Source organism: Metabacillus idriensis, from assembly GCF_009674765.1.
Classification (GTDB): Bacteria; Bacillota; Bacilli; order Bacillales; family Bacillaceae; genus Bacillus_P; species Bacillus_P idriensis.
In genome coordinates this window covers 115,344-230,686 of record NZ_WKKF01000004.1, presented here as the reverse complement: position 1 = coordinate 230,686, position 115,343 = coordinate 115,344, and the positions used below count along the sequence as shown (strand labels likewise).

Annotated in this window: 103 protein-coding genes, 2 pseudogenes and 1 other annotated feature (2 of these 106 cut by a window edge); of the genes and pseudogenes, 25 read left to right on the top strand and 80 right to left on the bottom strand. The window is 40.0% G+C overall.

Features of this window, described 5'->3' with window-relative positions:
* Positions 1-828, bottom strand: partial view of a citrate synthase gene (gene citZ, locus GJU41_RS15745; RefSeq protein ID WP_070877722.1) — the 5' portion only. 291 nt of this gene lie to the left of the window's left edge; only the first 828 of its 1,119 coding nucleotides appear in the window; it begins with the start codon at positions 826-828; its stop codon lies beyond the left edge, outside the window.
* 393 nt (positions 829-1,221) lie between these two features.
* Positions 1,222-1,680 carry a DUF441 domain-containing protein gene (locus GJU41_RS15740; RefSeq protein ID WP_070877752.1) on the bottom strand — a complete coding sequence of 153 codons (459 nt, stop codon included), beginning with the start codon at positions 1,678-1,680 and terminating at the stop codon, positions 1,222-1,224.
* A gap of 155 nt (positions 1,681-1,835) precedes the next feature.
* Between GJU41_RS15740 and ytvI the strand changes: the two genes are divergently transcribed.
* Positions 1,836-2,942: a sporulation integral membrane protein YtvI gene (ytvI, locus tag GJU41_RS15735; protein ID WP_070877723.1), complete on the top strand. Its 1,107-nt coding sequence runs from the start codon at positions 1,836-1,838 to the stop codon at positions 2,940-2,942.
* Between the two features lie 91 nt (positions 2,943-3,033).
* Here ytvI and GJU41_RS15730 read toward each other — a convergent pair whose 3' ends face one another.
* The 8 genes from GJU41_RS15730 to dnaE all read right to left on the bottom strand — a co-directional run bounded on the left by GJU41_RS15730 (position 3,034) and on the right by dnaE (position 13,931).
* Positions 3,034-3,420, bottom strand: a complete 387-nt coding sequence (locus GJU41_RS15730) for an FxsA family protein (protein WP_070877724.1) — start codon at positions 3,418-3,420, stop codon at positions 3,034-3,036.
* 91 nt (positions 3,421-3,511) lie between these two features.
* The gene (pyk, locus tag GJU41_RS15725; RefSeq protein WP_154319083.1) at positions 3,512-5,272 is read right to left on the bottom strand and encodes a pyruvate kinase; all 1,761 of its coding nucleotides are present in this window, start codon (positions 5,270-5,272) and stop codon (positions 3,512-3,514) included.
* A gap of 53 nt (positions 5,273-5,325) precedes the next feature.
* Positions 5,326-6,285: a 6-phosphofructokinase gene (gene pfkA / locus GJU41_RS15720; RefSeq protein ID WP_070877726.1), complete on the bottom strand. Its 960-nt coding sequence runs from the start codon at positions 6,283-6,285 to the stop codon at positions 5,326-5,328.
* Between the two features lie 303 nt (positions 6,286-6,588).
* Entirely contained in the window at positions 6,589-7,566 is a 978-nt protein-coding gene (accA, locus tag GJU41_RS15715) for an acetyl-CoA carboxylase carboxyl transferase subunit alpha (RefSeq protein WP_070877727.1), read from the bottom strand.
* Positions 7,560-8,435: an acetyl-CoA carboxylase, carboxyltransferase subunit beta gene (gene accD / locus GJU41_RS15710; protein ID WP_070877728.1), complete on the bottom strand. Its 876-nt coding sequence runs from the start codon at positions 8,433-8,435 to the stop codon at positions 7,560-7,562. Before accD ends, accA begins: the two co-directional genes overlap by 7 nt.
* Positions 8,436-8,578: 143 nt before the next feature.
* A complete protein-coding gene (locus tag GJU41_RS15705) occupies positions 8,579-9,202 on the bottom strand; it encodes a FadR/GntR family transcriptional regulator (protein ID WP_070877729.1) in 624 nt (207 codons plus the stop codon).
* 10 nt (positions 9,203-9,212) lie between these two features.
* Positions 9,213-10,448, bottom strand: a complete 1,236-nt coding sequence (gene ystJ, locus GJU41_RS15700; RefSeq protein ID WP_070877730.1) for an NADP-dependent malic enzyme — start codon at positions 10,446-10,448, stop codon at positions 9,213-9,215.
* Positions 10,449-10,568: 120 nt separating this feature from the next.
* On the bottom strand, positions 10,569-13,931 hold the full coding sequence (dnaE, locus tag GJU41_RS15695) for a DNA polymerase III subunit alpha (RefSeq protein WP_070877731.1): 3,363 nt from the start codon (positions 13,929-13,931) through the stop codon (positions 10,569-10,571).
* Positions 13,932-14,068: 137 nt separating this feature from the next.
* Here dnaE and ytrH point away from each other — a divergent pair, with 137 nt between their 5' ends.
* The 3 genes from ytrH (at position 14,069) to GJU41_RS15680 (ending at position 15,257) form a co-directional block, all read left to right on the top strand.
* Positions 14,069-14,407, top strand: coding sequence for a sporulation membrane protein YtrH (gene ytrH, locus GJU41_RS15690; RefSeq protein WP_070877732.1), 339 nt, complete (start codon positions 14,069-14,071; stop codon positions 14,405-14,407).
* A complete protein-coding gene (gene ytrI, locus GJU41_RS15685) occupies positions 14,404-14,907 on the top strand; it encodes a sporulation membrane protein YtrI (RefSeq protein ID WP_070877733.1) in 504 nt (167 codons plus the stop codon). The genes ytrH and ytrI overlap by 4 nt, the downstream gene beginning before the upstream one ends.
* Positions 14,908-15,074: 167 nt before the next feature.
* Positions 15,075-15,257: a YtzJ family protein gene (locus GJU41_RS15680; RefSeq protein ID WP_070877734.1), complete on the top strand. Its 183-nt coding sequence runs from the start codon at positions 15,075-15,077 to the stop codon at positions 15,255-15,257.
* 4 nt (positions 15,258-15,261) lie between these two features.
* Here the strand turns inward: GJU41_RS15680 and GJU41_RS15675 are convergent, their stop codons facing one another.
* Positions 15,262-16,197: a DHH family phosphoesterase gene (locus GJU41_RS15675; RefSeq protein WP_070877735.1), complete on the bottom strand. Its 936-nt coding sequence runs from the start codon at positions 16,195-16,197 to the stop codon at positions 15,262-15,264.
* 148 nt (positions 16,198-16,345) lie between these two features.
* Here GJU41_RS15675 and GJU41_RS15670 point away from each other — a divergent pair, with 148 nt between their 5' ends.
* Positions 16,346-16,642, top strand: coding sequence for a YtpI family protein (locus GJU41_RS15670; RefSeq protein WP_070877736.1), 297 nt, complete (start codon positions 16,346-16,348; stop codon positions 16,640-16,642).
* A 400-nt stretch (positions 16,643-17,042) separates the two neighbouring features.
* Here GJU41_RS15670 and GJU41_RS15665 read toward each other — a convergent pair whose 3' ends face one another.
* The 5 genes from GJU41_RS15665 to GJU41_RS15645 form a co-directional block, all read right to left on the bottom strand.
* Positions 17,043-18,362, bottom strand: a complete 1,320-nt coding sequence (locus GJU41_RS15665) for a DRTGG domain-containing protein (protein WP_070877737.1) — start codon at positions 18,360-18,362, stop codon at positions 17,043-17,045.
* 70 nt (positions 18,363-18,432) lie between these two features.
* Positions 18,433-18,672, bottom strand: a complete 240-nt coding sequence (locus tag GJU41_RS15660) for a hypothetical protein (RefSeq protein WP_070877738.1) — start codon at positions 18,670-18,672, stop codon at positions 18,433-18,435.
* Between the two features lie 129 nt (positions 18,673-18,801).
* Positions 18,802-19,485, bottom strand: coding sequence for a metal-dependent hydrolase (locus GJU41_RS15655; protein WP_070877739.1), 684 nt, complete (start codon positions 19,483-19,485; stop codon positions 18,802-18,804).
* A gap of 119 nt (positions 19,486-19,604) precedes the next feature.
* Positions 19,605-20,723 carry an alanine dehydrogenase gene (gene ald / locus GJU41_RS15650; protein ID WP_070877740.1) on the bottom strand — a complete coding sequence of 373 codons (1,119 nt, stop codon included), beginning with the start codon at positions 20,721-20,723 and terminating at the stop codon, positions 19,605-19,607.
* Between the two features lie 293 nt (positions 20,724-21,016).
* Positions 21,017-21,775 carry an SDR family oxidoreductase gene (locus GJU41_RS15645; RefSeq protein ID WP_070877741.1) on the bottom strand — a complete coding sequence of 253 codons (759 nt, stop codon included), beginning with the start codon at positions 21,773-21,775 and terminating at the stop codon, positions 21,017-21,019.
* Positions 21,776-22,148: 373 nt separating this feature from the next.
* Between GJU41_RS15645 and GJU41_RS15640 the strand changes: the two genes are divergently transcribed.
* A complete protein-coding gene (locus GJU41_RS15640; RefSeq protein ID WP_070877742.1) occupies positions 22,149-23,447 on the top strand; it encodes a cytosine permease in 1,299 nt (432 codons plus the stop codon).
* 27 nt (positions 23,448-23,474) lie between these two features.
* Here the strand turns inward: GJU41_RS15640 and GJU41_RS24685 are convergent, their stop codons facing one another.
* From GJU41_RS24685 to GJU41_RS15630, 3 genes are all read right to left on the bottom strand, one after another.
* Complete coding sequence (locus GJU41_RS24685; protein WP_170292810.1) at positions 23,475-23,645, bottom strand: hypothetical protein; 171 nt, start codon at positions 23,643-23,645, stop codon at positions 23,475-23,477.
* Positions 23,646-23,732: 87 nt separating this feature from the next.
* A complete protein-coding gene (gene argH, locus GJU41_RS15635; protein WP_070877743.1) occupies positions 23,733-25,106 on the bottom strand; it encodes an argininosuccinate lyase in 1,374 nt (457 codons plus the stop codon).
* Complete coding sequence (locus GJU41_RS15630) at positions 25,103-26,314, bottom strand: argininosuccinate synthase (RefSeq protein WP_070877744.1); 1,212 nt, start codon at positions 26,312-26,314, stop codon at positions 25,103-25,105. Before GJU41_RS15630 ends, argH begins: the two co-directional genes overlap by 4 nt.
* 185 nt (positions 26,315-26,499) lie before the next feature.
* On the opposite strand from GJU41_RS15630, the gene GJU41_RS15625 reads away from it, so the two are divergent.
* On the top strand, positions 26,500-26,811 hold the full coding sequence (locus GJU41_RS15625; RefSeq protein WP_070877745.1) for a hypothetical protein: 312 nt from the start codon (positions 26,500-26,502) through the stop codon (positions 26,809-26,811).
* 54 nt (positions 26,812-26,865) lie between these two features.
* On the opposite strand, the gene GJU41_RS15620 is transcribed toward GJU41_RS15625, so the two are convergent.
* The 10 genes from GJU41_RS15620 to sppA form a co-directional block, all read right to left on the bottom strand.
* Positions 26,866-27,381, bottom strand: a complete 516-nt coding sequence (locus tag GJU41_RS15620; protein WP_070877746.1) for a MogA/MoaB family molybdenum cofactor biosynthesis protein — start codon at positions 27,379-27,381, stop codon at positions 26,866-26,868.
* The gene (locus GJU41_RS15615) at positions 27,368-28,222 is read right to left on the bottom strand and encodes an EcsC family protein (RefSeq protein WP_070877747.1); all 855 of its coding nucleotides are present in this window, start codon (positions 28,220-28,222) and stop codon (positions 27,368-27,370) included. Before GJU41_RS15615 ends, GJU41_RS15620 begins: the two co-directional genes overlap by 14 nt.
* Positions 28,223-28,321: 99 nt before the next feature.
* Positions 28,322-29,737 (bottom strand): Na+/H+ antiporter NhaC family protein, encoded by a 1,416-nt coding sequence (locus tag GJU41_RS15610; protein ID WP_175443526.1) that lies wholly within the window; start codon positions 29,735-29,737, stop codon positions 28,322-28,324.
* A gap of 214 nt (positions 29,738-29,951) precedes the next feature.
* Complete coding sequence (locus tag GJU41_RS15605) at positions 29,952-31,139, bottom strand: acetate kinase (protein ID WP_070877749.1); 1,188 nt, start codon at positions 31,137-31,139, stop codon at positions 29,952-29,954.
* 241 nt (positions 31,140-31,380) lie between these two features.
* Positions 31,381-32,370, bottom strand: a complete 990-nt coding sequence (locus GJU41_RS15600) for a class I SAM-dependent methyltransferase (protein ID WP_070877750.1) — start codon at positions 32,368-32,370, stop codon at positions 31,381-31,383.
* Between the two features lie 505 nt (positions 32,371-32,875).
* On the bottom strand, positions 32,876-33,376 hold the full coding sequence (tpx, locus tag GJU41_RS15595) for a thiol peroxidase (protein ID WP_070876485.1): 501 nt from the start codon (positions 33,374-33,376) through the stop codon (positions 32,876-32,878).
* A 175-nt stretch (positions 33,377-33,551) separates the two neighbouring features.
* Positions 33,552-34,022, bottom strand: a complete 471-nt coding sequence (gene ytfJ / locus GJU41_RS15590; RefSeq protein WP_070876486.1) for a GerW family sporulation protein — start codon at positions 34,020-34,022, stop codon at positions 33,552-33,554.
* 15 nt (positions 34,023-34,037) lie between these two features.
* Positions 34,038-34,649, bottom strand: coding sequence for a DUF2953 domain-containing protein (locus GJU41_RS15585; RefSeq protein ID WP_170292809.1), 612 nt, complete (start codon positions 34,647-34,649; stop codon positions 34,038-34,040).
* 147 nt (positions 34,650-34,796) lie between these two features.
* Positions 34,797-35,312 carry an RDD family protein gene (locus tag GJU41_RS15580; RefSeq protein ID WP_070876488.1) on the bottom strand — a complete coding sequence of 172 codons (516 nt, stop codon included), beginning with the start codon at positions 35,310-35,312 and terminating at the stop codon, positions 34,797-34,799.
* 15 nt (positions 35,313-35,327) lie between these two features.
* Positions 35,328-36,332 (bottom strand): signal peptide peptidase SppA, encoded by a 1,005-nt coding sequence (sppA, locus tag GJU41_RS15575; protein ID WP_070876489.1) that lies wholly within the window; start codon positions 36,330-36,332, stop codon positions 35,328-35,330.
* A 218-nt stretch (positions 36,333-36,550) separates the two neighbouring features.
* On the opposite strand from sppA, the gene GJU41_RS15570 reads away from it, so the two are divergent.
* Positions 36,551-37,354 carry an NAD kinase gene (locus GJU41_RS15570; protein ID WP_070876490.1) on the top strand — a complete coding sequence of 268 codons (804 nt, stop codon included), beginning with the start codon at positions 36,551-36,553 and terminating at the stop codon, positions 37,352-37,354.
* A gap of 72 nt (positions 37,355-37,426) precedes the next feature.
* Here the strand turns inward: GJU41_RS15570 and GJU41_RS15565 are convergent, their stop codons facing one another.
* The 6 genes from GJU41_RS15565 to GJU41_RS15540 all read right to left on the bottom strand — a co-directional run bounded on the left by GJU41_RS15565 (position 37,427) and on the right by GJU41_RS15540 (position 43,883).
* Positions 37,427-39,013, bottom strand: coding sequence for an amidohydrolase (locus GJU41_RS15565; protein ID WP_070876491.1), 1,587 nt, complete (start codon positions 39,011-39,013; stop codon positions 37,427-37,429).
* Between the two features lie 92 nt (positions 39,014-39,105).
* On the bottom strand, positions 39,106-40,683 hold the full coding sequence (gene mbcS / locus GJU41_RS15560) for an acyl-CoA synthetase MbcS (protein WP_070876492.1): 1,578 nt from the start codon (positions 40,681-40,683) through the stop codon (positions 39,106-39,108).
* A gap of 322 nt (positions 40,684-41,005) precedes the next feature.
* Positions 41,006-41,143 carry a hypothetical protein gene (locus tag GJU41_RS15555; RefSeq protein ID WP_154319082.1) on the bottom strand — a complete coding sequence of 46 codons (138 nt, stop codon included), beginning with the start codon at positions 41,141-41,143 and terminating at the stop codon, positions 41,006-41,008.
* A gap of 107 nt (positions 41,144-41,250) precedes the next feature.
* Positions 41,251-41,451 (bottom strand): alpha/beta-type small acid-soluble spore protein, encoded by a 201-nt coding sequence (locus GJU41_RS15550; RefSeq protein ID WP_029279082.1) that lies wholly within the window; start codon positions 41,449-41,451, stop codon positions 41,251-41,253.
* A gap of 88 nt (positions 41,452-41,539) precedes the next feature.
* Entirely contained in the window at positions 41,540-42,739 is a 1,200-nt protein-coding gene (gene thiI / locus GJU41_RS15545; RefSeq protein WP_070876493.1) for a tRNA uracil 4-sulfurtransferase ThiI, read from the bottom strand.
* 4 nt (positions 42,740-42,743) lie between these two features.
* Positions 42,744-43,883: a cysteine desulfurase family protein gene (locus tag GJU41_RS15540; RefSeq protein WP_070876494.1), complete on the bottom strand. Its 1,140-nt coding sequence runs from the start codon at positions 43,881-43,883 to the stop codon at positions 42,744-42,746.
* A gap of 258 nt (positions 43,884-44,141) precedes the next feature.
* Between GJU41_RS15540 and brnQ the strand changes: the two genes are divergently transcribed.
* The gene (gene brnQ, locus GJU41_RS15535) at positions 44,142-45,500 is read left to right on the top strand and encodes a branched-chain amino acid transport system II carrier protein (RefSeq protein WP_070876495.1); all 1,359 of its coding nucleotides are present in this window, start codon (positions 44,142-44,144) and stop codon (positions 45,498-45,500) included.
* A 43-nt stretch (positions 45,501-45,543) separates the two neighbouring features.
* Here brnQ and ezrA read toward each other — a convergent pair whose 3' ends face one another.
* Positions 45,544-47,247 (bottom strand): septation ring formation regulator EzrA, encoded by a 1,704-nt coding sequence (ezrA, locus tag GJU41_RS15530; RefSeq protein WP_070876496.1) that lies wholly within the window; start codon positions 47,245-47,247, stop codon positions 45,544-45,546.
* Between the two features lie 228 nt (positions 47,248-47,475).
* Between ezrA and hisJ the strand changes: the two genes are divergently transcribed.
* Positions 47,476-48,279 carry a histidinol-phosphatase HisJ gene (gene hisJ, locus GJU41_RS15525; RefSeq protein WP_070876497.1) on the top strand — a complete coding sequence of 268 codons (804 nt, stop codon included), beginning with the start codon at positions 47,476-47,478 and terminating at the stop codon, positions 48,277-48,279.
* Positions 48,280-48,289: 10 nt separating this feature from the next.
* Here the strand turns inward: hisJ and refZ are convergent, their stop codons facing one another.
* Entirely contained in the window at positions 48,290-48,934 is a 645-nt protein-coding gene (gene refZ, locus GJU41_RS15520; protein ID WP_070876498.1) for a forespore capture DNA-binding protein RefZ, read from the bottom strand.
* Positions 48,935-49,065: 131 nt separating this feature from the next.
* Here refZ and GJU41_RS15515 point away from each other — a divergent pair, with 131 nt between their 5' ends.
* On the top strand, positions 49,066-49,545 hold the full coding sequence (locus GJU41_RS15515) for a GAF domain-containing protein (RefSeq protein WP_070876499.1): 480 nt from the start codon (positions 49,066-49,068) through the stop codon (positions 49,543-49,545).
* A 39-nt stretch (positions 49,546-49,584) separates the two neighbouring features.
* Here GJU41_RS15515 and megL read toward each other — a convergent pair whose 3' ends face one another.
* Positions 49,585-50,769 (bottom strand): methionine gamma-lyase, encoded by a 1,185-nt coding sequence (gene megL, locus GJU41_RS15510; RefSeq protein WP_154319081.1) that lies wholly within the window; start codon positions 50,767-50,769, stop codon positions 49,585-49,587.
* 109 nt (positions 50,770-50,878) lie between these two features.
* Positions 50,879-52,669: a sensor domain-containing diguanylate cyclase gene (locus GJU41_RS25430; RefSeq protein WP_170292808.1), complete on the bottom strand. Its 1,791-nt coding sequence runs from the start codon at positions 52,667-52,669 to the stop codon at positions 50,879-50,881.
* A 348-nt stretch (positions 52,670-53,017) separates the two neighbouring features.
* Between GJU41_RS25430 and rpsD the strand changes: the two genes are divergently transcribed.
* Complete coding sequence (gene rpsD, locus GJU41_RS15500) at positions 53,018-53,620, top strand: 30S ribosomal protein S4 (RefSeq protein WP_070876502.1); 603 nt, start codon at positions 53,018-53,020, stop codon at positions 53,618-53,620.
* 551 nt (positions 53,621-54,171) lie between these two features.
* On the opposite strand, the gene tyrS is transcribed toward rpsD, so the two are convergent.
* Positions 54,172-55,440, bottom strand: coding sequence for a tyrosine--tRNA ligase (gene tyrS / locus GJU41_RS15495; protein ID WP_154319080.1), 1,269 nt, complete (start codon positions 55,438-55,440; stop codon positions 54,172-54,174).
* A gap of 50 nt (positions 55,441-55,490) precedes the next feature.
* Positions 55,491-55,719, bottom strand: a binding site (T-box leader).
* 132 nt (positions 55,720-55,851) lie between these two features.
* Between tyrS and GJU41_RS15490 the strand changes: the two genes are divergently transcribed.
* Complete coding sequence (locus tag GJU41_RS15490) at positions 55,852-58,761, top strand: transglycosylase domain-containing protein (protein ID WP_070876504.1); 2,910 nt, start codon at positions 55,852-55,854, stop codon at positions 58,759-58,761.
* 93 nt (positions 58,762-58,854) lie between these two features.
* Here the strand turns inward: GJU41_RS15490 and acsA are convergent, their stop codons facing one another.
* A complete protein-coding gene (acsA, locus tag GJU41_RS15485) occupies positions 58,855-60,573 on the bottom strand; it encodes an acetate--CoA ligase (protein WP_070876505.1) in 1,719 nt (572 codons plus the stop codon).
* Between the two features lie 163 nt (positions 60,574-60,736).
* Between acsA and GJU41_RS15480 the strand changes: the two genes are divergently transcribed.
* The 3 genes from GJU41_RS15480 to GJU41_RS15470 are packed head-to-tail and all read left to right on the top strand — an operon-like array spanning position 60,737 to position 63,226.
* Complete coding sequence (locus tag GJU41_RS15480; protein WP_070876506.1) at positions 60,737-61,369, top strand: GNAT family N-acetyltransferase; 633 nt, start codon at positions 60,737-60,739, stop codon at positions 61,367-61,369.
* 40 nt (positions 61,370-61,409) lie between these two features.
* Positions 61,410-62,054 (top strand): acetoin utilization AcuB family protein, encoded by a 645-nt coding sequence (locus GJU41_RS15475; protein ID WP_070876507.1) that lies wholly within the window; start codon positions 61,410-61,412, stop codon positions 62,052-62,054.
* Positions 62,048-63,226: an acetoin utilization protein AcuC gene (locus tag GJU41_RS15470; protein WP_070876508.1), complete on the top strand. Its 1,179-nt coding sequence runs from the start codon at positions 62,048-62,050 to the stop codon at positions 63,224-63,226. Before GJU41_RS15475 ends, GJU41_RS15470 begins: the two co-directional genes overlap by 7 nt.
* A gap of 100 nt (positions 63,227-63,326) precedes the next feature.
* Here the strand turns inward: GJU41_RS15470 and ccpA are convergent, their stop codons facing one another.
* The 29 genes and pseudogenes from ccpA to GJU41_RS25050 form a co-directional block, all read right to left on the bottom strand.
* Positions 63,327-64,331, bottom strand: a complete 1,005-nt coding sequence (ccpA, locus tag GJU41_RS15465; RefSeq protein WP_070876509.1) for a catabolite control protein A — start codon at positions 64,329-64,331, stop codon at positions 63,327-63,329.
* Positions 64,332-65,020: 689 nt separating this feature from the next.
* Positions 65,021-66,922 carry a PQQ-dependent sugar dehydrogenase gene (locus GJU41_RS15460; RefSeq protein ID WP_212031456.1) on the bottom strand — a complete coding sequence of 634 codons (1,902 nt, stop codon included), beginning with the start codon at positions 66,920-66,922 and terminating at the stop codon, positions 65,021-65,023.
* A gap of 287 nt (positions 66,923-67,209) precedes the next feature.
* The gene (locus GJU41_RS15455) at positions 67,210-68,250 is read right to left on the bottom strand and encodes a GNAT family N-acetyltransferase (RefSeq protein ID WP_070876510.1); all 1,041 of its coding nucleotides are present in this window, start codon (positions 68,248-68,250) and stop codon (positions 67,210-67,212) included.
* 315 nt (positions 68,251-68,565) lie between these two features.
* Positions 68,566-69,321, bottom strand: a complete 756-nt coding sequence (locus tag GJU41_RS15450; protein WP_070876511.1) for a GNAT family N-acetyltransferase — start codon at positions 69,319-69,321, stop codon at positions 68,566-68,568.
* Between the two features lies 1 nt (position 69,322).
* On the bottom strand, positions 69,323-69,931 hold the full coding sequence (locus GJU41_RS15445) for a sugar transferase (protein WP_070876512.1): 609 nt from the start codon (positions 69,929-69,931) through the stop codon (positions 69,323-69,325).
* A 59-nt stretch (positions 69,932-69,990) separates the two neighbouring features.
* Positions 69,991-70,692 carry an acylneuraminate cytidylyltransferase family protein gene (locus GJU41_RS15440; protein WP_070876513.1) on the bottom strand — a complete coding sequence of 234 codons (702 nt, stop codon included), beginning with the start codon at positions 70,690-70,692 and terminating at the stop codon, positions 69,991-69,993.
* Positions 70,685-71,344, bottom strand: coding sequence for an acetyltransferase (locus GJU41_RS15435; protein ID WP_224771103.1), 660 nt, complete (start codon positions 71,342-71,344; stop codon positions 70,685-70,687). Before GJU41_RS15435 ends, GJU41_RS15440 begins: the two co-directional genes overlap by 8 nt.
* Positions 71,337-72,419, bottom strand: coding sequence for an N-acetylneuraminate synthase (neuB, locus tag GJU41_RS15430; RefSeq protein ID WP_070876515.1), 1,083 nt, complete (start codon positions 72,417-72,419; stop codon positions 71,337-71,339). Before neuB ends, GJU41_RS15435 begins: the two co-directional genes overlap by 8 nt.
* Entirely contained in the window at positions 72,420-73,088 is a 669-nt protein-coding gene (locus GJU41_RS15425; protein WP_070876516.1) for a PIG-L deacetylase family protein, read from the bottom strand.
* Positions 73,085-73,990: a methionyl-tRNA formyltransferase gene (locus GJU41_RS15420; protein ID WP_154319078.1), complete on the bottom strand. Its 906-nt coding sequence runs from the start codon at positions 73,988-73,990 to the stop codon at positions 73,085-73,087. Before GJU41_RS15420 ends, GJU41_RS15425 begins: the two co-directional genes overlap by 4 nt.
* Positions 73,987-75,159 (bottom strand): UDP-N-acetylglucosamine 2-epimerase, encoded by a 1,173-nt coding sequence (gene neuC / locus GJU41_RS15415; RefSeq protein ID WP_139149104.1) that lies wholly within the window; start codon positions 75,157-75,159, stop codon positions 73,987-73,989. The genes GJU41_RS15420 and neuC overlap by 4 nt, the downstream gene beginning before the upstream one ends.
* 97 nt (positions 75,160-75,256) lie before the next feature.
* Positions 75,257-75,844 carry a YveK family protein gene (locus tag GJU41_RS15410; protein WP_154319077.1) on the bottom strand — a complete coding sequence of 196 codons (588 nt, stop codon included), beginning with the start codon at positions 75,842-75,844 and terminating at the stop codon, positions 75,257-75,259.
* A gap of 85 nt (positions 75,845-75,929) precedes the next feature.
* A complete protein-coding gene (locus tag GJU41_RS15405; protein ID WP_070876520.1) occupies positions 75,930-77,534 on the bottom strand; it encodes a glycosyltransferase family 39 protein in 1,605 nt (534 codons plus the stop codon).
* 222 nt (positions 77,535-77,756) lie between these two features.
* Positions 77,757-78,179 (bottom strand): divergent PAP2 family protein, encoded by a 423-nt coding sequence (locus tag GJU41_RS15400; protein ID WP_070876522.1) that lies wholly within the window; start codon positions 78,177-78,179, stop codon positions 77,757-77,759.
* A gap of 16 nt (positions 78,180-78,195) precedes the next feature.
* Complete coding sequence (locus GJU41_RS15395; RefSeq protein WP_154319076.1) at positions 78,196-79,089, bottom strand: lysylphosphatidylglycerol synthase transmembrane domain-containing protein; 894 nt, start codon at positions 79,087-79,089, stop codon at positions 78,196-78,198.
* Between the two features lie 81 nt (positions 79,090-79,170).
* Entirely contained in the window at positions 79,171-79,911 is a 741-nt protein-coding gene (locus GJU41_RS15390; RefSeq protein ID WP_070876524.1) for an SDR family oxidoreductase, read from the bottom strand.
* Positions 79,908-81,314: an FAD-binding protein gene (locus GJU41_RS15385; RefSeq protein WP_224771422.1), complete on the bottom strand. Its 1,407-nt coding sequence runs from the start codon at positions 81,312-81,314 to the stop codon at positions 79,908-79,910. Before GJU41_RS15385 ends, GJU41_RS15390 begins: the two co-directional genes overlap by 4 nt.
* A 59-nt stretch (positions 81,315-81,373) precedes the next feature.
* Positions 81,374-82,249, bottom strand: a complete 876-nt coding sequence (locus tag GJU41_RS15380) for a decaprenyl-phosphate phosphoribosyltransferase (RefSeq protein WP_224771101.1) — start codon at positions 82,247-82,249, stop codon at positions 81,374-81,376.
* Between the two features lie 125 nt (positions 82,250-82,374).
* The gene (locus GJU41_RS15375) at positions 82,375-83,844 is read right to left on the bottom strand and encodes a GMC family oxidoreductase (RefSeq protein ID WP_154319075.1); all 1,470 of its coding nucleotides are present in this window, start codon (positions 83,842-83,844) and stop codon (positions 82,375-82,377) included.
* The gene (locus GJU41_RS15370) at positions 83,837-84,208 is read right to left on the bottom strand and encodes a hypothetical protein (protein ID WP_070876527.1); all 372 of its coding nucleotides are present in this window, start codon (positions 84,206-84,208) and stop codon (positions 83,837-83,839) included. Before GJU41_RS15370 ends, GJU41_RS15375 begins: the two co-directional genes overlap by 8 nt.
* Positions 84,209-84,255: 47 nt before the next feature.
* Positions 84,256-85,023, bottom strand: a complete 768-nt coding sequence (locus GJU41_RS15365) for a metallophosphoesterase (protein WP_070876528.1) — start codon at positions 85,021-85,023, stop codon at positions 84,256-84,258.
* A 37-nt stretch (positions 85,024-85,060) separates the two neighbouring features.
* Positions 85,061-86,194, bottom strand: a complete 1,134-nt coding sequence (locus tag GJU41_RS15360) for a polysialyltransferase family glycosyltransferase (protein ID WP_070876529.1) — start codon at positions 86,192-86,194, stop codon at positions 85,061-85,063.
* Positions 86,195-86,238: 44 nt separating this feature from the next.
* Entirely contained in the window at positions 86,239-87,489 is a 1,251-nt protein-coding gene (locus tag GJU41_RS15355; protein WP_070876530.1) for a lipopolysaccharide biosynthesis protein, read from the bottom strand.
* Positions 87,490-87,516: 27 nt separating this feature from the next.
* The gene (locus tag GJU41_RS15350; RefSeq protein ID WP_070876531.1) at positions 87,517-88,674 is read right to left on the bottom strand and encodes a DegT/DnrJ/EryC1/StrS family aminotransferase; all 1,158 of its coding nucleotides are present in this window, start codon (positions 88,672-88,674) and stop codon (positions 87,517-87,519) included.
* Between the two features lie 121 nt (positions 88,675-88,795).
* Positions 88,796-90,022, bottom strand: coding sequence for an O-antigen ligase family protein (locus tag GJU41_RS15345; RefSeq protein ID WP_224771425.1), 1,227 nt, complete (start codon positions 90,020-90,022; stop codon positions 88,796-88,798).
* A gap of 14 nt (positions 90,023-90,036) precedes the next feature.
* Positions 90,037-91,983 carry an asparagine synthase (glutamine-hydrolyzing) gene (asnB, locus tag GJU41_RS15340; protein ID WP_083328189.1) on the bottom strand — a complete coding sequence of 649 codons (1,947 nt, stop codon included), beginning with the start codon at positions 91,981-91,983 and terminating at the stop codon, positions 90,037-90,039.
* Between the two features lie 97 nt (positions 91,984-92,080).
* Positions 92,081-93,229, bottom strand: a complete 1,149-nt coding sequence (locus tag GJU41_RS15335) for a glycosyltransferase family 4 protein (protein WP_070876533.1) — start codon at positions 93,227-93,229, stop codon at positions 92,081-92,083.
* 2 nt (positions 93,230-93,231) lie between these two features.
* Positions 93,232-94,521 carry a nucleotide sugar dehydrogenase gene (locus tag GJU41_RS15330; protein WP_070876603.1) on the bottom strand — a complete coding sequence of 430 codons (1,290 nt, stop codon included), beginning with the start codon at positions 94,519-94,521 and terminating at the stop codon, positions 93,232-93,234.
* Positions 94,522-94,563: 42 nt separating this feature from the next.
* A pseudogene (locus tag GJU41_RS25050) lies at positions 94,564-95,517 on the bottom strand (NAD-dependent epimerase); the annotation flags it as partial.
* Between the two features lie 347 nt (positions 95,518-95,864).
* Between GJU41_RS25050 and GJU41_RS15325 the strand changes: the two are divergent.
* The 7 genes from GJU41_RS15325 to GJU41_RS15300 all read left to right on the top strand — a co-directional run bounded on the left by GJU41_RS15325 (position 95,865) and on the right by GJU41_RS15300 (position 103,177).
* Positions 95,865-97,706, top strand: coding sequence for a polysaccharide biosynthesis protein (locus tag GJU41_RS15325; RefSeq protein ID WP_139149105.1), 1,842 nt, complete (start codon positions 95,865-95,867; stop codon positions 97,704-97,706).
* Between the two features lie 186 nt (positions 97,707-97,892).
* On the top strand, positions 97,893-98,480 hold the full coding sequence (locus GJU41_RS15320) for an acyltransferase (RefSeq protein WP_070876534.1): 588 nt from the start codon (positions 97,893-97,895) through the stop codon (positions 98,478-98,480).
* Between the two features lie 311 nt (positions 98,481-98,791).
* On the top strand, positions 98,792-99,841 hold the full coding sequence (locus GJU41_RS15315) for a nucleotidyltransferase family protein (protein ID WP_070876535.1): 1,050 nt from the start codon (positions 98,792-98,794) through the stop codon (positions 99,839-99,841).
* Positions 99,842-99,952: 111 nt separating this feature from the next.
* Positions 99,953-100,963 (top strand): NAD-dependent 4,6-dehydratase LegB, encoded by a 1,011-nt coding sequence (locus GJU41_RS15310; protein WP_070876536.1) that lies wholly within the window; start codon positions 99,953-99,955, stop codon positions 100,961-100,963.
* A 472-nt stretch (positions 100,964-101,435) separates the two neighbouring features.
* The gene (locus GJU41_RS25045; protein WP_224771421.1) at positions 101,436-101,840 is read left to right on the top strand and encodes a polysaccharide deacetylase family protein; all 405 of its coding nucleotides are present in this window, start codon (positions 101,436-101,438) and stop codon (positions 101,838-101,840) included.
* Complete coding sequence (locus tag GJU41_RS25040) at positions 101,797-102,438, top strand: polysaccharide deacetylase family protein (RefSeq protein WP_224771420.1); 642 nt, start codon at positions 101,797-101,799, stop codon at positions 102,436-102,438. The genes GJU41_RS25045 and GJU41_RS25040 overlap by 44 nt, the downstream gene beginning before the upstream one ends.
* Entirely contained in the window at positions 102,425-103,177 is a 753-nt protein-coding gene (locus GJU41_RS15300; protein WP_070876605.1) for a formyl transferase, read from the top strand. Before GJU41_RS25040 ends, GJU41_RS15300 begins: the two co-directional genes overlap by 14 nt.
* A gap of 419 nt (positions 103,178-103,596) precedes the next feature.
* On the opposite strand, the gene GJU41_RS15295 is transcribed toward GJU41_RS15300, so the two are convergent.
* Entirely contained in the window at positions 103,597-104,673 is a 1,077-nt protein-coding gene (locus GJU41_RS15295) for a bifunctional 3-deoxy-7-phosphoheptulonate synthase/chorismate mutase (protein WP_070876538.1), read from the bottom strand.
* A gap of 300 nt (positions 104,674-104,973) precedes the next feature.
* Here GJU41_RS15295 and GJU41_RS15290 point away from each other — a divergent pair.
* Positions 104,974-105,180, top strand: a pseudogene (locus GJU41_RS15290) (hypothetical protein); the annotation flags it as partial.
* A gap of 526 nt (positions 105,181-105,706) precedes the next feature.
* Here the strand turns inward: GJU41_RS15290 and GJU41_RS15285 are convergent.
* The 4 genes from GJU41_RS15285 to GJU41_RS15270 all read right to left on the bottom strand — a co-directional run bounded on the left by GJU41_RS15285 (position 105,707) and on the right by GJU41_RS15270 (position 107,840).
* A complete protein-coding gene (locus GJU41_RS15285; RefSeq protein ID WP_154319073.1) occupies positions 105,707-106,315 on the bottom strand; it encodes a class I SAM-dependent methyltransferase in 609 nt (202 codons plus the stop codon).
* Between the two features lie 77 nt (positions 106,316-106,392).
* Positions 106,393-106,719, bottom strand: coding sequence for a bacillithiol system redox-active protein YtxJ (gene ytxJ, locus GJU41_RS15280; RefSeq protein ID WP_070876541.1), 327 nt, complete (start codon positions 106,717-106,719; stop codon positions 106,393-106,395).
* Between the two features lie 104 nt (positions 106,720-106,823).
* On the bottom strand, positions 106,824-107,342 hold the full coding sequence (locus GJU41_RS25425) for a YtxH domain-containing protein (RefSeq protein ID WP_070876542.1): 519 nt from the start codon (positions 107,340-107,342) through the stop codon (positions 106,824-106,826).
* Between the two features lie 51 nt (positions 107,343-107,393).
* The gene (locus GJU41_RS15270) at positions 107,394-107,840 is read right to left on the bottom strand and encodes a DUF948 domain-containing protein (protein ID WP_070876543.1); all 447 of its coding nucleotides are present in this window, start codon (positions 107,838-107,840) and stop codon (positions 107,394-107,396) included.
* A 214-nt stretch (positions 107,841-108,054) separates the two neighbouring features.
* On the opposite strand from GJU41_RS15270, the gene GJU41_RS15265 reads away from it, so the two are divergent.
* Positions 108,055-109,170 (top strand): aminopeptidase, encoded by a 1,116-nt coding sequence (locus tag GJU41_RS15265; RefSeq protein ID WP_070876544.1) that lies wholly within the window; start codon positions 108,055-108,057, stop codon positions 109,168-109,170.
* A 47-nt stretch (positions 109,171-109,217) separates the two neighbouring features.
* Here the strand turns inward: GJU41_RS15265 and murC are convergent, their stop codons facing one another.
* The 5 genes from murC to GJU41_RS15240 all read right to left on the bottom strand — a co-directional run.
* A complete protein-coding gene (gene murC, locus GJU41_RS15260) occupies positions 109,218-110,516 on the bottom strand; it encodes a UDP-N-acetylmuramate--L-alanine ligase (RefSeq protein ID WP_070876545.1) in 1,299 nt (432 codons plus the stop codon).
* A 497-nt stretch (positions 110,517-111,013) separates the two neighbouring features.
* On the bottom strand, positions 111,014-113,713 hold the full coding sequence (locus GJU41_RS15255) for a DNA translocase FtsK (protein ID WP_070876546.1): 2,700 nt from the start codon (positions 113,711-113,713) through the stop codon (positions 111,014-111,016).
* A gap of 152 nt (positions 113,714-113,865) precedes the next feature.
* On the bottom strand, positions 113,866-114,477 hold the full coding sequence (ytpR, locus tag GJU41_RS15250) for a YtpR family tRNA-binding protein (protein ID WP_070876547.1): 612 nt from the start codon (positions 114,475-114,477) through the stop codon (positions 113,866-113,868).
* Positions 114,477-115,298 carry a DUF1444 domain-containing protein gene (locus GJU41_RS15245; RefSeq protein WP_154319072.1) on the bottom strand — a complete coding sequence of 274 codons (822 nt, stop codon included), beginning with the start codon at positions 115,296-115,298 and terminating at the stop codon, positions 114,477-114,479. The genes ytpR and GJU41_RS15245 overlap by 1 nt, the downstream gene beginning before the upstream one ends.
* Positions 115,299-115,327: 29 nt before the next feature.
* Positions 115,328-115,343, bottom strand: the final stretch of a protein-coding gene (locus GJU41_RS15240; RefSeq protein WP_154319071.1) for a thioredoxin family protein. 302 nt of this gene lie beyond the right edge of the window; the window shows 16 of its 318 coding nt (coding positions 303-318); its start codon lies beyond the right edge, outside the window — the gene reads right to left on this strand; it ends in the stop codon at positions 115,328-115,330.

The following is a 115,343-nucleotide window of genomic DNA, read 5'->3' as shown; positions in this document are numbered from 1 at the left end:
TTTTTCAGACATTTCCTTCAGATGTTTCGCTCTAGGATCACCTTGGCGGTACACACGGTGTCCAAAGCCCATAATTTTTTCTTTGCGTGCGAACTTTTCATGCACGTATGACTCAACGTTATCAACATCGCCGATTTCTTTGAGCATTTTCATAACTGCTTCATTTGCGCCGCCATGAAGAGGCCCTTTAAGAGCTCCGATTGCTGCAGTCACGCCGGAATAAACATCTGATAATGTTGCTACACATACCCGTGCTGTAAATGTAGATGCATTGAGCTCATGATCCGCATGAAGGACCAGCGCTTTGTTGAAAGCTTCAACTGCTACACTGCTCGGCTCTTCGCCAGTTAAAGTATACAGGAAGTTCGCTGCTAAACTAGCATCAGATTTTGGTTTAATAGGCTCAAGTCCTTTACGGATTCGGGCAAATGCTGAAACAATTGTCGGCAGTTTAGCCTGAAGGCGGATCGCTTTGCGGTAGTTAGCTTCCGGATCCATTACATCTGCTTCACTGTCAAACAAGCCAAGAAGAGATACAGCTGTACGCAGAGCTGCCATCGGATGTACAGATTTTAAATCGTATGATTTAAAGTGATCAACAACCTCCTGCGGTATTTCAGCATTCTCAGCAAGTTCTTTTTTAATTTCGGCAAGCTGGTCTTTCGTTGGAAGCTTTCTATGCCACAATAAATAAACGACCTCTTCGAAACTAGCATTCTCTGCTAAATCATCGATATTATACCCCGCATATGTAAGAGTATCATCAATAATAGAACTTACAGATGAAGTAGTAGCAACTACTCCTTCTAGACCCCGTGTTGTTGTCATGTAAATCTCTCCTTTGCAAAAATATCCCCATTGATCCGCTCTTCTCGTCAACAATAAAAGATAGCATTCGACAAACTGGTCTTTTTCTTTTTATTTGCCCAATCTTTCAATCGTTTAAACGACCGAGCGCTTGCTCAATACACAAGCATTTTTTAAAAAGAAAATGCTTACATTTACAGCTAATATAATAGCCACATCGAATGTTATCTTCAATTGTGACTTTAATTAATAAGAAGGCGGAATGAAACTGCCTATACCCATTATAAACAATTATCTGATTTTTGTGAACGAAAAGAATTTCCAGAACCAAAAAATTTGTCAGAAAAATGATATTTAAGAAGAAAAATGAGTTTTAAAGGCGCCTTCTCACTTATTGTATCAGAATTTATTATATTAACCAAAAAATTTAACCGTTTGCATGACCAAATAGGCAATTCCTGCTCCAATCAGCGGTCCAACGGCAACTCCCCCAAATAAAGACACTGCTAAAATGGTTCCAAACACAAGAGCTGTAGTGATATGAGGATCTTCAGCAAGCAGCGTCAAACCGTTTTTAGCAATAAGGGCCACTGCAATCCCGGCTCCCAAAGCAATCCATGCATAGGACGATCTCATTGCCTCTGTCAGCTGCTTAAATCCAATATCACCGGTAGCAATCGGAACCAAAACAGCGATCGTAATAACGGTGACACCCCAATTTATCCCCTTTGCCTGGATATGAGGAAACAATTTCGTATCAAGGCCGGTCAATTTCACTACTAGTAAAAAACCGACTGCAAACATTAATGATTGATTTTTGGCAAGAAATCCAACGATCAATAATATGATTAAGAATAGGACAGGTTGATTCATTTTATTACTTCCTTTCAAAAGCCTTTGCCGGCACAGCGGCAGATACAGATTTCTTTTCTGCAAAGAGTATGGGACCTCTTGCTCGACACAAGTACCGAAATATATAAACGATCTTAACCTATAAAAAATCTGAATGATGAACAGGAGGGGATCATTTGAATGCTTATGTTATACAAATTGCTGTCAGAACGCTTGCCGTTGCAGGCATCATTGCCGCTGTGCTCGCCTCTGTCTATTATGTCTCGGCTCTCACTTATCCGTTTATTATAGGACTCATCCTTGCGCTCTTCATTAACCCGATGGTCAATCTGCTCGAAAAAAAAATGGTCCGAAGTGCTGCCGTTTTTCTATCTATCGCCTTTCTTTTTGTCATTTTCGCAGGCATTATTACTTTGCTGGTCACTGAACTCGTAACGGGTACAACGTATCTTGCATCGTCCGTGCCTGAGCATTTCAAAGCACTTGTGGTTTATATTGAGACATTCATTGGGGACCGTGTGCTTCCCATCTATGAAGATATTGCTGCTTTATTTAATACGCTTGATTCAAGTCAGCAGGCCACGATCCTTGCCAATATTCAAAATGCAGGCGAAAAAATCGGATCAAATGCAGCCGACTTTTTAAAAGGACTGCTTGAGAATATTCCGCTGTTGATCAGCTGGCTCCCGAACGCTGCAACAGTGACGATTTTCTCCTTGCTGGCGGCTTTTTTCATCAGCAAAGACTGGTACAAATTTCAGAAGCTGCTGCGCAAATACCTTCCTCTTAAAGCGAGAAAAAGCGGCAGAACAGTTGTTGATGATTTAAAAAAAGCCTTGCTTGGTTTCATTAAAGCTCAGCTGATTTTAATCAGCATCACAACAATTATCGTATTAATAGGGTTACTCTTCCTAAGGGTGGATTATGCAATTACAATTGCTTTGCTGATTGGAATTGTTGATTTGCTTCCTTATCTGGGAACTGGTCTGGTTTTCGTCCCGTGGATCATTTACTCAGCATTCAGCGGCGATCTGCCGTTTGCTATTGGTTTAGGTGTTTTATATCTGATCATATTGATTCAGCGTCAAATGATGGAACCCAAGATTTTATCTTCAACGATTGGACTTGATCCTCTTGCTACTCTGATTTCGTTATTTGTAGGTTTCAAATTGATTGGGTTTCTTGGTTTAATTGTCGGACCAGTTTCTTTAGTCATATTCAATGCCCTTCACAATGCAGGAGTATTTGAAGATATTTGGACATTTATCACTGCTAAAAAATAGCTCCCTTTTAGCGCAGGCATAACAGATAAGAATCCGCTTTTCTGTATTGGCAAACAGGAAAAAACCGCTGATGCAAAAAGCTCAGGCGGTTCTATCGTATAATTGTAAATCGATTTTGATCGATTATTCTGCTGATCCACTTTTGCAGCAGCGGTTTTACAAATTTTCTTGTTGCAGGGATTAATAAAACAAACCCTGTTAAATCTGTTATAAAACCCGGTGTTAATAGAAGCAAGCCCCCAACGAGAACGCATAGCCCGTCAATTATGGCATCACCAGGTATATTTCCAAAGCTGATTTCACGCTGAACTTTTCGGATCGCTTCCATTCCCTGCTTCTTTGCCAGCCATGCTCCAGCTATTCCAGTTGCAATGATCAGAAGGATCGTTGGAATGATTCCGATCGTTTTGCCTGAGAAAAGAAGGATGCCAATTTCACATGCTGGGATGATGATTAAAAACGGCAGCAAATATCTCATCTAATGCACCTCATTTTGTCGTATATAAAGAGTATATGGAATGCATGCAAAAAAGAGAAGGAAAAGCCCTTCTCTTTTTGTCTGTATTTACTTAAAGAACACTTGCATGACCTTGATAGATGGCGCCGCGTGATCCATCAACTGTGATTTCCTGACCATCTTTCAGGATAGAAGTTGCATTTTCCACTCCTACGATTACAGGAATTCCAAGACTTAAGCCAACTACAGCAGCATGGCTTGTTAATCCGCCTTCTTCTGTAATTAATGCTGATGCTTGCTCTAATGCGCCCATCATATCACGATCTGTGCTTTGAGAAACTAAAATAGCACCCTGAGTCATTTTTGATTCAGCATCAGATGCTGAGCTTGCCACAACAACTTTTCCAAACGCTGTTTTGCGTCCGATTCCCTGTCCTTTAGCAATCACATCGCCAACAACGTGAACTTTCATTAAGTTCGTAGTGCCAGTTTCGCCGATTGGCACGCCTGCAGTAATGACAACTAAATCACCATGCTTAACAATTCCAGACTGAAGAGACTCTTGTACTGCCTGATCAAGCATTTCATCTGTTGATGCTGCTTTTTGACCATTGCGTGGGTATACGCCCCAAACAAGAGCAAGCTTACGTGAAACTGACTCACATGAAGTAACAGCCACGATCGGAGCTTTAGGACGGTATTTTGAAATCATTCTCGCCGTATGCCCGCTTTCAGTCGTTGCTACAATTGCAGCAGCTTTCAAGTTAAGTCCTGTATGCGCAACCGATTGTCCAATTGCATCCGTAATTGTCATGTCAGCCTGTTCACTGCGCTTTGCAAGGATTTGCTTGTAATCAAGAGCTTGTTCAGCACGTGAAGCAATGTTATTCATAGTTTGAACAGCTTCAACAGGGTATGATCCTGCAGCCGTCTCACCCGATAGCATGATTGCATCAGTACCGTCAAAAATGGCGTTTGCGACGTCACTTGCTTCCGCGCGTGTCGGGCGTGGATTGCGCTGCATGCTGTCAAGCATTTGTGTAGCTGTAATAACCGGTTTGCCTAAAGCGTTGCACTTTTTAATTAGGTCTTTTTGAACCAATGGCACTTCTTCAGCTGGAATTTCAACACCCAAGTCACCGCGTGCAACCATTAAACCATCTGAAACCTCAAGAATCTCGTCGATGTTATCGACACCTTCCTGGTTTTCAATTTTAGGGATGATTTGAATGTGCCCCGCATCATGTTTTTCAAGCAATTCGCGAATTTCAAGAACATCTGCTGCACGTCGTACGAATGATGCAGCGATAAAGTCTACTCCCTGCTCGATTCCAAAAACGATATCATTTGCATCTTTCTCCGTAATTCCCGGAAGCTTAACGCTTACGCCTGGAACATTGACACCTTTTTTGTTCTTTAATGTACCTGTGTTTAAAACCTTTGTTCTGATTTCTTTCGCTTGTTTGTTCATTTCAAGAACTTCAAGTCCGATCAGACCATCATCAAGCAAAATGATTGATCCTGCATGTACATCATCAATTAAACCTTCGTATGAGATAGAGAACTTATCAGCTGTTCCAAGTACCTCAGTCATTGACACGATCACTTCTGACCCTGCAACTAACTCGATTGCACCGTCCTGCATGGAGTGCGTGCGGATTTCAGGTCCTTTAGTATCCAAGAGGATTGCAATATCCTTATTAAGCTTTGCCGATGCTTCGCGAATGTTTTTGATGCGAGCTCCGTGCTCTTCGAAATCTCCATGAGAGAAGTTTAAGCGTGAAACGTTCATACCGGCTTCCATTAATTGCGTAAGCTTTTCAACACTTTCACTTGCAGGGCCGATCGTACAGACTATTTTCGTTTTTCTCATTCGTTATATTCCTCCTGTTAATAGGTATGAAAACGATACCAAACAGATATCATTTAGATTGATAATTCTTTTGAAAGCTGATACATGTTCTTATCAACTGTATGCGGTGTATCTAAAATCTCAAGGATATCATTGTTTGTTAATTTATTGCTTTGAATGCCGACTGCGCGTCCGCCTTTTCCTTCAAGCAATAATTCTACAGCATAAGCACCAAGACGGCTGGCAAGCACACGGTCAAACGCCGTAGGAGATCCTCCGCGCTGAATGTGCCCTAATACAGAAACGCGTGTTTCAAGCTTAGTAGCCTCTTCAATTTTTCTGCCGAATTCGACTCCGCTTCCTACACCTTCTGCCACGATGATAATACTGTGTTTTTTACCCCGGTCTGTTCCATGCTTTAACCGTGCAAGGATATCTTCCATATCATAATCCACTTCCGGAATCAGAATCGTTTCTGCTCCGCCTGCAAGACCTGACCATAGCGCAAGATCTCCAGCATGTCTTCCCATGACTTCAATCACGTATGTACGTTCATGTGATGTTGCAGTATCCCGAATTTTATCTATAGCATCAATGACTGTATTCAGTGCAGTATCAAATCCAATTGTAAAATCAGTGCCTGGAATGTCATTATCAATGGTTCCCGGAACGCCTACACATGGAAAACCATGTTCAGTCAGCTTTTTGGCTCCCATATAAGAACCATCTCCGCCGATGACAACTAAGCCTTCTATTCCATGCTTCTTTAATTGCTCGATTCCTTTTAATTGTCCCTCAACTGTTTTAAATTCAGGACAGCGTGCTGTATAGAGCTTTGTACCCCCGCGGTGGATAATATCTCCTACAGATCCAAGCTCAAGCTTTTCGATATGTCCAGCAATTAATCCAGAATAACCGTGATAAATTCCGTACACTTCTACATCATGATAGATCGCTTTACGTACAACAGCGCGTACGGCTGCGTTCATACCAGGCGAATCTCCTCCACTAGTTAATACGCCGATTTTTTTCATTTTTCTCACCCCAAAGTAGTATGTGATATTAAAATAACATGAAGAAATGGGCAACACAATAGACAAGAAACGACAAATGTCGAATTTTCACGTTACATTTAAACCTTTCTCATTATACAATAAAACCTCTTGTTTTGAGGGGTTTTCAGCGAATCTTTGAAAATTAAATAAAGTAAACGCTTCCTTTTCGATTTGTCGAATAATCTCATCAGCTCAGGGGGTATGCGTTTACCATCATTTTCTAGGTATATTCCCTTAAAAAAAGAAACGTGCTGCCTTCCTGTTCGAAGGCTACACGTTAATCTATTTTACCCCAAGTATTTCTTCTGCAAACGAAACTTGACCGATTCTTTTAAACTTTTCATAGCGATGCTGAACCAATTGAGGTCCATCAAGCTTCAATAACTCTTTCAGGGAAGCATGAATGATTTTATCAATATTTTTTGCCTGTTCAGAAACATCTCTGTGTGCGCCGCCTTTAACTTCATTGATAATTTGATCAATGACGCCAAGCTTTTTCAGATCAGGCGCTGTTATTTTCATTGTTTCCGCCGCTTTTTTCGCAAGCCCTGCATCCTTCCATAAAAGAGCAGCTGCTCCTTCAGGCGATATAACAGAGTAAGTCGAATTCTCAAGCATGTGAATATGATTTCCAACTCCGAGCGCAAGCGCGCCGCCGCTGCCGCCTTCACCAATCACGATACAGATAACCGGAACAGTTAATCCAGCCATTTCAAATAAGTTTTTGGCGATTGCTTCGCTTTGGCCCCGTTCTTCTGCAGCCTTGCCGGGATAAGCTCCTTTAGTATCAATGAAACAAATAATCGGACGGTTGAACTTTTCAGCCTGATGCATTAAGCGCAGTGCTTTGCGGTAACCTTCCGGATGGGGCATTCCGAAGTTCCGGCGGATATTTTCTTTCGTATCCTTGCCGCGCTGATGGCCAATGACCGTTACAGGAAGTCCATCGTATTTTGCGATGCCCCCAACAATAGCTTCATCGTCCCCGTAGTAGCGGTCTCCATGTATTTCAAAGAAGTTTGTGAAAAGTTTTTCAATATAATCCAATGTTGTCGGACGGTTAGGATGTCTTGCAATTTGCACTCGGTCCCAAGGCTGTAAATTGGTATAGATATCTTTTTCAAGCTTTTCAAGACGTCCTTCAAGCTTCACAATCTCAGCTGATAGATCTACATCGGTATTCTTTGTAAATTCTTTAAGCTCTGAAATTTTTTCCCTTAAATCTGTTACCGGTTTTTCAAACTCAAGTTCTCCTACCATGCAGATCCACCTCCTGATGTATGAAGTTCGAGGATGTTTGAAAGAGTCTCCTTCATATCCAATCGATTAATAACGGCATCGAGCTGGCCGTGTTTCAAAAGAAATTCTGCCGTCTGAAAATCCTCCGGCAGGTCTTCCCGGATTGTCTGTTCAATGATTCGTCTTCCTGCAAATCCAATCAGAGCACGCGGTTCTGCAAAATTATAATCCCCAAGAGAAGCAAAGCTTGCAGAAACCCCTCCTGTTGTTGGATGCGTCATAACAGAGATAATCAGACCTCCGTTATCACTGAACATTTTAAGCGCAGAGCTGGTCTTGGCCATTTGCATTAAGCTAAGAACACCTTCCTGCATCCTTGCACCGCCAGAAGCTGTAAAAATAATAAACGGCAGCTCGCGGTCATTTGCACGCTCTATCGCTCTAGTAATCTTTTCGCCGACAACTGAACCCATGCTGCCCATTCTGAAGCTTGCATCCATAATGGCAACGACAGTTTTATTGCCGTTTATCGTGCCTTCTCCGGTTACAACTGCTTCGTTTAAATTTGTTTTTTTGCGGTCCTTTTCTACTTTCTCCATATACCCAGGAAAATTAAGCGGATTTTCAGAGACCATTTCCTTATCAAACTCAGTAAATGAATGTTCATCAAACAAGCTTTTAATTCTTTCTCTGGCAGTCATGGTGTGATGATGGCCGCAATTCATGCACACGCGCAGGTTTTTATTCAATTCTTTAGAATACATAATCTTTTTACAGCTAGGACACTTTGTCATAATTCCTTCAGGCACATCATGCTTTGCCTGCTCAGAAGGAATGGATGCATATTTCTTCTTTTTTGAATTCTTTTTAGAAAATAAATCCTTTAACAAAACGTTGCCTCCTTTTCTATGAACATCATTCGGTGTTTTTAGACAGATCGCCTGATTGAATAAAATAATTCATTCCTGTCTTTTAGCATATCTATCTACTTTACCGAATCATTTTCAATTTTTTTGTAAAAAGGTGTCATGTCCTATTCGACATTTTCTTTCTTTGTTAGATTGTTAAAAGAATCAAAAACCTTCTTTTCATCTTTTGAAATGATTCCATCAATTATTTTTTCATATAAGATGGATCTGCTGGTCTTCTGCTCCGGCTGGATCACCTTTAAATACTCATTCAGGACCGTCCATATCCGGAATAAAAGGTAGTTGTCCGACAGCTGCATAAACTTAGTCATAATCTCCACATGTCCCAGATTCTGATCCTGAATAGAGATGCCGATATTCTTTAATTCTTCAGCATGATTATCTTTTGCAAGCAATAATTTTAACGCATTTGATTCCAGCAGCCCGTTCATTTCAATCAAATCTGCGATCGCATTCTTATCCTGCAAAATAAACGTGCCGAGAATTTCAACAAGGCCATGTTCACGGAAATCCTTGATATAAGTTCCTTCACCGCGTCTTGTTTCAATCATTCCGAGGAGCTCGAGCGCCCGAAGAGCTTCTCGGACAGATGATCTCCCTGCATTTAAGCGTTCAGCGAGTTCTCTTTCAGATGGAATTTTATCTCCTGCTGAAAGGCCATCTTCGTGGATAATGGACCTGATTTGACGAAGTATCTCAATATATACCTTCGACTTCGGTGCAGTCACAGTACACCACTCACTTTGTCTCGATGATCGCTAACTGTTTAGTCTTTTCAGCTATTTCATTTGGGTCAGCCTTTAATCTTGCCACACCAGTTTCCATCGCTGCTTTTGCCACCGCTGCAGCAACTGCAGGAGCTACACGTGCATCAAATGGAGCCGGAATAACGTAGTCCGCGGATAATTCTTCAGCACTTATTAATGAAGCAATCGCTTCTACAGCCGCAATTTTCATTTGTTCGTTAATATGGGTAGCACGCACATCCAGAGCGCCTCGGAAAATGCCCGGGAATGCAAGAACATTGTTGACTTGATTCGGGAAATCTGAACGTCCGGTGCCAATAACCATCGCACCTGCTTCTTTAGCTTCACTCGGCATGATTTCAGGCACTGGATTCGCCATCGCGAAGATGATTGGATCCTTTTTCATGGTTGCAATCATTTCTTTTGTCAATGCACCCTCAACTGAAACACCGATAAATACATCGGCATCTTTGATGACATCTGCCAATGAGCCTTCAGCACGGTCACGGTTCGTAAACTTAGCTACTTCCGCTTTTACGTTATTCATGCCAAATGAACGTCCTTCAAAAATGGCACCTTTTGAATCGCACATGATAATATCGCGCACGCCATAGCGGTATAAAAGCTTGATAATGGCTATCCCCGCTGCACCTGCTCCGTTTGCCACCACTTTTATGTTCGACATTTGTTTGCCTGCAAGCTTCAGTGCATTCACAAGTCCTGCAACAGTAACAATGGCAGTTCCGTGCTGATCATCATGAAAAACAGGAATATTCGTTTCCTTTTTCAATCTTTCTTCAATAACAAAACAATTCGGTGCTGCAATATCTTCAAGATTGATGCCTCCGAATGTAGGCTCAAGCAATTTGACCGTCTCTACAATTTTATCCACATCTGTTGTATTCAAACAAATCGGAAATGCATCAACTCCCGCAAAGCTTTTGAAAAGGACTGCTTTGCCTTCCATTACCGGGAGTGCTGCCTCCGGTCCGATATTTCCAAGGCCAAGCACGGCAGTGCCGTCTGATACTACTGCCACCATGTTGCCTTTCATCGTATAGTCGTACACTTTATTTTTATCGTCATAAATTGCCTTACAAGGTTCAGCGACCCCTGGAGAATAAGCTAAACTTAAGTCTTTAGCATTTCTGACTGGTACTTTTGATTTTGATTCTAGCTTTCCTTTATGAATTAGATGCATATGTAATGCTTCTTCTCGCAATGACATCTTCTCACTCCTTAGGGTCATATTGGAGGTGGTCTGACCACTCCAGCCAATAATAAATCATAACATAATTTTAGTTATTGTAAAGACTTGTATTTTTTTGGATTCACCGATTAAACGTTTTTAATCTTTTATTGCCACATTCTGATTGCCTAAAAGTTCTCTAAGCTCCGACAAACATCTGTCAGTTGCATCCACAAAATAGTCTCTTGGCAGCTGGACGGTTCTTTTGTCCTTCTCGTAATAAAGAAAAACGGGTGTGCCGCCGCGATGCTGCTTGAGGGTATCTTGTACAGTCTGCAGTTTCCCCTCAGCCAGATGTGACTCTTCAATTTTAAGGAATAGTGTTTTCGTTCTCTTTTCGAGATCTTGAATGGTTTCTGCATCTGATATAATCAGCTGCAGCCGATCATTGCGATTCTCAATCTTTCCGCTCAGTACTGCAACTTTCCCTTGAGAAAAGATATCCCCGGCTTTTGTATAAACAGCCGGAAAGGCTACCGCTTCAAGTTCCCCGCTCTCATCACTTAAAGCAAGAAAAGCCATAACCTCGCCTTTTTTTGTCCGGATCGTGCGGATTGCTGTGATAAATACTCCGACCTTCACCTTCTGATGAAGCAATTGCTTCGCATCGCTGATTTTCACAACCCCAAAACGATTAAATAAGAACGAGTGCGCTGATGCTGGATGACTTGAAAAGTAAAAGCCCAATGCTTCCTTTTCGAATTTAAGCATTTCTTCCATTTTGAATGGTTCAACTTCTATATATTTCGGCTTTAAACTGAATTCTTCCTCTTCCAAAAACAAATCATATTGATTTTCATCATCTGAAGAAAAAAGTGCCGCATGCTCGATTGCTAAATCAAGACTTGCAAGCAGCGTCGATCTTTCCACCTCAAACTCATCCATTGCTCCGGAAAAAATGAGAGATTCCATCACCTTTCGGTTGACGATTTTCATCGATACCCTTACACAAAAATCAAAAAGATCGGCAAATTCCTTTTTCTTTCTTGCCTGATAGATTTCTTTAACAGCGTTTGTTCCAACATTTTTAATTGCATTAAGACTAAATCGAATGCTTCCCTTTTCTACAATAAAAGGATATTCACTTCTGTTAATAGATGGCGGCAAAACAGCAACGCCATGCTGCTTGGCCTCTCTAATATATTGAGCGACTTTTTCATCATTTCCGATCACACTAGTTAAAAGTGCCGCCATAAAATAAACAGGGTAATGGGCTTTCAGATAAGCAAGCTGAAACGAAATCATGCTGTAGGCCACAGCATGGCTTCTATTAAATCCATAGTTTGCAAATTTAACAATTAAATCATAAATGCTGTTTGCAGAAGCTTCATCATAGCCGTTTTTGATGCAGCCCGATACAAAATGCTCTCTTTCCTGATCAAGCATTTCCTTAATTTTTTTCCCTACTGCTCTTCTTAATAAATCAGCTTCACCCAAAGAAAACCCAGCCATTTTTGAGGCTATTTCCATGATCTGCTCCTGATACACGATTACCCCATTGGTTGTTTTTAAGATAGGCTCCAGTGCAGGATGCGGGTATTCGATTTTTTCTCTGTGATGCTTCCGATTTATAAAGAGAGGTATGTTTTCCATTGGTCCCGGACGAAAAAGGGCATTTACAGCCACAATATCTTCAAGATCTGTTGGTTTCAGCCTTCTAAGAACGCTCCGCATTCCTTCAGACTCCAGCTGAAAAACCCCCGTTGTATCTCCTTGGCCGAGCAGTTCAAATGTCTTTTCATCTTTATAAGAAATTTTGGAGAAATCGATTTTTTTCTTCTCATTCCGTTCAATAAGACCTGTTATTCTTTCAATAAGCGTTAAGTTTCTTAGGCCTAAGAAATCCATTTTCAGCAATCCAAGGTCTTCAAGGTAATCCATCGAAAATTGAGTTAAATAGATCCCGTTATGCCCATCCTGAATGGGAATGATGTCAGTCAGCGGCTCGCTGCTGAACACTACACCGGCAGCATGTGTGGATGTATGGCGCGGCAGGCCCTCAATCTTCAGAGCCGTTTCATAAATTTTTTTATATAAATCTGACTCTGATAGAAGTTTTTGCAGATCTTTAGACTCTGAATAAGCCTGCTTTAACGTTGTACCGGGTTTAGAAGGGATGAGCTTTGCCAGCACATCCGCCTCTTTTGCTGATGCCCCCATGACTCTTCCGACATCACGAAGCGAGGCCTTAGCTGCAAGCGTCCCGAATGTCACAATCTGGGCAACGTGCATAGAACCGTATTTTTCTGCAACATAGGCAATCATTTCATCCCGTCTTGTATCAGGAAAATCAATGTCTATATCAGGCATATTGATGCGTTCAGGATTTAAAAAACGCTCAAATAAAAGATGATGTTCAATTGGATCTACATCTGTGATTTTCAACACATACGCTACCAGGGATCCGGCAGCAGATCCCCTCCCTGGCCCCGTCAAAATATGATGGTCATGGGCATACTTCATGAAGTCCCAGACGATTAAGAAATAATCACTGAACTTCATTTGTTTGATAACATCCAGTTCATACTCAAGCCTTTTAAAATATGTATCTTCCGGTTCTGAAAAACGATGTTTCAATCCTTGCAGACAAAGTCTTTCCAAATACTCGTCAGCTGATTGGCCGGCTGGTGCAGGGTATTTCGGAAGCTGTGTTTTTCCGAGTTCAAGAGATACGTTGCATTCTTCAGCAATTTTCAGCGTATTCTCCAGAGCTTCAGGACAATCTTGAAAAAGTTCAGTCATCTCAGAAGGCGATTTAAAGTAAAACTGATTCGAAGGCAGCGCATAATCGCTGTCATCTTCCATTTTTGAGCCATTTTTAATAGAAAGCAAACAATTATGGGCAAAGGCGTCCTCTTTTTCCACGTAATGAACATCATTTGCTGCTACAAGCGGAAGACCTGTTTGATGGCTTATCTTGAGGATTTCCTCAGTCATTTTGTAATCATCTTGAAGAGAATGCTTTTGAACAGATAAATAGAAGTCTCCTTCATTAAAAAAGCTCTTATACATCTCGAGAAGCTTTACTGCTTCTTCCCTTTTCCCCTCCCCAATATACTTTTCAGCAAGTCCTGTTCTGCCGGGGGTAAAGGCCGCTAAACCGCTGCTGTAGGATTTCAGCCATCTGCTCTTAATTCCTTGAGGAGATTTAGTTTGCAGTACACTGCTGATTTTCAAAAGATTCCGGTATCCATCATTATTTTTAGCGAGCAGTATAAGGGGATACCCAGAATCCTCACCGGTCTCTTCTAAAATGACCGAAGCTGTCAGTCCGATAATTGGCTTGATGCCTTGTTTTTTGCATTGTTTATAAAAAGCAATCGCTCCATGCATCGTATGAAAATCTGTAATAGCGAGAGCCTTGAATTGATATGATGTTGCTTTTTCGATTAACTTATCTATTCTTGCTGAGCTGTTCAGCAAACTGTAGGCGCTTTGAACTTGAAGGTGAACAAATGGCAATCTATGTTCCCACCCTTTCTGGCATTCTCATAGTTTTATTATATTCCTGTTTGAAAAGTGACACAAATTGAAGCTTTCTCATCACATACTTCCCTGTGTTTGTCCATATACATGTCAGTAAGGGGATGATGATAAAAATGGAGGTTAAAGAAGCTTTTATACCAGCCTTTATAAATAGTTATTTTATAGCGCTTGGAGTGATCTTGGGCGGTTCAATTATCGGCGGCGTAGGAGCATATTTAGCCGGGGAGCCTCCTCTGTCAACCATTTACAGTCTTGCAAACAGATTGAAAATTTGGGCGCTTGTTGCTGCAATCGGCGGTACGTTTGATACGTTTTACAGCTTTGAAAGAGGATTTTTCGAAGGCGAAACACGGGATGTCATCAAACAGATTCTGCTTATTATTTCAGCTATGGGCGGTGCCCAGACAGGCTGGCTCCTTATTTCATGGCTGACACAGGAGCAGCCGCAATGAGAATTCCGCCTCTATACAAAAGACCTTCCTGGCAGCGGCTTTTCGCGGGAATGGTTCTCGGCGCTGTCGTCAGCTGGTGTATCTTTCTCTACATTTACGGTGAATGGCAGGAGGAACTAACAACTAAGATTGAAGATCAGGCATATACAATTTCGGATTTAAAAAAAGCCAATATGAGCTATAAAGAAGAAATTGAGACGCTCAATAAAATCAATCAGGAAAAACTGAGGGTCCAAAACATTCATGTAACTCTGGTGAACGGGGAAAGGTATCAATTCACATCGCTTATGACCTATATGATTCAAGATCATGTAAAAGAGGATATTTCTGACGTGATTGCAAAGGATTTAGAAAGTGTTTATAAAAGCCGGAAGCTGATGAAAAAAGCGATTGAAAATAAGGTCTATAAAATTGACGACAAACAATATAAAGTGGAAATTGAGGAAATGTTCATATACACGACCCTTTTTATCGAGCTTAAAGTAGCATTTGCAAAGTAGCATCCGGGACTTCCGAACCGGATGAATCGTTTTAAAAGGGAATCAACTAAATAAATGGGATTATTTTTTGAAATTTCAATTAATTACATCGCACTCCCTCGCATCTATGGGGTAAAATGGTAATAGCATCAGACCCAATCACCCATTTTCTAGAAGGAGGGAATGTGATGTATGTATTAAATCACAAAAAGATGGCCCGTGAAAAAGCTGATCGGCTGAAAGAAGGCTTTTCCGCTTATGCAGAGTCTGCTGAACTAGCTTCATTAATTAAAAAGGAACTGCTTGCACAAGGACTGACCTTCCACGAAGATTCAACCGAATTCGGATATTGGTTTATCCCAGTTAAATAATTGATTAAGCCTGACACACTTTTTCAAGATCTGCAAGAACCTGCTCTGCTTCTTCCCAGTTATAGATTGATGCCCCCGAAGCAAGTGGGTGCCCTCCGCCGCGATATTTCTTGGCTAACTCATTGATAATCGGTCCTTTAGATCTTAAACGCACCCGAATTTGATCAGATTCCTCTACAAAGAAGACCCATGCCCGAAGACCTTCTATATTGCCAAGCATCCCAACCAGTTGAGAAGCCTCAGAAGCACTTACTTCAAATTTTTCAAGAATCTCTTTTGTCAGAATCATCGATGCAGCACCTGAAGATGAAAGTTTAAAATTTTGAAGAACATATCCGCTAAGCTTAGCTGCATTCACCTTTGTCTTATATAACTCATCGTAAATTTCTGTGAAAGCAAAGTTGTACTCCACGAGCTCACTTGCGTACCTCAGCGTTTTTTTCGTTGTGCTCGGAAAAAGAAAACGGCCTGTATCTCCAACAATGCCTGCATAAATCAGCTGAGCCGCTTTATCAGGCAAAACAAGTCCATCTTCTTTTCCTGAAAGGTAAAATTCATAAATCATTTCACTGACAGAACTTGCTTTCGTATCCACCCACAACAGATCACCATATGGATCCTCATTTGGATGATGGTCAATTTTAATTAATTTTGCACCTGTACGGTAACGCTGGTCACAAACACGCTCCTGATTGGCTGTGTCACAGACAATCACTAGAGCGCCATCAAAATCCCGGTCTGCAATAGTGTCCATCTTATACAAAAATTCAAGAGTCGGCTCCCCAAGCCCTGCGAGCAATACTTTTTTATCAGGAAATGATGCTTTGATGATTTCAGCTAACCCGCACTGAGATCCGTATGCGTCCGGATCAGGCCGCACATGCCGATGGATAATGATCGTTTGATATTCTTTTATGGCTGACAGTATTTCACTTTTCATATGTAATCTCCTTTGCATACCTGCTTATAGACTAATTAAATCATAAAAACCATCGTGCAGAAAAGCGAATCTTCTCTTTTGGTTATGGCAATTCACTGCAAGAATGATTAAAATAGAGGATGTAAGTTTAATATGGAGGTTTTACTTAATGCCTGTATTCGTAATTCTGATCATCTTTGCCTTTTCCTTTTATCTCTTCTATAAAGTCAAATTCTACAGAACAAAAAAGCCTATGGAGAAGCAATGGCTCTCTGCAAAGTCAAGCATTGCCCTTGGAATTTTCGTCTTTTTCTTTGGACTCAATCAATTATTTCTTTTTCATTCAACCGTATCATTAGTCGTTGGAATCATTTTTATGATTGTCGGACTCGCAAGCAGCTGGGCAGGATATAAAGCCTATAAACATTATTTGCCGTTTGCTCTTAAGGAATCCAAGCAAGGCTGATAAGAAAAGCGCAAGCGCCCGTTTAGCTCCGACAGACAGATAAGGATCCGCCAGTAAAGGCGCTTTTTGCCTTTACTGGCGAATCCGTTCTGGCCGAGGAGTTGGGCGGTGGAGCTAGACATCGAAGCACAAAATTTTATACTTTCTTATCTTTTAAAAAAGAAAAAGGACGGATGACCGTCCTTTTTCTTTTTGTTTGTTTTCGATTATAAATGTTGTCCGTTGCTTTCCGCTACAGGCATTTGCTTTCCGCGGTCCGGCTGGGACCCCTCGGCTATGCCTGCGGGGTCTCCCATTTCCCTCTATTTCCCGCAGGAGTCAAATGCCTGCAGCGTAGATCCACTAAAGGTATTTAACATGTAGTCTAAAAGCAACAATGTTTACGAAAAGAGCCTTCTTTTTAACTTCTCTCTATAAGCTGAACCATCATCATCGCTTTCCCGACAACGACTCCATTGCTGAACACTTCTACATCTATTTTTCCGAATTTGCGTCCGACTTCCAGTATTTTCGGATGAACCTCAAGCATACTGTCCATCTGAACAGGCTTCATAAAATAAATCGTAATATTCTCAACAACAATTTCGCCTTTTTTCTGTGTGCGCAAATAGCGATTTGTTGCTTCTGTGACAACCGTTGTAAACACTCCATAAGAAATCGTTCCAAGATGATTTGTCATTTGCGGACTGACCTGAAAGCGATATACATTCGCCTTTTTAGCATCCTCGGCAATCACTACAAACTGGTTTGTCACAATATCATCCAGTTTTTCTCCTATTTGAGGCTGCCTTTGAATCATTTGCAGCGCCTGAAGCACATCCTGACGGCTGATCATTCCCTCAAGCCGATTGTTCTGATCAACGACAGGCAAGACTTCGATGCCTTCCCAGACCATCATTTGTGCCGCAGATGCTACGGAGGTTTTGCCGATAACGGTAATTGGGTTTTTCGTCATCACTTTTTCTACAGAAACATTGCGCTCATATCCCATCACATCTTTTGATGTAACCATTCCCTGTACTTTTAAATTATGATCGATAACAGGAAAACGGCCGTGGCCTGTTTTATAGTTATGCTGATACCATTCTTCAATAGGATCAGTCGTTTTCAGGCATACGGTCTTATCAAGCGATGTTAAAATATCCTCTACAAGAACAATTTCTTTTTTTATAAGCTGATCGTAAATGGCCCTGTTGATCATGGTTGCAACAGTAAAGGTGTCATAGCTCGTTGAAATAATCGGAAGCTCTGCTTCATCGGCAATTTTCTTGACATGGTCGTCCGTGTCAAAGCCGCCTGTTATCAGAACGGCAGCACCCGCTTCTATTGCAAGCTGATGAGCATTCGTCCTGTTCCCTACAATCAGCAGGTTGCCTGCGCCTGTATAACGCATCATTGCTTCTAATTTCATTGCGCCGATGACAAATTTATTCAGTGTTTTATGAAGTCCGGCACGGCCTCCAAGAACTTGTCCATCAACAATATTTACAACCTCAGCATATGTGAGTTTTTCGATGTTTTCTTTTTTCTTTTTTTCAATCCGTATTGTTCCAACGCGCTCTATCGTGCTGACATACCCTTTATTTTCAGCTTCTTTTATTGCACGATAAGCTGTACCTTCGCTCACACTCATATCTTTTGCAATCTGCCGGACCGAGATCTTTTCCCCGATCGGGAGGGAATCAATATGCTGCAATATTTGTTCATGCTTTGTTGCCAAGCTTCTTCACCCTTTTTTCATCAGCCATTCTTATCTTCCAATTTCATTATAAGGGTGTGAACGCTTTATATCAACGAGCTGCTGCACGCTGCTTAGTTTTTGCCTGGTACTTGCGCACAGCTGCACGTTTTGCAGAACGTTTTTTAGGAGCATAAATCAGCCCCGTCATATTGCCGCCAATCACACATAAAGCAAAGATCAGCCAAACTAGAGAAAAGAAGCTTTCCAAAGAACTGCTGCTTGAAAAATCCAGACGGGGCAATGCAAAATAGACAATGGCTCCGGCAAATAAGATATAAAGAATACGCATTATAGACCAACTCCTTTTTACAGCTTGTTTCATTTTATGCGATGGTCCTCTCATTCATGCGAAACACCGGGGATTTAAAAGAAGAAAAATTGACATAGAAAAAGCGGAGGAATAACCCCCGCCTGCGTTTTATAGTTTAATAGATTCTCCAGCTTCCATCACTTTTCCGGTATTGCCGGAGAGTCTGCTGACAAATTCTTTTGGATCCTGTTCAATGACAGGGAATGTATTGTAATGCATAGGAACAACCGTTTTTGCTTTGATCCACTTTGCAGCAATTGCAGCATCCTCTGGTCCCATTGTAAAATTATCCCCGATCGGCAAAAAGGCCAGATCAAGATCTTCAAATTCTCCCAGAAGCTTCATATCTGAGAAGAGCGCCGTATCCCCTGCATGGTAAACCGTTTTCCCATCATTTTTAAAGAGAATCCCAGCTGGCATGCCAGTATAAACGATTTTTTGCTCCTCTTCCTCTTCATAGCTTGAACCATGAAATGCCTGAGTAAATTTAACCGTTCCAAATTCAAATGTGTGCGATCCGCCAATATGCATTGGATGGACATTTAATCCTTTCCATCCCAAATATGTAGCAAGTTCAAAAGGAGCAACAACCAGGGCATTGTTTTGTTTCGCAAGCTGAATGGTGTCTCCGACGTGGTCATTATGACCGTGTGTCAGTAATATAACATCAACTTTTAAATCTTCAACCTTCAAGTCTGTCTGGCCATTTCCATTAATAAATGGATCAATGACAATCGTATGTGTATCCGTTTGAATTTTCACAACTGAATGTCCATGGTATGAAACCTTCATTTTCTCACTCCCAATCCATTGATAATTTTATCGTACTAAAAATGACCATTGATGTCACATTATAACCTTCAAGCAGGCACGAAAAAGCGGACATTCTTTTCAATGTCCGCTGTACTCGATTATTCACCCAGCAATGCTCTCGCATCAGAATAGGCTAATCTATGAGATTCCGCCACTGCTTCATAGGTTACAAAACCGTTTAATGTATTGAGTCCTTTTAAAAGCGATTCATTTTCCAGACATGCTTTTTTGTAACCCTTATTTGCGATTTGCACTGCGTAAGGAACAGTTACATTTGTCAGAGCAATCGTTGAAGTTCTTGGCACAGCACCAGGCATATTGGCCACAGCATAGTGAAGGACGCCATGCTTTTCATATGTTGGATTATCATGAGTGGTAATTCTGTCTGTGGTAGCAAAAATACCTCCTTGATCGATTGCAATATCGACAATGACTGAACCCGGAGTCATGCTTTGGACCATTTCCTCGGACACAAGCTTTGGAGCTCTTGCCCCCGGTATCAGCACAGCTCCAATCACAAGATCTGACTGACTGACAGCATAAGCAATATTGTAGGGGTTTGACATGAGCGTGGTGATTTCTTTTCCAAAAATATCATCCAGCTGGCGCAGACGGTCCGGGTTTACATCGAGCATGGTAACATCGGCCCCAAGTCCGACGGCGATTTTGGCAGCGTTCGTTCCGGCTACCCCGCCTCCGATAATGGCCACTTTCCCGCGCTTCACTCCGGGTACTCCTGACAATAAGATACCCATTCCGCCTTTTGGTTTTTCTAAAAATTGCGCGCCAATTTGTGAAGCCATTCTTCCGGCCACTTCACTCATCGGTGTTAAAAGAGGCAATGAGCGGTTTGGAAGCTGAACCGTTTCATAAGCAATCCCAACTACTTTCCGGTCAATCAGTGCACGGGTAAGCTCTGATTCAGCAGCAAGATGCAGATAGGTGAATAAAATTAACCCCTCACGAAAGTATTGGTATTCAGATGGAAGGGGCTCCTTTACCTTCATCACCATATCGGGCGCCCAGGCTTCTTCTGGTGAAGCAACGATTTTCGCACCTGCTTCCATGTACTGATGATCCGGAAAACCCGATCCTTCCCCTGCGTTCTGCTCAATATACACCTCATGCCCCGCCTGAACAAGGGGAATGACACCAGCAGGGGTCATGGCCACGCGGTTTTCGTTATTTTTAATTTCTTTAGGTATGCCGATCTTCATCATTTTTCCTCCTGTATCATTTCCATTTCATTCCGGTTCTATTTTAAGTATTTCCTTAATTTATCATATGGAAACTCACCAAAATTGGAAATCTATTCTAGGAAATGTGCGTTTACCACGAAAAGCGGAACCGACTGGTCAGACTCGGGCAGACAGATAAGAAATCACCGGAAAAGGCCGGTTTTGCCTTTTTCGGGGAATTTGTTCTGGCCGAGGAGTTGGGTGATACAGCTGGACACAAATGTGCGAATTTTTTTATATAAAAAACACCCCAACATGAGTTGAGGTGCACATTATGGGCGGCGATTCAATACATTTACAGCTCCGGTGGCTTCGATGACAGCCCCGGTAATCATATCTGAATTTTCACTGCATAAAAACGCAATCAGTCTTCCGATATCTTCTCCCGTTCCTGATCTGCCAATAGGAGTATCCGGGTCGCGAACCTCTCTTGCCTGAGAAATACTTGCTTCCTTCATCTCTCCTGTGATATTGCCAGGGCAAATCATATTGGCTGTTATGCCGTATTCTGCTTCCTCAATCGCAATCGTTTTAGTGAGAGATGCAAGACCGGTTTTAGCTGCACTGAATGCAGAACGATGCAGCCAGCCTGATGATGAATCAGCTCCTTGAAAACCGTAAGTGATAATGCGTCCGTATTGCTGTTTTCGCATGATGGGAATCACTTTTTTCAGCAGATAAAAGACAGCGGTCAAATTGCCGTCTATCATTTCATGCCATTCCGCGTCAAGATAATCAGCCAATTTTTTTCTTTCGAATATGTAAGGGCCGGCATTATTAATTAAACAGTCGATGCGGCCAAACTTTTTGAATCCCTCATCAACTAAATAAAGCAGGTCTTCTTTTTTTGTTACGTCCCCTTTAATAAAGAGCATGCGGTCTTCAAGATGTGCATATTGTTTCTTTAGCTGCGCAACGGCAGATTCATCACTGCGGTAATTAATTGTGACAGAGTAGCCTTCAGACAGGAACAGCTCCGTCACTTTTCTTCCTAAACCTTTTGAACCAGCTGTTATGATGGCATGTCTCAACGTTAAAATCCTCCTCGGTGAACCGGGATATAGTATACTATTTATCTTTTTCATTGTATTGAAATGAAAACAATCTTACAATAACGAAAAGCGGAATCGCCCGTCTAGCACAGGCAGACAGATAAGGATCAGCCAGCGAAGGCGCTTTTTTCCTTTGCTGGATGAGCCGTTCTGGCCGAGGAGCTGGGCGGTGGAGCTAGACAATAACGAAAAGCAGAATCTCCCGGTTAGCGCAGGCAGACAGATAAAAATTCACCCGAAAAGTCCGGGTTTGACACTGCCTGAACCTTCTGCAAATCTGAATCTATAACAGCATGGAGTCCGCAGATGATCAAGCTACATATAATGAATATTTAACAAAGGCGGAAAAATCATGGCGCAATCTGCGATCGCATCAAAACTTGAACAATTCGGATTAGAGGCTGTCCCTAAGGAACTTCGCAGCACTTCCTGGTTTGACTATTTTATCATTCAATTTTCGTTTTCTGTTAATGCAGGCAATTTTCTTCTTCCTGCACTGGCCGTTATGGAGGGGGGGCTTTCTTTTTTTCAGGCAGTACTATGCACAGTGATTGGAGCTTCACTTGCCTTCTTTTTTGTCTCGCTTTTATCGCTTCCCGGCTCAGTTCACGGAATTCCTGCACAATATGCGATAAGGTCTTTTATTGGAACAAAAGGAGCGCGCTTTTTCTCTTCACCGGTGCGCACTATTACATCACTGTATTGGTTCTGCGTTCAAACAATAGGCGGTACACTGATGATCATTGAGATCTGCAGACGCTACTTTCAAATTGAACTTGAATTCGCTCCCCTGGCTATGCTGCTTGGAACAGGCATGGCAGCAATTGCAGCTGCAGGCTTTGATGCTGTAAAAAAAATCACAAAATATTTCCTGCCTTTTTTGCTTGCTGGACAAGGAGTGATTTTCTATTTGTATTTTACTACAAGGTCAGCACCGCCTTCAGCATCTAATATGCCCATAGACTCAAATTCTGCCTTATTGACAATGGCTCTCTATGCAAGCCTTGTATTTGTCCAGTATATTTCTGGTGTCAGCGCTTCAGCGGATATGGCGAGATATGCGAAATCTCCTAAGCATGGATTTTTCGGCTTATATGCCGGCAATCTATTCGGATTTTTCCTGACAGCATGCTTTGGGGCATATAGTGCCTTTTATTATAACCAGCTGAATCCATTCATATCAGCAAGTACATTAACTGATTCCATTCCAGTCGTGATGGTCATTTTACTTTGTTCGATTTTATCGATGTTTTCAATCAATCTGAACAATGCTTATACAGGTGCCTTCAGCCTGCTGAATATTTTCCCGGCACTTGGAAGACTGAAAAGTGCAGCTGTTTTCGGCATAGCGGCCATCTGCTTGAGTACAATTCCTGCGTTTGTCACGGAAGCTTCTTATTTCATTTCTTTGATGGGATCCGCGATTATTCCACTATCTGCTGTTATTGTCGTGGAATTTGTGATGAATCATTTTAAAACAGCACAAATCTCCTCAAAGCAAATAAACGGAAGAGCCGCAGTCGCCATTATTTGCGGGATATGTATTTATTTCATCATTCCTGATCGTTTTTCACCTGGTTTTTTTACATTTATCTTCTCTGGGCTGCTTTGCTTGATCCTTATTAAAACAGAAAAAAGTCATCATGATTGATGACTTTTTCTTGTATTTGAATGAAAACTATTCTTTATCTTCGTCTCGCGGCTGAAGATTTTCCTGAAGGAAATTTTGTTCGTACTGCTGCTCAACTACTCCGCTTGAATAAGCATCTGTAATTAGCTGTGATGTTTCATTTTCTCCTTCATAATCATAATAAGCAGATTGACTTTTCGGATCTTTTTCTTTTCCCATCGGTAACAGCTCCTTGTGTTCAGATAGTGTATTCTTTACTATCGTTTGTGAAAATGGGCCTGATTACGATGGTAAAACCTTCAAATTTCACAGTAATGCTTTATCAGCCTTAGCTATTGCTTCATTTACTTTTGAAAAACCCGTGCCGCCATCGCTTATTCTTTTGGCAACCGCCGTATAAGGATCGATTGTTTCAAATATATCTGAAGAAAATAACGAAGACGCATCCTGATATTCTTCGAGTGAAAGATCTTTTAAATAAATGCCTTTTTCAATGCAAGTATAAACGAGTTTTCCAACTACTTCGTGTGCTTCTCTAAAAGGCATGCCTTTTTTAGCAAGATAATCCGCAAGCTCCGTTGCATTTGAAAAATCTTCTGTTGTGGCTTTCTTCATTTTCTCTTTTTTCACTTTCAGCGTTCCGATCATGCCAATAAAAATTTGCAGACTTCCTTCTACTGTCCGGACTGTGTCAAACATTCCCTCTTTATCCTCCTGCATATCTTTGTTATAAGCGAGAGGCAATCCTTTTAAAGTCGTCAGCAAAGCAAATAAATGGCCATAGACCCGTCCCGTTTTGCCGCGGATTAATTCGGCCATATCCGGGTTTTTCTTCTGAGGCATCATGGAGCTTCCCGTTGCGTAAGTATCATCAAGCTCTACAAACTGAAATTCCTGGCTGCACCATAAAATCAGTTCTTCGCATAAGCGTGATAAGTGCATCATCATCAAAGAGCTGTTGCTCAGAAATTCAACGATAAAATCGCGATCGCTGACTCCGTCAAGGCTGTTTTCATAAATCCCTTCAAACTCAAGCAGTTCAGCCGTCAAGTGACGATCAATCGGAAAAGTTGTCCCTGCAAGCGCCCCGCAGCCGAGCGGAGAAATGTTGATGCGCTTTAAGGATTCATTAAAGCGCTGTTTATCCCGCTCAAGCATCCAGAAATAGGCAAGAAGGTGATGTGCGAACGAAATTGGCTGTGCACGCTGAAGATGAGTATAGCCCGGTAAAATCGTTTCTACATTTTCTTTTGCTTTTTCTAAAAGCGTCTGCTGAAAGGAAGTAATCAGCTGAGTAATTTCCTTCACATGATTTTTTAAATAAAGGTGCATGTCTGTAGCAACTTGATCGTTTCTGCTTCTGCCTGTATGCAGTTTCCCTCCTACAGGTCCGATTTCATCAATAAGCAGCTTTTCAAGATTCAAATGGATGTCTTCGTAATCCACGGAAAACGCAAGCTCGCCGTTTTCAGCCTTTTCTTTTAAAAGAAGAAGGCCTGTTTTAATTTGCTCGGCTTCAGCAGGTTCAATGATCCCGCATTGTCCGAGCATATGAACATGCGCAAGACTTCCCTGAAGATCTTCTAGAACGAGTTCTTTATCAAATGAAATGGATGCTCCAAATTCATCCACCCATTTTTCAGGTGTATTTTGAAAACGTCCACCCCACAGTTTTTTCATACGTTCACCTTCTTTTTTCCCTGCACCATGCTGCTGACCTTAGTAGGAAGTCCATAAAGCGAGATGAAGCCGACTGCTGCCTGATGGTCAAATGAATCCTCAGTTGTATATGTTGCAAGCTTTTCATCATAAAGAGAGTATGCAGATTTTCTGCCTTCAACAATGGCATGACCTTTAAAGAGTTTTACCCGTACCGTTCCTGTAACATACGCTTGTGTCTCTTTCAGGAATCCCAGCAGGGCATCCTTCAGCGGCGAAAACCATAAGCCGTTATAAATGAGTTCTGTCAGCTTCATTTCAATAACTGGTTTAAAGTGTGCCACTTCTTTAACAAGAGTCAGATCTTCCAATTCTTTATGAGCTTTAAGCAGCGTAATCGCAGCCGGGCATTCATATACTTCACGTGATTTGATGCCAACAAGACGATTTTCTACATGATCAATTCTTCCGACCCCATGCTTGCCTGCAAGTGCATTTAAATGAAGGATTAACTCTGCCAGCGGGTAAGCTGTGCCATTTAATGAAACCGGTACGCCTTGCTCAAATTCAATTTCCACCATTTCAGGTGTATCCGGCGTATTTTCAATTGAATTTGTCAGGTCATATGCTTCTTCAGGAGGAGCTGCCCATGGGTCTTCAAGAACTCCGCATTCATTGCTTCGGCCCCATAAGTTCTGATCAATTGAAAACGGGCTGCCGAGATTAATTGGTATCGGGATATTGTTGTCCTGTGCATATTGAATTTCTTCCTCACGCGACCAGCTCCACTCACGGACTGGGGCAAGCACTTCAAGGTCAGGGTTTAAAGCTTTAATAGATACTTCAAACCGAACCTGATCATTGCCTTTTCCCGTACAGCCATGCGCAACTGCAATGGCATTCTCCTGCTCCGCAACCTCTACTAGCTTTTTAGCAATTAAAGGACGTGACAGCGCAGATACAAGCGGGTATTTTCCTTCATATAAAGCGTGTGATTGAAGTGCCACCAATGCAAATTCATCAGCAAATTCTTTCTTTGCATCAATTACGTATGATTTAGAAGCTCCAACCTGCAGCGCTTTGCTTTGAATAAATGCAAGATCTTTTCCTTCACCGACATCTAAACAGCATGCAATCACTTCGTATCCTTGATCCTGAAGCCACTTGATTGCTACTGAAGTATCTAAACCGCCTGAATAAGCCAACACTACTTTTTTATTTAAAGTCATTTTAATTTCCCCTCTCGGATGTATAAATATTAATTTGGATTCATAACTATTCATTTGATAAATACCACTTTAACAAGTTATCCATGGTTTTTCAATAGATTTCGCAAAACTTTTTATGAAATAATCGTGAATTTTATACAAGTGTCATGTAAAATGAAGGAAAGCTTATGCACGGGGGAATGGCAATGAGACATTTTCGTTTTAGCGAGCGGCTTGGAATCTACTGTCCAAGCCTCGAAGTGGAGTGGGAAAAGATTCATCCCCATGAACAGGAATCGATCCTGATGCAATGGGAAAAGATCCGCGGGAGCATACCCGACCATATTGCAAAAATAGAAGATCAGATTAATGCTAAACAGAATGAATTGAACAACGAAGAGGATTTTTCAAGATCCTGCAGACTTAACGCAGAAATATCTGAGCATGCATCCGTTATTAATGACTTGTGGCTCTGGTTCAGGCTGCATCAAAACGTGTCAGAACGGATGCATGGTTAATGAATAGGAATGCATAAAAAAACATCACCGAAGACGGCGATGTTTTTTTATGCATTATTTCAAATCTTTTTTAACCTCTCTGACCACGTGCCCCAGTTCGGGTATAATCAGCTTTTCCATTGCCAGTTTAACAGCACCCGCTGAACCTGGCATTGAGAAGATGACAGTGTCATCAGCAACGCCTCCAATGGCTCTGCTCAGGATCGCTGATGATCCGATATCCTCCTGATAGCTGAGCATTCTGAATAGCTCTCCAAAGCCCGGGATCTCTTTTTCAAGCAAACTTTGAACTGCTTCTATGGTGACGTCTCTTTTTGCGATTCCAGTGCCGCCGTTTAGAAGGATGACATCAATTTCACTGGATTTGCATCCGGTGATAACAGCGCTTTTAATTAACGTTTCTTCATCAGGAATGATTTCATACTGCACAATTTCATGGCCTGCATTTTGAATAAGTTCTGAAATGAGCTGGCCGCTTTTATCCGTATCGGGCGTTCTAGTATCACTGACTGTTATAATTTTGCAGAATACCTTCGCAGGTGCATGCAATTTATGTTCAATTGAACTCATAATCGGCATCCTCTTTTTCAAGCAGCAGCCTGTAGCGGTAATATTGATGGGCAAAATCTGTAATTTGTCTTGTCAGCTGGTAGTTGATTCCGGCACCGATAGCCATGCCGATCAAGGGAATTCCGCCAATCATCTTTTTACGCAGCATGGTAATTGCGGATACTTTAACAAGCTGTTTAATTAAGTGATCAATGCTTGCCTGATTGGCAAGCTTATCTTCTCCCTCGTAAAAAAACGGATTTTCATCTTTGTTCCTAAGATCCTCTGTCAGCGCAGCCCATTGCTTATAGCGCAGATGCTTGGGCAGAAGCGCCGCATGGTAAACTTTTAAAGATGTCATCATTTCAAAAGGAGAATTCACTTCATATCCATAGCTTAAAGCCGTCATTTGAACGGCACGCAGATTCAGCAGCATTTGAGCCGGCAGATCAATTCCCATTAATAGAAATCCTCCTGTGCCTGCTAAGCCGCCTTGAACGAATGAATAAAGCCGATGCTTGGACAATTGTAAGTCTGATATATAGTGCAGCTGATCAACACTTAGTTTTTTCAGATCATATATATGATGAATATCTTCGTCAAACGTTTTTGCTGTCATGAGCAGCTGCTGTCTTGCATCATGCTGCACATGAGAATTTTGAATGAAAGAATGCAAATGAAAGAGAATATCGTCTAGCTTATCAAAAAATTTTCGTTTAATTGGCTCAGGAATTTCATTAAGCTTTCGATTTAGCCATTTATCATACGTGCGGCCAAAATCTGAGCGAAAATCCTCCCCTAGTTGCTGTTCCCACTCTTTTATTTCTGCAAGCAGCTGACTTTCCCGATTTGAAAGCGTCATATTCCTTCCTCCTGTTTCCAGACATCTCCATTATTTCTTCAATTATATCATATTGAATCTTAAGGTTTCATCGGTCTTATTTAAGTGTTTTTTAACGGCTCATTTCAGTAAAAAACCAGCGGCTACATACAATATGGCAGCAGCGGCACAGCCGATTGAAGTAAATTTCAATTTGTAGCGGGCATACTCTACCACAGGCATACCGAGTATGGAGGCTGTAGTAATGGTAGTGTCTCCAAGCGGGGAGGTCATGGCGCCAAATGCCCCGCTTGCAAATACTGCACCAACAGTAAGCGGGATGGAAGCACCTGAAGCGACAGCAAGTGTAATTCCAAGCGGCATAAATAACCCCCATGTCCCCCAGGAGGATCCAATAAAATAACCGACAGCAGATCCAAGCAAAAAGATAATAGCCGGCACGACGGAAGCAGGCAGAACATTGCCAAGCGTCGAACTGATGAAATCAGAAAAACCAATATCCTCTGCTGAAAGTGACAGGGCCCATACTAGAATCAGAAGAATGATTGCCTGCATCATCTGATTGCCTCCATCATAAAAATGGTAAAGTGTTTCTTTCAGCGGGACACGGCGTATGCTGTAAAACAGGAAAGTAATTACCAGTGTTAAGAAAACAGCAAGCAGCATAACAAAGGTCGCATCCGCTTTTGCAAAAGCTTGAAATATTGTATTTCCGCCCTTTTCCCTGCCATCCTGCCAAAGAAGAAACATAGATACTCCGAGAAGAAGAAATAAAGGAATAATTAAATGCCAAGGCTCGGCATTTACTTCTTCAAGCTCCTGCTTAAGACCAATTCCATGATAGGGATGTTCTTCTGCCGCTGCCTTTTCACTTTTAGCACGGATCTTTTTTTTAGGTTTTCTAAAGGTGCTGATCAATCCAAGCACAAGCATGACAATCGCAAAGAAATTAAAAGGGATGCTTGAGAGATAAATCTCATAGGGAGCGAAGTCCAGCTGATTTCTTTCAATTCCGCCCTCTACCAGTGAAAGCATAAAACCAGTAAATGCTGTACCTGCAGGCAAAAGAACAATCGTTGATGCGGTTGAAACATCCATCGTAAAACCAACTTTTTGTTTCGACAGCTCGCTTTTTTCCATCAATGATTTTATTACAGGACCAATCATCATAATCCTGAACATCGGCATCATGAAGGTGAAAGGCAAAGACAGCCAAATAATGCTGAGCAGTCCCCTCTCTGACTTTACTTTCTTTCCGACCCACTCGGAGAACCCTTTAATTCCTCCGGATATTTTCATCATTCCGACTAACCCGCCAAACAAATACAGAAAACCGATAATTTTCATATTTGTATCATCTGATAGCGTTTTTAATACATAATTCAGGACTTCCTCCAGACCTCCTAGAAGATCAGGATTTACAATAAAAGAACCTGCCAGCAGACCAAATACAAGACCAGGCAAAATTTCTTTAAGCCATATTGATAGGGCAATAACGATTAAAAACGGAACAAGTGAGAGCCAGGCGTTTTCCAAACAGATTGCTCCTTCCTTCATGCATTTTTTAAAAAGAAAAAATTTGCGGATTGGTGTCTAGCTTCACCTCCTAGCCCCTCGGCCAGAACAGTCGGTTCCGCTTATCTTAATAGTGTGCCAAAAATAGAACATTTCCACTAATGCAGCTTGCAGACAGGAAGACAACAAAAAGACAGCCATCAACGATGACTGTCTTCTTATCAATCAATTCTTATTATTTAGCAATACGCTCAACATCGCGGGCAATCATAACTTCCTCGTTTGTAGGAATAATGATGACTTTTACTGGTGAGTGAGGATAGCTTACGAACGCCTCTTCGCCTCGGACCTGATTAAGAGCAGGATCCCAGTATACACCCATAAATTCTAAGCCGCGAAGGACACGTTCACGAATGTCGATGCTGTTTTCACCAATTCCGGCCGTGAAGATAATCGCATCTACACCGGACATGCGCGCTGCATAAGATCCAATATATTTATGGATTCTGCTTGCGAATACTTCTAATGAAGTTCTTGCACGATCATTGCCTTCTTCTGCAGCTTTTGTAATATCGCGAAGGTCAGATGATAAGCCTGAAATTCCAAGCAGACCGGATTTTTTATTTAAAATATCCAAAACTTCAATCGCAGAATGACCCGTTTTCTCCATGATGAATGGAATTAAAGCTGGATCAATATTTCCTGAACGTGTACCCATTGCCACGCCAGCAAGCGGGGTAAAGCCCATAGAAGTATCAATTGATTTTCCGCCTTCAATTGCAGCAATACTTGCACCGTTTCCTAAATGGCAGGAAATAAGACGAAGCTGTTCAATTGGACGGCCTAATAATTCAGCCGCTCTTTCAGAAACATACTTATGAGACGTTCCGTGGAAGCCGTATTTACGGATGCCGAATTTCTCATAGTATTCGTATGGAAGGCTGTATAGGAAAGATTGATCCGGCATTGTCTGATGAAAAGCTGTATCAAAAACAGCTACAGCAGGCACGTTTGGAAGAACCTCTTTAAAAGCCTTAATGCCGACAACGTTAGCCGGGTTATGAAGAGGAGCAAGTTCTGAAAGCTCTTCAATATCTTTCAGTGTTTCAGGTGTAATGAGTACGGAATCATCGAATTTTTCACCGCCGTGAACAACACGGTGGCCAATCCCTTCAATTTCATCCAAGGAATTGATAATTCCAAGCTCAGTTAATTTAGAAAGAAGAATTTTAACAGCAACAGCATGATCTGGAATATCAGTCGTTTCTGTAATTTTTTCTCCATTTACTGAGATCGTGAATACTGCTTGATCTAAACCGATGCGTTCTACAAGACCAGCTGTTAATACGTCCTCAGCCGGCATTTCGAATAATTGGAACTTCAAAGAAGAGCTCCCTGCATTAATTGCAATTACTTTTGCCATTATGTTTACCGCTCCTTTTTATATAAAGCACTTTGCCTATTTAAAAAATAAGAAATGGTTCTCTTCCTTATTCTTTACAAATGAACCCGAATATTATCTGACTTTCTCATTTAAACATTGCATGTAAGACATTTCAAGTACATTTGCGGCATGCAATCGTTTACAGGTTATATTCATTTTATTCTGATTTTTCAGCGCGAAAAAGGAAAGGCCGACACCGGCCTTTCCTTATTAAATCTCACTATTTATTCTCTGCAAACCAGCTGTCCAGCTGTTTCATTATCGACTGCATGCCTGCTTTATCCGAGAACTTTGGAAGTTCGGCAAGCATTGCCTGTTTAGGAGCTGAGACGCCCTCTCCCTTTTTCTGAAGGATAAAAATGCTTTTAGCATGCTGTTTGTCTTTAAATAGAGATTCCGGCAGCTGCAGAAGACCTTGAACAATGACCTGTTCTTTCAAGTATTCCTTCAGCTTTGGAGCTTCTTTTGATTCAAATAAATGGTTTGGGACAATAAAGAAAAGATAGCCTCCTGCTTTTGTGTAATTAATACTCTGCTCTATAAAGAGATGGTGGGAGTAAGAATGGCCGCTGTCTGCTTTGAGTTTGAATTTGTCTGCTCCAACATCATTTGGATAATAGCCGATCGGCAAATCACAAATGACATAATCGACTGGATCAATGTAAAGGGGTTCCAGTGAATCCTGATTGTAAAACTGAACGGAGTGCTCTCCCAGATTTGCATTTAAAAAAGCAAGCTTTATAAGAAGGTCATCAACTTCCACGCCGAAGCTTTCTGTATGCTCTTGTTTCAAATGATTTAGAACAGCAGTTAATAAATTCCCTGTCCCTACTGCTGGATCAAGAATGGAGATTTCATTTTGATCTGAAGCGAATTTATTCACAAGATATCCAGTGAATAAGCCCACTGTATCAGGGGTCATTTGGTGATTGGCATGGGCTCCTTCTTTCAGCCCTTTTAAGATAACGAGCTGGAATGCTTTGCGGATTTCTTCTTTTTCATATGAACGGATATTAGATTGTTCATATTTTTTTGCTAGGTTCTTTTTGGCGATTTCGCTCATATCCTCCTGAAGTACTTCACCTTGAAATAAATTTTCTCCAGTTTCAGCGACTGCCTCTATATATGTACAATTCAATTCTTTTGAAATCAATTCAGCTGATTCGTTCATCAAACTAAACAGCTTCTCTACTTTCGAAACGGCTTGCATGGTCGTTTCCTCCTTCAATGTTCGTATTCCTCATTCTACTGATCAGTATTATATATTTCAAGCCGCAAACCCCGAGTCCTGCTTTTTTCGCAAACAAAAAAGGAAACAAAGGGTTCGTATAAGGACACGAATCTGTTTGGTTTGAGGAGAAGTGGAAACAAAGGGTCCGGTTGAGGACAAAAATCCGTTCGCCTCGATGAAAAGTGGAATCAAAGAGTTCGTATGAGGACAAAAATCCGCTCAATGAAAAGTGGAATCAAAGAGTCGGGTTGAAGACAAAAATCCATTCGGCTCGATGAAAAGTGGAATCAAAGAGTCCGGTTGAAGACAAAAATCCATTCGGCTCGATGAAAAGTGGAATCAAAGAGTCCGGTTGAAGACAAAAATCCATTCGGCTCGATGAAAAGTGGAATCAAAGAGTCCGGTTGAGGACAAAAATCCGTTCGTCTAGAAGAAAAAAAAGAACCTCAGTGCCCCGGGGCCATGAGGTTCTTTTTGGCAATCATCAGTTTGCTGCTTTAGCAGCCTCAATTGCAGCATCGTAATTCGGGTGATCTGTTGCTTCACTTACGTATTCAACGTATGTCACTTTGTCATTGCTGTCAACTACAAATACAGCACGAGCCAATAATCTTAATTCCTGGATATGCACACCGTACGCTTCTCCAAAAGATAGATCACGGTGATCAGATACTGTTTGGACATTTTCAATGCCGTTAGCTGCACACCAGCGCTTTTGTGCAAAAGGAAGGTCTACACTGACAGTTAATACTTTTAAGTTATCCAATTTAGCTGCTTCTTCATTGAAACGGCGTGTTTGCGCATCACATACCCCTGTATCAATTGAAGGTACAACAGATAGAATACGGACTTGTCCTTTAGAGTCAGATAATGAAACTTCAGACATATCATTTGCAAGCACTGTGAAATTCGGTGCCGTGTCCCCAACCTTTACCTCGTTGCCGATAAGCGTTACTGGATTTTGTTTAAATGTAATAGATGCCATTAAAAAAACTCCTCCCTAATAAGTATGTACAGTGTAAATATAGCTTGATTACAGCGCGTTTGCAATGTTTACGCCTGTTCATTTACGAAATATTTAAATTATTGTAAGGGAAATAAACGTTCCGGCATTGATTTCATATTAAAAGCGCCAGTCAATGAATGACAGGCGCCTGTTATTAAATATCAAAATCTTCTTTTTGCTGCTGATTTTGCGACTGATTGCTGTTACTGCGATTTTTTTTGAAAATCCCCTGAATTTTTTCTACCGCCTGGGGAGCTGTGTCAAGAATCTTTTCATATAAATGCGTGCTTTCATCTAAATGCAGCATTTTGATGCCATTTGTACCGACAATTAAAAAAGCAATTGGAGTAATGGAGACACCGCCCCCGCTTCCTCCGCCAAAAGGCAGCTTCTGACCTCCCGACGATCCGCCTGCACCTGTTCCAGTATGAGTTTTTTCCTCGTGGCCTGAGGCATTAAATTCACTTCCGCCAGCTGCAAATCCAAAACCAACTTTTGAAACTGTTAAAATGACGCTGCCATCAGGTGTTTCTACAGGATCACCAATGATCGTGTTTACATCAATCATTTGTTTCAGGTTTTCCATAGCTGTTTTCATAAGTCCTTGAATCGGATGATCACTCATGATAAGTAGCCTCCTCTATGCTGGTTTATTTTTCTTTTCTTTTGAAAGAAAAGAAAGTTGCTGATTAATAAAGGTTGGACGTCCGCCTCTCCAATATTTGAGCAAGCGTAATCCCGCTACAATAGCATGCCCTGTTCGAAAGTGAAGCATACATGAAAGGATTGTTTTAGAACTCTTTTGATGAAAATTCGGCTCTATTGACAAGATTGGCTGGTTTTTCAGCTTCATATAGGTACTGATAATCCCTACCGCGGCGCCTTTTATTGTCCAGCCAGGTCCAATAAGCATGCCTGTAGCTGCTGCATCTCCTGTTCCGATTTGAGAACGCCATTCAAATTTAACAACTTGCACATGTTTTAAAAACTTTCGAATAATAGCGTGTAAATGAACGATATGCTGCGTTAATTCTTTCACATCTTTTAAACTGGTCAAAAAATCATCAGGAGAGATTTTTTCATCTTTTTCTTTAGGGTTACTTGCCTCACCCATTTTTTTCTCTTCTTTTAAAATTAGATTTGGCCCATTCGGATCTACTTTTACGAGAGGGATTTTGATGGTATACTTCAGCAGCCCGAACACGGCTTTCAGCTTGATTTTTATTTCATCATCGTCTCCGATATGTTTCAAATCAAAAATCACCGTTATTTTCATGAAAAAAAGGAAAAGAAAGAACAAAAAAAGTGCACATGCAATAATCCAGATCCATAACACCTTTCTTCACAACCTTTCAATCATTCATTATCACCCTCCAAAAAAAAAATAAACCTGCAGCCATTACTCGGCAGCAGGTTCATTTTTTTTCAAATATTCCGTTATGACAGATGTATCTGCAAAGAGATCATGGACTCCCTGCTTTTTAGGCGTAAATGCAGTGACAGCATAGCCAATCCAAGTAAATTTAGAAATGAAACGTCCAATCAGCTCTCTGAATAACACAGTGCTCCACGAAAGCTTTTCGTTCTTAAGGGATATTACTTTAAGCCCGAATACCATTTTCCCCAATGTCTGCCCCAGGTATTTTGTCATGAAGACGAAGTACAGATAGAAAGAGACTGCTGTACAAATTTGGATAGGGGAGAAAATGAAATTATCTGATGTCGGAATCTCAAGCCATGTGAATAAAGGATGAAAGACGATGCGATTTACGCTTCCAATCACAATTAAATCAATTAAATAAGCCCAAAACCGGAGCCAGAAGCCTGCGTAATGAACATTCATTACTGGATGGCTTTCTTCTATTCTTTGAAAAGGCTGCTCGTGGTTATGTCCTTCTTCATACGTAGCATCCATTTGCAAAACCTCCTCTTATTCTGAATACAGGTACATCATACGAGGTGAATTCGATTGTGAGAAAAAGCGATATAATCCCATCAGTTCAAACTCCTCGCTGAACACTTTATTGGCGCCAAGAGCAAGCAGCGAATCAAGACCTGCACTTGTTTCATATTCAACAACGTGAGCGCCTTCTATTTTCAAATCTTTTTTCATTCCTTTTAAAGCATCATCAGAGTAACCCAGTTCATCAATTAAGTTTAATTCCTTTGCCTGGCGGCCATCATAAATACGGCCATCAGCAAGTTTCCGCACTTCTCCGTCAGACAATCCGCGTCCATCTGCAATCACATCAACAAAGCCCTGATATGCATTATTAACCATAGTCTGCAGAATGTCTCTGTCTTCAGGCGTCATTTCGCGCGCAGGAGACATAATGTCTTTAAACTCACCGCTTTTAACCGTTTCAAATTTCACGCCGTACTTCTCTGCAAGACCACTGTAGTTAATCCCCTGCATAATAACCCCTAATGAACCAGTCAATGTATCGGGAGCCGCATAGATCTTATCAGCTGGAGCTGAGATATAATACCCTCCAGAGGCAGCGGTAGTGCCCATAGAAACATAGATCTTTTTCTTGTGTTTTTCTTTTGCTTCAATTAAATGCTTATGTATTTCTGCACTTTCAACGACTCCACCGCCCGGAGAATTCACTTTCAGCATAATGCCGCGAACACTTTTATCTTTCGCAGCAGCATCAATCATATCTAAAAATTGCTGATGCTGATATCCTGCTGTTTCAAAAAAGGAAGTGACATTTTCCCCTGTATCCTGAATGACTCCGTTTACTTCAAGTACAACAATTTTTTTAGATTCATTTCCAGGTTCCAAAACCGTTTCTGTAAATTCTTCATTGGCAGTGAGGGCATTTGTAAAAGCATTGCTGTTTGCCAAAGCCATATTGGTTAAACTGACGACAACTGAAATACCAAACAGGACAGCAGCAATGACAAGGGCCCCCCATCGTTTTCCATTCATGATGATTCCTCCCTGATTTTTGCGAGACATAATAGTTTTCAACAATGAACAGCCGTTTTTCACATAAAGTAATTTCTTGGGTTTAACCAGCAAACTTTACAAAAAAAACGAGCAATTCTTTCAATAATTATGATAGAAATGGTAAACTAAACACCATAAAGTATTGTAACACCATTTGCTAAGATTGTGTAACTTTTCCAACTTTAAGGAGGACCAACATGACGGATAATCGCCGCAACGTTTATTTTTATTACAAAAAAGAGAATGAACTAGTACAAAAAGTGAAAGGGCTTACCTCATTGGCTGAAGAACAGGGATTTAAAGTTGTACCTGATTCCCAACAGGCCAATATTATTGTAAGCATAGGCGGTGACGGCACGTTCCTTCAGGCCGTCAGAAAAACGAATTTCAGAGCTGACTGTCTGTATGTGGGCATTTCCGTTAAAGGAACGGTCAGCCTATATTGCGACTTTAAAATTGAAGAAACAGATAAAATCATTGAAGCAATGAAAGAAGCACAAATTGAAGTAAGACGCTACCCGATTCTCGATGTTACAATCGACGGACACACAACGTTTCAGAGCCTGAATGAATGTTCTATTCGCTCTGGCATTATTAAAACATTTGTTATTGATGTATTTATTGACGACCTGCATTTTGAAACATTCAGAGGAGACGGCATGATTATTTCAACACCGACAGGAAGCACTGCCTACAATAAATCTGTACAGGGTGCTGTTGTCGATCCGCTTCTTCCATGCCTTCAAGTAAGCGAGCTTGCGTCACTTAATAACAATAAATACCGTACACTTGGATCTCCATTCATCTTAAGCGGAGACAGAAAATTGACCCTGAAAATTGTTCAGGATGGAAATGATCATCCTGTCATAGGCATGGATAACGATGCACTCAGCATCCGCCACGTCGAAAAAATAGAACTCTCACTAAGCCAATCCATTATCAAGACGGTAAAACTAAAGGATAATTCGTTCTGGGAAAAAGTAAAACGCACGTTTTTATAAATAGAATGCGGAGCCGACGCAGAGCACCATTGACAGCTGTTTTAGCAATCTAAAAAGGAAAAGACATGCAGATCAATCTGCATGTCTTTCTCTTTTATATACTATTGTATTGTCCACAACCGTCATAACCACTTCTGTTTCAAGCAGGGCATCCTCTTTAAAAATATCCCGGCTCAGCACAGTAAAATCAGCTGAATATCCTTTTGCGATGCACCCCCGGTCATTTTCATGATGAACCGCATACGCGCTGCCTTTTGTGTATAGTTCTACAGCTTCGTAGACAGAAAGTCTCTCTTCAGGCATATATACTTGATGATCGTAAATGCTTTCTCTTTTCACTGCCGAATAAATACCTTCGAGCGGATCGATTGGCTCAATAGGGGCATCTGATCCTCCTGCACATTTCAAGCCCTCTGATATCAGTGTTTTCCAAGCATAACAATCCTTCATTTTATCCTCGCCAATTCTGTCAATCACCCACGGAAAGTCACTGGAGACAAATCGAGGCTGAATATCCAATATAATCGGCAGTTTTTTAGCTCTTTCGATTAAATCTCTTCTTAAGATTTGTGCATGAATAAGCCGGTCGTGCTGATTCGGTTTCACAGGCGGATGCGCTTCAATCGCATCAAGCGCTTTTTCAAAAGCCAAATCACCAATTGTATGAATGGCAACTTCCATTTCGTAGTTTCTCGCTGTTTGAATCAGACGCTTCAAGTTATCATCTGAATGAATACTTACTCCGTTTGTTTCACGATCATCCTGGTAAGGACCGCTTAATAGAGCAGTTCTGCCGCCAAGCGCACCATCTGCAAAGAGCTTCATTGCACCAAATTCAATAAATGGGCCAAGATCCCGTTCTTTTTGCTGAAATTCCTCCGTCACTAAATGATGGACAAGCAAATGAGCTCTGAATTTCATTTTTTCGTGATTAATGACTTCATCATAAGCATGCAAAGTATTTTCAAGGCTGCCATAATAGGCCAAATCTTCAGTATGTCCGCCTACAAGACCTTTTTTGTGGCAATCCTCTATCGATTTCATCAATGCTTCTCTTAAGTACTCTTCAGAGACTTGAGGCTGCGCCTGAAAAACAAGTTCCTGTGCCTGATCAAGCAAGTACCCAGTCGGATTGCCTTCCTGATCTTTTACAATGACTCCGCCTTCCGGGTCAGGTGTAGCAGAAGTTATTCCTGCAAGTTCCATTGCTTTTGTATTTGCTATGACCGCATGATGGCAAATTCGTTTCAGCAACACAGGGTGAGCGCCAGTCACTTCATCAAGTTCTCTGCGATGGATGATCTTCTTATCTTTAAACTGATTTTCGTTCCATCCTTCACCAACAATCCATGTTCCAGGCTCAAGCTCTTCTGCCCGCTCGCGAAGACTTTTAATGACCTCATCAGATGAGGTTATCTCCGTAAAATCCAATCGGAGCAGTTTTTCACCATGACCCATTAAATGCATATGACTGTCAGTAAATCCCGGAATCATAACGCCACCTTCAAGATCGACTTCTTCCGTGCAAAGGTATTCAGCCCGAAGGTTCTCTTCTTCTCCAGCACCCACAACAAGGCCATTTTCAACATAGACCGCTTCAACCTTATCGTTTTCTTCTATTAAAGTATAAATTGTTCCGCCAAACCAAAGCGTGCCCACGGTGACATTCCTCCAGCTTTCTTTTTCAATCTATGTTATCACTCGGTGCATGGAAAAACCAGACAGAGTCATCTGCCTGGTTCGTTTGCCTATTACGCTTTTGCAAGTTCCTGCTGCCTTAATTCAATTCTTCTGATTTTGCCTGACGTAGTTTTAGGCAGCTCAGAAACAAATTCAATTTTTCGTGGGTACTTATAAGGAGCTGTCAGCTCTTTCACATGATCCTGCAAGACAGGAATAAGTTCAGGCGAGCTCTCATCCACGTCATCCTGCAGGACTACATACGCTTTGACAATGCTCCCGCGCAGTTCATCCGGACTTGCCACGACAGCGCACTCTTTTACAAAAGGATGTTTAACGAGTGCATCTTCAACCTCAAACGGCCCAATTGTATAACCTGAACTGATGATGATATCATCCCGTCTTCCCTCAAACCAGAAATACCCGTCTTCATCTTTTCTTGCTCGATCCCCAGTAATATAATAACTGCCTCTGAATTGCATAGCTGTACGCTCAGCGTCTTTATAATATTCTTTAAATAAAGCAGGTGTATCAACATGGACTGCAATATCACCCACTTCTCCATCTTTGCAGATGTTACCTTCATCATCAATGATTTCAACTTTATTTCCGGGAGTAGGCTTGCCCATTGAACCCGGCTTAACTTCCATGCCTTTCATCACTCCGACAAGAAGGGTATTTTCAGTCTGTCCGTATCCATCCCGAACTTCGATATTAAAGTAATTTCTAAATGTATCAATAACTTCCCTGTTTAAAGGTTCACCGGCTGAAACGGCGCTGTGAAGAGCAGGAAGAGAGTAATCCTTTAAATTGTCTACCTTAGCCATCAGACGATACTCAGTCGGTGTGCAGCATAATACATTAACTTTATAATCCTGAAGGAGCTGGAGATATTTCTTTGGCTCAAATCGGCCATTGTAGACAAGTCCCGTTGCACCTGACCCAAGGACGGATAGGAATGGACTCCAGATCCATTTTTGCCAGCCCGGTCCTGCTGTTGCCCAGACCACATCATTCTCTTCAATGCTCAGCCAGTTTGCAGCTGCTGTTTTTAAATGAGCAAAAGCCCAGCCGTGAGTATGCACGACCCCTTTCGGGTTGCCCGTGGTGCCTGATGTATAGGATAAAAAGGCATGACTGTCTCTTTTAGTCTCCGCAAGCTTAAGCTCGCCTGATTCCTTTGCCGCTTCATCCTCAAGCGAATACCAGCCTTCAGCCTTTCCGCCGATTGAAAATTTATGAAGAGAATCAAATTCATTTATTTCTTTGCATTCACCTGTGAAATCCGTATAAGAGATGATCGCTTTCACATCTCCGTGGGTCACACGATATTGAAGATCTTTTGTGCGCAGCATCTCTGAGCTTGGTATAACAACAAAGCCAGCTTTTAATGCTCCCAAGTATACTGCATAGGCTTCTGGAAAACGCGGAATGATGACAAGAATTTTATCTCCTTGAGTAAGCCCTTTAGTTAATAAAGCGCTTCCAATTCTGTTTGCTTTGTCAAGAAGCTGTCCGTATGTATGTTCTTCTTTATCGCCTTTTTCATTCTCCCACTTCAATGCGATCCTGTCTGCATCTTTTGCATGCTTTTCTACTTCTTCTACTAGGTTATAGTTTTCTGGCGCGATTAGCTCATCTCTCAACATTGTGACCCCTCCTTGTTATCTCATAGTAAATTATACATAATATTTTAACATTTTTGAATATTATTGCGAAATATCTTACATTTAGTTTATTACTTTGTTTCAATCCAAGAACAAAAGCGCAAGCGCCTTGGTCAGATCCGACAGGCAGATAAGAATGCGACAGAAAAGTCCGGGTTTGACTTTTTTGGCGGATTTGTTCTGACCGAGGATCTAGGCGCTTGCGCTTACCGTAGATAACTTTATTTCATTATCCACAACCTATTACATTTTATAATTTCCTAAACCATTAAAAAAAGCGCGGAAAGATCATCCGCGCTAAAACTCAGCTTTGCTCATTCGATTCTACTGCATTTTTAGGTTCACTTCTTCTTTTTCGGCCTTGCTTTTTAGACTTCTGCTGTTTCTGATCCTGCTCCTGTCCGCCTTCAAATTCAGTATTTGGACGATTATTCTTTGTCATTCTGAAATACCTCCTCTATTTAAAATGCTCCGCAAGCATAAAAAATTCGAATAGAAAAGAGTGGGGTATGGTCCCCACCCTTCGTAGCCATATCTATTTAGTTCAGATTATTTTGAAAATCCACCCATGTTTTGTTGAGCGTAAGATACTAAACGTTTAGTGATCTCACCGCCTACAGAACCGTTAGCACGAGCAGTTGTTTCAGGTCCTAAGTTCACTCCGAACTCAGAAGCGATTTCGTATTTCATTTGGTCGATCGCTTGTTGTGCGCCTGGTACTACTAATTGGTTTGAGCTGTTGTTTGCCATGTGTTTTCACCTCCTTGTGAGTATAGATTGTGTAAAAACACATGGCTTCATTCAAACTAATTTTGGTAATTGTTCACAATTTCAATGTTTAAAATAAACTTTTTAATTCTTTATCTTCAGATGGTGAAATGACGATTATTTCCGTATCTTCAACTGCTTTATCAATGAGAGGTTCAAAATCGAGGAAACTTTCGAACCTTTGCGCTTTTTCAAGTTTTGGTTTTGTAGTTGGAGATGCTGGTGTAAAAATTGTGCAGCAATCTTCGTATGGCAAAATGGAGGTATCATGGGTTCCAATTTGTTTGGCTATAGTGATGATATCCGTTTTATCATAAGTGATCAGCGGACGGATAATCGGAGTGCTTGTTACATCATTGATAGCAAACATGCTCTCCATCGTCTGGCTGGCAACTTGTCCAAGGCTTTCTCCGGTGATTATCGCTAAGCCGCCCTGTTTTTCACGGATTCTGTCAGCTATTTTAAGCATCATCCGCCGTGTAGATGTCATGTTATAGCTTTCGGGCACCTGTTTTTGAATCGTTTCCTGTATTTCCGTAAACGGTACAATATGCAGCTTGATTTGTCCGCTGAAAGAAGTAAGTTTTTTTGCCAGGTCCATTACTTTTTGCCTGGCGCGCTCACTCGTATACGGAGGACTGAAGAAGTGAACGGCTTCCACATCGATGCCGCGTTTCATAGCTAAGAAGCCGGCAACGGGACTGTCAATCCCGCCTGAGAGCATCAATACAGCTTTTCCGCTTGCCCCTGCAGGAAGACCGCCCGCTCCCTGAAAATCCTTACAGGTCAAATAGGCGGCTTCTTCACGGACTTCAACTCTTAAATCAATGTCAGGTTCGTGCACATCAACTTTTAAATCTTCCGTATTATGCAGAATGTGGCTGCCGATTGCGTGATTGATTTCATTTGTTAGGAGGGGAAACGTTTTATCTGCTCTTTTAGCGGATATTTTAAAGGTATCTCCAGGTTTATATTGCTCAGACATCAGCTCAAGTGCTCCATTTTTAATAGCCTCAAGTTCATTCTTTGTTTTTAAAGCTAAGCTAAAAGAATGGATGCCGAATACATTTTCCAGCTTTTCAAGAATAGGTTCGTGATTTTCTCCTTGAAGCCTGATATACATACGGTCTCTGTTGCTGCTGTAGACTAAGGCCGGAAACTCATGCAGCACCAGTTTAATATTTGCTTTTAACTGATCAACAAACCGTTTTCGATTTTTTCCTTTTGTAGAAATTTCTCCATATCGGATTAAAATATGATCATAATTCATCTTACTACCTCGTTAATTTCGTTAATTTTTCAAGAGATTTCTTTAGAGCAGCCATAAATTCTTCCAGCTCTTCAATTGTATTTTCATATGAAAGGCTTATGCGGATTGAGCTTGATGCCACAGCTTCGCCTTTTCCCATAGCAAGCAGTACCGTGCTGCTCTTTTTTCTTTTTGACGAACAGGCAGATGTTGTTGAAACATAGATTCCGGATTGTTCAAGCATATGTAAAAGCACTTCTGCCTGAATGCCAGGTGCGGAAAAATTAATAATATGGGGTGCTGATGCAATCTCAGCTGTATTTAAGACAATACCATCTATTTTATTCAGTTCTCCAATCAGCATTCTTTTCATCTTTTGCAAATCATTTTTGCAGGCTTCGTATTTTTCAGCGGACATTCTTAACGCTTTTGCCATTGATACTGCAAGTGCGATGCTCTCCGTGCCTGAACGGGTCTGCATCTCCTGTGCGCCTCCTGATAAAAGGGGCTCGATTTTGATTCCTTTTCGGGCATATAAAACTCCGCAGCCATTTAATGCATGGAATTTGTGTCCTGATAGTGTACATAAATCAATGCCTTTAAGTGAAAGAGGAACTTTAGCCGCCCCCTGTACATGATCAACGTGAAAATAAATTCCCGGAAAATCCTTAAGGAGACTGCTGATTTTTTCTATGGGCTGAATCGATCCTGTTTCATTATTCACATGCATAACGGATACTAAAATGGTTTCTTTCCTGATGTTTTTTTTAATATCTTCGACTTTAACAATACCTTCTTCATTTACAGGAAGATACGTTACGTCAAAGTCAAACAGCTCTTGCAGCTGTCTGCAGCTTTCAATGACAGAAGGATGTTCAATTTGGGTAGTAATAATATGATTCCCTCTTTTTTTTTGAGAAAGGGCCGTGCCTTTAATGGCTAAGTTATTTCCTTCAGTGCCCCCTGATGTGAAGATGATTTCTTTTTCATCTGCTCCTAAAAGGCCAGCCATTTGTTTTCTTGCCTGCGCTAGCAGGTTTTCAGCTTCTGCGCCTAGACCGTGCAGCGAGGATGGATTGGCGAAAAAACGGGTTGCAACATGTGCAAAAGCGTGCAATACTTCATCATATGGTTTTGTGGTTGCACTATTATCAAGATAGATCAAGATATTCGATCCTCCAATACATTGAAAAACAAGGAGTTTTGAACTGTATATTTAAAGAAAAGAGTAATGTTGTACGAAACAAACAATCATAATAACATAAAATCAGCAAATAAGAAATAAATGTTTGACTATTTGACATATTAAATTTTTTGAATATAATAAAAACTGATTTAATCTTATTTTTCGACAAATTTTTTAGATAATGTGGTAGGATGAAAACGGATACATTTCTAACACTCAGTCTTCAGGGGGATTTTCATGTCAAAATCATTGCCATTAAAAGAAACTTTAACTATAGGACTTATGCTCTTCGCTTTATTTTTTGGAGCAGGTAATTTAATCTTTCCGCCTGGATTAGGCCAGCAAGCTGGTGTAAACATGTGGGAGGCGATTATCGGATTCCTGATAACAGGTGTTGGACTTCCGCTCCTTGGGGTTGTCGCAATTGGAGTATCAGGCAGTGATGTCCAATCTCTCGCAGGCAGGGTACATCCAGTTTTCGGATTAGTATTTACATTCATTCTATATTTAGCCATAGGACCTGTCTTTGCCATTCCAAGAACAGGCACAGTCACATATGAAGTTGGAATATTGCCTTTCTTGACAGCTTCAGCAGCAGAAAGCAGTTTGCCTTTATTTATATTTACCATTATCTTTTTTGGAATTACGTTTTGGCTGTCACTTAATCCAACGAAGATTGTAGATACAGTTGGAAAGCTTTTAACCCCAATCCTGCTGATTGTACTTGCGCTTATCTCTATTAAGATGTTTGTAACACCTATGGGAGAAATGCAAGCTCCTAAAGGAGAATATGCAGAGGGTTCCTTTTTCAAAGGATTTTTGGAAGGATATTTGACAATGGATACGCTTGCTGCACTCGTTTTCAGTATTGTTGTCATCAATGCAGTCAAAGAAAGAGGCATTACAGACCGTTCTGCGATTGCAAAAATCTGTATCAGATGCGGGTTAATCGCTGCTGCAGGTCTTGCAGCAGTTTATATTTCCCTTGCGTACTTGGGAGCTACAAGCGTAACTCAAATTGGTTATCTCGATAATGGCGGAGCTGTTTTATCGGAATCAGTTAATATCCTATTTGGTTCATTAGGAAATGTGATTTTAAGCACTGCTATTACATTTGCTTGTTTGACAACAAGTATTGGCCTGGTTTCAGCCTGCGGCAAATATTTCTCAAAGGTTTTTCCAAGTGTTTCGTATAAACTCATCATTACAGTTATTTGTTTATTCAGTTTAATCGTTGCAAACGCGGGATTAACGAAGCTAATCGCCTTTTCTGTACCAATTTTGATTGCTTTATATCCACTTGCAATCGTTCTGATCATTCTTTCTTTTCTTCACCACTATTTTAAAGGTGCACCTGAAGTTTACATTTGCAGTTTAATTTTGACGACGGTTATTAGCATTGCTGATGGATTAAAAGCTGGAGGCATGCTCCCAGGAGCAGCTGACGAGTGGCTTACTTCCATTGTTCCGTTATTCGACTACGGCATTGGATTCTTAGTTCCTGCTGTCATTGGCGGTATTATTGGGTTTATCATCTCCTCCACTCGGACTAATCATAAAAGCGGTGCAGCCTTGGCCAGTTCGCGAAGAAAATAGAAATTGATAAAAAAATCCCGTACCTACTTGGTACGGGATTTTTTTATGAAGATGGTTTTGTTTCTTCATCCAAAATGATTTGAAGCTTCGAGAGTGAACCTGGCTCAACTTGTTCAAGAGCCGCGGCTGCTTTTTCGAGCGACTTGCTGTATTCATATTTTCTGAAATGCAATTCCGCCTCTTTTAATTGATCAGCGACAGTTCCATTTCTTCTTCTGTATTTATTTCCATATTGAATCACTTTTTCAGCTAAATAGACTTGTTCGATCATTTCTTCGGCCTGCTTGGAGAACGTCTCTATGTTCTTAACTGCCTCATCAAGCAGTGCATTAACCTCAACCATATTCAATGGGATCTCTTCAAGCCTGCGTGAAACCTGAGAAATTGATTGCTTGGCGTCCTGAAGCAGCTGAGCAAGACTTTCAGGCAGACCAGGCACATTGCTCTTCTGGATTTTTCTGCTGGAGTCGTGCAGCTGTTTTCTTGCATCAGACAATGCTTTCCTTGCTTCCCGCTCTTCTTTGCGGAGTGCCTGAAGCAATTCACTGAAATCCTGATGCTCGGTTTTAACAGAAGCTATATGCTTCTCAAGTTCTTCAAGCTCTTCTTTTAAAATTGAATGAGCAAGCGGTTCTGTCTGCAGGTTGTTTTGAATATGAGAGAATTGCTTATAAAGGGAGTTAATTTGCTTTTCCAGTTTTCTCTGTTTATCTAAATCAACTTCAGAAATTTGATAGCTCTGTCTTACAAGTTCTGCTTCTTCCTGTGTTTCTTTGCGCTTAGCTAAAAGGTCTGCAAGCTGCTGATCAATCTTGCTTGTGGCAGATTGCACATAATGGTGGGCGAGTACTTCTTTTTCCAGAAGATCATAGAATGTGTCAATTGCTTCCTGAATTTCTTCTAAGCTATCTTTTACTTCAGCTGTATTTGCTTCAGCCAGAAGCTCCATATGATCCTCAAGCTGCTTAGTCATCTTGTGAAGCTCTGTTTCAAGCTGAATATGCTTCAAATGGAAGCCATTATCAAGCATTTCCTGATAACCCTCGGCAAGCTCTGCAAGCTGATTCGGAATAACCGTGTGACACTCTGCCAAAAGCTTTGGTATGTCGTCGATTTTAGACAGCAGAATCAGAATTTCTTCTTTTTGAACGAGCAGAATCTCTCTTGCAGCCAAATAGTTGCCTGCCTCGGTTTCTGCTTCAAATTGTTTTAATGCTTCAACAATCTCCCCAAGCTTTGCATCAAGCTTTGCATGAGATTTTCCAAACGTATGGCTGTGTGCAAGAAGCGTCTTTTTTGCTTTCTTCACATTAGCCCTTACGTCCTCTATTTCTGTGCTGTTCTTTTCTTCGCTCGATATCAGCTCATTAATCTCCGATATAATGATTTCAATCGATTCATCAACAAGCTTCAGTGTTTTTTCGATATGCTCCAAAACCTTTTTGGATTTGGTGAAACGGTATTTGTCCGCATAGTCCTCTGCATCAAACAGGAGCTCCTCTACTTCAGGAAGCTGGGCTGTAATAATCTCATCCCATTCCTTCCTCCACCGTTCAAATAATTCTTCGGCTTGTCCTGTCATTTTCAAGTCTTTGACTTTTGAAAGTTCATCTACAATTGACCGGTTCATAATCTCAATCTTCAAGGCTTCTAAACGATCAACTTCTTTGTATATGTTCCTTCTGATAACGTAGCCGACACTAAATAAAACCAGCAAAATGACAATAAGTCCAATAACGACTTCCATAATGAGCCCCCTCGTTGTGTTCCAGCAAATCGTCATAACAAGGTATAATATTTTTATATGAATGTAAGTAACGATTGTCGAATTCTTATGTAAAGTGTATTTATTTGTGAATGATGTTATTTCATTGTATTTATGATACCATGTAAACGACAATTTTTGACCGATAATTTAAATTTTTTTACATAATTTATCGCCATATTTCGCAGTTTTCGAGAGGTGTGACAAAGCTTGAGAAAAAAAGACGGACATGTCCATACGCCATTTTGTCCCCACGGTTCAGCAGACAGTTTTGAAATGTATATCGGAAAAGCTCTGAAAATGGGTTTAGAAGAGCTGACATTTACTGAGCACGCTCCGCTGCCGGCGGATTTTTCCGATCCGGTTCCTGATTCAGACAGTGCAATGAATATGAGACTTTTAAACGACTATATCTCACAACTCTTAAAAGTAAAAGAAAAATACTCAAATGACATTAAGATTAATCTCGGATTTGAAATTGATTATATAGAAGGTTTTGAACATGAAACAGAATCGTTTCTGTCTGAATACGGCCAATATATTGACGATGCTGTGCTGTCAGTTCACTTTTTAAAATTAAATGGCCAATATTATTGCGCGGATTTTCATGAGAGTACGTTCTTGCAAATGATGGAGGCAGCAGGAGGCTTGAAATCACTTCATATTAAATATTATGAAACAATGCTTGCGGCAGTCAAATCAAATCTAGGCCCTCATAAGCCTAAACGGCTGGGCCATCTCACTCTGATAAATAAATTCCAAAAACGGTTTCCTGCAGATTTCAATATAAAAGACATGCAGCATGACCTGCTGCACGCCGTTAAAGAACAGAACATGGAGCTTGATTTTAATGTGGCAGGTTTAAGGAAAGATTTATGCGGAGCCATCTATCTTGATCCGTGGATGATAAGCGAGGCAAAAAAACAAAACATCCCTCTCATATACGGGTCTGACGCCCATAGTGCAAAGGATGTTGGTGCACACTATTCCCTTTTTGAGGAGGCTCTTCTTTAAGGTTCACATTCTAAACAATAGCTTCTTTTTGTGCAGGGTCGCAAAGCAGATGATCGATCCATATTTCAATTTCATGGAAGTATTGCTTTACGAAATAAGTTTCATGTGTCTGTATATAGAGAACTTCACTCATATACTGAGGCTGAAGGTAAGGCATATTCAGCAGGCTCTTTAATTGCACTAAAATGTGCACCATTGGCGCCTTGCGGAAATAACCGGTTTTAATGCCCTCTTCAAGAATGGCTTTAAAAAAGTATTTCTCCTTCGTCAGATAGGTCGTCATTACTTCTCTGATTAAGGTAGAATCTAAGGTAACTTCTCTTAGAACAAACCTTGCAAGTTGACGATTTTGATGCTGGTAGTTTAAAATATCCTGAATTAAGAGCAGAAGACAATTTTTCGGTGTTTCATGGCTCAGGCGAATATAGCCTTCTTCAATGACAGAAAGGTATCCTTCGTAATACTTGGAGACCAGGTACTCCAAGAGGCGGCCCTTTCCGTTAAAATAGTAGGAGATGTGAGCAACATTTACATTTGCTTTTTTGGCGATTTCCCTGACAGAAGTCCCATTAAAGCCTTGTGTGTTAAATAATGCTACAGCGGCGTCAATAATCTTTTCTTTCGTTTGATTGGGGACGTTCGGCTGAATTGGCATAATTCTCACCCCTTTCATCATTACTATGTTATTTCAAGGAAGCAGGAGGTTTATCCTTTAATGTTTTCTCGACAAAGTTTGTCTCGCTCATTTTATTAATGGGGAAAAATACACAAAGGTGGGGAATCATCATGTTTCATGTCGAAAAATACAGTGGCAAACAAGAAGAAAATTACCAGCTGCTCATTAAACAGCTTAAAGCACTATTAGACGGAGAAAGCGATCAAATCGCTAATTTATCGAACGCTTCTGCTTTATTGAATCAGTTTTTGCAAGAAGTGAACTGGGTTGGATTCTATTTATATAAAGACAGCGAACTTGTACTGGGGCCTTTTCAGGGTCTTCCTGCATGTGTCAGAATTCCTATGGGCAGAGGAGTATGCGGAACAGCTGCAGCCAATCAAAAAACAGCACGGATCGCTGACGTTCACTCTTTCCCCGGTCATATCGCCTGTGATGCAGCATCACAGTCTGAAATCGTTATTCCTATTGTAAAAGAAGGAGAGCTGTTAGGTGTGCTTGATATCGACAGCCCTGTAAAAAATCGCTTCAGTGAACTCGATCAAGAATACTTAGAGCAATTTACTGAAGCCCTGACAGATTATTTGTGAACAAGAACAAACCGGAACCCTTAAAGTTCCGGTTTTATTTTATTTCCGCTCTAAAGCCTGTTCTAGATCTTCCCAAATATCTTCGACGCTTTCAAGACCTACCGACAGCCGGACAAGATTATCTTCGATCCCCATTTGCATTCTTTCAAACTCTGGAACTACGGAATGGGTCATTGTTGCGGGGTGCTGAATTAAGGATTCTGCATCCCCAAGGCTAACGGCAATCTTTATCAGCCGCAGCGAGTTGATAAATGCCTGTGTTGCTGCTTTATCATGGTTTTTAAGAGTAAAGGTAATGAGTCCTCCGCCCTTTTTCATTTGCTTTTTAGCAAGAGCAACCTGCACCTGATTTCCTAAAAATGGATAGGTAACACGTTCTATAGATGGATGCGCAAGCAGCCTCTTTGCAATTTCTCCTGCATTTTCACAGTGTCGGTCCATTCGGACAGGGAGTGTTTTTAATCCTCTAAGCAGCAGCCAGGCGTCGAATGGAGACATAATGGCTCCGATATCTTTTCTTTCCGTCATGGCAAGTTTGTGAATGTATTCTTTCTTGCCTGCAACAAAACCGCCAATGACATCTCCATGGCCGCTGATATATTTTGTTGCACTGTGCAGCACAATATCACAGCCCAGCAAAAGCGGCTGCTGCAGATATGGTGAACAAAAGGTATTATCAACAATCACTTTTAATCCGTGTGCTTTTGCAGCAGCGGTAACTGTTTCTAAATTAATCAGCTGCATAGTAGGGTTAATGGGTGTCTCAATATAGATGCAAGAAGTCTCCGGCTTAATGGCTGCTTCTATTTCTTCTATACTGTTCAATTCTGAAAATGAATAAGTGATCCCGAATTTTTCTTCAAGCATTTTCAGCAATCCAAACGTACATCCATAGATTCCTTTAGAACATAGGATATGGGAACCTGTTTTGACCATAGACATGAGAACCGCTGATACAGCTCCCATACCGGAACCGAAAGCAAGAGCCGCTTCTGCCTCTTCAAGTGCCGCGATTTTCTGTTCTGCCAATTGTACAGTCGGATTTCCTAACCGGGAATATATATGGCCTTCTTCTTCTCCCGCAAAACGCTTTTCTCCTGTTTCCGCCCGGTCAAATACAAACGTCGCTGTTTGATAAAGCGGAGGCGTCAAACTGTTATATGGGTCCTTCATTTGTTTTTGACCGTGAATGACTTTTGTTTCAAAGCTGAATTCCTTCCCCAGTGTTCTCTCCCCCTTCTCTTACATTCATTATCATATGATAGTTCTGCAGAATTTGAAAGCGCTTTCTTAATTAGACAAAAAAGATGTCACCCTTAAGATGACATCTTTCTTATCCAACCTCTATATCTTGCTGAAAAATGACGCGGTTTTTCCCGCTTTCCTTCGCACTGTATAATGCTTTGTCGGCACGCCTGATAATTCTTTTCAGCGTATCGTGCCGGCCATCCTTCCAATGAGCGACTCCGCAAGAAACAGTGACTGTCGGATCTGTACCTTTCAGCACGGAACCAACAAGGCGGTTTGCTACTGAGATTCCCGTTGCAAGATCCGTCTGCGGCAGATAAACCGCAAGTTCTTCTCCGCCCCACCTTGCACCCACATCTTGTTCACGAATATTGTTTTTGATAATCCTTGCGACTTGAATAAGGACCTCATCACCAACTTGATGTCCATATGTATCATTCACCAGCTTAAAATCATCTATGTCCATAAGGATGAATGTTCCTTGGCTGTCTTTACCCAGAGAAATCTGTACAGACTCATCCAAGAAGTTGCGGGAATGCAGATTGGTTAAATGATCTGTTTTTACAAGCATCTCAAGCTCTTCCCGGAGCATGGAATTCATAAGCGCCAGCGTAGAATGATGAATAAGTGATTGCATCAGCTTAAACATCTCAAAGGTAAAGTAATAAGAGTCAGAATGAAGAACAATGACAAATCCCTTCAGCTGCTCGCTTTGAATCATCGGTATGGCAATCAGAGAGGAAAATTCTGATTTGCCGCTTCCGCTTGCTTCTCCGATAAATAATCCTTCTAGATGCCGGCTGAATTTGCTGTGAACCAAATTCAAATATGGCTCTGATTCTTCTTTGTGAAAAAAAGGCGTACTGCCCGGCAAAATACAGGGCTGCCCATCCTTATTCATATAATAAAAGCCGACCTCTTCTGCAGAAAATGAACGCATGATTCTGTCTGACATGAAAGTCATCGTTTCAACCAGCCTCAGGTTTTTATTCAGCCGGTGCGATGTTTCATTTATAAGCTGCAGATCTGAAACAAGCTTTTTTGATTGTTCATAAAGCTTTGCATTTTCAAGTGCATTACCGGCAGCCTTTGCAAGAGATGTAATAATCAGCATCACTTCCTTGTCTAAATGAGACTGATTTTGCTTGGTGGCTTCTAAAACTCCGTAAACCCCCTGCTTTCCTCTAAGCGGAGCATAAACAACAAGATGATTTGAATGTTCATAAAGCTCCCACTGCACATCACCTGACAAATACGCCTGCATCGCTTTTTCATTTCCGTAATTTCCTTCGTAATCCAAGCTTTTAATCGGCAAATTTTGTTTGTTGTCATTATCCTGTGACAGAAACAGATAAAAAAGATAGGCAGGAAACATCGTTTGAAGTGAATCAATCAGCTGATCCAATACCTCGTCCTTATTCATTGTCGAATGAAGTTTTTCTGTCAGCTGATACAGAGATTTATATTTAGCGTCACTCTCCCTTTTATTGGACATTCTGATAAAATAGGAAAGGAAATGTTCGCATTCACTCTGAAGTTTTTCGTAAAATTCCTTGCTGAAAGCATTCTTCTTTATCTTTATTACTATAAGATATTCACCAGGGATTAATAGCTCCGCCTCGTGATCATGCATTTCAATCCGTTCCTGCTGTTTAATAAATCGATCGCATTGATAGAAGCCAGCTGTTGAAGCAAGCAGAACATATTTATGATTTTCATATTTAAAAAGAGCAGCATCCTCTGATTCCATTGCTTTTTGCAGGGTGCAGACAAAGTATTCTTCATGCTTTATGCTGTTTTGCAGGCATTCGCTGCTGATATAATCAAAGAAAAGACTCTTAATAGACATTAACGTATAGTCTGATAGATGTATCACAAAAATCCCCCGTACTGTCAAATCCTGCATTATTCATTTCAGTATAACATAGAATATTTTCCAATTTATCTATTTCATGTGTTTTTCTAAACTTCCACTCCTCACTTTTTTTCGGATGTTTGCTTGACTTTATTTTATTAAAATCATATAATGTTCGTTGTGTAAAATAAATATTCGCAGCCTATTGATACCACTGCTGTGATTTCATTTTGTTCCTCCATTGTGAGGTGTATCGTGTAACTCTCTGCTGCTGGAGCGAGGATATATGAAAACAAAATGTGCATGTCAGTTCAGGGTCAGTCTGTTTTTATTTTATGCCAAATAAAAACATGTAAGGAGGAGACATATATGTCTCGTTATACAGGTCCAAGTTGGAAACTTTCCCGTCGTTTGGGAATTTCATTAAGCGGAACAGGTAAAGAATTAGAAAAGCGTCCATTCGCGCCAGGTCAGCACGGCCCGACTCAACGCAAAAAATTATCTGAGTACGGTTTACAATTACAAGAAAAACAAAAGCTTCGCCACATGTTCGGTGTGAACGAGCGTCAATTCCGCAACACATTTGACAAAGCTGCTAAAATGACTGGTAAACACGGTGAAAACTTCATGATTCTTCTTGAGTCTCGTTTAGACAACGTTGTTTATCGTCTTGGTTTAGCCCGCACTCGCCGTCAAGCACGTCAAATCGTTAACCATGGTCACATCATGGTTGATGGAAGCCGCGTAGACATTCCATCATTCCAAGTGAAACCAGGTCAAACAATTACTTTACGTGAAAAATCACGTAACCTTGACATCGTTAAAGAATCAATCGAAGTAAGCAACTTCGTTCCTGAATTCTTAACTTTCGATGCTGACAAATTAGAAGGTACTTTCACTCGCTTACCAGAGCGTTCTGAATTGCCTGCTGAAATTAACGAAGCTCTTATCGTTGAGTTCTACTCACGTTAATTGTAAAAACCCTGGAAACGTTGATGAAACGATTTCCAGGGTTTTTCTTTTATATAAAACCTTCTGCATCCCCTCACACTGAATCGTAATCTCCTCTGTCCCTATAAAAACACTAAGCAAATTTTCTTTTCCTCTTATGAATCGCAGCTGAAAGAATATTGCCTGTTTTGAAGATTCTTATCTGCTGTTTAGAGAAACACTAGGCCTTGATGTAACGTTCATTTATTTCATTCACAATAATCGTTCTTTGCGCTTTGCGTAAGGAATCCTTTTTCAGAAAGATAAATCATTTCAATCGGCATCTGCTGATTTTTTGATTTCTCCAATAAGACCTTCATCGTATCAGCTCCTTTATTCTCCTTTCATCATATGCAAACACACGTTCTATTACAACTGAAAACGATGAAATTATTGTGTGTGATTTTTGGAAGAAATACTGCTATAGAAGAATTTGTTTATAAACATGCCCCCTTTTACTGCCTTCAAACATTTATTTCTTAAACGATATTATTTCTTCACAACAAAAAAGCCTCAACAAGTGAGGCTTTTCTTTAGTCCTTGTATTGAATTAACGTGTACTTCTTCTTCCCTCTGCGGATAACCGTGAATTTACCATCAATGCGGTCTTCCGCTCCAAGAATTTTGTTCGTGTCCTGAATGCGCTCGCCATTGATGTATACTGCTCCATTTGAAACATCTTCTCTTGCCTGGCGTTTTGAAGGCGAGATCTTAGCATTAACAAGCAAATCGATTAAGCCGATTTCAGCTTCTTCTACTGTAAATGCAGGCACATCTTTAAAGCCCTGCTCTATTTCATCTCCTGTCAGCTCTTTAATGTTGCCGCTGAACAAAGCCTCTGAAATTTTAATTGCCTGATCCAAAGATTCCACTCCGTGTACAAGCTTTGTCATTTCTTCAGCCAGCGCTTTTTGGGCAGCGCGTTTTTCTGGAGAGCTCACAAGCTCCTGCTCAAGAGCTTCAATTTCCGCGTGTGACATGAACGTGAAGAACTTAATGTATTTCATAACGTCGCGGTCATCTGTATTGATCCAGAACTGGTAGAACTCGTAAGGAGTCGTTTTTTCTTTATCCAGCCAGATGGCGCCGCCTTCGGTTTTGCCAAATTTTGTGCCGTCTGATTTTGTTACCAATGGAACTGTTAAACCAAATGCTTTGGAGTTTTCCTCCGATTTCCGAATCAATTCAAGACCTGCTGTAATGTTGCCCCACTGATCGCTCCCTCCAATTTGAAGTTTGCATCCAGCTGATCTGTATAAATTTAAAAAGTCATAAGACTGCAGAATCATGTAACTGAACTCTGTGTATGAGATCCCCGATTCAATTCTTGAAGACACCGTATCTTTTGCAAGCATGTAGTTGATGCCGAAGTTTTTTCCTACATCCCTTAAGAATGTAATTAAATCCATCGATCCGATCCAGTCAAAGTTGTTTGCAAGTGTAGCCGGATTTTCACATGAAGGATCAAAATCAAGAAAACGGGATAGCTGGTCTTTAATTTTGTTTGACCACTCCTGTACAATGTCTGAAGTATTAAGCGTTCTTTCTGCTTTCTTTCCGCTTGGATCGCCAATTAAGCCAGTAGCTCCGCCTACTAAAGCAATCGGGCGGTGACCAGCCTGCTGAAAGCGGCGAAGGGTTAAAATGGGAAGTAAATGTCCAATGTGCAGACTGTCTGCCGTTGGATCAAAACCGGAATATAATTTCACAGACTCCTCTTCCAAAACCTTTTTCAGGCCTTCTTCGTCTGTCATTTGATTAATTAGTCCTCTGAACTGAAGATCTTTCAGTAATTCACTCATTCTGACACTCTCCTTTTTTTCATAAATATACAAAAACGCCCCTTCATAAATGAAGGGGCGTGATTACGCGGTACCACCCTACTTAGGAAAAAGACATACTGATTCCTATCTCGGCATATATAACGGCATTCTGACCGTCTTTCGCTATTTGGCATTTCAGCCTTTCACAAAAGAAGCTCCTGGAGGTAATTCATGATTCATCTGTGTACTGATTTGCATCAAACATCAGCTTTCTAAAACAGGGAGATGTTCACTACTTATTCCATTCAAAGCATTTTAAATTCTAATAAATCTTTTTTACCATATAGAATTTCACTTGTCAAACGATTCATCACCATCTGACATAATCATACAAAAGTACTGTTTTTATATGATATAATTGAGAGGATTGTATAGGGGGATGATACATAAATGGATAAATTCAAAACTTGGTACAGCAAATTTATGCCTTACAAACATAGAACAGTTAAAGGGTTTAATATTACATACGGTGTCGTCTGGAACCTGATGCTGATCTTTTTTGTCATCGGTTTAATTGCCGCATCATTTGGCGGCGGAATCGGCGCAGGTTATTTTGCATCGCTTGTTAAAGATGAACCTCTCCGCACTTATAGTTCCATGAAAAAAGATATTTATAATTACGAAGAAACCTCGCAGATCTATTTTTCTGATTCTGTGTATTTAGGGAAGCTCCGCGCGGATATTGAACGGCAGGAAGTAAAGATTGATGATATTTCAAAGCATGTAAAAAATGCTGTCATCGCTACAGAGGACGAGTTTTTCTACGAACATGACGGGGTTGTCCCTAAAGCAATTATGCGCGCCCTTTTTCAAGAAGTAACAAATTCCTCCAACCGTTCTGGGGGAAGCACGCTCACTCAGCAGCTCATAAAAAATCAAATTCTTACAGATGAAGTTTCTTTTGACCGCAAAGCCAAAGAAATCCTGCTTGCTCTCAGACTTGAGCGCTTTTTTGAAAAAGAGGAAATTTTGGAGGCATATCTGAATGTAGCTGACTTAGGCAGAAACGCTTCCGGCAGAAATATAGCTGGTGTACAGGCCGCTGCGCAAGGGATTTTTGGTGTGGATGCGAAGGATTTATCCCTTCCACAATCCGCTTTTATAGCAGGACTTCCTCAGAGTCCATTCGGCTATACCCCATTTACAAACAGAGGTGAAATAAAGGAAAACCTCGATGCTGGCACATCCAGAATGAAGACGGTACTGAGACGTATGTATGCAAAAGGCTTCATCACGCAAGAAGAATACGATGAAGCAAGCAAATTTGATTTAAGGAAAAGCCTGGCAAAGGCCAAGCCTTCTTCCATTGAACAATATCCTTGGCTGACTTATGAAATCGAAGAGCGCGCTACAGATATTATTTTAACGCAGCTTGCTGAAAAAGACGGCCATAAAATGGATGAACTGAAAAAAAACAAAGAATTATACGCAGAATACAAAGCACTTGCTGACCGTAACTTAAGGCAAAACGGTTATAAAATCCATACAACTATTCAAAAAGATATTTATGACAAAATGAAAACCATCGCTGAATCGTATGAATACTACGGCAGCGATAAACCTGAAGTGAAAATAGACAAAGATACCGGGAAGAAAATACAAGTTCAGGAGCCCGTTGAGGTTGGCGCTGTTTTAATTGAGAATAAAACAGGAAAGATCATCAGTTTCGTCGGGGGAAGAAATCATAAAAGAGAACAGGTTAATCACGCGACAGATACGCCGAGATCGAATGGATCAACGATGAAGCCGCTGCTTGCATATGCTCCCGCAATGGAAACCGGCGCCATCCAGCCTGGATCGGTTCTTGCAGATGTACCGATGCAAATCGGCGAATGGAACCCCAAGAATTTCGACGGCCGCTTCCACGGATTTACAAGCGCCCGCTATGCACTTGAAAAGTCATATAATATACCTGCCATCAAGTCATATTTAAAAGTGATGGATCAGAATCCTCTCAACTATTTAAAGAAAATGGGAGTCACAACTATCTCTAAAGCCGACGGCGGTCCAGCTACTTCAATCGGGGGGCTGACCAATGGCATTACCGTTGAAGAAAACGTAAACGCCTATGCAACCTTTGCAAATGGCGGAAAGTTTATCGATGCTTATCTCATTGATAAAATTGAGACAAAATCAGGTGAAGTCATTTATCAGCACAAATCAAAAGCAGTAGATGTATTTACACCTCAGACATCCTATTTAACAATCGACATGATGCGCGATGTTATCAAACAAGGAACGGGATCATCAGCAAAGAACTACCTGTCATTCAGCGCGGACTGGGCAGGAAAAACAGGAACCAGCCAAGATTATAAGGATATTTGGTTTGTAGGCACAAATCCGAATGTTTCATTTGGAACGTGGATCGGATACGATACTCCTAAATCTGTTCAAAAAGATTATAAGGGCATGTCCTACAGCCGCCGAAACATCCTTTTATGGTCAAAGCTGATGAATGCAGCTCATGATGTGAATCCGGGGCTCATCGCCCCTAAAGAAACGTTTAAAATGCCTGGCGGAATCGTTCAGAAATCATATTGCGCACTATCCGGGGATCTGCCTTCTGCGATGTGCCAGCAGGCCGGACTTGTTGCAACAGACCTCTTTAATGCGAAGTTCGTACCAACAAAAACAGATGACAGCTTAACATCAGGAAAATATGTATTTGTAAAAGACAGAGCATACAAGGTACCGCCTTCTGCTCCTTCTGAATTCGTTCAGCAAGGTGTGATGCTGAAAAAGGAAATTTTACAGAAGCATAATTTAAGCAGCTTCAGCGATTTAAAAGAATTGCTTCCAAACAAAACAAACTGGGGCAATATCGTTGTAACAGATGGAAATGAAATTCGGGACAACGGATCAGCTCCATCACAAGTATCCGGAGTAAGAATCGGCGGCGGCCGCCTGAACTGGAACACAAGCGGTGATTCCGATGTTGTAGGCTACCGCGTTTATGCAGCTGGAAACTTCTCTAAGAACTTCAAAAAAGTAGCGAGCATCCCTGCTTCAAAAAGTCTTTCTGCATCAATAGGAGGTTCACCTGCTGCCTACTATGTAGTGGCAGTTGATGTAGCGGGAAAAGAATCACCTGCATCTGCTACTGTAACGAGCGGATCCTATCAAGCTCAAAAGCCGAAAGCATTGCCTGCTGATTCTAAACCTAAAGATCCGAAACCGGCTGAACCAAAGCCAGCGGATCCTAAGCCTAAAGATCCAAAACCAGCCGATCCAAAACCTCCGGAGAAGCCAGCGGATAATCAGGAGCAAACTCCTCCAAAAGAAGAAAAACCAAATGGCTGACCGGCAGAAGCATCCTGAACCAGATTTAGAATGAAAGTGAACAATACTAAAAAAGCTTGCAGAATATCTGCAAGCTTTTTTCATCTGATTCTATTAATCTTCCATTGTCGACAAATCGCCAGTCGGCAAATCGAGCTCCCACGCTTTTAAGACGCGGCGCATAATTTTTCCGCTTCGTGTTTTTGGCAGTTTATCGCGGAATTCAATTTCACGCGGTGCTGCATGAGCAGCAAGCCCCTTTTTAACAAAATTGCGGATTTCCTCTTTAAGTTCATCTGTCGCTTCGTACCCGTCCCGAAGCGCAACGAACGCTTTAATAATTTCACCGCGGACCGGATCCGGCTTTCCGATTACTCCAGCTTCAGCAATCGCAGGATGCTCGACAAGCTTGCTTTCAACCTCAAATGGACCGACGCGCTCGCCTGATGTCATGATGACATCATCAATTCTGCCCTGGAACCAGAAATAGCCGTCTTCATCCTTGTAGGCCGAGTCTCCGGAAACATACCAGTCTCCTGGCATAAAATAAGACTCGTACTTTTCTTTGTTGTTCCAGATGGTATGCATCATGGAAGGCCAGCCTTTTTTAATCGCCAGATTTCCCATGCGGTATGGCGGAACTTCATTGCCCTGGTCATCAACAATTGCAGCCTGGACGCCCGGAATTGGTTTACCCATTGATCCTGGCTTGATTTCCATGGACGGATAGTTGCAGATTACCTGTGCACCCGTTTCTGTCATCCACCATGTATCATGAATACGGTTGTCAAAGACTTTAACGCCCCATCTGACAACTTCAGGATTTAACGGTTCTCCAACGCTTAAAATGTGTCTCAATGAACTAAGGTCATACTGTTTCACAAGCTCGTCTCCAGCACCCATAAGCATCCTGAAAGCAGTTGGTGCACTGTACCAAACCGTTACTCCATAATTTTGAATTGTTTCATACCACTGTTCAGGCTTAAATCTGCCCCCTACAATGACGTTTGACGCTCCGTGCAGCCAAGGTCCAAAGATCCCGTAAACGGTCCCTGTAACCCATCCTGGATCGGCTGTGCACCAATATACATCGTCTTCTTTTAAATCAAGAACCCAGCTGCCGGTCTGATAATGCTGAATCATCGCCTGATGAACATGCAGAACCCCTTTCGGCTTGCCGGTTGAACCGGATGTATAATGGAGCAGCAGGCCATCTGTTTTTTCTACCCATTCTATTTCAAGCTTATTGCTTGCTGTCTTCATTCTTGTCAAGAAATCTATGTATGGGCCATCTTCATGAACATTCTCTCCTACAAGCACAACATGCTTCAAAGCCGGAAGATCATTAAACGGAACTCTTTCAAGAAGCTCTGGAGTTGTTACAATGACTTTAGCTTCGCTGTCCTGAAGGCGGTCGCTCACTGCTCCCTCCATAAACGCTTCAAATAAAGGACCGACAATGGCTCCGAGCTTTATCGCACCAAGGACCGTAAAATACAATTCCGGAGTTCTTGGCATAAAGACGAAAACACGGTCGCCTTTTTCTACATCTGCACATTGACGAAGAATGTTTCCTGCTTTATTTGAGAAGTCTTTCATCTCTTTAAACGTAAACTTTTCTTCTCTTTCAGGGTCACGGTAATACAAGGCAACCTTGTTTTTCCGAAAAGATTCTGCATGTTTGTCAATTGCTTCGTATGCAGCATTAATTCTTCCTGTTTCAGACCACGATAAATGCTTTTCTGCTTCTGCCCAATCAAAATTTTCATAGGCTTTTGCATAATCTTCAAGATTGTGGTTCCCCTTTGCTGCTGGCAGCGCTTCCAACTTCATCCTTAACTCCCCCTTATTCAGTATATACATTCTCTATTATAGAACAGATTCTATCTTTTCTCAATTTTTAAAAAAATCACAGTTTTTTAATGTAACCGCTTCATTTTCCTGATTTTCTAGTATAATAGATTTATGTCCAGCATCAATAGAAGGCGGTGAATGAATGGAACATCCTAAAACCTATAACGCAAAAGAGATTAAAACTCCTTATGGGCCGCTCATTATCGAAGGCCCAATAAAAGCCGAGAAACTGGCAGGTCTTGAATTTCATCATGATCTGGTAGCTTTCAGGCAGCCTGAGCAGCAGCACAAAGCTTTGATTGAAATAGCTGCTCTTCCCGAAGGACGAATTATTATAGCAAGAAATCGCCATACCATTGTCGGGTATGTTACATATTTATATCCAGATCCACTGGAGAGATGGTCTGAAGGCAAGATGGAAAACCTGATTGAACTTGGCGCCATCGAAGTTATTCCTGAATACCGCGGCTATTCTGTCGGAAAAACCCTCCTGAGGGTCTCCATGATGGATGATGCAATGGAAGACTATATTACCATCACCACAGAATATTATTGGCACTGGGATTTAAAAGGCACAGGACTTAATGTGTGGGAATACCGGAAAGTGATGGAGAAAATGATGAATGCCGGCGGTTTGGAGTGGTATGCAACAGATGAACCCGAAATCAGCTCCCACCCCGCAAATTGCCTGATGGCGAAAATCGGAAATAGAGTGAATCAGGATTCAATTCAGCAGTTTGATCAGCTCAGATTTAAAAACCGGTTTATGTACTGATCTTCTTTCGTTCACGTTTTAAAACAAAGGGGTTTTATGTATGATAGTTGAACAAATCATGAAAAAAGATATTGTGACACTGACACCTGATGCAACCATTGCAGAAGCAATTAAAAAAATGGCTGAACACCGAATCCGCCATATCCTGATAGTAGCTGAAAATGATCTGCTTTCGGGGATAGTGTCCGACCGTGACATTAAAGATGCAAGTCCTTCGATCTTTCAGCTTAGTGAAAATAAAGAAACGTTGAATAAACCATTAAAATCAATCATGAAAACAGATGCTATTACTGGTCATCCTCTTGATTTTGTCGAGGAGATTTCTTCTATTTTTTATGAGCATAAAATTGGCTGTCTGCCTATTATTAAGCACGGGAAACTAGTGGGAGTTGTCACAGAAACAGATCTGCTCCATACCTTTGTTCAACTGACAGGAGCGAATCAGCCCGGTTCACAAATCGAGGTCAAGGTCCCGAATGTTGCCGGCATGCTGTCTGAGGTATCTGATGTTTTCAGAAAAAGCAAAGTAAACATTGCAAGTGTTCTTGTTTATCCTGACAAAGACGAGCGGTTCAAAGTTCTCGTATTCAGAGTGCAGACAATGAATCCTATGGCACTGATCGAGGAGCTTAATAAAGAAGGATATACTGTTTTATGGCCTAACATCCCGGGGATTTCATCATGAAAGAAAATATTTTCATCTATTCTCCTCTTTTTCAGCAATATAAATTCAGCCAGGATCACCCGTTCAATCAGCTGCGGGTGGAATTAACATATGACCTTCTGAAAAAGATGAACGCATTGTCAGATGATGAACTGGCTGCACCAAGAATGGCGACGGATGAAGAACTTGCTCTTGTTCACGATAAAAAGTACATAGACGCTGTCAAAAAAGCAGGATCTGGAGAATTGGATCCAAAAGAAGCGCTTAATTACGGCATCGGGACCGAGGATACACCTATTTTTAAAAACATGCACGAAGCAAGTGCACTGCTTGTTGGAGGCACTCTTACTGCAGTTGAACAAGTAATGGAAGGCAAAGCTAAACGGGCTCTTAATCTCGGAGGCGGTCTTCACCACGGCTTCCGCGGAAAAGCTTCAGGCTTTTGCATTTACAATGACAGCTCTGTCGCCATCAAGTTTATTCAGGAAAAATATCAGGCAAAAGTTTTGTACATTGACACAGATGCGCATCATGGTGATGGCGTGCAATGGACGTTTTATGATGATCCAAGCGTCTGCACGTTATCGATTCACGAAACCGGCCGCTATTTATTTCCTGGGACAGGCAATGTAACCGAACGGGGTGCCGGACAGGGATACGGCTACTCTTTTAACATTCCGCTTGATGCTTTTACAGAAGATGAATCATGGATCGAAGCCTACAGACAGTCCATTAGAGAGATTGCAGCGTTCTTCAAGCCTGATGTCATTATTACTCAAAATGGAGCAGATGCGCATTTCTATGATCCTCTGACCCATTTTGCAACGACAACAGCGATTTTTAAGGAAATTCCTAGAATCGCTCAGGAAATTGCAGATCAGTACTGCGGCGGGAAATGGATTGCAGTTGGAGGCGGAGGCTATGATATCTGGAGAGTCGTCCCGAGGGCCTGGGCGATGATCTGGCTGCAGATGAAACAGCAGACTGCAGCCGGACCGCTTCCTGAGGAATGGATCAAACGCTGGCAGCCGGAAGCACCTGTTGCCCTCCCCTCTGTATGGGAAGACGGCAAGGATCAATATAAAGCCATTCCCAGGAAACTTGAAATCGAAGAAAAAAACGCTCAAACTGTTGCGAAAGCTCTTTATCCTCTCAGGCAAAATCATGGAAAAAACAGAAAGACTCTATCATAAAGAAAAAGCATGGACCGAAAAAATCCATGCTTTTACTATTTGTGCAGGTTTTTTTAAATATAACAAAACGAGCATCGGCCAGCCAATGCTCGTTTTGTTATTATGCTTTAGTTGATTGTCTGATTTCAATGCGATGCGGAAGCTCAACAATATGATTTTCCACTTCTTCTTTGTTCATCAGCTTAGTCAGAAGACGCATAGCAACAGCACCGATATCGTAAGTCGGCTGAACAACTGTTGTTAATTGAGGACGAACCATCGTCGCTAATTTTGTATTATCAAACCCGATGATCTCAATATCATTCGGAATCACATAGCCACTATCCTGCGCTGCGTGAACGACTCCCAATGCCATTTCATCTGTGCCAGCAAAAATAGCAGTTGGTTTATCCGATAATTCGTTTATCTTTTCGAATGCTTCAAGACCTGAATCATAGGTGTAGTCACCTTCAGTAATTAAATCTTCATCAACGGCAATACCTGCTTCTGTAAGTGCACGGCGGTATCCGTTCATTTTCATTTCTTTATTGATTGGCTCTTCCATTGGCCCAGTCACATAGCCGATGCGTTTATGCCCTTTTTCAATCAGCATGGAAACAGCATCATACGTTGCCTGTTCATAATTAATGTTGACAGATGGAGTTACCTCATTTACATCAACTGAAGCTGCAAGCACAATCGGTACAGGAGAACGTTTAAATTCTTCTACATGCTCATCAGTAATATTTCCGCCCATGAAAACAATGCCATCTACTTGTTTGCCGAGCATTGTATTTAGCAAGTGCAATTCTTTATCACGGTTTTGATCAGAGTTGCTCAAAATGATGTTGTACTTGTACATTGTGGCAATGTCTTCAATACCGCGTGCAAGCTCAGCATAAAAAGTGCTTGAGATATCAGGTATTATAACGCCTACTGTTGTCGTTTTTTTACTTGCAAGTCCGCGAGCAACTGCATTCGGGCGATAGCCGAGACGATCAATTGCTTCTGATACTTTCTTCCGTGTTGTCGGTTTTACATTCGGATTGCCGTTTACAACCCGGGAAACAGTAGCCATTGAAACATTTGCTTCACGGGCTACATCATAAATTGTAATATTATTCATTTTATTACACTCCTTCTAATTCCATATCTATGTATAATTAGCATTTACAATTTTCAAAGTAAAATGTCACCAATTTTTTAATTTATCCCGCATTAACGGGCAGTAAATCCTCATCAAGATTGTTATGCATGTTTAGAAAATAAAAGATGGAGGATAACTGCCCGTAAAAGCCCGATTGGTTCAACTACCAATAAGCGGGGAAAAGGCCCCCCACTTATTGAAGTTTCACTTTATGTACATAATGATACGATACTATGAAAACGTAAGCAATCTATTTACAGGCTATTTACATATGTTTTCATAAGTTGTTTCATTTTTGTTCATAACTGAGCAATCAATACACAAACAGATTGACTGTATTTTATCTTAAAGAAGATTGATGAAAAGTGCAAGCTGTTTACACGCGGTCAAGAATCTCTCCAGACGATTTAACAAAAAACAGTCAATCCAGATCAAATATTCCGCTCTCCTTTATCTCCTGCTGATAAAAATTCACTTCGTTTTTTAAAAGACAATCTTCCAATTCTGATGTTGTCTGCAAATAAAAAAAAGCGAAACACGGTTTCGCTCTTTTCTACTTGCTGAAGATTAACACTATCAACTAAGGCATTGCACTATTTTTGAAAAATGGAGCTGCACTAGGACCCTATGAACATGATTCTTTATTTTTTTACCCCAAACCATTTTAACTATAATCGATCTGTTGAAATTAACCAGTCATCACTTTTTCCACTTTCAATACGATTATTGGTTAACACGTATGCCGTGTTACCTTTAAATGTGATGTTCCTTAGCCTGCCTAATCCGCTTAAAACGATTGACTCTTGTTTAGTCACCAGGTTAAATTTGCGGATTTGAGCTCCTCTTAGACCTGCTACATACAGACTTCCATTATGATATGCCAGCCCTGATGGAGCCCATGTACTGTCACCGGATTGAAATAATGGACTTTCCATCCCCGCTCTCTGCTGATCTCCATAAATCAATGGCCAGCCATAATTTTTCCCAGGCAGGATTTTATTTATTTCATCATGTCCGCGCCAGCCGTTTTCTCCAGAAGGTCCATGTTCAGAACTATACAATTGTCCATTATGATCCCAGGCTAAACCTTGCGGATTCCGATGTCCGTATGAATAAATATAAGATTCGGGAAATGGGTTATCTGCCGGGATCGTTCCATCAAGGTTCATCCGTAAAATCTTGCCTCCCAGACTGTTTAAATCCTGAGCGAGTGCCCGAACTCCAGCTTCTCCAGTCGTGACATAAAGTCTCTCATCAGGTCCGATAGCGATTCTACCCCCATTATGAGTTGACCCGCCGGGGATTCCTGCCAGAAGCTCTTTTTGTTCAATCCAGGCAGTACCGCTTAATTTCACTGAAATCACGCGATTATAGATCTTCCCTTGCAATTCATAAGTGTGATACAAATAAGCGGTTTGGTTTGTCACAAAATTGGGACCTAATACAAAACCTAATAAGCCGCCCTCACCAATAACTCTTATTGGTTTTGATAAAGCCAGTGATTGCCGTGTCACTGTTCCTCCCTTTATGGCAGCCAGTTTTCCCGGTCTTTCTGTCACATAAAAGGTATCGTTGTAAATCTCTAATGCCCATGGAATAGTCAACCCTCTCGCTACAATTTGATAGGGAGATTGACTTTGTTCAGAAACCGCAATTGGTATTGGTGTAATCCCTATTCCAATTGGACCTCCTTCAACCGGGATCGGACTTCCTGTTTTGATATTGGTTTTCGTATCGATCACTGAAACTGTATCGTCTAAACGATTCGTCACATAAGCAAATCTTCCATTTCTTGTTATCGCGATTGCACCAGGACCGGCACCAACCGTTATCGGGCTCCCCACTGCGGTGTTGGTCCTCGTATCGATTACTGAAACTGTATCGTCTAAACTGTTCGCCACATAGGCAAATCTTCCGCTCGGGGTGATTGCGATCGCACTAGGGCCAGCACCAACCGTTATCGGGTTCCCTACTGCTTTGTTGCTTCTCGTGTCGATCACTGAAATTGTATCGTCTAAACTGTTCGCCACATAGGCAAATCTTCCGCTCGGGGTGATTGCGATCGCACCAGGGCCAGCACCAACGGATATCGGACTCCCTATTATGATGTTGGTTCTCGTATCTATCACCGAAACTGTATCGTCTAAACTGTTCGTCACATAGGCTCTTCCATTCGGGGTGATTGCGATTGCACTAGGTCCATCCCCAACCCCTATAGGACTCCCCACTACGGTGTTTGTTTTCATTTGGATCACTGAAACCGTATCATCTAAACTATTTGTTACATAAGTAAACAATCCATTCGGCGTGATAGCTATTCCCTCGGGACCATTACCAACCTCTATAGACCTCACCGCCAGGGTGTTTGTTTTCGTGTCGATTACAGAAACTGTATCATCACTAAAATTTGCCACATAAACAAATTTTCCATTTCGTGTAATCGCAATCCCTTTAGGGTCAGAACCAACGGTTATGGGACTGCCCACAACTGTATTATTTTTCGTTTCAACCACAGAAACCGTATCATCAATCTCATTTGCTACATATGCTACATATGCATAGAACGCCATTCTCATTTCTCCTTTTATAAATTTCACAAGAAAGAAGATCATTTAATCATTTGATGCAATCTTCTAACTGCTTTATAACAAAAAATAGACATAATCTTTTCCATATACATAGACCATGCCTCACTGAATAAAAGAGGGTAAGTTTATAAGCTTATGCTTTATAGTATTGTGAAAAGGGAAAAAAGGATTGTGTGTTTTTAGGAGATAATTAGCGGAAAAATGAAAGAAAAAGAAGAAATGGACTCTATGCAGAAAGATAGTCTCGAATAATAGAATCAGTATCCGTATCAATTTTTCCTTCTATAAAGAGGGAAATAACTGCTATCGCTTATTGGCGAAAGGCTCTTTGCTGCAATTTGAGATAACTCTTTATAAATTTTTTCATTTAATATGTTTTTACCTAGAAAATAATTATAATTGTTGTTATTTGTAAATGATGTTTTAAATTTAAAAAGACTATCATTTTCTTGATATCCCCCTCCTAAATGCAGTAATTTTAATCCACATGACTTAGAGAACTCTATCATCGCGTCAAACAGCAAATTATTTGGCCTTAAAGATAAATATTCTGTTTTCGAAGCTCCTAAATGATAATGGGCATATTCATTGCCAATTAGTAATAATATTCCTCCTATTATCTGATTTTTATACTCTGCAAGTAAAAGATAGGATTTACAAAGCAGCATTTCTTCCATCTGACGGTAAAAATAGGATCTATCGAAATAGTAATAACTTAAGGTGTTATTTCGATTCATTGTTTCATAGTATAAATCAATAAAAATTTCTATATCTTTTTTAATATTGTTTGAAATAAAAACGGTAACTCCTTCCTTATTCGCTTTTTTGATATTCCTTTTATTGTTAGATGTGTAATTTTTTCTGATTTCTTCTAAAGAAAGAGTTAAGTCTACTGCTGTTGTTTTTCTAATATATTCCACATTCATGACATCCTTCATATATGCATCATTTTTTAGTAAAGGATGTAATCTAACGGTCTCAGTAATGATTTTGTTATCTGTGCAATATTCATTAAATTGGCGATAAAACATTTTAATTGCATTTTGATCCCCCTCTAATACGGGGCCCCCATAACCATAAGGAGTTACGATATCTAAATACTCTTCATTTAAATCAATTTTCCTCTTAATATACGGATAGAATATTTTTCCATCATCGTTTTCATAAAAAACGGCTTCTGCTGAACCGTTTTCAATAGTAGAAGATAAATTACTGTATTCCTGTGAATAATAAACATCTAACATAGAAAATTGTTCAATAAATTTGTTCCAATTATCATTTAAACTTAATTTTACCAGTTTTCCAGACAACAGTGTTTCACCACCTAAGGTAATTTTTCATTGGTTACTAAAAAAATAGAGTATTGATACAACAGTACTATTTTATGCACGTCCTGATAATATGTAAGCGGCATGTCCCCATTTCAAACACACATTTTCATCATCTTGTTTAATGACCTGATACAAAATAGCAGGGAAAACAGAGCTGCAGAAAATTCCAAAGGTGAGAATTAAAAAATGCCTGGCCCTGCGCTGGTTAATTTAACCTTAGGGAGAGGCGAGAAGTGGGGCCAAATAATTTAGGAGCAATAATGGACAAATTTGATAGTTTTTGCCCCAGAAGCTTCACAAGCTCAGCGACATCCGCATAACACTTGCAATGAAAGATAAACCTCCTAGATCTTTTGGAATTTTATGCTCCTTATCTGCCACAATTAAGTAATCTCTTGTTGGATCTATGACAGAGAGAGCATTTATTAAGCAGTTATCCAGTAAGGCATCAAAGCCTTGAATTCTATAATATTGGTTCCCTAGCCTTCCAATCGCATATTGGCCTTTTTTTGCAGAAATCTCTAAACGGGAAAAACCGTAATCTTTATGCATACATTTGGCTTCGGGTAAATTATAAACATAAAATTCCTCTTGAATATCCACTTTATTTAGTGATTTTTTTATATACCAATTATCCGTTTTTATTGGTTTAAACCCTATATTTTCATACCACTGCATTGCTTTTTCATTCCAGCTAAATACATCTAATTCTATTCTGCTGACTTCATAGTTAGTTAATAAATACTGCTTCGTGTTAAATAATTTCTTGCCAATTCCAAAACTTCTGTAATCTGGCAGGATATAAATGTTATTCAAAAAGAGAACATTCTCAAGTTTTCTCCATTCAACGAATCCAACCAGTTTATTGTCGATATATGCTCCATAAAATGAATAAGGAGAATAATTTGGCGTTTCCAGCAACGAACTAATAAATGAATCATAACCATGGCATGAACTTATGGTTAATGAAAAGATATTCTCGGGCATACCCTTTCTAATAATTTCCCCAAGCCTTTTACTATCAGCAGGTTTTAAACAACGAATATCCATATTAATCCTTAAGCATCTCCTTTCTTTCTTCATTTAAATCTTTCATTAAAGCTCTTGGGTCTACTACTATATCCTCTCTGAGAAATACTTTAAGGATTGTCTTAATAAGGATCTTAATGTCTTGCACTAAATCTTGTTCTTCAACGTATTTTGCATCCAATTCCAGCCTTTCATCCCAGGTTAATTTATTTCTCCCAGAAACCTGTGCCAATCCAGTTACTCCTGGTTTGACTGTATGTCTTAGACGTTCTCTTTCAGAATAATAAGGTAAATACTGGATTAGAAGAGGTCTTGGTCCTACCAGGCTCATTTCTCCCTTTAAAATATTTACTAGCTGCGGCAATTCATCTAAACTTAATTTTCTAAGGACTGAACCGACTTTTGTCAGTCTATTGCTATCAGGAGGCAACACTCCATTCTCGTTATGAGAAGTTTTCATTGTTCGAAATTTATATAATATAAATATTTTCTCATTTAATCCCACTCTTTCTTGTTTAAAAATGATCGGTCTTCCTAAGCTGAAAAATATTATGACAGAAATAATCAGCATTATAGGACTTGCAGCTATGATCATCAGTAAAGAAAAGGAAAAGTCGATAATCCGTTTCAAAAGAAATCACCCTATACGTTCTTTAATAGTTTTGATTATTTTTTAATTATAGTCTGCTTTTATTCTTCCCCTAAGTTTTGATCATTTTTTATAAGGGCCGCTAATCTAAAATCCCACTCTGTATCGATATCTAACGAACGCTCCTTAGGCATTTTAAATCCAATTGTCTCCTTTGAAAGAAAGCTTTTATTTCTTTTGAACCAATTACATTTAGCTAAGTAAATGGCTCCATTTACGGAGAATACGTCAGGCAATTCTTGACGATTCATTGCTATTTTATTAGAATCAATTACTTTTTTTAATTTCGCTTCCTGATCCATAAAATACATCCAAAAAGGGCTTTTTTCGGTTTCAGTTACAGATAAGCAAGCATCAGCCTTTTTCTTGATACAATATTCAATACATTGATCAATGTCGTTTGCTGAACGGAACGGAGAAGTCGGCTGAAGCTGCATAACCCAATCGTATCCATCAAGATGCTGAAGGGAATGCAAAATAACTTCAGCATTTGAAGATTGATCTAATGCCAGTTTTTTCGGCCGAATAAACGGGACATCACACCCGTATTTTCTGGCTGCTTCAATGATTTCGCTATCTTCTGAAGATAACACCAGCCTGTCTATATACCTTGATTTTTTAGCTTCTTCAATTGTCCACGCCAATAGAGGCTTACCTGCTAAAGGCCGTATATTTTTACCTGGAACCCCCTTTGAACCGCCCCTTGCCGGTATAATCGCCAATATACGTTCACCATTAATCATGTGGTTCCTCCTGATATCGAATTCCTTTAGCTGCTTCCTTTGCCGGTACTCCAATAACCTTTGTTCCTTTCTTTACATTTTTATTCACAAGAGCCCCTGCTCCGACTAACGCAGCTTCTCCAATATGAATTCCTTGAATAACGGTTGCTCCTGTGCCTACATGACAGCGTCTTTCAACATGAACGTTTCCTGATAATGTAACACCCGGCGCCAAATGGACATGTTTTCCAATTACACAATCATGGTCAACGGATGTTTTCGTATTGATGATTGAATTCGCCCCAATAATCACACCCGGCTGAATGACAGTGCCTGCCATAATTTGGCCCCCCTCCTCTATGACAACCTTTGTTGCAATGATGGCTGAAGGATGAATAATAGTTTCAAAGGTATAACCTAATTTTTTAAACTTCCTAAAAATATATTCTCTTATTTTGGTATAACCTACTGAACCAATCCCATTTACCAGCTTGATTTGATCTGGCTGATATTCTAAAATTTTTTCCTGATTTCCTAAAATGGGACTTGAAGTATACTTGATCACGGGCCTATCATCTGTATAGCCTAAAATGTATCGATTTTGAGAGATTAAAATATCTTCTAATACTGAGGCATGCCCTCCGCAGCCTATAATAATCAGCGGCTTATTCAAAAGAAACCTGCTCATTTTTTTGATGCGTTTTGTTCGCCGTTCTTCCGATATAATCCCAATAATAAAATGGCGATAGCCCATCTCCCGGTCTTTTAATCGTTAAATTATCAGCTGTAAACGTTTCACCTTTATTTACCTTCCTAGAAGTTACAATACTCTTTCGTATGACGGATTTGTTTTTCACTTCAGAAAAAGAAGGGATTTTAAGGGATTGACCTAGAGAAGCTTCAACCTGACGAATAGCGGAAACCATTTCAGTGAATTCTTCTAGTTCAAGGGATGCCTTATGGTCAGGACCAGGGAGATTACAATCCAATGTAATATGCTTTTCAATGACAACGGCTCCCTTTGCTACAGCGGCTATTGGAACGGCAATTCCTTTCGTATGATCTGAATATCCAACGGGAAGGGAAAATGTTTGCCTTAATGTATCCATCACATTTAAATTCACCTCGCTAAAGGGGGCAGGATATTCAGAAGTGCAGTGCAGCAGTGTCACATTAGTCTGCAAAAGCTTCTGTCCTTCTTCACTGCAAAAAGCTTGTTCAAAAGCTTCTATTGATGGTGTATGCCGTTGCGGTACTTGGTAGCCGAAGGCCAGAACACCTAAAGCTTTCTCGACATCCGCTATCGTACTCACCCCGGTGGATAAAATAATCGGCTTGCCCATCCTTGCCATCTTGAGTAATAGCGGTGCATTTGTAATTTCACCTGATGCAATCTTCAGAATGGGGATGTTAAATGTATTAACCAGGAGATCAACACTTGGTTCATCAAAGGGCGTTGACAGAAATTGAATGTTGTTCTTTTTACAATGCCCGATTAGTTCTTCATGCATTTTGGGGCTTAACTCCAGCTTTTTCACCATCTCAATCTGGGATTCTGCTGGATCTGTAGATTTTATTTGATAATCAGCCTTTGCTGCTTTATCCGTTAAAATATAGTCTGTTACAAACGTTTGAAATTTTATGGCATCTGCCCCTGCTTTTGCCGCACCCTCAATTAATTCTTTCCCGAGCTGAATGCTTCCATTATGATTAACCCCCGCTTCTGCGATGATAAATGTTTTACACATTCAGATCACTTCCTTTATCAATATATATCCTTCTGCAAATTGAAATCCCGAGGAAGCGCCCCTATAAGAGGACAGGGCTCTTATTGCCTGTTCGCTCCTTGGAAAAGGAAATTCTCCCATTTCACTTTGGAAAACCTTCATGATTTCAATTTTTTGATCAAGGAAACTGGTTATATCAACATATACATTCGGGCTGAACTTTACATAGGCTGGATTAATTCCAAGTTCTGTTTCTGAAAGGGTTTCATAGACGAGTATGCGTTTTACGAATGGATAGCGAAACCATTTTGTACAGGACATGCCGCTGTCAAACACAAATTTATGATCGCTGTGAATATCTCCGGGATGTGGAAGATAAACGATATCAGGACGGATTCTCTGAATCGTTTCTCCAATTTTTTGAACCAGCTCTTCTAGCGGCACGGTATCTAACCGTGCTGTTGGAAAACCGAGTTTAGTAACAGAGTCAAACTCGTAAAGAGCAGCTGCTTGAGTGATTTCCATCTCTCTTTTTTCAATACGCTCCTTGGTAAATCCGCGCTCAGCGGTTATTGCCGTAACAATTAACCAGTGAATGGAATCCCCATTTTTTTTATGCCTGAGCAGCGCTCCTCCACAGCCTAACGTCTCATCATCCGGGTGAGGTGCTATGACCAAAATTGTACTCATAAATAACTCCCTTCCTTAAGAAGATCATTAAATTCATGCTCAATAAGCTGTACGGCACCATCCCCGCATTTAACAACGTTAGCTGAATTGCCGAATTTCAATACTTTTCCGGGTTCCAAGTTTTTTATGCTGGATATAAAGGCTGAATCTTCCACAATTTTTACTTTCCATATTTTAACTTCTCTATCGTTAAACATACAATGGGCACCAGGATAAGGCCGGGTTAACGCCCTTACCAGGTTATAGATCCCTTCTGCACTCATTCTCCAGTCGATTTTCCCGTCTTTAAATGACCTTTTTCTCCAATAGTTAGCATAGGAATCATTTTGAGGACATTTCACAATCGTTCCTGCAGCGAAATTCTTAGTAAATTCAGCAATTTGTACGAGTGCCGTCTCAGTTAATTTTTGGTACAATGTGCCTGCATCATCTGTTTTCTCAATCGCTACAAATCGTTGACTGATGATCTCACCTGAATCTGCTCCTTCATCCATGACAAAGAAAGTGGAAGCTGTTTGTTCCAGACCAAGGGAGAGAGCCCAAATGATTGGATGCCTTCCTCTGTTTTGAGGCAAAGCGGCAGGGTGATAGCCAATGACCCCTAATTTAGGAATAGATAAAATCTCTTGTTTCAATAAATAAGACCATCCAAAGCAGTAAATGACATCCGGCTTCATGTCTTGCAGCCAGCTGGCCATTGATAGTTGATTATTGCCTTCCGCGATAAAACAAGGAATGCTGTTTGCGTTTGCAAGGGGTTCTAACGAACAAAAATCAGAATTGATTTTTGATTGTCTTCGTGTAATGACCCCGATAATTTCGATTGCTGAACTTTGAATTGATACTAGCTGCTTGAGCACTTGGCAGCTGAACTGCACACAGCCAATAACGATCACTTTCATTCGCCATGCTCCATATCATAAAATTTTTTCATTAGTAAATCGTCAAGCGAAACTTCCTTCAGAATCTTTTTAATTTTTTCAGCTACATTTCCAGTGCCATACGGAGAAGTAACATTTTTCAATTTTTGCTGAAATTCAGCAGATAATGCTTTGTTAATAGCTAGAACTATTTCATTAGAGCTCTCTATGCAATCGACGATAGAACTGGCTCTTAGTCTTCCTTTCTGGCGATCTCCTAAATTGACAGTTGGTTTTTGCAGAAAAGGAGCTTCGACCAATCCGCTCGATGAATTCCCAATCACCACATCCGAGTGTTTAATAGCGCTCAAATACCGTAATTGCCCCATAGAAGTAAATGCAATTGACCTTTCAGGATTCAAAAGGACGTATTCATCAATCATTTGGTTAATAACACGGCCTTCTGTATCAGAATTAGATTTGGTAAAAATCATATGCACATCCCTAAATGTGTCCATCGCTTTAAAAAGTTCTTTTATGGCATTTAGAGGACCAATTTTACTTAATGTAATCGGATGGTAGGTTATGAGAAAGTTTTTTCTCCCTAATTTAAATTGAATAGATTTTTCAAATTCTTCTTTTTCTAATAGTTTTAAACGACGGATATTATCGATGGAAGCAGCCCCTGTATTCCACACCCGTTCTGGATGTTCCCCTAATTGAATAACCCTTTTGCGGTATGGGTCAGCCCCAACAAAATGGAAATGGGCCATCTTTGTCACTGAATGTCTTATTGCCTCATCGATTAATCCCTCTGTAGTTTCTCCTCCGTGTAAATGCGCAATTGGGATTCTTGCCACCATAGCTGCCTGAGCTGCAGCCAGAATTTCATAACGGTCACCCAGGACAACAACTATATCTGGCTTTAGCCTCTCAAAAGACTCGGCAAATCCCATTGTTGCAATACCCATTGATTTAGCAATACCCACTGGTGTATCACTTGATAAAAGCATTTCCACCTTTTCATCAATCTTAAATCCATCTTGCTCAATCACTTTATAAGTCAAGCCGAATTCAGGTGATAAATGCATTCCTGTCACTACAGTCTGCAGCAATAAATCATGATCCGCATCAATTTCTTTCATAAGCCAATATAACAATCCATATTCAGCTCTAGTGCCAGTAACCACACATATTTTCCGTTCATTCAAATCCATCACTCATTTTTTTTGGATTAAGAAGCTAATTGTTATTCCATCACAATATATGAATGCATTTTATCCCCTATCACTGTTTTTCGTTTTCCTATCAGGTTTTCCAAGCAAAAAAACAATCAATGAGGATCATAATTCCCAGTACAAAGCCAATGCTAATAATAAAAAAGGGATTTGGATTTACCGGTGTATAATTGCTTTTGGCTTTGGAAAGGAGCTGGACGTTATCGATTTTCATTAACTTTTGAATATCCTTTTGGAAATACTCGGCATAGATATTGGCAATTTCAGCTGCTTTCTGAGGTGATTCGTTTTGAACTTTAATTTTTATGACCAGTGCATCTTCAGCACCCTCTATTTGCACTTTTTGTTCAAGGTTCTCCATATCACCCGCCTTGGCAAGTTCCTTTTCCACACCTTCAACAGTACGGGGGCTTTTTAAAATCTCTATATACGTACCCATTAAATCAAATTGATTGTCAAGATTGATGAAATGCTCTTCGTCTTCATCATTTACCTCGTTCACTAAAATTTCAGCCTGCGCTTGATAAATCGGTTTAATGACGTAAAAACTCATAACAGCACTTGCAGTGGTGAAAAGCAAAGTGATTAATACAATCATCCAGGAATATTTCCACAACATTGAAGCGTAATCCTTAAAAACGATTGGCTTATCTTCCATTTTATTGTCCTTTCTTTTTTCTTTATCGAGTTATGCAATCTTAAAATGTATTTACACTTACTAAGTGATAAGTCTTGGATTTAACTCATTTTTCAGACGGGATCACCTCTTTTAATTCATAAACTACAACCTCTTTCGATTGATAAACTAAATGAAAAGTAGACGGGACTTGACTAGAGTGCGGATTAAATAAAAAGGAAAACTGAGGAAGGTAATTTACCGTAAATCGATCAAAAATAAGATAGTCGCTTTTTACAGGCGGAATGAACGGGCTGCCATAGGTGTTTTGTGCATGCTGTATGACTTTTTCATCAAGAGCTTCGTAGGTATAAATTCCAGCTACCTCTCCTTCATAATACAAAGGCATCATTATAAATTGTGATCCTAAGTAGTAGGCCCATGCAGGATTTACTGCCATCACTGTTTTATGCCCGATATCCGGATCATAGGCTTTAAGTGTCTCAGTGATAGCTTTGTAATCTGCCAGCTGTCCGCCATCGTAATCGTCTCCTTTAATGTATTGATGCGTTAAATAACCCGTAGTCAAAAGCCCGCAGCAAAATAATATACTTATAACACTTTTTAACATCACCTTTAAAAACGAGTGCCTTCTTTCATAACGGACTAAGTATGTGATGATAAAATGAATAGATAAAATAGTGAACACAACAGTCCAGCTAAGAAAAACCTGTGGAAACACAAACGCTTGAGAGACTAGAAAAATAAATAAAACCACACCAGTTAACAGACTTACTGAGTATATCTTCTTAATCCTAAATGGGCTGCTTATCCAGGCAGGCAGAACAAAAGGACTTAAAGCCGCGCAAGTTCCTACCATTAAAAGGAGACTTATCAGCATATTTGAAAATACATGCTGGATAAATGCCCAGGGATTCGACAAAATGATATCTGAAATCCCGTTATAATCTGCATGCCATTTCCACCACCACAATGGATTTCGATCAAACAGCCCATACCCGATGTTAATATATTGCCATGTAGCAAAAGGAGACCCATTCAAAAGTGAGTTATGGAGCCACCATGGAGATGAAACAACCGAAAATGAAACAACAAATAATATTAACGGTTTCCATGCCTTTTTCCAATTAAATGCAAGTAAGACGGTTAATATGATTAATGGAACAAGGATATAACTCGTATATCTTGTTAATCCTGCTAATCCAGCCATCACGCCTAAAACAATAAATTCTTTGGATCCAGGGAATTTCAATGATCGAAATAATAATAAAATGCTTGATACAAAAAAAAGAGAATCCAGCATATGATTTTCAGCCTGAAGGGAGGAGAGCAAATAGAGCGGATTTACCACTAAAAACAGTTGTGATAATAATGCGGTCGACTCATCCTTCGTTAGTTCCATGGCTAACTTATAGACCACATAAAGAAGCAGAACCCCCGCAGCATGCGAGATGAGCTTAGATGCTAAAAATCCAGGCATAAATAAATCAAGGAAACCTGCAAGCAATGAATACAATGGTGGCCAATAGTGGGAGGGCCATCCTGCATACCCTTCTCCGTCAAAAATAGCGCGGCCCGCAAATAATTGCATGACGCCATCCCACTCTTCAAATGTATTATGAAAATATGATAGTGGAACTAAAAGGATAGCAAAGAGAATGGGAATAACAAATTCATTTCTTGATTGAATAAATTTCTTTATCTTGTTCAAAACCTGATAATTCTCCTTTCTTTTACAGTTGCTTTTTATAATACGAAAGTTACATCATTTGGGATTTCCGACGCAGGGCAGCGAAGACTTTCTGTAAGGAAAGCAGCGGTCTTGCTTACAGTCATAAGCGCACTTAGGAAACTCAGAAGCCGTGAAAGCTGGACCAATTGCAGACCTTATCTGATGACCTTGCGCTTAAACAAGCAGGACAATCTCGAGAAGCTAATTCCAAAGAGTATCCAGTAGCAAACCAAGCAGAAAACCGAGGATGATTCCCCCAACAACCTCTAATTTGGAATGGCCAACCTCTTCTCTAAGTAATTTGTTTAGATCTTCAGCTGCAAATCTTCGATTCAAGGTGTTCAATCTTTTTGCATGTTCCCCGACATATCTTCTTAAACCTGTTGCATCAATGAATACAAGCCATAAGATCGTTATTCCTAATCCAAAAAGAGGACTGAAAAACCCTTCGTTTAGCCCAATCAATGTTGTTGGAGTCATCACAACCGTTGTATGGGTGCTTGGAAATCCGCCATTTCCAATTTTCCTTAATGCAAGCTTATAGCCGTATTGATAATAATGAATAAGAAATTTCATTGAACCGGAAACGAGCCATCCAATGAAAGGTGCCAGGAAATACAACATTCTTATCCTCCTCCACTTAAAGCTGATACCTTTTTCTTGTTCTTAAATAAACGAGTAATCCGACAAAAAATCCCAGCCACAAGGTGACTAATCGAACCACTAATGTCACGGAAACAGCGATTGACTTATCAAGTCCGAAATAAAGCAGCATCCCTGTTAAACTGCCTTCTGCAATCCCCAACCCGCCGGGAATCATCGATAATGCTCCCGCTAACGTTGAAAACGAGAAAATGAAAATCGAATGGAGAAGATGGAGGTCTATGCCCAGTCCATTGAGGATAATAAGCATGGATACGCATTCCATAAACCATGCAACTAAACTTAGTCCAAATGAAATCAATGAATTTTTCAGGCCGATTAACCTGTAAATACTGTCATAAAACAGTCCCAATTGTTCCTTGTGCTTTCGGACGATAGAAAACATCGTTATTTTTTCGATGATCCAGCGAACCGTTTTTCTCGACTGTAAAATTACGAGCAGCATGATGGTGCCAATCAGAACTGTTAAAAAAAAGAGAAAACCAAATTGAAAAATAACTACTCCCAGCGAAGCCAATAAAACCATTGCAAGAAAATCAGACAATAAATCCGTAAAAATAACGGGAGCAGACACATGTACCTCTACCTGAAAACATCTTTTCAACGAATACGACTTTATGAATTCCCCTACTTTTCCAGGTGTCATAGACATGCAATGGCCAATAAACCAAATATTGAAACTGTCTTTTACATTTAATTCGATTTTTTGCTGGTTAAGCAGGTAATGCCATTTGATGAACCGAAAAACATAACTAATTAAAGTGCATACAATCGCAAAAATGATAACGGACCATTCGATTGACAGCACCGTTCCGGTTATTTTCTGAACATCTCCCCAAAGAAGAAAGACAGAAAGGGTTATGACCCCCATTACGAAGCCTGTGACAATTTTGGATGAAAGTTTTTTTTCCTATCCAGTTCTTTTTTTTGTTTCACCATGGCTGCAGCATCCTTACCATTTCATTAGTTTAAATAGTTTTTCAGGAATCAATCGAATGACCTTCATAATATAAAGCCAATACCACGGGGTGTAGAGAATCTCTTTTTTCTTTAAAATAGACTTGTAGATCGAGGCGGCTATTTTTTGGGGACTGGCTACTAGAATGGTTGGCTTGAGTAAACCATAGGTCATTTTTGTGTCAACAAAACCGGGTTTTACGGTTAGTACATTTACCTTTGAATGAGCAAGCCGATTTCTTAACCCCTGCAAATAAACCGTCATGCCCCCTTTCGAAGCACCATAAATGTAATTGCTCCGTCTGCCGCGGTCTCCGGCAACGGACGATATGGCACAAATAAAACCGTCTTGTTTCTTCTCAAAATACCTGGCTGCTTCTTCAAGAAGTAAAACGGAAGACGTAAAATTAACGTGCATCATTTCACGAATCAAGGAACCGTTTTGTTCCATTTCTTTTTGGTCAGACATGAGCCCATAGGATAGAATCATTCCGTCCAAATGACCTCCAAGTTCTATGCATTTATTAAAAAAAGCCGAATAGTTTTCTTCTTTTAAAGCGTCAAAATAGACGGTCTTTGGATGGATTCCATACCGGATTTCCAGATCGGCTGCAAGCCTCTCCAGTTCTTCCATGTTTCTTCCCGCAAGAATGAGGTTTACCTTGTTGGAGGCTAAATGATAAGCTAACGCTTTTGAGATTCCGGACATTGCACATGCAATAAGTACCTGGTTCATTGACAATCCCCCGTTATCGCAAGTCTTCTGGACATGGAAGATGAAAAAATTCCTTTTGGATCGATTTCCTTTTTTATCTTTTTGAATTTATCCAAATCAGGATACATCGCCTCAAAGGTGCGTGGATCTAAAACTGAATCTTTAGCAAGGTATATTCGGCCATTGTAACGAAGAACCAATTCATCCAGTTCCTTTAAAAATGGAAAGATTGTGCCATCTTTAACCGGAAAATCAAGTGCCAGTGTATGTCCTTTAAAAGGAAAGGACAGCAGACCCTCGTTTTGTGTTCCAAAACTTTTTAATACTGCCAAGAAAGAAGCCTTTTGAGATTCACTCAGCTTCTTTAGCATCTCTGTCAATCCTGCCATGCTGGTCTCTTCCGGAAAGACGGCCTGATACTGTACAAACCCTTTTTTCCCATATAGGCGATTCCAGTTCAGAATGGAATCCAAAGGATAAAAATAGGAATTATAGTCGATGGTTTTATGAGATCCGTCCTTGAAAGAGCTATAATAGAATTGATTAAACCCTTTAATAGTCAATGGGTTTAATAGAGAAGGAGGCATTGAAGCCGGTACATTCCATTTGAATGCAGACTTTGTTTCCAGTGAATGTGAGTTTATTTTTGTACGAGGAGAATGGTTCCCTAACATTAAAATAGAACGTCCAAGCGTTTCTCCTGCTGCCAAACAATCAATCCAAGCAACAGAATAGTCATACTTATGATCATGCTGACGGAACAACTCGAATGCTTCCTCAAGGTTCTTGGCTATTAGATAGTCAACATCGATCATGGCACTTTCGATTTGGATCAGTCGAATACGTGCGCTTAGGATGATTCCGGTAAGTCCAATTCCGCCTGCCGTTGCCCAAAACAAATCCTTGTTTTGTACTCTCGAACAGGTCAGGATTTCTCCTGAGGCCGTCAGCAGCTTAAAATCCAAAATGTGTTCGGAAAGACAGCCCCCACGGTGATGATTTTTTCCATGAACATCATTCGCAATAGCTCCGCCTAAGGTAACGAATTTTGTCCCTGGAGTGACGGGTAGGAAATATCCTCTCGGCAAAAAGAACTCAATGATTTCTTCTAGCATAGTTCCCCCTTCACATTCCAAAATCCCTTTCTCAGAATCAAATGAGAGGAACCGATTAAATTTTGTCAGTAAGAGAAGCGAATGACCCCCGTTTAAGGCTGTATCCCCATAGCTTCTGCCATTTCCCCTTGGAATTCTGCACGAATCATCCTGCCATTCAACCAGTTCCCTTAAATCACTCAGATTTTCAGGTCGATAAACGAAACATTCTTCTATGGGGTAATTCCCCCATCCGCCTATTTTCTCTTTACGAAACATTTTTTTGTTCCTTTCATCTGTCGTATTTTTGACAAAAGCTGTTTTTGGCATAAAGACTCCTGATATGAGGGATATTCTCACGAAAAAAATAGTGGCTCACTAACTTTTATTCAGGTAAGAGTAATAAAAATATAAAGAACATATATGATAGTCGTTATTAATATAGGTTTATCTTCCAGTAAAACTTGTTCCGGTTTGCCTCCTTTTCCCTCCTGATGAATTAAATAAAGGTAGCGGCAAATCCCGTACAGCACCAATGGAATACTCCACATTAATATTTCTGAGTGTTCCGAACTAAAAGCGAAGAGAGCGTAACTAATGATAGTGGCAGTAGTAAAGATGCTATTATATTGATCAAGCAGTGCGATTGAATAATTTTTTAAGACTTTGCGATGCGTTTCTTGTGTTTTTTGCAGTAAAAAAAGCTCATGTCTCCTCTTACTGACAGCCAGGAACATCGATAACCATAAAGCACAAAGTAAAAACCATTCTGTTAATGGCACATTAATAACAAGTGCGCCTCCAACTGCCCGCAATACGAAGCCTGATGCAATTAATAAAATATCCAGCAAGACGATATGTTTTAACTTCAAGGAGTAGAGCACATTTATAATGAAATAAATGGATAGGCATATCGCAAATAAAGAATTAAATATGTTTGCTGCCCATATGGAGGAAATAAGAAGGAGAAATCCGAATGTCAGTGCCAAAAGGGGATTTAGAGCACCAGAAGCCATCGGGCGATGTTTTTTTTCAGGGTGCATCCTGTCAGCTTTCCGGTCGACAAAATCGTTCAGGATATATACGCAGCTGGAAACGAAACAAAATAAAAAGAAACCGATTAAGGATTTTAAAAACACACCTTCATGCATAAGCTGCATCGAGAAAAGGGGAGCTGCAAAAACAATGAGATTTTTGGTCCATTGTTTTGGACGTAATTGTTTAAAGAGAAGATACGCTCCCTTTGGAATCTTAGAGAGTTCCATGATTAACCACTTCATTGTTATAGATCATCAGTAATCCTCCATAGATGAATTTAGTCCATCATATGATTGTCTGAATAAACTGTGAAGTGTTCTCCAGAAAATAGGTATAAGCTTACGGTTATTTTTCAAAGCTTACCCAAAAACTTAAGGACATTCCTTCTTGAAACTGCCATGATGGAACCTTGAGGATTTACCCCTGGAGCAGAACATAATAAACTGGCGTCAGAAATGTATAAATTTGAAAAACCATGCACTTTCCCGAAAGAATCTGCGGCGCAAATTTCTTTCTTTTCTCCCATTGGACAGGATGAAAACAGATGAATTGTCATTAAATTTGTTTTCGTTTTTGAAAGGATCTCCGGGATATCCTTCAAATGTGATGGGTTACTGAACCTCTTCATTCCAGCTACACTGGGATGAACAGCTGATGCGCCACCTTCAAAAAGCAAGGAAGAAATCTTATAGAGTCCTTCCGAAAGATCCCTTAAATCTTCTTCAGTCAGATGATAGCGTATAACCGGATCTCTAAAGCCCGGAATTGTTCTGATTGTTCCTCTTCCATGCCCAGTTATCATCGTATAATAAACAGCCATCTTCTCCCAATTAGAGACGATTTCATTCAAAAAATCAGGATGATCAATCATTCCTGCCGCTAAATAGGATGGCAAACTAATAGAACAGCCGAAGCTAAGTCTGGGAGCAAAGTTTTTGACTTGATAAACAGGTACCCCCAATTCAAAATCATTCACGTTTTCTTCAAACTGCCCAATTACTTTAAGGGTCGGATGGATCTGCAGCGAGTTGCCGATGTTCTGTTTTATTCCGCTTCTTCTTAAAAGTGCAGCAGTTTGTACAGCGCCGCAGCAAATAAATAAGTGTTCTGTTTCAATGACTATATCTTTTTTGTCTAGATATTTCCCGCTTAAAATCCACTTTGCTCCATTTTGCTTGATTGACTTAATCCAGGTATCATGAAGAAGTTTACAGCCATGTTCAATGGCTTTGGGGATAAACGTTTTTGACATAGATTGTTTATGGCTGAGATATCGGCCGTATTTATCACGCTCCTGACTATAAGTAAACCACCTTGGCACTTCTACTGCTTCCCACCCCATCTTTTCTGCTCCCTGTTTAAGCTTTAAGGATGGTTTTGAGGGTTCATGGGGCAGAGGGGATACCGATAACGCCTCTTCACAAGCTTCAAAATGAGGAAGCATGTCCTTTAAAGATAATGCATCAACGTCAAACTTCTTTTTCCATTCTTCTAAAATATGTTCAGGGGTGCGATGGTATAAACCGCTGTTTACTTCACTTCCGCCTCCAACAACACGCCCTTCCGCATAAACAATTTTGGGAGAACCAAACATTGGAGTAATACCTCCATTTCGGTATTTCTCAACCATTTCCTCAATAGAATACGATTTTGTTGATTCCAGCCTCTGCAGAGATCCTTCTTCAATCAGCAAAACATCCCTGCCGGACTGAGCCAGATAAAATGCAGTCAGTGCCCCTCCTGGTCCAGAGCCAATGACAACAATTTCACTTTTTAACTCTTCTGCGGGATCGGGTGAGGCGGTCAGCGTTTGATCAGTCATGATGATTCCCCCTCATTTCTTCTTCTAATTTTGAAAACAGCCTTAAAAAAATCAGACTCTCATAAAAACGGATAAAATCTCTAAAATAACTAATCTTAGAATTTTTCCACCTTTTTATTTGGTTAACTTTCAACTCTTCAGGAAGATTTTGAAACAGTTTACCGCCAACAAATAAACCATAAAATCCAAAAAATATGGTGGCTATAAATAGCGCAGCCTGTAAATAAACGGCCATTCTATGAAATTGCTCTATCACAAAGTCTGTTAATTCTTGGGTAAAGTGATTTACCTCGATTGTTTCCGTGATTGGGAATGGAATTGACTGTGATAAGGCCGAAACCACTTTATGAAAGAAAACCTTCATCCATCATGTCTCCCTTTTAATCATTCTTCCAATAGTTTAATAGACGCTTAAACATTGTGAATCGTCATCTCGCTTCGGACTAAAAAACGGATATTCCATCTTGTTTGGCCAAGGCCGTTTGAAATATAAAGTTCTCCTGCCGCTAATTGGTGCTTGCCGGTAAAGATCCCTTTTTCAGCGAAAGGACCCATGGGCTTCAATTTAAAAAGAAAAGGAATGTTTATTTGTTTACCATGAAAATGTCCAGCTAACGCAAGTTCATATTTTGCCGTGATGTATTCAAAACAATTTGGATCATGACAGAGCACGATTAGCGGTTCGTTATGCCGCTGTGCCATAATCTTTTCGGTGACTCGATTCCATCCTCTTCTATAAGAGTCAATGCCCAGCAGGAAAAAGCCGTCCAAAGAGACAGCCTCATTTTCGAGAAGGCTGATTTGATAAGTCTCAAATAGCTGCTTTAAAGAACTAATGTCGGGGAGACGATAATCATGATTACCTAAAACAGCAAATACAGGAATAGAAGATTCTTTCAAAACGTCTAAATAAGCAGCTAATTTTGGAAGTGCCCACGCCTCATCAAGATAATCCCCGGTTAAAAAGATGTAATCGATTTTTTCTTTCATGATGAGTTTTTTTAATCGTTTAGGGGATATCCTTATTTTCTCCACATGAAAATCGCTGAGTTGGAGAATCGTTTTATTAAGTCCTAAAGGTGTATCCACCCGAACGATTTTGACCCACCAGGTTGGGAACACAAATAACAGGTGACTAGCAACAAAAATAAGCATTACTCCTATTAATATCCACATCATTTTTCATTCTCCTTGCTATATCTCATTTCTGCAAAGGCTATTGAAGCAATGCGGTCACAAACTGCTGATAGTCAAGTTCACATTCTTTCTCTGTATAAAGCTTTTGAGAGTCCATACTTTCACACGAATATTTTGCAATCAAATCATCTAGTTCAGTGTGATTTTTTACAAAAGATCCTTTTAATTCATAATCGATGATTAGTTGTCGTTTTAATAACAGATCATGTACATAGAGCACAGGAGTATGAAACCATGTGCTCATATTGTCTGCTGCTGAAGAATAAGGGGTGACAACGCAAGTTAATGAAAGATAGAGAGGAATTATTTCGGCGGGTACACTATGTGATAGCAGCGTCAATTCATTTTTAAAACCATCATATTTATCCAAATCTTCATAAGGATGCGGTTTAACCAAGAGGTTGAGATTATTCTTTTTCGTAATCAAAAGGAGGGTTTGGAGAAATGCTGTTTCCTCCTCGGTCTTCAGTATCCCAAGCTTTGATAAAGGCTGCCCGATATATAAAAGGCTGGCTGAATGATGTTCTTTTAAAATTTGCAGTGTTTGATCGGGAAGGATTTTAGAGTATTCATATAATAAATGACGAGGAGGTGCTTGTTGAGGAATTTTTATTACCTCTTTTAATCTGGTTTTGACAGCAGGAAGCATGTCAGGTTCCGCAGCGGCAATTGCTGTCACTTTTGGATGCATTCCCTGTGTGAAACTGTATACCCATGGATATCCCAAAATGACTGGAACTTTTATTCTTAACCATTGTTTATAGTTCCGTTCGGGATATCTGTAGATGCCAACACCTTCTTGAACGAGTGTAATTTTTGCTTCTATTTGTGCCGCTGTTTCAATCACCTTACAAGTTAAAAAATCATTGTCTTTAAATAAAATAACCGTTGCCGGTGATTCCTTCCTGATAATATCAGATACATGTTCAAACAAAGCTTTATTATCAAAAACCAAGTCTTTCACCGTGTTCTTCAAGCTTGGAATCAACCAGGCTTTGTTATTGCCTGCTGCTCTAATAGAAATGTCGTTCACTTCCGAATTTTGCGAATCCAGGATTAAATATTGGACTTCTCCATTCATATAATGGCTTAGAAAATAAGCGAACATCATCTGGAAATTAGAACTGACGACAAATAATACCTTTGTATTCATCAAGTTGAGCCTCCGCATTTTACAGAATATCCATTAGACATAAATTAAGAACGGCTGATTCTTTTTAGCCACATTACATTCAAACCAAACCGTATCCCTTCAGCTGCTATTGTCGCAACAATCGCCCCCCACACTCCGATAAATGGAATAAGGGCAAGAAGCACAACAATGTTTAGAGCCGCTGCTATAAAACTGCTGGCTGAAACACTCCCTGTTTTTTTATAGTACAGAAGTTTAGCTGCAATGATAAAATTGACTCCCTGAAACATTTCCCCGATTAATAAGAAAGGGATAAATCTCTGAGCAGGATAGAATGATTCGGACGCCAGCAGCCGTAATAAAAAGCCTGAACACATCATGGCTAAGATTCCCGTAATTAAAATAACGGCTAAAAAATAAATATTCATTTTTTCAGCAGAAGCTGTTTTGCCTAATTTTTTCAGCAAGTTATATCTTGGAACATAAGCACTGTTAATACTCATATAAAGCATTCGAAGGACAGTAGATATCTGGGCAGCTAAAGCATAATAACCTAACTGATCCAACGATATAAATTTTTCGAGGATAATACGATCTGAAGCAACTATAAACCAGTTGCTTAACGTATGCGGCAAAAGCGGAATACTGTACACCAAACTCATCCAAATATACGATTTCGAAATGGAAAACGTGATATCTTTTTTACAATTGAAGAAATAAAAAACCAGAACGGCACCTTCTGCAATAAGAATGGCAAGCAGCGCACCGGAGGCTCCCATTTCCATTTTGATAATGACAAAAAGGGAAATAAAAAGCAGCAGAAGACTTTTTAATGCGTACCCTCCAACCAGAGACCAGGGCCGCTCTTTCACTCTAATAATGGAAAGATAGATAGAAGAAAGAGATGTAAAAAAAGAGATTAGTATAAAGTAAACATAAAATGGATCAAGAGGAATACTTCCAAATAGTAAATTTCCAATAAATATTTTAAAAACAAGCAGAAAGATAGATAGAGCACTTGAAAAGAGGAGAACGAAAAGGAAAATAGATCCCAAATACTTTTCCTGCTCTTTTGGTTTTCCTAAAAACTCGTAGTACAGCCTGCCAATGGCTCCATGCAGAGACAGCAGCATGATCAGCTGCAGTACACCCGCAAGTGCTTGAATTGTTGTGATGATTCCATATTCTCCAGGTGTCAAATACGACGTGTAGACTGGAAGTAAAATTAGTCCCATTGCAGGGGTAATCATGGAACCTATCGTATATATAAGAGCATTTCCTAAGAAAGAGTAGCTTTTCGAGTGACGTTGCTGCATCTTTTTCTATTCTCTCTTCCGCATTTTTTATGGTGCTTCCTGATTTTTATTAAATGAGTTAATACAATTAATAACCCGGCTTTGCTGATCAATTGTAAGATTAGAGCCCGATGGCAAACAAATTCCTTTTTCAAATAAAAGGTCAGATACACTTTCATTTGGATGATGGGGATAATATCGATAATTTTTAAACAAAGGCTGCAGATGCATAGGTTTCCATACCTGCCGGGCTTCAATGTTTTCTTCTTCAAGCCGATTAATTAAATCCAGAGGCGTAACGCCAGTAAGCTGCTTCTCCATTGTCATTACGGTTAACCATCTAGTGGATCTCCCGTACGATGCTTCTGGCATAAATGTTATACCTTTATAATTAGAAAGAGCTGAATAATAATTTTTATATACTTGCCTTCTGGCATTGACGCGATTTTCCAGAACGCGGAGCTGAGCTCTTCCGATACCGGCTGATACATTGCTTAGCCGATAATTGTACCCAATTTCCTGATGTTCATAATGTTTGGTCCGCTCTCTGGATTGGGTAGCCCAAAAACGGGCTTTTTCAAGAGCTTCTTCATCATCGGAAACTAACATGCCGCCGCCTGAAGAAGTAATGATTTTATTCCCGTTGAATGAATATACTCCGAATTTCCCCATGGTTCCGCTTGCTTTTCCTTTATAAGTCGCACCAAGTGATTCCGCTGCATCTTCAATGACAGGCACATGATATTCCTCGCATATGGATAACAATGGATCCATATCTGCGCTCTGTCCATATAAATTGACGATAATAACAGCTTTAGGCAGCTTCCCTTCCCTTGCTGCATCTTCAAAAGCTTTTTTTAACGCCTGAGGAGACATATTCCATGTAGAAGGCTCTGAATCTATAAATACAGGAGTTGCACCCTCGTATAAAATAGGATTGGCACTTGCAACAAATGTAAAGGTAGAGCAAAACACATTATCCCCTTTCCCTACATTTAAAAGCTTTAGCGCAAGGTGGATTCCTGCTGTGCCTGAATTTACCGCGACTGCCCCTTTAGATCCTGTGAATTGAGATAACTCTTTTTCAAATAAATTGACGTGCGGCCCTAAAGGTGCAATCCAATTTGTAAGAAACGCCTCTTTTACATAATCGATTTCTTTCCCGCTAATATGAGGAGAGGACAAAAAAATTCTTTCATTTTTCATTAACGATTCTCCTAACAAATGGTTATCCCTAATTTATTCAATAAAAAAACAATTGTGATGATTAATTTGTCTTTATGGTATTCTGGCTATTTTTTTTGGAGTTGTAGATGGAGGGGTTTATTCAATCTGATAACATCGATTTTGCTCGATCTATACAAATTGAAATCATAAAAAACAAGTAAAACCAGAACATTGGATGTCGTAAGGTGAAATGAAATAAAGTATAAAATATGACAGTCACTAAGCCAGTAAATAAAATAAACTCTTTTTTTATAATTAATAAATAGCCAATCCAGCATAAGAAACCAAGAAATAAACATATTCCTACAAGCCCCACATTCATCCCCATATCAATAAACGTGTTATGAGCTTCCATGCCCTGAAAGGGAGCATCCTCTCCTGAGTACGCTCCTGGGCCAAGACCGAATAAAGGGGAGGATTCAATGGCTTTTATTCCGTTTTCCCATAATATGAACCGATGTTCTCCTTGGTCCCCCTCTTCAGATATTGCTGCAATATCTTGTTTTAATCCCTGATAGATTAATGGACTAAAAATCACTGCCGTAATACAAAGCAATGCAGGCAGCAACACTTTCAACCATGCTCCTGACCAATAACCAATTTGTGAATTAGCAGCCTTTCTTATCCAAAAAGAGATGAATAGAATGACCAATCCACTTGATAATGCGACCGACATTGCATCGCTTTTCGTTTCAATTCCAATCCAAACACAAGCACCCGCTAAACCGAAATACCAGACTTTGCGCAGAGAAGTTTTTGCGATTGAACTTAAATAAAGACTCATATAAAGAAAAATAGTGACATTCATGGCGACTTGGTTTGGGTTTTTCGACCACCCTAAAAACCTTATGCTGCCATTCCAGCTATCGATCGGTCCAATAGTAGAATATCGGGGATTAAATATAAGCAAAAACAGCAACACGCTTACGGTTACTGAAACTGTTATTTTCGCAATCATTAATACTTGCGTTTTCCAATTTTTTTCGAATGATAGAACAATAAACAGGAGGCCAGAAAATAGATAAGCCAAAAAAGTTCGTCCGAATCCCGGAACCAATACTCCGAGATATATAGAGACCATCGTGCCAATAAATAAACATATAAACATAAAGAACCAAAAGGGGACAAGTTTTCTTGATAACGATGTGATAAATATGCCCCTATGTTTGAATTGAATAATAAAGGTCATCATCATCCAGAGAAGAAGGATAACCTCCCCTGGCCCAATAGGTGATCCTGGTATTCTAAGCTGTGTGGCTGTTGATAAAATTAATCCGGCCGAAAACCAAATAACCGAAAAGCTTATCTTTTTCTGCAATTTTTTCACCAACTTCATATCTCTTATTCCCAAGACCGTTTTTCATTTTCCAACCATGATTGAAACATTAATATATCCCATAGCTGATGATGCCAGTTGCTTTTTCCTGTTAAATGCTCTTCCCATTTTTGCCTGATGGGCGCTGGCTGAAAATACCCTTCGGTCAGCAATCGCTTCTCGGCAAGAAGTTCCTCAGCCCATTCCTTTAATGGACCGCGAAGCCAATGGCCGATTGGTACACCAAATCCATGTTTAGGACGTTCAATTAATTCCTTTGGAACATGTGTATATAACAGCTGTCTCATTAACCATTTGCTCTGATTTCCTTTTAATTTCATGGATAATGGAATACGCCACGAAAACTCGACGACATTATGATCTAAAAATGGAGCTCTCGTTTCGAGACTGACACTCATGCTGGCACGGTCTACCTTTACAAGAATATCGTCCGGGAGATATTGGCTCATATCCATGTACATCATCATTTCGGTAGCCGATGGAAAAATAGCGGATGAATGATTAAGAAATGGTTCCAGTAATATGCGGTCCTTTACTACAAGTTGAGGATTCTTCCAATGAGAGGTGAGTGAGAGGTACATTTCTTCCACCGAATCGGCTTTTAGGATATCTCCAAATTTATGCAAATATTCCCCGAGAAATCGATTCTTGTACTTGGATGGAAGGAACCTGCTGTTCTCCAGCTTTTGAGGAGATATTTTATTAAGAGGCACAGCAGCCATATGCCTTATGCTTTTAGGCAGATGATGAATATTATTCCAAATTTTCTCCCCCCAGAGATGTCGATTATAACCTGCGAATAATTCATCTCCTCCGTCTCCGCTCAGAGAAACGGTTACGTGCTGACGGGCAAGCTGCGACACCAGAAAAGTAGGAATCTGGGAAGAATCAGAAAATGGTTCATCGTATATGGAAGGCAGCTTCGGAATAACTTCCATAGCTTGCTGCTCTGTAACATACAATTCTGTATGGTCGGTTTCCAGGTGCGAAGCAACTTCTTTAGCATACCCTGCCTCATTGTATTCGGTCTGGTGAAATCCGATTGTAAAGGTCTTAATTGGTCTGCTGCTCTCGCTTTGCATGAGTGCTACGATCATCGAGGAATCAATACCTCCTGATAGAAACGCTCCAAGCGGTACGTCTGATACCATCTGCTGCTTTACTGCCGTCCGCAATACTTGATCTAATTTGGAAACCGCTTCTTCTTCCGAGCAATGAATCGGATACCGAAAACCGTTGTCTGCTGCTTTTTCAGCTGACCAATATTTAATTGGGTCTGAAACATGAGAAGATTTTGCAGGATTAATAACGAGATAAGTTGCAGGCATTACTTTGAAAATATTTTCATATATGGAAAAAGGGGCGGGGATACAGTTATAACGTAAATACAGCGGTAATGCATCCCGGTTTACATTCCATTCAAAAGCAGGATGTGATTTTAACGCCTTTAACTCAGATCCAAATAAAAAAGTTTTTCCTGCCCAGCCGTAGTAGAGTGGTTTTTCACCCATACGGTCTCTGGCAAGATATAATAATCGTTCTTTCCTGTCCCACAAGGCAAAGGCAAACATCCCTGTAAATTTTGTCAGTGCCCTATTAATCCCCCACATCTCAATACTCTCTATCATCACCTCTGTGTCGGAACTTCCTTTAAAAACAATGCCTGCTAGTTCAAGTTCTGATCGAAGTGAAAGGTAATTGTAAATCTCACCATTAAAGACTAAAACATATCGTCCGCTTTTTGAATGCATTGGCTGATTACCTTCTGGGGATAAGTCAATAATTGACAGCCGGCGGTGGCCAAGAGCAAGACCAGTTTGTTCATCCACCCAAAAATCACCATGATCCGGTCCCCTTGAATAGAGCATGTCAGTCATCCGTGAAACTGTGGATTGCAGCTGTTCGTTTCCTGTTTGAGATGATGAATCGATAAACCCTGCTATACCACACATAATATCCTCCTTCTGATCCTATCCATCGGTGTACTGCTGGTTTTTCATCTTCATTTTGAAGGTATTTGTTCTTTTAGTTTCCGTAACAGATTAGACCTTATTTTATCTGGTTGATCAAATCACATTGTTTTTTCAAAATGACATTTTCATCATAGTCCTGTATAGCCAGCTCTCGGCTATTTGCACCGTAAAGCTTTCGCTTATCTTCATTTCCAACCAGATCATTCAGCTTATCATAAAGATCTATATGATTTCCTTTTTCAAACAAGAACCCGTTAACTCCATGTTGAACCTCTTCTCTGCATCCCCTGATATTACTCGCAATGACGGGCTTTCCCATCGCCATTGCTTCAATAATAGAACGCGGAAGCCCTTCACGATAGGATGGCAAAACAAAAATATCACTTATTGCCAGCAATTCTGGAATATCTTTTCGATACCCAGCATTAATAATCGATGGATTTTTCTTGAATATCTCTTCGATGGCGCTATTACTTTCTAAATCTCGTTCACTATCAGAAATGCCCCCTATCATCAACAGCTTTACATAGTTGTGCTCTTCCTTTAACAACTGAAAACTGTCAATTAAATCGAAGATGCCTTTTTCCTTAACAAACCTTCCTATAAACGTGACCACAACCTCTTCCTTTTCTATGGAAAATTGTTGTTTTAATTCCTCTATTCGTTTTGAACAGAATCGATCAGGGCAGAATTTAGTCGTTAGATCTACACCGTTCCCAAGGTGAATAATATTAGAAGAGGGCTTAAATGAATGAGATATACTTAAATCGTAGTCCTCTTTACTTTGAAGAAGAAGCCAATCCGTGAAAAAACGGGCAAAGATTTTTTCAATCCAGTAAAAAAGCCTGTATTGAACAAAATCCATCCCTTCATGAAAATAATATCCATGTGCAGTATAGATAATCGTTTTTATTCCTGCAAGTTTAGCAGCAATTCTGCCCAGTATCGAAGCAACTGGGGTATGAACATGGACGAGATCATATTTTTCTTTCTTCATTAAAGCTGCTAATCTGCTAATCGTCTTTAAATTCGACCAAGGCTTTATTTTCCGCTCAACAGGCACTTCTATCACATTCAGGCCCTGTTCCCTTAAATCTTTTAGTTTGCCAGTATCAGAACAAGCAATATGAACAATGTGCCCTTCAGCTTCAAGTGATAAAATAAGCGGTTTTAAAAGATTTTCAACAGACAAGTCCACCGCACAGAGCTGTAATATCTTCTTCATTTTTACAATCTCCACAACTTAATCGTTTCAGGACAGGTGTCCTTATCTAACACACCTTTAATATCTACGAAAAATCCTTGCTGATTATTCAAAAGTTGAGTGAAGTCCTGCCAGCTCTTTTCGATATATTCTAAATGAGGAACAGCTAAAATGACGGCATCTGATTTTTGTAATTTTTCCCATGGTGTAATCTTTAAATCATATACTTTCTCAACCTCTTCTGCATCTGCCCTGGGATCGCTCACCTGAACATTAAGCCCAAAGTTTTTAAGCTGCTGGATTAGATCTATTACCTTTGTATTTCTTATATCTGGTACATTTTCTTTAAAAGTTAATCCTAAAACTGTAACTAGCGAACCTTTTATAAGATTTCGATTCTCAGCCATTAGTTTAATTAAGGACGTAGCAATGAAAGTCCCCATGTAATCATTGATGTTTCTTCCTGCTAATATGACATTTGGCGAATAACCTAATTTTTCTGCTTTATATGTTAGATAATATGGGTCTACTCCGATACAGTGACCTCCCACCAGCCCAGGTTTAAAGGGAATAAAATTCCATTTTGTGCCAGCAGCTGATAACACTTCGTTTGTATCAATTTTTAATCGATTAAAAATAATGGCCAATTCATTCATCAGAGCGATATTTAAGTCTCTTTGAGTATTCTCGATGACTTTAGAAGCTTCCGCCACTTTAATTGAAGAAACAGGATACACTTCTGCCTCCACCACACTTCTGTACATTTCAGCGATTATGTTTAAAGCTTCTTCATCCTGACCCGCTACAACTTTCACAATATTTTCAAATGTATGCTTTTTATCTCCCGGATTAATCCGTTCGGGTGAATAGCCAATCTTAAAATCCTTACCTGCTTTTAATTGGGAATACCTTTCAAGAAGAGGCAAACAAACTTCTTCTGTTGTTCCTGGATAAACGGTTGATTCATAAACTACAATACTCCCTTTTGATAGGTTTCTCCCTACCGTTTCTGACGCTTTTATCAGCGGTGTCAGATCGGGTTTTTTGTCTTTATCAATCGGTGTGGGTACTGTAACGATAATGAAATTACATTCTCTTAGCTTCATTTCATCAGTAGTAAATTCAACATTTGCATTTTGCAGCTCATTAGAGGCAACTTCACCTGTACTATCAATAAACTGTTTTAACTCTTCTATTCTCTTGGAATTAATATCAAAACCTACTGCAGGAAATGTTTTCCCAAAGGCAAGCGCAACTGGCAGGCCGACATAGCCAAGACCGACAAGCCCTACTTTCCGATTGTCCGCTGGAATACTATAGTAAGACTTATACCAATTCACAAATTGTTCGATTCCGGTTTCAATAGGGGTATTTGGGCGATATCCCAAGTCCTCCATTAAATCGTCAATATCTGCATAAGTCTCCGGTACATCTCCAGCCTGAATGGGCAAAAAGTTTTTTTTCATTTTTCTTCCCAATTTGTCTTCAAGCACTGAAATAAATTTCATTAATTCGACAGGGTGATTATTTCCGATATTGTACACCTTATAAGGTACTTCATTTTCTCTATGCTGCATTTTTTTGCCGCTTTTTTTAATGAGACGAAAAATACCTTCTATAATGTCATCAATAAATGTAAAATCACGTTTCATTTGTCCGTAATTATAGACATCGATTTCTCTGCCCTCAAGAATGGCCTGGGTAAATTTAAATAGGGCCATATCTGGTCGACCCCATGGTCCATACACTGTGAAAAAACGCAGCCCTGTGGTTTTCAGGTTATATAAATGACTGTAAGTATGAGCCATCAATTCATTCGCTTTTTTGGTTGCTGCATACAAACTGATCGGGTTATCCACTCGATCATGAACGGAAAAAGGCATTTTTGTATTGGAGCCGTAAACAGAGCTTGATGAGGCGTATATGAGGTGCTCAACATGATGATGACGGCAGGCTTCTAAAATATTCATGAAACCGACCACATTAGAGGAAATGTAAGATTCAGGGTTTTCTAAACTATAGCGAACTCCTGCCTGCGCTGCCAGGTTAATAACAACGGGGATTGAGTGTTCTGAAAAAAGCTTTTTGATTGCTTCATTATCCTCTAGTGAAGCTTCAATAAAAGTAAAGTTCTCATCCCTTTTTAAAATGTCTAATCTTGAATGTTTTAAAGAAACATCATAATAATCATTTAAATTATCCAAACCGATTACTATTTCGCCTTCTTTTAATAACCGATTGGCCAGGTGAAATCCTATAAAACCAGCGCAGCCTGTCACTAGTATTTTATTTGAACTGGACGTGGACATAGCACAATTCCTTTCTAATGGAGTTAGCATAATAATTGATATATGAGGACGCTCAAGATGTTGTTCCATTAGAAGGGAAAGTTAGGCATGAAAAAAACCGTTTGTTCACATTAATATTTATTGTTTAAGTACACATACCTATACACAATTCAGTTGCTCTCATAGACTATCATCGAATGATCAAAACAAAATACACGCCTGACATATGCTCAATATTCCATTTTCTTTCTTAACGGTCTATTACGTTTTATTACTTTCTTATAAATAAAAAAGCTGATCATTTTTTATCTTTATCCCTTATAACAATAATCCTATCCTTATTAAAGGTAGTAACTGGAGGAATAAAATTGAATTACCGCAATGGAAAAGTAATATTACCTATAATGGATACTTTCATCATCCCGGCTTCTGCAGTTTTCAGCACCTTGATTATCTTTAACGGGGATGTTCCAAAAATTCATCTTTCTGGGATGGTTTTCATCTTTATAGGTCTCTGGCTGGTCCATCTTATCGTTTTCCGTTCCTTTAAGATTTACCAGCGGATATGGATCTACAGCGGCCCCCGTGATTTTATTTCCATTATAAAAGCTGCATTGATAGCAAACGCTGCTGCAGGAATCTTGTTTCTGTTTCTTTCCAAGTATGAGTTAATGCCCTCTATGCCCCTTTCCGTCTTCGTCATGACCTGGATGAGTATCTCAATGGCCACGGCCGGCGTTCGATTTCTCCTGAGATTTAACCACGATCTAAGTCAAAGCCTTCCTCCAACTCATAAGCGAGTTTTGATTATCGGAGCAGGCAATACCGGGAGCTTTGTTGTAAAGCTGATTCGAAATTCACCAAACACGCCGATGAATCCGATCGCTTTTATCGACGATGATCATTGTAAACTCAATAAAAAAGTCTTTGACCTTCCGATTATCGGAACACGAGATGATATACCAAGAATTGCAAGAGAATTAGGGGTCCAAATGATCATTATCGCCATGCCCTCTGCTCCTAAAAAAGAAATTTCAGACATCATTAAAATATGTAAAGAAACAAAAACAGAAATTAAACTTTTTCCCCACTTTAGTGAAATTCTGCAGGGTGAAATATCTTTAAATATGATCCGGGACGTGAAAGTAGAAGATCTTTTGGGAAGAGAGCCTATCGAAATTGATTTGGAGGAAGTGGCAAGCTTTCTTTCGAATAAAACGATCCTTATCACTGGTGCAGGAGGTTCAATCGGAAGCGAACTTTGCAGACAAATTGCAAGGTTAAGCCCTAAGAAAATGCTATTGGTTGGTGCTGGAGAAAATAGCATTTTTACCATTACAGCAGAACTGAAGAAAAAGTACCCGTCCATTCAGTTCTATAGCATAATTGCTAACATTCAAGATCAAAGAAGAATTGAAACTATTTTTGCAGCCTATAAACCCAACATTGTATTTCATGCTGCGGCCTATAAACATGTACCTTTAATGGAAAATAATGTTTTAGAAGCTGTAAAGAACAATGTATTTGGTACAAGAAATGTAGCTGAAAGTGCTCATCGCCATAAAGTCGAGCGATTTGTCCTTATTTCTACCGATAAGGCAGTCAATCCTTCGAGCATTATGGGCACCACAAAAAAAGTGGCAGAAATATTGATTCAGCAAATGAACGAAATCAGTGATACGAAGTTTACCGCTGTGAGGTTTGGCAATGTTTTAGGAAGCAGGGGAAGCGTTATTCCAGTATTCAAAAAGCAAATTGCAGAAGGCGGTCCAGTAACAGTCACTCATCCTGAAATGGTTCGTTATTTTATGACAATACCTGAAGCAGTACAGCTTGTCATCCAGGGAGCTGCCATGGCAAATGGCGGAGAGATTTTTGTTCTGGATATGGGGAGGCCCGTTAATATCACCAAACTTGCAAACGATTTGATTCGATTGTCCGGCTTTGAACCGGGTAAAGATATTAAGATTATATACACCGGCGCACGGCCAGGCGAAAAACTGAGCGAAGAATTGTTCACCTCTGAAGAAAACCGGTCAACCACTAAACACAACCTTATTTACATCGCTAAACAAATCTCTTATTCTCCTGAAGAATTTTCTGCAATCCTCACTAAGCTTCAACAGCTAACCCTCAATGAATCAAATAGAGAATCAAAAGAATTAAAATCATTTTTAGCGGATATTGTGCCTTTTTATTCTGACTCTTGAGTGCTGCGATATAAATAACATATAAATAACTGGAATGTATAGAAAAGATTGCAAACGTATTATTATTTTTTAACAAAAGTTGAACACATGGAAAAAAGAGATTTCGTTTCATTTATGCATTCTGCTAAATGATCGCAAACAATAATTTTTTTTAAAAGACTATTTCAAATGCTGGAGGGATGATAAATGGATAATATTTACACTGAGCAGGAACTAAAAGATATGGGCCTTAAAAGTGTTGGAAAAAACGTTAAAGTCAGCAGAAAATGCAGTATTTATATACCAGAAACGATTTCAATCGGTGATCATTCAAGGATTGATGATTTTTGCTGCTTAGTTGGCGGGGAAAAAGGTATAAATATTGGCAGGAATGTGACCATTGCTCATTATTGCCTTTTAGGCGGGACGGGAGGCATCACATTAAAAGATTTTTCAGGTATATCATCCAGAGTAACTTTATATAGTGCAAATGGTGATTATTTAGGAGAAAGTTTAACTGGCCATACCGTTCCTAAAAAATATTTAAATATCATTTCAGGAGAAATCATTTTAAATAAACATGTTCTTATCGGCACGAATACAACAGTCCTCCCTAGTGTCGTTATTGGAGAAGGAACAGCTGTAGGAGCTCACAGTTTAGTAACAAAAAACCTGGATCCATGGGGTGTCTATGCAGGAGTGCCTGTAAAAAGAATAAAAGAGCGTAAAAAGGATTTACTATTATTAGAGAAAGCGTACTTAAAAGAAATGGCTGAAGAGCAGTCAGAAGATTGAATACTAATGTTTCTGTTTTCAGACATCTTTTTCTCCTCGCTCCCCTTTTTTAACCCTAATCCTCAATACTCCCAAAAGGATATATTAATTATTTCCCTGTTCACTCGGTTCTTTTAAGTTTAGAAGGTTTTGCTTGAATCAACTTTCGCTGCCATGCGGATTTAGAGTAATCGTGTTTGTATCTTCTAATATTGTAAGCTTTCTAGCTAAAGTGCCCTCTTTTTCGCCCATTTCTCTGGAAGATTACACAAGCATTGGTCTAAAGGAATATGAATATAGCAGCCTTTCACATTCTAAATGAGGTGAGATTTTTGAATGACTACAGAAAAATATTGGTTCCGCCATCTGCATCCATAAAGGAGACCATAAAAATCATTGATGAAGGCGGTCTGCAAATCGCCCTTGTTGTAAATGAACAAAATAAATTGCTTGGAACAATAACAGATGGAGACGTTAGAAGAGGGATTTTAAAAGGAATCTCTTTGGATCAGTCTGTCCTTCTCATTATGAATCCTGATCCTATAACTGTTTCTCCTGCTATTGATCCTAAACAGCTGCTGGCCTTAATAAAATCAAAAAAGCTGCAGCAGCTTCCAGTTGTAGATAAAGAAGGCTGTGTAGTCGGCTTAAAGCATTTAAATTCTATTATTCAAGCTCCTGCCAGAGATAATATCGCAGTTATCATGGCAGGAGGACTTGGAACGAGACTGAGGCCTTTAACAAATGATACGCCTAAACCTTTATTGAAAATAGGGAACAAACCAATTCTTGAAACTATTTTAGAAAGCTTAATTGAACATGGATTTACTCGTTTTTACATTTCTGTTAATTATAAGTCTGAACTAATTCAAGACTACTTTAAGGATGGTTCGAACTGGGGAGTAGACATTAAATATATACATGAGGATAAAAGGATGGGAACAGCGGGTGCATTAGGGCTGTTGCCCGAAAAACCCGATAAACCTTTTCTTGTGATGAACGGGGACATTCTTACAAAAGTAAATTATCAATATTTACTGGACTACCATGAAAATCTTAAAGGGAAGGCAACATTGTGTGTACGGGAATATGATTTTCAAGTCCCTTATGGTGTGGTTAATGTTGATAACCATCGTTTGCTTTCAATTGAGGAAAAACCGGTGCACCATTTTTTTGTCAGTGCTGGAATCTATATATTTGACCCAGAAGTATTAAAAACCATACCAGAAAACAGTTATCTGGATATGCCGGATCTATTAAGAAATTTGCTCGACCAAAATGAAGACATCTCCATTTTTCCAGTGAGAGAATACTGGCTGGATATTGGGAGAATAGATGATTTCGAACGGGCCAACGGAGAATTTGATCAAGAATTCAAGTAATTGAATTACAGGAATATTCGGTATCGATGCAACAAGTCCGTTTACATGCTGTATTACAAAATGACTTCTATGCATAATATGAAATTGTGATAAAAGAGGGAGGGAATAAGGATGGAGCTGCGAAACAAAAAAATTCTTGTTACTGGTGCTGATGGATTTATCGGTTCTCATCTGACCGAAGAGCTAGTTAGAAGAGGATTAGATGTTCGTGCATTTGTCTATTATAATTCGTTTAATTCCTGGGGCTGGCTTGATCATTCACCAGACGATATAAAAAAACAGTTAGATGTGTTCGCAGGTGATATACGAGATCCATATGGTGTAAAAAACGCCCTCAATGGCTGCGATGTTGTTCTTCATTTAGCTTCATTGATCGCAATCCCATATTCATACCACTCACCGGATACTTATATTGATACCAATATAAAGGGAACCTTAAACGTTCTCCAGGCAGCAAGAGAACTGGAAATTGAAAAGGTTATTCACACCTCTACAAGTGAAGTATATGGAACAGCACTGTTTGTTCCTATAACAGAAGATCATCCACTTCAAGGACAGTCCCCTTATTCTGCATCAAAAATTGGAGCAGACCAAGTTGCCATTTCTTTTTATAAATCCTTTAATACCCCAGTCTCCATTATTCGCCCATTTAATACTTACGGGCCAAGACAATCAGCCAGAGCTGTTATTCCTGCCATTATTACACAAATTGCCAGCGGAAGGACTAAAATCAAGCTGGGTGCTTTGAACCCTACTCGAGATTTTAATTATATTAAAGATACTATCAAAGGCTTTATAGCTACAGCTGAGTCTGATGAGTCACTTGGAGAAATTATTAATATTGGAAGTAATTATGAAATTTCTATCGGTGAGACGGCTGAACTCATTGCTGAAATCATGGGGAAAGAAATTGAAATTGAAACAGAAGACCTCCGATTACGACCTGAAAAAAGTGAAGTTGAACGCCTCTGGGCAGATAATTCAAAAGCCAAAAGACTGTTAGGCTGGGAACCTGATTATGGAAACCGTAATGGATTTAAAAAAGGTTTAACTGAAACCATTGAGTGGTTTACAAACATAGAAAATTTAAAACATTATAAGGCAGATATATACAATAAATAATAAATTCTTTTATGAGGTTTTATTGAGCTTTAAATTTGCAAAAGAATGTCCGGGAAGTTAATTTATAAAGCTTCTCGGACCCTTCTTTGTTCTTACGCATATCCAGTACTTCTTCAGGCTATTTCTCCAGATTTGTTTTTCCACATAGATCGAAAGCGGATCATGTTATCATTTCCTCTTTGCCCTGATTTTGTCTCACCTCAATATCTATTCTTTAATATGATTTGAAATGGCTGCTGAATTTCTGCCCAGCGATGGTCTTGGTCGTCTGGTGATTCTATAAATATATTAATTTCATTTAGCTTTCTAAACCTTCTGAGAAAGTGGCCGCGGATGTGGCATTACATGTCATTTGGTACTTACTCCATTTGATAAGCTTTTGAATAAGCTACAAAGGTCGGAAAGAACTTAGGAAGACTTAGCGCAGCAAACTGCTTAGTGATGGAGGATTCCCGGAAGGTAGGAGTTTTAATTGTCTGAAAATGGTAAATTAGTTATCTCATTAGATTTTGAACTTTATTGGGGTGTAAGAGATAAAAAAAGTTTATTAAGCTACAAAGAAAACTTACTGGGGGTTAGGACTGCAATTCCTGCTATCTTAGAATTATTCGCTAAATATGAAATACATGCCACTTGGTCTACTGTAGGATTTCTTTTTTTCAATTCGCGTGATGAATTAATAGATAATTGTCCTGATCAAAAACCGGAATATCTAAAAAGCTATTTGTCACCCTATGAACATATTTACAATATAGGTTCTAACGAAGAAGAAGATCCCTATCATTTTGCTCCGTCTATCATTCAAAAAATAATTTCATATCCATATCAAAGAATTGGAACACATACTTTTTCTCATTCAGCAATTCAATTCTTTTAAAGAAGATATTAGCGCAGCTATAAAAGTTGGCGAGAAATACGGTTTAAAAATTGAAAGTTTAGTTTTCCCAAGAAACCAGTGTGAAGAGAACTATTTATCAGCGTGTAAAGAATTAGGTATCACTTCTTATAGAGGAAATGAACGTTCTTGGCTTTATAAAGCAACTGATGAGAAAGGACAACATGGATTAAAAAGGATAGCCAGATTAGCTGATGCCTATATAAATACATCTGGTCACAATTGCTACTCTATTAAAGAGATAAAGAGTAGAAATTTACCTCTGAATATTCCATCCAGCCGTTTTTTAAGACCTTATTCCAAAACATTAAAATATTTGGAGCCGTTAAGACTAAAGAGAATTATCTCCGATTTCGATTATGCAGCAAAAAATAAATTAGTCTATCATTTGTGGTGGCACCCTCATAATTTTGGAATTAATCTAAATGAAAATTTATCCTTTTTGGAGAGCATACTGAAACATTTTTCTTTTTTGAGACAAAATTTTGATATGGAAAGTTTAAATATGGAGGAATTATCGAAACATATACTAAGGAGTGAGACGGTTGAAGAGTCCCACGATCATCATGTTAGCAGGTAAAGGGGAATCTACTAATATTGTTCATAATTACCTAATAAAAAGCTTCAACATTCAAAAAGTAATTATAGAGGAGCCTGTGCCAAGATCCTATTTTCTAAAAAAGAGAATGAAAAAACTTGGCTTTGTTAAAGTATTAGGTCAAGTTTTGTTCCAAACTTTTACTGTTTCATATCTAAAAAAAAGGTCAGTTGAACGCACTAATGAGATTAAGAGGCTGCACCAATTAAATTGCAGCTCTATTAATGAAGGTGAAATCATTAACGTAAAATCTGTCAATGATAATGAAACAGTAAATATACTAAGAGAAATAAAGCCAGATATAGTCATTGTAAATGGTACTAGAATTATTTCAAAAAAAGTTCTTAATTGTGTCCCTGCTAAATTTATCAATATGCATGCAGGTATAACTCCTATGTATAGAGGAGTACATGGAGCTTATTGGGCGCTCGTGGAAAAACAAAATGAATTATGCGGAACCACAATTCATTTTGTTGATGAAGGTATAGATACAGGAAATATATTAAAACAAGGAATCATTCAGACGAATGAAAAAGATAATTTTTATACTTATCCTTTACTTCAGCTTGCTATAGGCTTGCCTTTATTAAAAGAAGCCATATGGGAAGTATTAGATAATAAATATCAAATTATATTGCCGCCTAAAGGCGAATCTAAATTAAGAAGCCATCCCACTTTATTAGAATATTGGTCGTATAGGCTGCATCGTAATGTAAAGTAAGCAGTCCAGAACGAATTTTGGATGTTTGTCTATATCAATGAGGAATTTTCAACATATGATATTCAGAACATATGAGGATTATTCATACCTCATGCCATTCTTAGAAAGTAAAGCGTTCCATGACAGCTTAGTTTACTTTCTATTCTCTATTTCTTTCCTCGTTTTATTTTCTAATAAGCCTCAAATAAATTGCGTTCAACGAAATAATCAAATCCAATTAAAAAGATATATATCCTTTCTAAAAAACAGCACTCCTTGAGCTTCAAGGGGTGTTCCTCGTTTCATAAGCGTGATCTGAATGGATAGCCAATATATAATGGAAACACCCAGTTAATACATCAGATGAATTCAAAAAAAAACCGCCAACACGATCCCGATATCTGGATGCATGCAGGCGGCTTTTTCATATTCCAAAGAATTTATGCTTTTACTTTTGTCAACGGTCTAATCTCATTCATGAACTCTGCGAACTGATCGAAATCCATTTGCTGAGCTGAATCCGACAGCGCGACCGCAGGGTCCGGATGAACCTCAGCCATAACACCGTCAGCACCAATAGCAAGCGCTGCTTTAGCACAAGGAATAAGCAAGTCGCGGCGTCCGGTTGAATGCGTAACATCGACCATTACCGGCAAGTGCGTTTCTTGTTTTAAAATCGGCACAGCTGAAATATCAAGCGTATTTCGTGTAGCTGTCTCGTATGTGCGGATACCGCGTTCACAAAGAATGATTTGATCGTTGCCTTGTGAAATAATGTACTCAGCTGCATTTACGAACTCATCAAGTGTAGCAGCAAGGCCGCGTTTTAATAATACAGGTTTTTTAACTGCACCCGCAGCTTTCAATAATTCGAAGTTCTGCATGTTGCGGGCTCCGATTTGGATAACATCAATGTATTGAATCGCTGTTTCAATATCAGCTGGATTCACAATTTCACTGATAACAGCCATATCATATTCATCTGCAACGCGTTTTAAGATTTTTAAGCCTTCAAGTCCAAGACCCTGGAAATCATAAGGGCTTGTGCGGGGCTTGAATGCTCCTCCGCGCAATAAGCGAATTCCCTGTTTTTTAGCCTCTTCTGCAACAGCAGCTACCTGCTCGTAACTTTCAACTGCACATGGCCCAACAATCAATACTTGGCTTCCGTCCCCAATTTTGACGCCTTTAACATCAACAATTGTATCTTCAGGCTTCTTTTTGCGTGACACAAGCAGCGCTTTGCGGTGATCGTCTTCCTGAAGCTCTAAGCTTGCTTTAAAAATTTCTTTGAAAATATGCTGCAATGTGGAGTCTTCAAAAGGTCCATCATTGTTCTCTTTGATTTTATTAAGCATTCTTCGCTCTCGGACGGGATCATATCGATTAACGCCCTGCGCTTCCTTGGCTTTACCTATATCCTGTACTAACTTTCCTCGCTCATTAATCAGCTGTAAAATCTGCAGATTAATCTCTTCTGCTCTCTCTCGCAATGCTTCTAACTCGGCGTTACTCATCTCACTCATCCTTTCGCGTTTTTTAAAATTGAAGAAACTCTTATGAAAAGCCGAAATCCGGCTTGTACATGCATCCCTTCAAAACTAGTGTGCAGGCGTGATGCAAACCTGCATCAGCTTTCTTAAAAAAAGAAAATATGATACATTTTCTTTAGTAATTAGTGATAATTATATACAAAATCCTTCGCGTTGTCACGCTTTTTTCTTTAACATTTAAACGCTTTTAAGCGATAAAGCGTTTTTAAGCGCTAACAATGCTGTTTTATAGGATTTTTCAAGTTTTGGAGATTAATAAATGAGGTGCTCATTTTGGTAAAAGAGACTTTCACATTTGCATTAGATATTGGCACCCGGTCGGTAGTTTGTTTGCTCTTATCCGAAAAAGACGGCGCCTATGAAGTCATTGATACGGTCATACAGGAACATGGAGAGCGCTCAATGCTCGATGGACAGATTCACGATGTCATCTCTGTTTCTAATGTGATTTCATCAGTCAAAGAAAAGCTTGGGGAATCATAGCACCCCTTTGATTCCTCATTCTCGACTGTACTTGGCATTTTTGGAATCATAGTACTCCTTTGATTCCACAATCTCAACTGTTCTCGGTATTTTTGGAATCATAGTACCCCTTTGATTCCACTATCTCGACTTTTCTCGGCATTTTTGGAATCATAGTACTCCTTTGATTCCACTATCGCGACTTTTCTCGGCATTTTTGGAATCATTGCACCCCTTGGATTCCTCAATCGCGACTTTTCTCGGCATTTTTGGAATCACAGCACTCCTTTGATTCCTGAATCTCGACTTTTTTTCGGTTTTTTTGGAATCATAGTACCCCTTTGATTCCTCAATCTCGACTTTTCTCGGTATTATTGGAATCATAACACCCCTTTGATTCCACTATCTCGACTTTTCTCGGTATTTTTGGAATTATACCACCCCTTTGATTCCAAAATCTCGACTGTTCTCAGCATTTTTGGAATCAAAGGATAATAATTGCTGTTCAATATAGTACTCAATTCCATCCATTTAATTAATAATCAAGTCTATAAATCAAAAATCGTTCAACCGGATTACGGTCATTAAACCCAGGCAGAATGACTTCTTTTTTAAATTCAAAAGCGGTCTGGTTTTCCAGGAAATAAATATACTCTTCTGAACAATAGTACAAAATCAGCTCGATCTCCCGCCTTGCCTCTTCAACCGACTGAAGGATATTGTCTATGACATTCATAAAAATTTCTTTTGAAAAAGGATTAAAGAAATAAAAACGATTATCTGCCGGATCAATTTTGTACTCTTCGGCCAAGCAGCAATAAAACTGGATTTGCCCTTTTCGGCTCTTAGCTTTTTTTACATAACGATCTCGATTTTGGATGGCTTCCTGATAGAATTCCTCGTTCATTTCAATCCCTTTGACAACAGCATTGCTTAAATAATGAATATAGAAATTTGTTCTGCCTTTTCCGCAGCCAAAGTCAACTATTTGATGACTGCTGTTCAGCTCATATTCATGGAACAATTTCTCCAGTGCCGCATATGGAGTCGGTTCATAACGGTGATAATGCATTGACTTGCCAAATTCTTTTTGAGCCTCCTCAGTCTTTATATTTAATAATTGATCAAAAGAACGTTCATTCATTTTACATTTTCTCCTATCATGTCTCAGATCACATAAAAAAGGGACAGAGCTTTAGAGCCTCTGTCCCATCCTCCGCTTTATAAAACGTTTTTGGTTAATGAGTCTTTTGTAATTTTCCAATGTGACTCGTTCCATGCAACCTGTTTGTCTTTGAAAAGAAGAGCCTGCGGTGATTCATGCTTCACACCGTAAGTTTCTGCTATATAATTTGAAAGCGGTCTTGCTTCCTGGACATTCAAGTAATAGGCATTAACCGAATCATTTTCCTCAGAAAAAGCTTCGAATTGCTCGTAGGCTGCCTGAGCAATGGGACAAGTTAAGCTATTTTTGAAAAATAAAAAGGGTTCTCCGCTGTCAGCGATTTGCTGGAATTCTTCGACTGTATCAATCTTTGTTTTGGCCATCTTGTTCCATTCACTCCTAAATTTCATTGATTCGTATATTGTACATGATTTTCTTCTAAAATAAAAACAATCGGCAAAGCGGTTAACTTTGCCGATTCATTGTCTTATTTTTTTTCTGAAAATGCTTCTTTAGATTCTTCAATTTCTTTGTTTACTTGCTTTTTTAATTCTTCAGCATGCTGTGTAGATCCAGAAGCTTGCTGTCCTGTTTCGTTAACAGGGCTTTGAACTGAAGAATTCAGCTGAGGATCATCACTTGTAGCCTCAGGCGCTAAGTTAAGCTTTACATCTTCAGGATTGTTTTCAGTTTGCTCCCCGTTTTGGTCTTTAGAGCTTTTCAGATCACGTACTTTATTCATGATTTGAGTAGATTGCTCTGATACAACCTGAGTTAGATTAGCTGACTTTTCTTTTGCAAGTGCTGCAAATTCATTGCTTTTCTCACGAGCATCATTTGTGATTTTTCCTGTTTTTTCTTTAACAATGACTGCCTGCTCACCAATGTTATCACGAAGTTCTTTACCAGATTTAGGTGCAAGGAATAATGCAGTCGTTGCTCCTACAATTCCTCCAATTAGTGTTCCGATAAGAAAATCTTTACTGTTGATTGAATCTTTACTCATGATAAATTCCTCCCTATTGCGATTCTTATTTTATATTTTTTTAAAACGAATTCATAAACTTGGCTGTTTCTGCTGACGCTCATATTTCTGCTTCTTCAGCTTCCATTTTCCCCAGACATCCATTGCAACGTTGCTCCATTGTACAACCTGGTTGATTTTATCCTGATTTTTCTCAAGATTTGTACTTACTGATGCTGATACTTTCTGAACAGAATCATTAAAATTCTGAAGAGATGAACCAACACCCTGAACCGCGTAGACAACAGTGTTCAGCTTTTCTGATTTTTCCTGAATGTCCTCTGCCAAAGCATTTGTCTTATGTAGCAGCTGAGTCGTTTCAAGCGTTATCCCCTGGATTTGATTCTCAAGCCCAGCCAGTGTTCCGGCTACATTATTTAATGTAGAAGAGAGGGATTTTAACGTTTTAGACAGGAAAACGACTAGTACAGTGAATGCAATTGCAATTAGTGCAACAGCTAAGTATAAAATAATTTCCAACTTCAGCACCTCCAATAAGCGATAGTAACTGTTTCCCGCAAGTATTCAATTATAAACATAAAGATTTTTCATACTGCTAGTATTCTACAAAAAAAATTGGATTCCTTTCCTATTATGGCCGTGTTTTTAAATTTTCAATAATTATTTTAAATTTTTTTCTGACATCGGTTACAATAGACATGTATTACTTATTTGCATACCGGGAGGAAAACAAGTGAAAGACCCAAGAATTCAAAAGCTAGCAAAGAACTTGATCAATTATTCAGTTAAGCTCCAAAAAGGAGAAAAAGTACTGATTGAAAACTTTGGCCTGCAAAGAGAATTAGTTACAGCACTCGTCCATGAAGCATATGCTGCAGGCGGATATCCGTTTGTTTCTCTTAAAGATCAGCAGGTAGACCGCGCTCTTCTGCTCGGTGGACAGGAAGAACAGTTTGGAATGATGGCTGAGTTTGAAGCAAATGTCATGAGCAAAATGGATGCCTATATTGGTCTTCGTTCAGGAGACAACATCAACGAACATGCTGATGTGCCTGACGCTCAAATGAAGCTGCAGGGCAGAACAATCGGCCAAAAGGTTCACCGTGATATTCGTGTTCCTAAAACGAGATGGGTTGTCTTGCGTTATCCGAACTCATCAATGGCTCAGCTCGCAAAAATGAGCACAGAAGCATTTGAAGATTTTTATTTTGATGTGTGCAACCTGGACTACGGAAAAATGGACAAAGCTATGGACGCGCTCGCCGATTTAATGAATCAAACAGATGAAGTAAGAATTACAGGGCCGGGAACGGATTTGCTTTTCTCTATTAAAGACATTCCTGCTGTTAAATGTGCAGGGGAAATGAATATCCCTGACGGTGAGGTTTATACAGCTCCGGTTCGTGATTCTGTTAATGGAACGATTACATACAATACTCCGTCTCCATATAACGGCTTTACATTTGAAAATGTAAAGCTTACATTTAAAGACGGAAAAATTATTGAAGCTACTGCAAATGATACAGAACGCATCAACAGCATTTTCGATACTGATGAAGGAGCAAGATATATTGGTGAATTTGCAATTGGCGTTAATCCTTACATTCAGCATCCGATGCAGGACATTCTTTTTGATGAAAAAATCGACGGCAGCTTCCACTTCACTCCAGGTCAGTGCTATGACGATGCTTTCAATGATAACCATTCTAACATTCATTGGGATATGGTAAACATTCAGCGCCCTGAATACGGGGGCGGAGAAATGTATTTTGACGGCGTGCTCATCCGAAAAGACGGCCGTTTTGTCATTGAGGCCCTAGAAGGCTTGAATCCTGAAAATCTGAAATAAGCACAAAAAAGCATGAGGCGTTCTCGCCTCATGCTTTTTTGTGCTTATTATACCAGAGCCTTTTCGTAAGCCTGCTGGTATTTCTGAATGTCTCCAGCACCCATGAAAACAAGAACTCCATTTTCATGCTGCTTTAAGACGGCCGTTTCTTCTTCATCAATCAATGAAGCGCGATCGATTTTATCTTGCAGATCCTGAATCGACAGTTTCCCGATGTTTTCGCGTGCAGAACCGAATATGTCGCAAAGGTAGACCGTATCAGCTTTCTTCAGGCTGTCCGCGAATTCCTCTAAAAACGATTGTGTGCGTGTAAAGGTATGCGGCTGGAATACCGCAACGATTTCACGGTCCGGATATTTCTGTCTTGCAGCGTCAATCGTTGCTGTGATTTCAGTAGGATGATGAGCATAGTCATCAATTAGAACTTGGTTGCCGATTTTCTTTTCATTAAAGCGGCGCTTTACACCTTCAAATGTTTGAAGCTGTGCCTGAATCACTTCTGCATCAATCTCTTCGTAATGACAAAGTGCAATGACAGACAGTGCGTTCAGTACACTGTGATCGCCGAATGTCGGAATTTTAAAGGATGCATAAAAAGTGTTTCTGACAAATACATCAAAACTTGTTCCATCAGTTGCCTTGACAACATTGCGAGCCTGAAAGTCATTCTCTTCACTGAAGCCGTAATAAACGACAGGCACGTTTGCCTGAATATGCTGAAGATGCTCATCATCACCGCAGGCAATAATGCCTTTTTTGACTTGCATAGCCATCTCTTGAAATGCTTTAAAAACATCATCGATGCTGCTGAAGTAATCTGGATGATCGAAATCGATATTCGTCATAATCGCATAATCAGGATAATAGGACAAGAAGTGTCTGCGATATTCACATGCTTCAAAAACAAAGTATTCGCTTTGCTCCATCCCTCTTCCAGTTCCATCTCCAATTAAAAATGAAGTTGGCTTCGCTCCCTGAATAACGTGGGCAAGCAAGCCTGTGGTTGAGGTTTTGCCATGGGCACCTGTAATGCCGACACTTGTAAACTTTTCCATAAACTCGCCCAAAAACGTATGATAGCGAATAACCTGAAGTCCAAGGCTGTGTGCTTCCTCAATCTCCGGATGGGAATCAGGAAACGCATTTCCAGCTATGATGGTTAATCCTTCTTTGATATTATCTTTTGAAAATGGAAAAAGCGGAATACCGCGCTGTTCTAAAGCTTTTTGAGTAAAAATGGTTTTTTCAATATCAGATCCCTGAACTTCGTAGTTCATATCATGCAGAATCTGTGCAAGGGCACTCATTCCAGTCCCTTTTATTCCAACGAAATGGTAAACAGTCATAAATAGAACCTCCAACAAACGTCTATCTGTTTGACATTATATGATTCTTATCCCAATTTGCAACCCAGGTTTAATTAGAATGCATAAGATAGCGGATATGTAGTATAGCTTACGATTTAACATTATAGCAGAACGCTGTATGGATAACTATAAAAAGCGTCCTTCAAAACCGACAAACAAAACCAGGCATTTTGTCTTTAAATTTATTAAGTGAATGAAACGGGCCGATTTATCCTGCCCAATGCATATTAAACGATATCCATGAACTTGGCAAGTGCGGAATAAAAAGGAAATGTTTCCCTATCCCTTTAAACATTACGGACAGCAGCTTCAAATTATGTCTTAATTCGCGCGGAAAAATTGGGGAAACTGTTCAAAATCAGTTTTCCCAATTCCTGGTGATCATAACTTCTTCAGACAAAAATTTCTATTTCGAAGAATATTTACCATAAAAGACACCTTTTGTATTTATATGATAATGGCAAGCCAGTTCTCCATTACATTCCGCTTTCTTGAATGGTTTCGAGGTCCTGCTCTGAAATCAGGACTTCACGGGGTTTACTTCCTCTTGCTTCTGAAATAATTCCCTGCTTTTCCATCATATCCATAAGCCTTGCTGCACGGTTGTATCCGATTCTGAATCTTCTTTGCAGGCTGGATGTTGAGGCTCCTCCCTGATCTACCACATATTCACATGCTTCAAGCAGCAGTTCATCTTCTTCGCTTCCTATGCTGGACTTCTTCATCAGCTCTTCCTGTTCAAATAAAAAGACCGGCTTCATCTGTTTTTTGGCATGGCTGACGACACGTTCAATTTCTTCATCAGATACAAAGTTCCCCTGAATGCGGACAGCTTTGGATGTGCCATTTTCTAAAAAGAGCATATCCCCTTTACCGAGCAATTTTTCTGCTCCGGCTGAGTCGATAATTGTCCGGGAATCAACTTGAGATGAAACAGAAAAAGCAATTCTAGTCGGAATATTCGACTTGATTAATCCAGTGATGACATCAACAGATGGTCTCTGTGTAGCAACAATTAAATGTATTCCGCACGCTCTTGCCTTTTGAGCAATGCGGCAGATTGCTTCTTCTACGTCGGCAGGAGCTGCCATCATTAAATCAGCAAGCTCATCAATGACAATGACCAGATACGGCATGTGCTCACCGCTGTTATGTTTTGCAACAAGTTCATTATAGCGGGAAATGTCCCTTGCTCCTGCATGTGCAAATAGCTCATACCGTCTTTCCATTTCTTCCACTGCCCATTTCAATGCACCCGTTGCCGCTTTTACATCCGTAATGACCGGACTGACGAGATGAGGAACATTGTGATACGGGGCAAGTTCGACCATTTTAGGGTCAATCAGAAGCAGCTTCACTTCATGAGGCGAAGCTTTATAAAGCAAACTTACTAAGATGGTATTGATACACACGCTTTTGCCTGAACCCGTTGCTCCGGCAATTAATCCATGCGGCATTTTTTTCAGATCTGTCACAACAGCCTGTCCTGAAATATCAAGGCCAAGGGCAGCTGTCAGCGGAGACGGATTATTTCTGAACTCTGCGCTTCTTAGAATTTCGCGCAAATAGACCATCTTACTGTGCCTGTTCGGCACTTCTATTCCAATTCTGTTTTTACCCGGAATAGGGGCTTCTATGCGGATATCTTTAGCTGATAAGCTAAGTTTGATATCATCTGTTAAATTGGTAATCTTATTTACTTTCACTCCAGGTTCAGGCTGAACTTCTAGACGGGTAACAGCAGGGCCCTGTGTGACATGAACAACTCTTGCTTTCACATTGAAATTCTCAAGTGTCACATTCAGCAATTCTGTTTGTTCCCGCAGCCAATCCACATCATCAACATATTCCTTAGGCGGAATGTTCAAAAGCTGCAATGAGGGGAAAAGATACGATGATCCAGAATTTGAAGAGCCCTCGGACTTTTGAATTTTTTGTTTATCTCTTCCAAACATCATGACATTAAATGGTACGGTTGATCTGCCGGAACGATTTTCTTCTCCTTCTACTGAAGGCTGTTCCTCCGTTATTTCAGGTGCAGTTTTTTCTAGTTCATCTATTAACCTTGTTTCCTCTTCTTTATCTTGAGAAATCTCTTTATGAGCGTCCGTCTGAAACCTTAACTCATTATCGCTTGCCGTTATAACGGCCGCTTCTGGAGTTTCTTCCGGCTCTTCAACTGGCATCCATTCGGTCTTTGTTTGCTTTTCTTCGTGTATATCAATGCTCTCGAAGGGTTCCTCTTCTGCCTCAATAGGCGGCTGTACTTGTTCTGTCAGGACCAATTCGGTTTCATCTGAAGCTGCCGCTATTTCACTATTTTCATATGGCATGGGCTGTACTTCTTTTTTATAAGCTTGACTGGAAGAAAGAATGCTTATTTCTTCTTGATCGTCCTCAGAAGCAAAGGAAAGAAGCTGGTTATCTTTATTCAGTCCTTCATTTTGAAAGCTGATTTCTGGAATCATTTCAGGTACAGGCTCCGCATCATCTGTACTTAAAATCACCTGGTCATCTTTTCTCGGAATTTCACGCACGTATGATACAGGAATTTCCGCGGCTTCACGTTCTCTCATTCTCGCAGCTTCTCTTTTCAAAAGCTCGGCCCGTTTATGTTCATTTAATTTTGACATTACGGATTCAGTAGATTGCGCTGCCTGCTGAAAGCTTTTAAATAAACTTGAAACTGGCTCGCCGCCGCTTTGATTCGCTTCATTTCTTGGACTGATTCGATACTCCAGGGGCTCTTGGTTATCTCTTGGCCTGAAGCCGTAAATTGGCGAAGGAATTTCAGTTGGGTGAAATGGCCTCTTTGAATCTGAATTTGTCTTCATTCTGGCTGATTTACCCGGAATACGCCCTGTGCTGCTTACGTTCTTAGGCTTCGTCCTTTCAGTTTTTGCACTTTCCGGACTTTTCCTTCTCGGTTCTGGACGGTTTTTTTGATGATCCGGAATCATTGGAAATTTAAAATTTCCTTTAGGATATTGATAGGCTACTTTTGTTTCTACATTTTTCACATTTGAAGGCTGCGTTTTTGGCGGTACAGGTGCTCTATGTACAGGCTGCTGCTGTTGTTCTGGAATTTGCCTTTTTTCAGCTGATGTTTTTTCTAAGTGTTTGTCTGTCTCTGTTTCACCTGCAAAATAATTGATCATTTTTGAAAACCAACTCATAAAAACCACTCTTTCAAAGGTTTCGTCTTATTTACTATTGTAACAGTTAATCCTATCTTTTAAAGATGAAAAAAGCCACTAGAAAATTCCCTAGTGACTTTTTAACTTTTAAATAGAGTATTCGCTTTAGAAAATGCGTTTATGGGAGTCCGTTATTTTTTAAAAAAATCGGCTCCGATTTCATAATGATCGTCTAAAACTAAAATCCCTTTTTCCTGTGGTGCATTCGGCAGATCCAATTCCTTTGCAGAGCAGATCATTCCGCTTGAAGGAACGCCTCTGAGCTCTGCATCCTTAATCACGAGGCCGCTCGGCATGACTGCTCCGACTTTAGCCACAACAACCTTTTGTCCGCTGTCGACATTGGGTGCACCGCACACAATTTGAAGTTTTTCTCTGCCGGTGTTAACTTGGCATACGCTCAATTTATCGGCGTTTGGATGTTTTTCTTTTGTTTCTACCAAACCAACTATAAATTTCGGGGAAAGATCAGCATGCAGCTGTTCCTCAAAGCCATTTTGATGCAGGCTGGCATTCAAATCATTAAGCAGATTTTCAGTCAATTCAACAACGCCGCCGCTGCTCTCCATCTCAAAATAAGAGGATGCATTGAAAAGATTGTATCCTGCCGTTTCTCCTGAGGCACTGTTGTATATCCGCACTGCATCTCCCTTCTTTTCAAACGCTCTATTTTCTTCTGACACTTCAGTCAGTGAGATCAGCAGGGTATCCCCTACACCTTCTTTGTTATAAAATACGCGCATTATTGTTTACCTTCCTCTTCCTTTTTTGCCCGGTTCTTTGCAAGAATAAAGATCGGCTCTAGCTCTCGGTTTTCATACAGAAAAGATAAAGCTGTAATAGGCACCCTTCCGCTTGCAAAAAAGCTCATGGCCATTTGGCCTAAAATATCATAACCTGTATCATTTCTGATATCCGCAATGATCAGAACATCCTGATGCGGCACTGCAATGGCCATCGTCCCCTCCATTTTTTCATGGAACGAATCAAGGATGGTGTCATTAAGCAGACGGCTAGCATCATAGCCATCATTCGCATTTAAAAAGTAGAAGACATTTCCTGCAACTTGATCTTCTTTTACACTTGTCTGCAGCGACCTGAGATTGAACCTTGCCATTTCTTTCACTTTGCTGAACGTCCAGTTCTCTCTTTCCATCATTTTCACATCAATCAAACGATAGGAATTTCCAAGGTCAAGCGCATAATAGATTCTCGTTTCAGCTGTATGTTCTTCATGAATCAGCAAAACGCCGTCAGAGGATTCAACAGGAAAGGACGTTGATCTGATAACAGGGAAAATCCCTTTTTCTTTACCTGTCAATTCCTGTTCAACATTCATAACTGTCAATGCTTCTTCGATGTAATAAATTAATTCATCAACAGCCGCGTCTTTTTTTTCTTCCCATTTAGCAATAATGCCAGGAAGAGATATCGTCATTCCCTTTTTAGTCGTATCATCTTCGACACGCAATTGATCCTTTTCTCTATCAAAATGGCTTGTCCAATCTTTATGTTTTAAACGCTCTTTGATTGTCTCTGCCATTTTTCTTGAAGTCATTTTCATGTTTCATTCCGCTCCCTGCCGAAACTGTTTTATGAAGATAATCCG

Excerpts from the sequence above, each read along its gene's own strand:
- ccpA (WP_070876509.1), bottom strand. The coding sequence starts at position 64,331 with ATGAATAATATTACAATTTATGATGTAGCCCGTGAAGCAAATGTTTCA.
- GJU41_RS15310 (WP_070876536.1), top strand. The coding sequence starts at position 99,953 with ATGGAGCTGCGAAACAAAAAAATTCTTGTTACTGGTGCTGATGGATTT.
- GJU41_RS15675 (WP_070877735.1), bottom strand. The coding sequence starts at position 16,197 with ATGAAAAGTGAAATACTGTCAGCCATAAAAGAATATCAAACGATCATT.
- GJU41_RS15385 (WP_224771422.1), bottom strand. The coding sequence starts at position 81,314 with ATGCCAAAAACAGCTTTTGTCAAAAATACGACAGATGAAAGGAACAAA.
- GJU41_RS15350 (WP_070876531.1), bottom strand. The coding sequence starts at position 88,674 with ATGAAAAATGAAAGAATTTTTTTGTCCTCTCCTCATATTAGCGGGAAA.
- tyrS (WP_154319080.1), bottom strand. The coding sequence starts at position 55,440 with ATGAGTGAATTACTGAAAGATCTTCAGTTCAGAGGACTAATTAATCAA.
- GJU41_RS15605 (WP_070877749.1), bottom strand. The coding sequence starts at position 31,139 with ATGGCAAAAGTAATTGCAATTAATGCAGGGAGCTCTTCTTTGAAGTTC.
- GJU41_RS15730 (WP_070877724.1), bottom strand. The coding sequence starts at position 3,420 with ATGAGATATTTGCTGCCGTTTTTAATCATCATCCCAGCATGTGAAATT.
- GJU41_RS15490 (WP_070876504.1), top strand. The coding sequence starts at position 55,852 with ATGGATAAATTCAAAACTTGGTACAGCAAATTTATGCCTTACAAACAT.
- GJU41_RS15555 (WP_154319082.1), bottom strand. The coding sequence starts at position 41,143 with ATGACAAAGAATAATCGTCCAAATACTGAATTTGAAGGCGGACAGGAG.
- ytrI (WP_070877733.1), top strand. The coding sequence starts at position 14,404 with ATGAGAATTCCGCCTCTATACAAAAGACCTTCCTGGCAGCGGCTTTTC.
- ald (WP_070877740.1), bottom strand. The coding sequence starts at position 20,723 with ATGAAGATCGGCATACCTAAAGAAATTAAAAATAACGAAAACCGCGTG.
- thiI (WP_070876493.1), bottom strand. The coding sequence starts at position 42,739 with ATGAATTATGATCATATTTTAATCCGATATGGAGAAATTTCTACAAAA.
- GJU41_RS15380 (WP_224771101.1), bottom strand. The coding sequence starts at position 82,249 with ATGGAACTCTCTAAGATTCCAAAGGGAGCGTATCTTCTCTTTAAACAA.
- ezrA (WP_070876496.1), bottom strand. The coding sequence starts at position 47,247 with ATGGAAGTCGTTATTGGACTTATTGTCATTTTGCTGGTTTTATTTAGT.
- GJU41_RS15410 (WP_154319077.1), bottom strand. The coding sequence starts at position 75,844 with ATGGAAGATAAGCCAATCGTTTTTAAGGATTACGCTTCAATGTTGTGG.
- GJU41_RS15440 (WP_070876513.1), bottom strand. The coding sequence starts at position 70,692 with ATGATTAATGGTGAACGTATATTGGCGATTATACCGGCAAGGGGCGGT.
- ytpR (WP_070876547.1), bottom strand. The coding sequence starts at position 114,477 with ATGCGCGTATTTTATAACAAAGAAGGTGTAGGGGATACCCTGCTGATC.
- GJU41_RS15245 (WP_154319072.1), bottom strand. The coding sequence starts at position 115,298 with ATGAAAATGACTTCAAGAAAAATGGCAGAGACAATCAAAGAGCGTTTA.
- GJU41_RS15355 (WP_070876530.1), bottom strand. The coding sequence starts at position 87,489 with ATGCAGCAACGTCACTCGAAAAGCTACTCTTTCTTAGGAAATGCTCTT.
- neuB (WP_070876515.1), bottom strand. The coding sequence starts at position 72,419 with ATGTGTAAAACATTTATCATCGCAGAAGCGGGGGTTAATCATAATGGA.
- GJU41_RS15420 (WP_154319078.1), bottom strand. The coding sequence starts at position 73,990 with ATGAAAGTGATCGTTATTGGCTGTGTGCAGTTCAGCTGCCAAGTGCTC.
- argH (WP_070877743.1), bottom strand. The coding sequence starts at position 25,106 with ATGAAAAAACTGTGGGGTGGACGTTTTCAAAATACACCTGAAAAATGG.
- GJU41_RS15655 (WP_070877739.1), bottom strand. The coding sequence starts at position 19,485 with ATGAAGGTTTCATACCATGGACATTCAGTTGTGAAAATTCAAACGGAT.
- GJU41_RS15615 (WP_070877747.1), bottom strand. The coding sequence starts at position 28,222 with ATGACGCTTTCAAATCGGGAAAGTCAGCTGCTTGCAGAAATAAAAGAG.
- GJU41_RS15620 (WP_070877746.1), bottom strand. The coding sequence starts at position 27,381 with ATGAGTTCAATTGAACATAAATTGCATGCACCTGCGAAGGTATTCTGC.
- GJU41_RS15365 (WP_070876528.1), bottom strand. The coding sequence starts at position 85,023 with ATGATGTGGATATTAATAGGAGTAATGCTTATTTTTGTTGCTAGTCAC.
- GJU41_RS15670 (WP_070877736.1), top strand. The coding sequence starts at position 16,346 with ATGCCTGTATTCGTAATTCTGATCATCTTTGCCTTTTCCTTTTATCTC.
- sppA (WP_070876489.1), bottom strand. The coding sequence starts at position 36,332 with ATGAATGGAAAACGATGGGGGGCCCTTGTCATTGCTGCTGTCCTGTTT.
- ytrH (WP_070877732.1), top strand. The coding sequence starts at position 14,069 with ATGGAGGTTAAAGAAGCTTTTATACCAGCCTTTATAAATAGTTATTTT.
- ytfJ (WP_070876486.1), bottom strand. The coding sequence starts at position 34,022 with ATGAGTGATCATCCGATTCAAGGACTTATGAAAACAGCTATGGAAAAC.
- GJU41_RS15300 (WP_070876605.1), top strand. The coding sequence starts at position 102,425 with ATGTTAGCAGGTAAAGGGGAATCTACTAATATTGTTCATAATTACCTA.
- GJU41_RS15450 (WP_070876511.1), bottom strand. The coding sequence starts at position 69,321 with ATGGATATTCGTTGTTTAAAACCTGCTGATAGTAAAAGGCTTGGGGAA.
- GJU41_RS15570 (WP_070876490.1), top strand. The coding sequence starts at position 36,551 with ATGACGGATAATCGCCGCAACGTTTATTTTTATTACAAAAAAGAGAAT.
- GJU41_RS15515 (WP_070876499.1), top strand. The coding sequence starts at position 49,066 with ATGTTTCATGTCGAAAAATACAGTGGCAAACAAGAAGAAAATTACCAG.
- GJU41_RS15600 (WP_070877750.1), bottom strand. The coding sequence starts at position 32,370 with ATGCAAGCCGTTTCGAAAGTAGAGAAGCTGTTTAGTTTGATGAACGAA.
- GJU41_RS15660 (WP_070877738.1), bottom strand. The coding sequence starts at position 18,672 with ATGCGTATTCTTTATATCTTATTTGCCGGAGCCATTGTCTATTTTGCA.
- GJU41_RS15395 (WP_154319076.1), bottom strand. The coding sequence starts at position 79,089 with ATGGGGGTCATAACCCTTTCTGTCTTTCTTCTTTGGGGAGATGTTCAG.
- GJU41_RS15680 (WP_070877734.1), top strand. The coding sequence starts at position 15,075 with ATGTATGTATTAAATCACAAAAAGATGGCCCGTGAAAAAGCTGATCGG.
- GJU41_RS15295 (WP_070876538.1), bottom strand. The coding sequence starts at position 104,673 with ATGAGTAACGCCGAGTTAGAAGCATTGCGAGAGAGAGCAGAAGAGATT.
- asnB (WP_083328189.1), bottom strand. The coding sequence starts at position 91,983 with ATGTGTGGTATAGCAGGGTTTATCGATTCATCATCTCAAACAGGAAAC.
- GJU41_RS15580 (WP_070876488.1), bottom strand. The coding sequence starts at position 35,312 with ATGGATGCTACGTATGAAGAAGGACATAACCACGAGCAGCCTTTTCAA.
- ystJ (WP_070877730.1), bottom strand. The coding sequence starts at position 10,448 with ATGTCATTGCGAGAAGAAGCATTACATATGCATCTAATTCATAAAGGA.
- acsA (WP_070876505.1), bottom strand. The coding sequence starts at position 60,573 with ATGAAGTTGGAAGCGCTGCCAGCAGCAAAGGGGAACCACAATCTTGAA.
- GJU41_RS15460 (WP_212031456.1), bottom strand. The coding sequence starts at position 66,922 with ATGGCGTTCTATGCATATGTAGCATATGTAGCAAATGAGATTGATGAT.
- GJU41_RS15480 (WP_070876506.1), top strand. The coding sequence starts at position 60,737 with ATGGAACATCCTAAAACCTATAACGCAAAAGAGATTAAAACTCCTTAT.
- ytxJ (WP_070876541.1), bottom strand. The coding sequence starts at position 106,719 with ATGGCCAAAACAAAGATTGATACAGTCGAAGAATTCCAGCAAATCGCT.
- GJU41_RS15285 (WP_154319073.1), bottom strand. The coding sequence starts at position 106,315 with ATGAATGAACGTTCTTTTGATCAATTATTAAATATAAAGACTGAGGAG.
- GJU41_RS15255 (WP_070876546.1), bottom strand. The coding sequence starts at position 113,713 with ATGAGTTGGTTTTCAAAAATGATCAATTATTTTGCAGGTGAAACAGAG.
- GJU41_RS15625 (WP_070877745.1), top strand. The coding sequence starts at position 26,500 with ATGAGACATTTTCGTTTTAGCGAGCGGCTTGGAATCTACTGTCCAAGC.
- accA (WP_070877727.1), bottom strand. The coding sequence starts at position 7,566 with ATGGTAGGAGAACTTGAGTTTGAAAAACCGGTAACAGATTTAAGGGAA.
- brnQ (WP_070876495.1), top strand. The coding sequence starts at position 44,142 with ATGTCAAAATCATTGCCATTAAAAGAAACTTTAACTATAGGACTTATG.
- GJU41_RS15425 (WP_070876516.1), bottom strand. The coding sequence starts at position 73,088 with ATGAGTACAATTTTGGTCATAGCACCTCACCCGGATGATGAGACGTTA.
- GJU41_RS15400 (WP_070876522.1), bottom strand. The coding sequence starts at position 78,179 with ATGTTGTATTTCCTGGCACCTTTCATTGGATGGCTCGTTTCCGGTTCA.
- refZ (WP_070876498.1), bottom strand. The coding sequence starts at position 48,934 with ATGCCAATTCAGCCGAACGTCCCCAATCAAACGAAAGAAAAGATTATT.
- murC (WP_070876545.1), bottom strand. The coding sequence starts at position 110,516 with ATGACTGTTTACCATTTCGTTGGAATAAAAGGGACTGGAATGAGTGCC.
- GJU41_RS15370 (WP_070876527.1), bottom strand. The coding sequence starts at position 84,208 with ATGAAGGTTTTCTTTCATAAAGTGGTTTCGGCCTTATCACAGTCAATT.
- GJU41_RS15375 (WP_154319075.1), bottom strand. The coding sequence starts at position 83,844 with ATGACTGATCAAACGCTGACCGCCTCACCCGATCCCGCAGAAGAGTTA.
- GJU41_RS15740 (WP_070877752.1), bottom strand. The coding sequence starts at position 1,680 with ATGAATCAACCTGTCCTATTCTTAATCATATTATTGATCGTTGGATTT.
- GJU41_RS15475 (WP_070876507.1), top strand. The coding sequence starts at position 61,410 with ATGATAGTTGAACAAATCATGAAAAAAGATATTGTGACACTGACACCT.
- pfkA (WP_070877726.1), bottom strand. The coding sequence starts at position 6,285 with ATGAAAAAAATCGGCGTATTAACTAGTGGAGGAGATTCGCCTGGTATG.
- GJU41_RS15630 (WP_070877744.1), bottom strand. The coding sequence starts at position 26,314 with ATGACTTTAAATAAAAAAGTAGTGTTGGCTTATTCAGGCGGTTTAGAT.
- rpsD (WP_070876502.1), top strand. The coding sequence starts at position 53,018 with ATGTCTCGTTATACAGGTCCAAGTTGGAAACTTTCCCGTCGTTTGGGA.
- tpx (WP_070876485.1), bottom strand. The coding sequence starts at position 33,376 with ATGGCATCTATTACATTTAAACAAAATCCAGTAACGCTTATCGGCAAC.
- GJU41_RS24685 (WP_170292810.1), bottom strand. The coding sequence starts at position 23,645 with ATGGGAAAAGAAAAAGATCCGAAAAGTCAATCTGCTTATTATGATTAT.
- GJU41_RS15320 (WP_070876534.1), top strand. The coding sequence starts at position 97,893 with ATGGATAATATTTACACTGAGCAGGAACTAAAAGATATGGGCCTTAAA.
- mbcS (WP_070876492.1), bottom strand. The coding sequence starts at position 40,683 with ATGTTGAGAGATGAGCTAATCGCGCCAGAAAACTATAACCTAGTAGAA.
- GJU41_RS15390 (WP_070876524.1), bottom strand. The coding sequence starts at position 79,911 with ATGAACCAGGTACTTATTGCATGTGCAATGTCCGGAATCTCAAAAGCG.
- pyk (WP_154319083.1), bottom strand. The coding sequence starts at position 5,272 with ATGAGAAAAACGAAAATAGTCTGTACGATCGGCCCTGCAAGTGAAAGT.
- GJU41_RS15360 (WP_070876529.1), bottom strand. The coding sequence starts at position 86,194 with ATGAATACAAAGGTATTATTTGTCGTCAGTTCTAATTTCCAGATGATG.
- GJU41_RS15550 (WP_029279082.1), bottom strand. The coding sequence starts at position 41,451 with ATGGCAAACAACAGCTCAAACCAATTAGTAGTACCAGGCGCACAACAA.
- GJU41_RS25425 (WP_070876542.1), bottom strand. The coding sequence starts at position 107,342 with ATGAGTAAAGATTCAATCAACAGTAAAGATTTTCTTATCGGAACACTA.
- GJU41_RS15335 (WP_070876533.1), bottom strand. The coding sequence starts at position 93,229 with ATGAAGAAGATATTACAGCTCTGTGCGGTGGACTTGTCTGTTGAAAAT.
- GJU41_RS15640 (WP_070877742.1), top strand. The coding sequence starts at position 22,149 with ATGGCGCAATCTGCGATCGCATCAAAACTTGAACAATTCGGATTAGAG.